106 protein-coding genes, 1 other RNA gene, 1 pseudogene and 3 riboswitches (2 of these 111 running past the window's edge) are annotated in these 115,343 nt (G+C 27.2%); of the genes and pseudogenes, 80 read left to right on the top strand and 28 right to left on the bottom strand.

Annotated features, from left to right (window positions below; genetic code table 4):
* The 4 genes in view from atpA to atpC are tightly spaced (at most 16 nt apart) and all read left to right on the top strand, a layout consistent with a single transcriptional unit that may run on beyond the window.
* Positions 1-63, top strand: the end of a protein-coding gene (gene atpA / locus ACD762_RS08935; protein ID WP_423363660.1) for a F0F1 ATP synthase subunit alpha. The gene continues 1,470 nt to the left of window position 1, outside the view; 63 of the gene's 1,533 nt are visible here — the last part of the coding sequence; its start codon lies beyond the left edge, outside the window; its stop codon occupies positions 61-63.
* The gene (gene atpG / locus ACD762_RS08930) at positions 63-938 is read left to right on the top strand and encodes an ATP synthase F1 subunit gamma (RefSeq protein WP_423363659.1); all 876 of its coding nucleotides are present in this window, start codon (positions 63-65) and stop codon (positions 936-938) included. Before atpA ends, atpG begins: the two co-directional genes overlap by 1 nt.
* A gap of 16 nt (positions 939-954) precedes the next feature.
* Positions 955-2,355, top strand: a complete 1,401-nt coding sequence (gene atpD / locus ACD762_RS08925; RefSeq protein WP_423363658.1) for a F0F1 ATP synthase subunit beta — start codon at positions 955-957, stop codon at positions 2,353-2,355.
* 11 nt (positions 2,356-2,366) lie between these two features.
* Positions 2,367-2,771: an ATP synthase F1 subunit epsilon gene (gene atpC, locus ACD762_RS08920; RefSeq protein ID WP_423363656.1), complete on the top strand. Its 405-nt coding sequence runs from the start codon at positions 2,367-2,369 to the stop codon at positions 2,769-2,771.
* A gap of 133 nt (positions 2,772-2,904) precedes the next feature.
* On the opposite strand, the gene ACD762_RS08915 is transcribed toward atpC, so the two are convergent.
* Complete coding sequence (locus ACD762_RS08915) at positions 2,905-4,185, bottom strand: ISL3 family transposase (protein ID WP_423363280.1); 1,281 nt, start codon at positions 4,183-4,185, stop codon at positions 2,905-2,907.
* Positions 4,186-4,455: 270 nt separating this feature from the next.
* On the opposite strand from ACD762_RS08915, the gene ACD762_RS08910 reads away from it, so the two are divergent.
* The 5 genes from ACD762_RS08910 to ftsH are packed head-to-tail and all read left to right on the top strand — an operon-like array spanning position 4,456 to position 9,295.
* A complete protein-coding gene (locus ACD762_RS08910; protein ID WP_423363655.1) occupies positions 4,456-5,334 on the top strand; it encodes a phosphotransferase in 879 nt (292 codons plus the stop codon).
* A 1-nt stretch (position 5,335) separates the two neighbouring features.
* Positions 5,336-5,632, top strand: coding sequence for an FtsB family cell division protein (locus ACD762_RS08905; RefSeq protein ID WP_423363653.1), 297 nt, complete (start codon positions 5,336-5,338; stop codon positions 5,630-5,632).
* A gap of 22 nt (positions 5,633-5,654) precedes the next feature.
* On the top strand, positions 5,655-6,779 hold the full coding sequence (gene tilS, locus ACD762_RS08900; RefSeq protein WP_423363651.1) for a tRNA lysidine(34) synthetase TilS: 1,125 nt from the start codon (positions 5,655-5,657) through the stop codon (positions 6,777-6,779).
* Between the two features lie 14 nt (positions 6,780-6,793).
* Positions 6,794-7,327: a hypoxanthine phosphoribosyltransferase gene (hpt, locus tag ACD762_RS08895; RefSeq protein WP_423363650.1), complete on the top strand. Its 534-nt coding sequence runs from the start codon at positions 6,794-6,796 to the stop codon at positions 7,325-7,327.
* A gap of 15 nt (positions 7,328-7,342) precedes the next feature.
* Positions 7,343-9,295 carry an ATP-dependent zinc metalloprotease FtsH gene (gene ftsH / locus ACD762_RS08890; protein ID WP_423363648.1) on the top strand — a complete coding sequence of 651 codons (1,953 nt, stop codon included), beginning with the start codon at positions 7,343-7,345 and terminating at the stop codon, positions 9,293-9,295.
* A 279-nt stretch (positions 9,296-9,574) separates the two neighbouring features.
* Here the strand turns inward: ftsH and ACD762_RS08885 are convergent, their stop codons facing one another.
* Entirely contained in the window at positions 9,575-10,156 is a 582-nt protein-coding gene (locus ACD762_RS08885; RefSeq protein ID WP_423363646.1) for a DsbA family protein, read from the bottom strand.
* A 90-nt stretch (positions 10,157-10,246) separates the two neighbouring features.
* Between ACD762_RS08885 and ACD762_RS08880 the strand changes: the two genes are divergently transcribed.
* The 4 genes from ACD762_RS08880 (at position 10,247) to ACD762_RS08865 (ending at position 15,599) form a co-directional block, all read left to right on the top strand.
* Positions 10,247-11,899, top strand: a complete 1,653-nt coding sequence (locus tag ACD762_RS08880) for a LytS/YhcK type 5TM receptor domain-containing protein (RefSeq protein ID WP_423363644.1) — start codon at positions 10,247-10,249, stop codon at positions 11,897-11,899.
* A gap of 6 nt (positions 11,900-11,905) precedes the next feature.
* On the top strand, positions 11,906-12,628 hold the full coding sequence (locus ACD762_RS08875) for a LytR/AlgR family response regulator transcription factor (RefSeq protein WP_423363643.1): 723 nt from the start codon (positions 11,906-11,908) through the stop codon (positions 12,626-12,628).
* Positions 12,629-13,231: 603 nt separating this feature from the next.
* On the top strand, positions 13,232-14,677 hold the full coding sequence (locus tag ACD762_RS08870) for a carbon starvation protein A (RefSeq protein WP_423363642.1): 1,446 nt from the start codon (positions 13,232-13,234) through the stop codon (positions 14,675-14,677).
* Positions 14,678-15,179: 502 nt separating this feature from the next.
* Entirely contained in the window at positions 15,180-15,599 is a 420-nt protein-coding gene (locus tag ACD762_RS08865; protein WP_423363641.1) for a hypothetical protein, read from the top strand.
* A 484-nt stretch (positions 15,600-16,083) separates the two neighbouring features.
* Here ACD762_RS08865 and hcp read toward each other — a convergent pair whose 3' ends face one another.
* Positions 16,084-17,661: a hydroxylamine reductase gene (gene hcp / locus ACD762_RS08860; RefSeq protein WP_423363639.1), complete on the bottom strand. Its 1,578-nt coding sequence runs from the start codon at positions 17,659-17,661 to the stop codon at positions 16,084-16,086.
* Between the two features lie 112 nt (positions 17,662-17,773).
* The gene (locus ACD762_RS08855) at positions 17,774-18,430 is read right to left on the bottom strand and encodes a Crp/Fnr family transcriptional regulator (RefSeq protein ID WP_423363638.1); all 657 of its coding nucleotides are present in this window, start codon (positions 18,428-18,430) and stop codon (positions 17,774-17,776) included.
* 93 nt (positions 18,431-18,523) lie between these two features.
* Here ACD762_RS08855 and ACD762_RS08850 point away from each other — a divergent pair, with 93 nt between their 5' ends.
* The 4 genes from ACD762_RS08850 to ACD762_RS08835 all read left to right on the top strand — a co-directional run bounded on the left by ACD762_RS08850 (position 18,524) and on the right by ACD762_RS08835 (position 21,480).
* Positions 18,524-18,892: a hypothetical protein gene (locus ACD762_RS08850; protein WP_423363637.1), complete on the top strand. Its 369-nt coding sequence runs from the start codon at positions 18,524-18,526 to the stop codon at positions 18,890-18,892.
* Positions 18,885-19,625, top strand: a complete 741-nt coding sequence (locus tag ACD762_RS08845) for a hemerythrin domain-containing protein (protein ID WP_423363636.1) — start codon at positions 18,885-18,887, stop codon at positions 19,623-19,625. Before ACD762_RS08850 ends, ACD762_RS08845 begins: the two co-directional genes overlap by 8 nt.
* 219 nt (positions 19,626-19,844) lie before the next feature.
* A complete protein-coding gene (locus ACD762_RS08840; protein WP_423363634.1) occupies positions 19,845-20,750 on the top strand; it encodes an ABC transporter ATP-binding protein in 906 nt (301 codons plus the stop codon).
* Positions 20,743-21,480 (top strand): hypothetical protein, encoded by a 738-nt coding sequence (locus ACD762_RS08835; protein WP_423363633.1) that lies wholly within the window; start codon positions 20,743-20,745, stop codon positions 21,478-21,480. The genes ACD762_RS08840 and ACD762_RS08835 overlap by 8 nt, the downstream gene beginning before the upstream one ends.
* A gap of 294 nt (positions 21,481-21,774) precedes the next feature.
* Here ACD762_RS08835 and ACD762_RS08830 read toward each other — a convergent pair whose 3' ends face one another.
* The gene (locus ACD762_RS08830; protein ID WP_423363151.1) at positions 21,775-23,037 is read right to left on the bottom strand and encodes an IS30 family transposase; all 1,263 of its coding nucleotides are present in this window, start codon (positions 23,035-23,037) and stop codon (positions 21,775-21,777) included.
* 260 nt (positions 23,038-23,297) lie between these two features.
* On the opposite strand from ACD762_RS08830, the gene ACD762_RS08825 reads away from it, so the two are divergent.
* The 8 genes from ACD762_RS08825 to ACD762_RS08790 all read left to right on the top strand — a co-directional run bounded on the left by ACD762_RS08825 (position 23,298) and on the right by ACD762_RS08790 (position 34,116).
* The gene (locus ACD762_RS08825; RefSeq protein WP_423363631.1) at positions 23,298-24,236 is read left to right on the top strand and encodes a hypothetical protein; all 939 of its coding nucleotides are present in this window, start codon (positions 23,298-23,300) and stop codon (positions 24,234-24,236) included.
* Positions 24,237-24,375: 139 nt separating this feature from the next.
* Positions 24,376-25,404, top strand: a complete 1,029-nt coding sequence (gene allD / locus ACD762_RS08820) for an ureidoglycolate dehydrogenase (RefSeq protein WP_423363629.1) — start codon at positions 24,376-24,378, stop codon at positions 25,402-25,404.
* Positions 25,405-25,419: 15 nt separating this feature from the next.
* On the top strand, positions 25,420-27,168 hold the full coding sequence (locus tag ACD762_RS08815; protein WP_423363628.1) for an ABC-F family ATP-binding cassette domain-containing protein: 1,749 nt from the start codon (positions 25,420-25,422) through the stop codon (positions 27,166-27,168).
* Between the two features lie 204 nt (positions 27,169-27,372).
* Entirely contained in the window at positions 27,373-27,669 is a 297-nt protein-coding gene (locus tag ACD762_RS08810) for a hypothetical protein (RefSeq protein ID WP_423363626.1), read from the top strand.
* Between the two features lie 272 nt (positions 27,670-27,941).
* The gene (locus ACD762_RS08805; RefSeq protein ID WP_423363625.1) at positions 27,942-29,660 is read left to right on the top strand and encodes a bifunctional homocysteine S-methyltransferase/methylenetetrahydrofolate reductase; all 1,719 of its coding nucleotides are present in this window, start codon (positions 27,942-27,944) and stop codon (positions 29,658-29,660) included.
* On the top strand, positions 29,660-30,259 hold the full coding sequence (locus ACD762_RS08800) for a hypothetical protein (RefSeq protein ID WP_423363624.1): 600 nt from the start codon (positions 29,660-29,662) through the stop codon (positions 30,257-30,259). The genes ACD762_RS08805 and ACD762_RS08800 overlap by 1 nt, the downstream gene beginning before the upstream one ends.
* A 19-nt stretch (positions 30,260-30,278) precedes the next feature.
* Positions 30,279-32,648, top strand: coding sequence for a homocysteine S-methyltransferase family protein (locus ACD762_RS08795; RefSeq protein WP_423363623.1), 2,370 nt, complete (start codon positions 30,279-30,281; stop codon positions 32,646-32,648).
* A 172-nt stretch (positions 32,649-32,820) separates the two neighbouring features.
* Positions 32,821-34,116, top strand: coding sequence for a D-alanyl-D-alanine carboxypeptidase family protein (locus tag ACD762_RS08790; RefSeq protein WP_423363622.1), 1,296 nt, complete (start codon positions 32,821-32,823; stop codon positions 34,114-34,116).
* Between the two features lie 21 nt (positions 34,117-34,137).
* Here ACD762_RS08790 and ACD762_RS08785 read toward each other — a convergent pair whose 3' ends face one another.
* Positions 34,138-34,392: a hypothetical protein gene (locus ACD762_RS08785; protein WP_423363621.1), complete on the bottom strand. Its 255-nt coding sequence runs from the start codon at positions 34,390-34,392 to the stop codon at positions 34,138-34,140.
* A 295-nt stretch (positions 34,393-34,687) separates the two neighbouring features.
* Here ACD762_RS08785 and ACD762_RS08780 point away from each other — a divergent pair, with 295 nt between their 5' ends.
* From ACD762_RS08780 to tenA, 7 genes are all read left to right on the top strand, one after another.
* A complete protein-coding gene (locus ACD762_RS08780; RefSeq protein ID WP_423363620.1) occupies positions 34,688-35,713 on the top strand; it encodes a PTS sugar transporter subunit IIC in 1,026 nt (341 codons plus the stop codon).
* A gap of 88 nt (positions 35,714-35,801) precedes the next feature.
* Entirely contained in the window at positions 35,802-36,188 is a 387-nt protein-coding gene (locus ACD762_RS08775) for a VOC family protein (RefSeq protein ID WP_423363619.1), read from the top strand.
* A 211-nt stretch (positions 36,189-36,399) separates the two neighbouring features.
* Entirely contained in the window at positions 36,400-36,939 is a 540-nt protein-coding gene (locus ACD762_RS08770) for a hypothetical protein (protein WP_423363618.1), read from the top strand.
* Between the two features lie 59 nt (positions 36,940-36,998).
* Positions 36,999-37,096: riboswitch (TPP riboswitch) on the top strand.
* Positions 37,097-37,136: 40 nt separating this feature from the next.
* Positions 37,137-37,234: riboswitch (TPP riboswitch) on the top strand.
* Between the two features lie 56 nt (positions 37,235-37,290).
* Complete coding sequence (gene thiD, locus ACD762_RS08765; protein WP_423363617.1) at positions 37,291-38,094, top strand: bifunctional hydroxymethylpyrimidine kinase/phosphomethylpyrimidine kinase; 804 nt, start codon at positions 37,291-37,293, stop codon at positions 38,092-38,094.
* Positions 38,039-38,920 carry a hydroxyethylthiazole kinase gene (thiM, locus tag ACD762_RS08760; protein ID WP_423363616.1) on the top strand — a complete coding sequence of 294 codons (882 nt, stop codon included), beginning with the start codon at positions 38,039-38,041 and terminating at the stop codon, positions 38,918-38,920. The genes thiD and thiM overlap by 56 nt, the downstream gene beginning before the upstream one ends.
* The gene (thiE, locus tag ACD762_RS08755; RefSeq protein WP_423363615.1) at positions 38,904-39,533 is read left to right on the top strand and encodes a thiamine phosphate synthase; all 630 of its coding nucleotides are present in this window, start codon (positions 38,904-38,906) and stop codon (positions 39,531-39,533) included. The genes thiM and thiE overlap by 17 nt, the downstream gene beginning before the upstream one ends.
* A gap of 12 nt (positions 39,534-39,545) precedes the next feature.
* The gene (gene tenA, locus ACD762_RS08750; RefSeq protein ID WP_423363614.1) at positions 39,546-40,220 is read left to right on the top strand and encodes a thiaminase II; all 675 of its coding nucleotides are present in this window, start codon (positions 39,546-39,548) and stop codon (positions 40,218-40,220) included.
* A 146-nt stretch (positions 40,221-40,366) separates the two neighbouring features.
* Here the strand turns inward: tenA and ACD762_RS08745 are convergent, their stop codons facing one another.
* Entirely contained in the window at positions 40,367-41,758 is a 1,392-nt protein-coding gene (locus ACD762_RS08745; protein ID WP_423363613.1) for an MATE family efflux transporter, read from the bottom strand.
* Between the two features lie 472 nt (positions 41,759-42,230).
* Between ACD762_RS08745 and ACD762_RS08740 the strand changes: the two genes are divergently transcribed.
* The 3 genes from ACD762_RS08740 (at position 42,231) to ACD762_RS08730 (ending at position 47,515) form a co-directional block, all read left to right on the top strand.
* Complete coding sequence (locus tag ACD762_RS08740; RefSeq protein WP_423363612.1) at positions 42,231-43,745, top strand: 4Fe-4S dicluster domain-containing protein; 1,515 nt, start codon at positions 42,231-42,233, stop codon at positions 43,743-43,745.
* A 666-nt stretch (positions 43,746-44,411) separates the two neighbouring features.
* Positions 44,412-45,824, top strand: a complete 1,413-nt coding sequence (locus tag ACD762_RS08735) for an amino acid permease (protein WP_423363611.1) — start codon at positions 44,412-44,414, stop codon at positions 45,822-45,824.
* Positions 45,825-46,048: 224 nt separating this feature from the next.
* On the top strand, positions 46,049-47,515 hold the full coding sequence (locus ACD762_RS08730) for an aminoacyl-histidine dipeptidase (protein ID WP_423363609.1): 1,467 nt from the start codon (positions 46,049-46,051) through the stop codon (positions 47,513-47,515).
* A 64-nt stretch (positions 47,516-47,579) separates the two neighbouring features.
* Here the strand turns inward: ACD762_RS08730 and ACD762_RS08725 are convergent, their stop codons facing one another.
* Positions 47,580-48,053 carry a GNAT family N-acetyltransferase gene (locus ACD762_RS08725; RefSeq protein WP_423363608.1) on the bottom strand — a complete coding sequence of 158 codons (474 nt, stop codon included), beginning with the start codon at positions 48,051-48,053 and terminating at the stop codon, positions 47,580-47,582.
* A 103-nt stretch (positions 48,054-48,156) separates the two neighbouring features.
* Entirely contained in the window at positions 48,157-48,963 is an 807-nt protein-coding gene (locus ACD762_RS08720; protein WP_423363607.1) for a hypothetical protein, read from the bottom strand.
* 277 nt (positions 48,964-49,240) lie between these two features.
* On the opposite strand from ACD762_RS08720, the gene ACD762_RS08715 reads away from it, so the two are divergent.
* The 4 genes from ACD762_RS08715 (at position 49,241) to ACD762_RS08700 (ending at position 54,613) form a co-directional block, all read left to right on the top strand.
* On the top strand, positions 49,241-50,365 hold the full coding sequence (locus ACD762_RS08715) for a betaine/proline/choline family ABC transporter ATP-binding protein (protein ID WP_423363606.1): 1,125 nt from the start codon (positions 49,241-49,243) through the stop codon (positions 50,363-50,365).
* The gene (locus ACD762_RS08710) at positions 50,365-51,906 is read left to right on the top strand and encodes a glycine betaine ABC transporter substrate-binding protein (RefSeq protein ID WP_423363605.1); all 1,542 of its coding nucleotides are present in this window, start codon (positions 50,365-50,367) and stop codon (positions 51,904-51,906) included. Before ACD762_RS08715 ends, ACD762_RS08710 begins: the two co-directional genes overlap by 1 nt.
* Before the next feature lie 196 nt (positions 51,907-52,102).
* Complete coding sequence (locus tag ACD762_RS08705; RefSeq protein ID WP_423363604.1) at positions 52,103-53,191, top strand: M24 family metallopeptidase; 1,089 nt, start codon at positions 52,103-52,105, stop codon at positions 53,189-53,191.
* A 282-nt stretch (positions 53,192-53,473) separates the two neighbouring features.
* The gene (locus tag ACD762_RS08700; RefSeq protein ID WP_423363603.1) at positions 53,474-54,613 is read left to right on the top strand and encodes a low temperature requirement protein A; all 1,140 of its coding nucleotides are present in this window, start codon (positions 53,474-53,476) and stop codon (positions 54,611-54,613) included.
* Between the two features lie 261 nt (positions 54,614-54,874).
* Here ACD762_RS08700 and ACD762_RS08695 read toward each other — a convergent pair whose 3' ends face one another.
* Positions 54,875-57,493 carry a cation-translocating P-type ATPase gene (locus tag ACD762_RS08695; protein ID WP_423363602.1) on the bottom strand — a complete coding sequence of 873 codons (2,619 nt, stop codon included), beginning with the start codon at positions 57,491-57,493 and terminating at the stop codon, positions 54,875-54,877.
* A 374-nt stretch (positions 57,494-57,867) separates the two neighbouring features.
* On the opposite strand from ACD762_RS08695, the gene htpG reads away from it, so the two are divergent.
* The 3 genes from htpG to ACD762_RS08680 all read left to right on the top strand — a co-directional run bounded on the left by htpG (position 57,868) and on the right by ACD762_RS08680 (position 61,045).
* Positions 57,868-59,760: a molecular chaperone HtpG gene (htpG, locus tag ACD762_RS08690; RefSeq protein ID WP_423363601.1), complete on the top strand. Its 1,893-nt coding sequence runs from the start codon at positions 57,868-57,870 to the stop codon at positions 59,758-59,760.
* Positions 59,761-59,868: 108 nt separating this feature from the next.
* On the top strand, positions 59,869-60,570 hold the full coding sequence (locus ACD762_RS08685; RefSeq protein WP_423363600.1) for a methyltransferase domain-containing protein: 702 nt from the start codon (positions 59,869-59,871) through the stop codon (positions 60,568-60,570).
* A 127-nt stretch (positions 60,571-60,697) separates the two neighbouring features.
* On the top strand, positions 60,698-61,045 hold the full coding sequence (locus tag ACD762_RS08680) for a hypothetical protein (RefSeq protein WP_423363599.1): 348 nt from the start codon (positions 60,698-60,700) through the stop codon (positions 61,043-61,045).
* 91 nt (positions 61,046-61,136) lie between these two features.
* Here the strand turns inward: ACD762_RS08680 and ACD762_RS08675 are convergent, their stop codons facing one another.
* Together ACD762_RS08675 and ACD762_RS08670 are read right to left on the bottom strand one after the other, a co-directional pair.
* On the bottom strand, positions 61,137-62,078 hold the full coding sequence (locus ACD762_RS08675) for an IS3 family transposase (protein WP_423364702.1): 942 nt from the start codon (positions 62,076-62,078) through the stop codon (positions 61,137-61,139).
* 35 nt (positions 62,079-62,113) lie between these two features.
* A complete protein-coding gene (locus ACD762_RS08670; RefSeq protein ID WP_423363043.1) occupies positions 62,114-62,824 on the bottom strand; it encodes a helix-turn-helix domain-containing protein in 711 nt (236 codons plus the stop codon).
* 396 nt (positions 62,825-63,220) lie between these two features.
* Here ACD762_RS08670 and ACD762_RS08665 point away from each other — a divergent pair, with 396 nt between their 5' ends.
* Positions 63,221-66,679 (top strand): InlB B-repeat-containing protein, encoded by a 3,459-nt coding sequence (locus ACD762_RS08665; RefSeq protein WP_423363598.1) that lies wholly within the window; start codon positions 63,221-63,223, stop codon positions 66,677-66,679.
* Positions 66,680-67,775: 1,096 nt separating this feature from the next.
* On the opposite strand, the gene ACD762_RS08660 is transcribed toward ACD762_RS08665, so the two are convergent.
* Positions 67,776-68,342 (bottom strand): HutD family protein, encoded by a 567-nt coding sequence (locus ACD762_RS08660; protein WP_423363597.1) that lies wholly within the window; start codon positions 68,340-68,342, stop codon positions 67,776-67,778.
* 178 nt (positions 68,343-68,520) lie between these two features.
* Between ACD762_RS08660 and ACD762_RS08655 the strand changes: the two genes are divergently transcribed.
* From ACD762_RS08655 to ACD762_RS08630, 6 genes are all read left to right on the top strand, one after another.
* On the top strand, positions 68,521-69,780 hold the full coding sequence (locus ACD762_RS08655) for a UDP-N-acetylglucosamine 1-carboxyvinyltransferase (RefSeq protein ID WP_423363595.1): 1,260 nt from the start codon (positions 68,521-68,523) through the stop codon (positions 69,778-69,780).
* A gap of 156 nt (positions 69,781-69,936) precedes the next feature.
* Positions 69,937-71,181 carry an HD domain-containing protein gene (locus tag ACD762_RS08650; RefSeq protein WP_423363594.1) on the top strand — a complete coding sequence of 415 codons (1,245 nt, stop codon included), beginning with the start codon at positions 69,937-69,939 and terminating at the stop codon, positions 71,179-71,181.
* 2 nt (positions 71,182-71,183) lie between these two features.
* Positions 71,184-71,591, top strand: coding sequence for a DUF1934 domain-containing protein (locus ACD762_RS08645; RefSeq protein ID WP_423363593.1), 408 nt, complete (start codon positions 71,184-71,186; stop codon positions 71,589-71,591).
* Positions 71,591-73,246, top strand: a complete 1,656-nt coding sequence (gene argS, locus ACD762_RS08640) for an arginine--tRNA ligase (protein ID WP_423363592.1) — start codon at positions 71,591-71,593, stop codon at positions 73,244-73,246. Before ACD762_RS08645 ends, argS begins: the two co-directional genes overlap by 1 nt.
* Before the next feature lie 11 nt (positions 73,247-73,257).
* Complete coding sequence (gene rpoE, locus ACD762_RS08635) at positions 73,258-73,629, top strand: DNA-directed RNA polymerase subunit delta (protein ID WP_423363591.1); 372 nt, start codon at positions 73,258-73,260, stop codon at positions 73,627-73,629.
* 1 nt (position 73,630) lies between these two features.
* A complete protein-coding gene (locus ACD762_RS08630; RefSeq protein WP_423363590.1) occupies positions 73,631-74,383 on the top strand; it encodes a L,D-transpeptidase in 753 nt (250 codons plus the stop codon).
* A gap of 167 nt (positions 74,384-74,550) precedes the next feature.
* Here the strand turns inward: ACD762_RS08630 and ACD762_RS08625 are convergent, their stop codons facing one another.
* From ACD762_RS08625 to ACD762_RS08605, 5 genes are all read right to left on the bottom strand, one after another.
* Positions 74,551-75,138 (bottom strand): transposase, encoded by a 588-nt coding sequence (locus tag ACD762_RS08625; protein ID WP_423363589.1) that lies wholly within the window; start codon positions 75,136-75,138, stop codon positions 74,551-74,553.
* A 5-nt stretch (positions 75,139-75,143) separates the two neighbouring features.
* Positions 75,144-75,665, bottom strand: a complete 522-nt coding sequence (locus tag ACD762_RS08620; RefSeq protein ID WP_423363588.1) for a transposase family protein — start codon at positions 75,663-75,665, stop codon at positions 75,144-75,146.
* Between the two features lie 76 nt (positions 75,666-75,741).
* Positions 75,742-75,912: a hypothetical protein gene (locus tag ACD762_RS08615; RefSeq protein WP_423363587.1), complete on the bottom strand. Its 171-nt coding sequence runs from the start codon at positions 75,910-75,912 to the stop codon at positions 75,742-75,744.
* Between the two features lie 18 nt (positions 75,913-75,930).
* The gene (locus ACD762_RS08610; RefSeq protein ID WP_423363586.1) at positions 75,931-76,851 is read right to left on the bottom strand and encodes a hypothetical protein; all 921 of its coding nucleotides are present in this window, start codon (positions 76,849-76,851) and stop codon (positions 75,931-75,933) included.
* A gap of 344 nt (positions 76,852-77,195) precedes the next feature.
* On the bottom strand, positions 77,196-77,555 hold the full coding sequence (locus tag ACD762_RS08605; protein ID WP_423363585.1) for a NifB/NifX family molybdenum-iron cluster-binding protein: 360 nt from the start codon (positions 77,553-77,555) through the stop codon (positions 77,196-77,198).
* Positions 77,556-77,743: 188 nt separating this feature from the next.
* Here ACD762_RS08605 and ACD762_RS08600 point away from each other — a divergent pair, with 188 nt between their 5' ends.
* Positions 77,744-78,253 carry a MarR family winged helix-turn-helix transcriptional regulator gene (locus ACD762_RS08600; RefSeq protein WP_423363584.1) on the top strand — a complete coding sequence of 170 codons (510 nt, stop codon included), beginning with the start codon at positions 77,744-77,746 and terminating at the stop codon, positions 78,251-78,253.
* A 244-nt stretch (positions 78,254-78,497) separates the two neighbouring features.
* Here the strand turns inward: ACD762_RS08600 and ACD762_RS08595 are convergent, their stop codons facing one another.
* Positions 78,498-79,652 (bottom strand): M20 metallopeptidase family protein, encoded by a 1,155-nt coding sequence (locus ACD762_RS08595; RefSeq protein WP_423363583.1) that lies wholly within the window; start codon positions 79,650-79,652, stop codon positions 78,498-78,500.
* Positions 79,652-80,842, bottom strand: a complete 1,191-nt coding sequence (locus ACD762_RS08590; protein ID WP_423363582.1) for a CDP-glycerol glycerophosphotransferase family protein — start codon at positions 80,840-80,842, stop codon at positions 79,652-79,654. Before ACD762_RS08590 ends, ACD762_RS08595 begins: the two co-directional genes overlap by 1 nt.
* A gap of 71 nt (positions 80,843-80,913) precedes the next feature.
* Between ACD762_RS08590 and ACD762_RS08585 the strand changes: the two genes are divergently transcribed.
* From ACD762_RS08585 to hemL, 10 genes are all read left to right on the top strand, one after another.
* Complete coding sequence (locus ACD762_RS08585) at positions 80,914-82,119, top strand: MFS transporter (protein WP_423363581.1); 1,206 nt, start codon at positions 80,914-80,916, stop codon at positions 82,117-82,119.
* A gap of 350 nt (positions 82,120-82,469) precedes the next feature.
* Positions 82,470-82,555, top strand: an RNA gene (gene ffs, locus ACD762_RS08580) — signal recognition particle sRNA small type.
* Between the two features lie 16 nt (positions 82,556-82,571).
* Positions 82,572-83,012: a nucleoside deaminase gene (locus ACD762_RS08575; protein ID WP_423363580.1), complete on the top strand. Its 441-nt coding sequence runs from the start codon at positions 82,572-82,574 to the stop codon at positions 83,010-83,012.
* 2 nt (positions 83,013-83,014) lie between these two features.
* The gene (gene dnaX, locus ACD762_RS08570) at positions 83,015-84,700 is read left to right on the top strand and encodes a DNA polymerase III subunit gamma/tau (protein ID WP_423363579.1); all 1,686 of its coding nucleotides are present in this window, start codon (positions 83,015-83,017) and stop codon (positions 84,698-84,700) included.
* Positions 84,701-84,717: 17 nt separating this feature from the next.
* Positions 84,718-85,020 carry a YbaB/EbfC family nucleoid-associated protein gene (locus ACD762_RS08565; protein ID WP_423363578.1) on the top strand — a complete coding sequence of 101 codons (303 nt, stop codon included), beginning with the start codon at positions 84,718-84,720 and terminating at the stop codon, positions 85,018-85,020.
* An 11-nt stretch (positions 85,021-85,031) separates the two neighbouring features.
* Positions 85,032-85,631, top strand: coding sequence for a recombination mediator RecR (gene recR / locus ACD762_RS08560; protein ID WP_423363577.1), 600 nt, complete (start codon positions 85,032-85,034; stop codon positions 85,629-85,631).
* Positions 85,632-85,722: 91 nt separating this feature from the next.
* Positions 85,723-86,916 (top strand): pyridoxal phosphate-dependent aminotransferase, encoded by a 1,194-nt coding sequence (locus ACD762_RS08555; RefSeq protein WP_423363576.1) that lies wholly within the window; start codon positions 85,723-85,725, stop codon positions 86,914-86,916.
* Positions 86,917-87,146: 230 nt separating this feature from the next.
* Positions 87,147-88,049 (top strand): SPL family radical SAM protein, encoded by a 903-nt coding sequence (locus ACD762_RS08550; RefSeq protein WP_423363575.1) that lies wholly within the window; start codon positions 87,147-87,149, stop codon positions 88,047-88,049.
* A gap of 269 nt (positions 88,050-88,318) precedes the next feature.
* A complete protein-coding gene (hemA, locus tag ACD762_RS08545; protein WP_423363574.1) occupies positions 88,319-89,542 on the top strand; it encodes a glutamyl-tRNA reductase in 1,224 nt (407 codons plus the stop codon).
* 2 nt (positions 89,543-89,544) lie between these two features.
* Positions 89,545-90,825 (top strand): glutamate-1-semialdehyde 2,1-aminomutase, encoded by a 1,281-nt coding sequence (gene hemL, locus ACD762_RS08540; RefSeq protein ID WP_423363573.1) that lies wholly within the window; start codon positions 89,545-89,547, stop codon positions 90,823-90,825.
* Positions 90,826-90,915: 90 nt separating this feature from the next.
* Here hemL and ACD762_RS08535 read toward each other — a convergent pair whose 3' ends face one another.
* The 4 genes from ACD762_RS08535 to ACD762_RS08520 all read right to left on the bottom strand — a co-directional run bounded on the left by ACD762_RS08535 (position 90,916) and on the right by ACD762_RS08520 (position 94,405).
* Entirely contained in the window at positions 90,916-91,530 is a 615-nt protein-coding gene (locus tag ACD762_RS08535; RefSeq protein ID WP_423363572.1) for an ATP-binding cassette domain-containing protein, read from the bottom strand.
* 2 nt (positions 91,531-91,532) lie between these two features.
* Positions 91,533-93,359: a hypothetical protein gene (locus tag ACD762_RS08530; protein WP_423363571.1), complete on the bottom strand. Its 1,827-nt coding sequence runs from the start codon at positions 93,357-93,359 to the stop codon at positions 91,533-91,535.
* Positions 93,360-93,968: 609 nt separating this feature from the next.
* Positions 93,969-94,196, bottom strand: coding sequence for a hypothetical protein (locus ACD762_RS08525; RefSeq protein ID WP_423363570.1), 228 nt, complete (start codon positions 94,194-94,196; stop codon positions 93,969-93,971).
* On the bottom strand, positions 94,157-94,405 hold the full coding sequence (locus tag ACD762_RS08520) for a MerR family transcriptional regulator (RefSeq protein WP_423363569.1): 249 nt from the start codon (positions 94,403-94,405) through the stop codon (positions 94,157-94,159). Before ACD762_RS08520 ends, ACD762_RS08525 begins: the two co-directional genes overlap by 40 nt.
* Positions 94,406-94,627: 222 nt before the next feature.
* Here ACD762_RS08520 and ACD762_RS08515 point away from each other — a divergent pair, with 222 nt between their 5' ends.
* From ACD762_RS08515 to ACD762_RS08500, 4 genes are all read left to right on the top strand, one after another.
* A complete protein-coding gene (locus tag ACD762_RS08515; protein WP_423363568.1) occupies positions 94,628-94,756 on the top strand; it encodes a hypothetical protein in 129 nt (42 codons plus the stop codon).
* A gap of 78 nt (positions 94,757-94,834) precedes the next feature.
* Entirely contained in the window at positions 94,835-94,987 is a 153-nt protein-coding gene (locus ACD762_RS08510; RefSeq protein ID WP_423363567.1) for a hypothetical protein, read from the top strand.
* Positions 94,988-95,023: 36 nt separating this feature from the next.
* Entirely contained in the window at positions 95,024-95,215 is a 192-nt protein-coding gene (locus ACD762_RS08505) for a hypothetical protein (protein ID WP_423363565.1), read from the top strand.
* 225 nt (positions 95,216-95,440) lie between these two features.
* Positions 95,441-96,394, top strand: a complete 954-nt coding sequence (locus ACD762_RS08500) for a type II CAAX prenyl endopeptidase Rce1 family protein (protein WP_423363564.1) — start codon at positions 95,441-95,443, stop codon at positions 96,392-96,394.
* 57 nt (positions 96,395-96,451) lie between these two features.
* On the opposite strand, the gene ACD762_RS08495 is transcribed toward ACD762_RS08500, so the two are convergent.
* Genes ACD762_RS08495 through hemC form a run of 4 tightly spaced genes read right to left on the bottom strand, consistent with a single transcriptional unit; the run spans position 96,452 to position 100,678 of the window.
* Complete coding sequence (locus ACD762_RS08495; protein ID WP_423363563.1) at positions 96,452-96,940, bottom strand: cob(I)yrinic acid a,c-diamide adenosyltransferase; 489 nt, start codon at positions 96,938-96,940, stop codon at positions 96,452-96,454.
* The gene (locus tag ACD762_RS08490; protein ID WP_423363562.1) at positions 96,924-97,373 is read right to left on the bottom strand and encodes a precorrin-2 dehydrogenase/sirohydrochlorin ferrochelatase family protein; all 450 of its coding nucleotides are present in this window, start codon (positions 97,371-97,373) and stop codon (positions 96,924-96,926) included. Before ACD762_RS08490 ends, ACD762_RS08495 begins: the two co-directional genes overlap by 17 nt.
* On the bottom strand, positions 97,363-98,334 hold the full coding sequence (gene hemB / locus ACD762_RS08485) for a porphobilinogen synthase (protein ID WP_423363561.1): 972 nt from the start codon (positions 98,332-98,334) through the stop codon (positions 97,363-97,365). The genes ACD762_RS08490 and hemB overlap by 11 nt, the downstream gene beginning before the upstream one ends.
* On the bottom strand, positions 98,327-100,678 hold the full coding sequence (hemC, locus tag ACD762_RS08480; RefSeq protein ID WP_423363560.1) for a hydroxymethylbilane synthase: 2,352 nt from the start codon (positions 100,676-100,678) through the stop codon (positions 98,327-98,329). Before hemC ends, hemB begins: the two co-directional genes overlap by 8 nt.
* Positions 100,679-100,939: 261 nt before the next feature.
* Here hemC and ACD762_RS08475 point away from each other — a divergent pair.
* The 16 genes and pseudogenes from ACD762_RS08475 to ACD762_RS08400 all read left to right on the top strand — a co-directional run.
* Positions 100,940-101,869: pseudogene (locus ACD762_RS08475) on the top strand (aldo/keto reductase).
* A 16-nt stretch (positions 101,870-101,885) separates the two neighbouring features.
* On the top strand, positions 101,886-103,196 hold the full coding sequence (locus tag ACD762_RS08470) for an MFS transporter (RefSeq protein ID WP_423363559.1): 1,311 nt from the start codon (positions 101,886-101,888) through the stop codon (positions 103,194-103,196).
* Positions 103,186-103,566: a MerR family transcriptional regulator gene (locus ACD762_RS08465; protein ID WP_423363558.1), complete on the top strand. Its 381-nt coding sequence runs from the start codon at positions 103,186-103,188 to the stop codon at positions 103,564-103,566. Before ACD762_RS08470 ends, ACD762_RS08465 begins: the two co-directional genes overlap by 11 nt.
* A gap of 230 nt (positions 103,567-103,796) precedes the next feature.
* Positions 103,797-103,966, top strand: a riboswitch (cobalamin riboswitch).
* A gap of 193 nt (positions 103,967-104,159) precedes the next feature.
* Positions 104,160-105,275, top strand: coding sequence for a cobalt-precorrin-5B (C(1))-methyltransferase CbiD (gene cbiD, locus ACD762_RS08460; RefSeq protein ID WP_423363557.1), 1,116 nt, complete (start codon positions 104,160-104,162; stop codon positions 105,273-105,275).
* Positions 105,265-105,951: a precorrin-2 C(20)-methyltransferase gene (gene cobI, locus ACD762_RS08455; RefSeq protein WP_423363556.1), complete on the top strand. Its 687-nt coding sequence runs from the start codon at positions 105,265-105,267 to the stop codon at positions 105,949-105,951. The genes cbiD and cobI overlap by 11 nt, the downstream gene beginning before the upstream one ends.
* A 4-nt stretch (positions 105,952-105,955) precedes the next feature.
* The gene (gene cobM / locus ACD762_RS08450) at positions 105,956-106,717 is read left to right on the top strand and encodes a precorrin-4 C(11)-methyltransferase (RefSeq protein WP_423363555.1); all 762 of its coding nucleotides are present in this window, start codon (positions 105,956-105,958) and stop codon (positions 106,715-106,717) included.
* The gene (locus ACD762_RS08445; protein ID WP_423363554.1) at positions 106,707-107,702 is read left to right on the top strand and encodes a cobalt-precorrin 5A hydrolase; all 996 of its coding nucleotides are present in this window, start codon (positions 106,707-106,709) and stop codon (positions 107,700-107,702) included. Before cobM ends, ACD762_RS08445 begins: the two co-directional genes overlap by 11 nt.
* A 10-nt stretch (positions 107,703-107,712) precedes the next feature.
* The gene (gene cobJ / locus ACD762_RS08440) at positions 107,713-108,435 is read left to right on the top strand and encodes a precorrin-3B C(17)-methyltransferase (protein WP_423363553.1); all 723 of its coding nucleotides are present in this window, start codon (positions 107,713-107,715) and stop codon (positions 108,433-108,435) included.
* Positions 108,435-109,172 carry a precorrin-6A reductase gene (gene cobK, locus ACD762_RS08435; protein WP_423363552.1) on the top strand — a complete coding sequence of 246 codons (738 nt, stop codon included), beginning with the start codon at positions 108,435-108,437 and terminating at the stop codon, positions 109,170-109,172. The genes cobJ and cobK overlap by 1 nt, the downstream gene beginning before the upstream one ends.
* A gap of 2 nt (positions 109,173-109,174) precedes the next feature.
* A complete protein-coding gene (locus ACD762_RS08430; protein WP_423363551.1) occupies positions 109,175-110,125 on the top strand; it encodes an ABC transporter substrate-binding protein in 951 nt (316 codons plus the stop codon).
* On the top strand, positions 110,118-111,173 hold the full coding sequence (locus ACD762_RS08425; RefSeq protein ID WP_423363550.1) for a FecCD family ABC transporter permease: 1,056 nt from the start codon (positions 110,118-110,120) through the stop codon (positions 111,171-111,173). Before ACD762_RS08430 ends, ACD762_RS08425 begins: the two co-directional genes overlap by 8 nt.
* The gene (locus ACD762_RS08420) at positions 111,148-111,909 is read left to right on the top strand and encodes an ABC transporter ATP-binding protein (RefSeq protein ID WP_423363549.1); all 762 of its coding nucleotides are present in this window, start codon (positions 111,148-111,150) and stop codon (positions 111,907-111,909) included. Before ACD762_RS08425 ends, ACD762_RS08420 begins: the two co-directional genes overlap by 26 nt.
* An 11-nt stretch (positions 111,910-111,920) precedes the next feature.
* The gene (locus tag ACD762_RS08415; protein ID WP_423363548.1) at positions 111,921-112,283 is read left to right on the top strand and encodes a sirohydrochlorin chelatase; all 363 of its coding nucleotides are present in this window, start codon (positions 111,921-111,923) and stop codon (positions 112,281-112,283) included.
* A complete protein-coding gene (gene cbiT / locus ACD762_RS08410) occupies positions 112,283-113,479 on the top strand; it encodes a precorrin-6Y C5,15-methyltransferase (decarboxylating) subunit CbiT (RefSeq protein ID WP_423363546.1) in 1,197 nt (398 codons plus the stop codon). The genes ACD762_RS08415 and cbiT overlap by 1 nt, the downstream gene beginning before the upstream one ends.
* Positions 113,469-114,833 carry a cobyrinate a,c-diamide synthase gene (locus ACD762_RS08405; RefSeq protein ID WP_423363545.1) on the top strand — a complete coding sequence of 455 codons (1,365 nt, stop codon included), beginning with the start codon at positions 113,469-113,471 and terminating at the stop codon, positions 114,831-114,833. Before cbiT ends, ACD762_RS08405 begins: the two co-directional genes overlap by 11 nt.
* A 4-nt stretch (positions 114,834-114,837) precedes the next feature.
* Positions 114,838-115,343, top strand: partial view of a precorrin-8X methylmutase gene (locus ACD762_RS08400; protein WP_423363544.1) — the 5' portion only. It continues 121 nt past the right edge of the window; the window shows 506 of its 627 coding nt (coding positions 1-506); its start codon is at positions 114,838-114,840; the stop codon falls past the right edge of the window.

The following is a 115,343-nucleotide window of genomic DNA, read 5'->3' as shown; positions in this document are numbered from 1 at the left end:
GCAGCACTAGATGTATGCAAAACAAACTTTATGAAAAGTGTAGAAGTTGAGAAGGCAGAATAATGGCTAACCTACAAAACACTAAACGTCGAATTAAATCAGTAGATTCGACTAAAAAAATCACTAAAGCTATGGAGCTTGTAGCGAGTGCTAAACTTAGAAAAGCAAAAAAAGAATACACTCAAAGTGAAAGTGTTAGAAAATTTGTAACTGACAATATGTCAGCAGTGATATATGAAGTTGCAAAGCAAAATGGAAAAAAAGAATACATCGAATCAAAAAATGATAAAACACTTTATGTAGTTATTGGTGGTAATATGGGACTTACAGGTGGATACAATATAAATGTATCAAAAGAAGCCTTCCTAGATTCTAAACCAGGAGATGCATTTCTGTGTTATGGTCGTAAACCAGTGTCATATTTAAAAAGTAAAGATGCACAAATCATTTATCTAGAAGATGTATTAAGAGAAATGTTACATAATGATAAAGAAGTTTTTGTTGTTGATGAAATACATAAATTCTCAGAAGTTTATGTACTTACTAAACCAATTTTACATTTGTTCAATACAGGACAATATGGAAAAGTTAAACTAGTATACACAAAATTTGTAAACTCAGTAACATTTTCACCAAAAGTTACTCAACTAATTCCAGTAGAAAACACTTTTACAGAATTACTAGCACCATTTGATGTTTTAGGTGATTCAGATAATTTAATTGATGACTTATTAAAAGATTACTTAGCAACAAATACATATACAGCAATTCTTGAAGGTAAAGCATGTGAATATGCTTCATCAAGATTAGCAATGGAAACTGCAACAGATAATGCAGAAGAACTTAAAGAACAATTACAATTAGAATACAATAGAGTTCGTCAAGCCAACATTACACAAGAATTAACAGAAATAGTTGGTGGAGCAAACGCAATATAGGAAGGAGTATTTATTAATGCAAGAAAATATTGGAAAAATTACGCAAATAACTGGACCAGTTTTAGATGTTAGATTCAGTGAAGCAACTCTTCCTAAGATCAACAACGCGTTAGTTGTTAAAGCTAATGGAAATGAAGTTGTAATAGAAGTAGCACAACAAATCGGAGATGATATTGTTAGATGTATTTCTATGGATGCAACTGAAGGATTAGTTAGAGGTATGGATGTACTAGATACACAAGCAGCAATTAGTGTACCTGTAGGAGACAAAACATTAGGTAGAATGTTTAACGTACTTGGAAAAGCAATTGATGAAAAACCAGAAGTTACAGAAACAAAGAAAATGCCAATACATAGAGAAGCACCAAGCTATGATGAGCAACAAACAAGAGCAGAAATGTTTGAAACAGGAATAAAAGTAGTAGATTTAATTTGCCCTTATTCAAAAGGTGGTAAAACTGGACTATTTGGTGGAGCAGGAGTAGGTAAAACAGTACTTATTCAAGAATTAATAAATAACATTGCCTCAGAACACGGTGGAATTTCAGTATTTGCTGGAGTTGGAGAACGTACAAGAGAAGGAAATGACCTTTATTATGAAATGAAAGAATCAGGAGTACTTTCTAAAACAGCACTAGTATTTGGACAAATGAATGAACCACCTGGTGCAAGAATGAGGGTAGCACTTACAGGATTAACTATGGCAGAATACTTCCGTGATCAAGAAGGACAAGATGTATTACTATTTATAGATAATATTTTCAGATTTACACAAGCAGGTTCAGAAGTTTCTGCCCTACTTGGACGTATGCCATCAGCAGTTGGATACCAACCAACACTTGCAACAGAAATGGGACAACTACAAGAAAGAATTACATCAACTAAAAAAGGATCAATTACATCAATTCAAGCAGTATATGTTCCAGCTGATGATTTAACTGACCCAGCACCAGCAACAACATTTGCTCACCTAGATGCATCAACAGCACTAGATAGAAGTATTGCTGCACTTGGAATTTATCCAGCAGTAGATCCACTTGAATCTAATTCAAGAATACTAGATCCAAAAATTGTTGGAGATGAACATTACAATACAGCACGTGGTGTACAAGAAATTCTACAAAGATTTAAAGAATTACAAGATATTATTGCAATTCTAGGTATGGATGAACTTAGTGAAGAAGATAAACTTATTGTAGCAAGAGCTAGAAAAGTTAGAAACTTCCTATCTCAACCATTCCATGTTGCAGAACAATTTTCTGGATATAAAGGACAATATGTACCAATTGAAAAAACAATTCAAGGGTTTAAGCAAATACTTGAAGGAGCACATGATGACCTTCCAGAACAAGCATTCCTATACTGTGGAGCAATTGAAGATGCAGTAGCTAAAGCAGAAGCAATGAAAAGCGAATAGGAGTTGATATAATGTTTACATTAGTAATCTCTGAAGCTGAAAGAAAACAATTTGAAGGTAGAGCTAAAATAGTAAATGTACCAACATCAAATGGTATGGTAGGAATATTAACAAACCATGCACCAATGGTAGATAAGATTAATGATGGTATATTAACTTATGAAGATGAAAATGGAGAAAGATTTGAAATGACAGTAAGTAGTGGATACTTATTTGTATGGAATAATTTAGTAACTATTTTTGTAAACTCAGCCGAAAATATTTCAGATATTGATTTAGAAAGAGTATTAGCAGAAATAGAAGCAAGTAAAAAAACAATAGAAACAGCAAGCACTAGTTTTGAAATAAAACAAGCTGAAGTAAAATTAGGAAAAAATCTAAATAGAAAAAATGCTTACGAACAATTTAGAAATTAAAAAAAATAAAATGTTGATAGTACTTATCAGCATTTTTTTGGCTCTTTGTCAAATAGGGTGGAATTTTACAATTTGATATATGAGTTAGTACAGGATATAACAGAAATGTTGTATCCTTTTTTTTATGCTTTTTCTATACAATTAATAATTCTTGTATCATTATTCTAGTTTTTAATCTTTCAAATCTTCTAAACCCGCAAGATATTGTTTTTAACTTCTTGAATTTAGATATTGTACCTTCTATTATTCCATTATTATACTCAACATCGAAACTATCTTTAATATATTCAAAATACTTAATAAAGGTAGATATACAAGTTTTAATTTTATCTGAAGCTAATTTATTAGGCTGATCAATTGTTTTCTTAAACATTTCCATATTATTGTATTTTAAAGAAAATAGTAAATCTTGATATATTTCATAATTATTTTTAAAGTCCTCATTATTTTCGATTAAATAATTTAGAATTGCTTTATTGTTTGTGAACTTATAATTAAAGGTTGCATGCTTAAACATCACTTCTGAAAGATTCTCTTTTAACTGTAATATAGGTTTCCAAAAATTTTTGAACTTATTTCTGTTTTTTTCATCTGCATTCATAATTGCAACTCTAGTTTTATTAAAGGCTCTAGTTAAATTCTGATAAATATGAAATCTATCTAATATTATTTTAGCATTAGTAAAGACATTTTTAATGATTTCAATATAAGGTGTATACATATCAATTACAATATATTCAACATTATCAATAGCTTCTTTTGTATAGTAGCTAAAATAGTTCTCTAAGTAAGCTTTTTGTCTGTTTTCTACGATATCTAGTAGCTTTCTTTTTTCACCATCCATAATAACAAAGGACATATTGCCATCAGCATCTTTAGTAGATTTAAACTCATCAAAATGAAGTACTTTTGGTAAATAGGATTTAATAGTAGTAGATTTAGCAGCCTCTGCATAAGTATCTAATACTCTAAAAACAGAATGTGTAGATACATTATGATCTTTAGCAATATAAGTACAAGTAAGCATATCAGTTAATTTAAGAGCAATAAGATATTTAACTTTATTAGAAATAAAACATCCAGGATTAGTTAGGGTATTAGCAGGAATAAAAGTTTTATTACATTCCATACATTTATAACGAGTTTTAGTAAGTTTTAAATAAGCATCAAAACCAGAAACCATAGGTAATTTAATAAGAGATACTTTTTTATTATGTACATAAAATTTATTATGAACTTTATTACATTTAGGGCAAACATTATCATTAAAAAATAGAATTCCATAAAATACTTTAGAAATATTATCTTTAATTTTTTCATCTTGAAATTTATATATATTAATATTGGAATCATTAATTCCAATAATTTCTTTTAATTCTTTATTGTTTTTATTAATTATGTTATTATTAATCATGACATTTATCTCCTTAATTTATTTTAGTCGCTTAAATTATAACAAAGATAAATGTCTTTTTCTTTATATTAACAATTTAAGGGTGGATAACATTTCAAGTAATACTTGAATTTGTTATTCCACCCTATAAATTATAGAACCATTTTTTTTTGCTTAAAAATTATAGAAACTTAACTAATAAGTAAAATAAGCTAATATTTACATAACATATACTTATTCAATTGAAAAAAAATTTACATTGTTCTATAATATACTTAAGGTGGTGGTACTATGAAAAATAGTGTTGAAAACAACGAACAAATTATTAAGAAAGTTGTAAAAGAAGTGATTTGCAGTGATTGTAATGTAGAATTCCGTTTAATGGGCGGAATGTCTAATTATACTTATGTAATTACAATTGATAATAAAAAATATACATTCAGAGTTCCAGGTAAAGGAGCAGAACATTTTACCGATAGAGAAAAGGAATTTGAAATTATAGGAGAAATAAAACCTTATGATTTCCAACCTGCACCAATTTATTTTGATGTAGAAACTGGTTATAAAATTGCTCCATTTGTCGAAGGAGAACCAGTAAGTGAACTAAGTAATAAACCAACAGAAGCTGTTGCACAGTTACTTAAGAAACTACACTCAATTCCAAAGTTCAAATATGACTATAATCCATTAGAAAGATTAGAAAAATATGAAAGTATTACTGAAACAAAAGATCCAGTGTACTTAGCATTGAAAGACAAATGGTTAGACATCTATGAAATAGTACTAAAGGATGCACCATTAGTAGCAGCTCATGGTGATTCACAAACAAGTAACTTTGTAGTAGGTAACGATAGATTATATTTACTAGATTGGGAGTTTGCAGGAAATAATGATCCAATATATGACATTGCATGTTATGGTAACGCTAATTTTGATCATGCAAAAGATTTAATGGAAGTATACTTTGAAAACCCAGGTAGAGAAGAATACCAAAGACTATATGCATGGAGAATGTTTCAATGCTTGCAATGGCATAATGTTGCAAAATATAAACATCAAATAGGACTATCAGAAGAATTAGCAGTAGACTTTAGCTTTTTTGCAAGTGCCTATCTAGATAAAGCAAAAGGATTTTTCCAAGATTATTTAGATTTAGTTGAGGCAAAATAATATGAATAAAAGAGTAAAACAAATATCTAGAGTAGTTCTACTTACATTCATGGCATTTATGGTATTAAATATAAGTAGCGATTTATTTTCAACCGTTCAATTAAAACATGCTTTAAGTAAAGCAAATACAGAAAATGAGCAATTAAAAACAGAGACTGATACATTAAACAATGAAGTAACTAAATTAAAAGATGATGAATATATACAATCTTATGTAAGTGGAACAATGTTCTCAACTGAAAAAGGAACAACAGTATATATTTTACCTGATGATGAAAGTGAGAGTGCACCAGAGTAAGTCTGGTGCATTATTATCTATAATGAAAAAAATAATAATAGCCCTAAGTGGCGGAATAGATTCAATGGTACTACTAGATATAATGTATAAAAAAGACTTTGAAATAGTCGCAGCTCATGTTAATTATCAAAAAAGAATAGATTCATATATCGATTTAGAAGTAATTAAAGAATACATAAAAAATAAAAATATTATATTAGAAACAAAAACAGTAAAAAAAGAAGAATATACACATGAAAATTTCCAGGCTCAAGCAAGAGATATAAGATATGATTTCTTTATGGAAGTAGCAAAAAAGTATGATACTAATATACTATATGTTGCTCATCATAAAGATGATTACTTAGAAACCTACTTATTCCAAAAAAATCGTGGTGGAATTTATAGTTATTATGGAATAGCATCAATAACTCAGCATAAAAGCTTACTAGTAATTAGACCGTTGCTAGATTGGTATAAAAGCGATATTAATAATTATAGTAAAATAAATAATGTACCTTTTCACCAAGATTCATCTAACTTGACACTAGACTATACAAGAAATGTTAATAGACATGAATTAAGTAAACTTACAGTAGCAGAAAAAAATATAATTCATCAAGAAGTACTAGAAAAGAATGAGAGATTATTTAAAGAAATAAGATTTTTACAAAAAAATAATAAACCATTTTATAAAGTCTCAGAATTTAAAAAATGGAACCAAAATATTAAACGACGTTGGTTATATTCAATTATGAAAAATTACAGTGTAACAACCAAAAATTTAGATGAAATAATACGTCAAATAGAGACTGCATCAGCATTACAAAAAACCTTTTTAGACACAACTGTAATTGTTAGTTATGGTATTATTTATACGTTGTATCCAAATGTGAAAAAATATAAATTTGAAGTAACAAATGATACAGATTACATAAAGATTAAACAATATTTCAAGGATAATTTTAACTTTAATCTTAAACAAATCACAACTGATTATCCATACATAATCAGAGCTATAACAGACAAAGAATTGTCTAATATGGGGAAAAATACGAAGAAACATTTACAAAAAATCAAAAAAAGAAAAATTGCAAAATTTCTTCAAGACAGTCTACCAGTAGTTGTAAAAAATGATACTGTAATAGATTGGGCTTTTAATTACTAGCGGAGGTGGCATTCATGCACAAGAATGTAAAGAAAATATTATTTAGTGAAGACCAAATAATCAAAAGAATTAAAGAATTAGCAGATCAAATTAATGAAGACTATAAAGGTGAAAGAATTACATTAGTAGGACTACTTAGTGGTTCAGTACCATTTCTTGCAGAACTAATGAAACACATAAAAATTGATTGTGAAATTGATTTTATGGATGTTAGTAGTTACCGTGGTACTATGAGCACTGGAGAAGTAAGAATATTAAAAGACTTAACTAGAACAATAGGTCAAGCCAATGTATTAATTGTTGAAGATATAGTTGATACTGGAAAAACATTAAAAACAATAATGGGAATATTAACTAATCGTTCACCTAAGACTTTAAAAGTAGCAACTTTACTAGATAAGCCTGATGGAAGAGTAGTTGAAATGGAAGCTGACTATGTAGGTTACATAGTGCCAAATGAATTCGTAATTGGATTCGGACTTGATTATGATGAGTTATATCGCAACTTACCATATATTGGAGTTTTAAAAGAAGAATGTTACATGTAGAGGTGGTAGGGATAAATGAAAAATAAAAAAAATTCATATAGTTTCTTGTTATTAGTCTCAATGATACTATTATTTGTTGCATACCTAGCATTCACTTCATCAGGAAGAGTAACAAATCTTAGTTATACACAGTTAATTAAAACAATTGAAACAAAAGAAGTAAGTAAATTAGAGGTAACAACACAAAGTGGTGTAATGAGTGTTCAAGGTAGAATAACTACTAAAGGTAGTGATAACGCCACTAGTGAACAAATATTTGAAGGAAATGCACCTTTAACAAGCGAACAATATCAAGAATTAATTGATGTTGCAGGTGATAAAGGAATTGATGTCAAATTTAATGGACAACAAAGTAATGTATGGTACCAGCTTGCTGGAACAATAATACCATTAGTAATACTTGGAGGATTCTTAGTCTTTATGATGAGATCTCAAGGTGGAGCTAAAGGAATGGAATATGGAAAAAGCCGTGCAAAACTTGATAAAGGTAATAATAAAGTAACATTTAAAGATGTTGCAGGTGTTAAAGAAGAAAAAGAAGAATTAATAGAATTAGTAGATTATCTGAAACGACCAAAAAAATACTTAGAAATGGGTGCTAGAATACCTAAAGGTGTATTATTAGTAGGTCCTCCAGGTACAGGTAAAACATTACTTGCCAAAGCTGTTGCAGGTGAAGCAGGAGTTCCATTCTATACAATTTCAGGATCTGACTTTGTAGAGTTATTTGTTGGAGTTGGAGCAAGTAGAGTAAGAGATATGTTTAAAGAAGCTAAATTAAATGCTCCTTGTATAATCTTTATTGATGAAATAGATGCAGTAGGACGTCAACGTGGTGCCGGTGTTGGTGGTGGAAATGATGAAAGAGAACAAACATTAAATCAATTATTAGTTGAAATGGATGGATTTAATGAAAACTCAGGAATTATTATGATTGCTGCCACAAATAGACCAGACGTACTAGACCCAGCTATTTTAAGACCAGGACGATTTGATAGACAAATAGAAATAAATAGACCAGATAGAGAAGGTAGAGTAGAAATACTAAAAGTCCATGCTAGAAATAAAAAGTTAGCTCCAGAAGTAAAACTAGATTATTTAGCTGAAAGAACACCTGGATTTACTGGTGCAGACTTAGAAAATATTCTAAATGAAGCAGCTTTATTAGCTGTAAGATCAGGAAGAAACGTTATTGATATGAATGATCTTGATGAAGCAATAGATAGAGTAATAGGTGGACCAGCTAAGAAAAGCAAGAAATTAAACAAACATGATATTGAAGTAGTTGCTTATCACGAATCTGGACATGCTGTTACTGGTCTGATTTTAGAAGATGCAGAAGTAGTACAAAAAGTAACAATTATACCAAGAGGTAATGCAGGAGGATATGTTCTAATGACTCCTAAAGATGATGGTTTCCTAATGACTAAAAAGCAATTAGAAGCAAGAATCGTAGGATTATTATCAGGACGTGTAGCAGAAGAAATTAAATTCCAAGATATTTCTACAGGTGCTTCAAATGATATTGAAAAAGCAACAGAAATTGCACGTAACATGGTTACACAATATGGTATGTCAGCATTAGGAACAGTTCAATATGGACAAGCTGAAGGTTCAGTTTTCTTAGGTAGAGATTACAACTCTAAAAAGAACTTCTCTGATAATGTAGCATATGAAATAGATAAAGAAATAAGAAAAATAATTGATGGATGTTATGAAAAATCAAAAGAAATTTTATTAGAAAATTCAGAATTACATACATTAATAGCAAAAACATTGTTAGAAAAAGAAACTCTAACAAAAGAAGAAATATATTCATTATTTACAACTGGAAAATTACCAGTACCAGTTGCTAAAGAAGTAGAAGATGATAATGATCAAACTATAGATAAAGATGAAAATATTTCTAAAGATCCAGTCGCTTTAAACCAAAAATTAGAGTCAATTGACGATCCAAAAGAACTTTAAAATACGAGAAATCGTATTTTTTTGTTTTTAGTTAAAAAACTATTAGATTGTTAAGATTGAACATATTTTGAACTAAACATTGCCATATTTTAAACATTGTTGTATAATAGATATGAGGTGGAGACTGATGAATATAATTTGGTTCATACTAAGTGCCACGCTACTATTCTTAGTAACATGGATTAACTTTAACAACATGACAAAAATAAAAATAGTAAGCAAATAAAAATCTCTATGATTACTAGCTTTTTTAACTAGTTTTCATAAAGATTTTTTTTCTTATTTTTTTGTAATTTCCTTTACCTTTTTGATTGCACTTCCAGCTCCTGCTATCATTTCATCTTCAAAAATATAAGTAGGAACAGTATCAACATCATAATCATCATGCATTTGTAGATATTTGTCATATTGCTCTTGATAAGCTAAGTCGTCATAATGTATCTTATAATCATCTACATTTAAACCAAAATCTTTAACTATCAAAGCAAGATTTTCAAGTATACCAAAATTAAAGTCAGACTCCCAGAATCTTCTTGTAACTTCATGATAAAATTGAAGACCTAGATTAAATTCTCTTAAATAATAATAAGATAAAAAAACAAGCTTAGATGTTAAGACATTTTCATATTTATAAGGTTTAGAATTAAATAAATTCTTTTTCTCTAAATAAGGCAACGCATGTTTTTTATAAGCACTAATAGCACTATTATATAAAATTTCATCATAATCAACTAAATCAGGTGTTAATAAGTGTGGAATAATTGTAATGTCATTATCATCAAGAGTAGGAATTTCCTGCTCTAAAATTCTATCATTTGCATAACAATAGGGACAAAATGGACTAACTGCTAAATAAATCATAAAAAAACCTCCTTTTATAGATTATAGCATGTAAAAAGATTAATTAATTATAATAAGCAATATAACATATAAAGAAAAGAGGGAACAATAATGGACTTTGCAGCAGTATACACAATAGTAATAAATCTAGGATTACTAGTAATGGCAGGACAATTAATGACAAGATTTAAAGACTTTTCATACTGGCTAACTAAAGAAAAATTAGCTAAAAATGACATTATTCCTTTAGCGTTAATCTTCTCAATACTAGGAATATGTGCAACAATATTTGGTACACAGAGAATGGAAGGAATAGTAAATACAAGATCTGTAGTTGTATTTTCAGGTGGACTACTATTTGGCCCATGGGTTGGAATAGCCTCAGGTCTTGCAGCTGGAATACATCGATATTTTTATTCTCCAGCAGATCTAACCGCAATAGCGTGTTCAATATCAACACTAGTAGTTGGAATTATTGGTAGTTTTTGTTATAAAAGAGACTTTTTTCCCTACCGTTCAAAAAAAGTTGCAATAGCAATGGCTATTGCGGGTGTTATCGAAGGATTGCTTATACTATTGATAGCCCGTCCATTTGATCAAGCAGTATCATTTATAGTAAATAGTTTATCAATGATGTTTATTTTAAATTGTATGGGTGCAGTTTTACTATTAAGCGTATTTGAACAAAGCATACTTCATGTAGAGCTATATTCTTCAAAAAAAGCTAGTCATGCACTTAGACTTGCAGGAAGAATGATGCCATTTTTAAGAAAAGGTATCAATGATCCTGTAAATATAAGTAAAGCATTATCAATAATAGAAGAAGATAGTGACATAAAACATACAATGATATATAGTGAAAAAAAGACATTAATAGCTAGTGCGCATAAAAGATACAATGTAAATTATGATATTGTAGATGAATTATTAGCCAAAGATACCAAAAGAAGAAATAAAAAGCCATTCAATTTACTACATAATGAAGATAATTATGTGGCAGCAACTCTATACCAAGACAAAGAAAAGATAGGCTACTTAGTTTTAATACTTAAAAATAAAAGTCTAACAGAAGAATCAAATAATGAATTTATTAGAGGATTAGCAAGCATAGTGTCAACGCAACTAGAATTAGCAGAAATAGACATCAATAAAGAAAAAGTAAAAGAAGCAGAATATGCTATGCTACAGGCACAAATAAATCCACACTTTCTTTTTAATATTTTAAATACAATAATATCTATATCAAGAACTGATTCTGATAAATCAAGAAAATTACTTGTAGATTTAAGTAATTACTTCAGAGGAGTGCTAAAAAAGCCAGATCAATTAATACCTTTAGAAGAAGAATTAGAAAATATCGAAGTCTATTTTACACTTGAAAAAGCAAGATTTGGTGAAAGCATTAAATTAATAATAAATAATAAACAAGATCTAAATCCAAAACTACCTAGATTTAGTATACAACCAATAGTTGAAAATGCTATTAAACATGGTTTACGAGGTCTAGAATCAGGGAAAATAGAAGTAATAATCAATAAAAATATAAACGATTATATTATAATAATTAAAGATAATGGAAAAGGAATGTCAAAAGAAAAATTAGAAGAAATAACATCAAATTCAAGAAATACCAACAGTATAGGAATATCAAATGTAAGTGAAAGACTTACAAATTTATATGGTAAAAAATACGGCTTACAAGTTCAATCAAAAGTTAATGAATATACAATAGTTACAATGTTTATACCGATAAAGGAGGATTAATATAATATGTTATTTGCAATAATAGATGATGAAAAAGCAGCTAGAGATGAATTAAGATATCTTTTAAATGAAAACTTTAAAGAAATAAATATAATAGAATTTATCAATGGACAACAAATGCTAGACTATTCTCAAATAGAAGAAATTGATGTAGCTTTTGTCGATATGAACTTAGGAGATTATGATGGTCTAACAATTGGGAAAAAGCTAAAAGAAATAAATCAAGAAATAAATATTATATTTGCAACAGCATATGATCAATATGCATTAGATAGCTTTGAAATAGGAACCTTTGACTATATTACAAAACCATTAGATCCAAAAAGATTTAACATCTTAGTCAATCGATTAAAAAATCATTTTAAAACAATAGAATATGCATATGATCATGAACTAGAAAAACTCAGTATTTCATATAATAAAAAAACAAAGTTTATAGACATAAATAAAATAGTATATATTGAAAGTGCTAATAGAAAAACATACATATATACGATAGATAAAGAAGAAATACCCACTACAGAAAAAATGCAAGACTTAGAAGATAAGCTAAGCCATGATAAATTTTTTAGAATACATAAGAGTTATATAATTAACCTAGATCATATTTCTAGCTTAGAGTACTATGGGCATAATTCATATGACATAAGAATGAAGCACTACACATCAATAAGAATACCAATTTCAAGAAATAAAATAAGAGATTTCAAAACTAAAATAGAAATATAAAACTAATATTAATTTATATATATCTATGAAATTCACTAGTAATTATCGTTAAAAATTATAGTAAAAGTAAGAAAGCACCTAAATTATTTAAGATATATAAAAGCTAATAAAGCATTGCCAAAACACTTAAATTAGTAAAAACAAGTTGTAAGAACACTAATAATAATTACTGAATTAATGAACAAAATATGTATTATCTATAATATTTTATTATTGAAAATCTATATTGATTAAAAGTAATACATTAAAAATATAAGAGTAAGTAAAATATATATTCAAATAAATTATGACATTTTCAAAAAATCAATAACAACAAAGTCGATATTTAAAGTTAAAATAGCGTTAAATAAGTTGTCTACAATAATAAAAACTTAAATATTCATATACTAAAAAAACTATAAATATAAAATGTTAATATCATAGCAGTATCTAACTTATAATATTTTATTATAGTATAAATATGTACACAAACCGTTCATGTACATATTTGTACATGTTGTACGCAGTTGGAACAAATTTTAGTAAACAACCTTTTTTATTTGAAAAACCTATGCTATCATAAAGTCACGTTATAAAAAATATACTTGAAAAGGATGGATTAAAATGATTACATTTTTATTTTCAATCGTAGCATTGATCGTAGGTTATTTTACTTATGGAAAATTTGTAGAAAAAGTATTCGGAGCAGATCCTAACAGAGAAACTCCAGTAAAATCAATGGCTGATGGTATCGACTTTGTAGAACTACCAAAAGCTAAAGCATTTCTTATACAATTTTTAAACATTGCAGGAACAGGACCAATCTTTGGTGCAATTGCTGGTGCAATGTGGGGACCTGCAGCCTTTATGTGGATTGTATTTGGTTGTATTTTTGCAGGAGCAACACATGACTACTTAGTAGGAATGATGTCACTTAGAGATAAAGGTAAATCAGTTTCAGAGGTTATTGGAGATAACTTAGGAAATGGCGTTAAGCAATTTATGAGAGGTTTCTCAATAATATTACTAATATTAGTTGGAACAGTCTTTATTGCATCACCAGCAGATATTTTAAAAGACCTAACTGGAATTGATCGTGGAATACTTATTGCAATCATTATCGTTTATTATGTTGCAGCAACAGTATTACCAGTTGATAAAATTATCGGAAAAATATACCCATTATTTGGAGCAGCATTATTAATAATGGCTGCAGGAATAATGTATGGTTTATTATTTGAAGGATATCACATTCCTGAATTAACTTTTGCAAATGTTCACCCAGCTGGTAAATCAATATTCCCTTACCTATTTGTATCAATAGCTTGTGGAGCCATTTCAGGATTCCATGCGACACAATCACCAATGGTTGCTAGAACATTAGGTAATGAAAGAGAAGGAAGATCAGTATTCTATGGAGCAATGATTACTGAAGGAATAGTAGCATTAATCTGGGCAGCAGCAGCAATGTCATTCTTTGGTGGATTAAATGGACTTGCAGAAGTAGTATCAGCACCAGCAAGTGTAGTTAACCAAATATCAAGTACAATGATGGGAAAAGTTGGTGGAGTACTAGCAGTACTTGGAGTAGTAGCAGCACCAATAAGCTCTGGAGATACAGCATTTAGAAGCGCTAGATTAAACCTAGCTGACATATTTAATATCAAACAAGGTCCAATCAAAAATAGATTTATGCTTGCAATACCACTATTTGCTTGTGGTATAGCATTAACATTTATTGATTTTACAATTATTTGGAGATACTTTGCATGGGCAAACCAAACATTAGCAACAATAGCTTTATGGGCGGGAGCAGCATACTTACTTCAAAGAAATAAAAACTACTTTATTGCTTTAATACCAGCATTATTTATGACAGTAGTAGTAGTAACTTACATTTTAGTAGCACCTGAAGGATTAGGTGGATTTCTACCATTTGCAGATGTAGCAACTAAAGAGATGTTTGGTATAATAATAGGAATAATAGTATCATTAAGTTTAGGTGGTCTATTCTTTGCTAAATCTAAAAAATATAAAGGTATTATCACAGAAGAACCAATTACTGACTAAATAAATAGTTTTACATCCAATAAAAAACTATAATATAAGATATCATATCTTTATTAGACTCTTTGTCAAATGGGTTTGATTTACTATTTGATATATGAGTTAGTACTGGATATAACAGAAATGTTATATCCTTTTTTTATTATCTCTATATATTTAGTAATTCCTATATTATTATAAAGTTATTAATCTTTCAAATCTTAAAAGTCTCAAGCTGTTGTTTTAGCTTCTAAAATTTAGATACAAAGTTTTCTATTATTACACTATAATTGTTTAATTTGATATTTTTAATGTCTATTATATTTTTTTACAAAATATAAACTGCATTATTTATAAATTAAAAAATCATAAATTCTATGTTTTTCTAATACAATTCAACTTTTTTTTATTGAAAAGTCTAGTTTGTTGTTCACTTATAAATAATGTTGTTGAATAATATAAAGTTTACAATAAATATATAAAATGATATTATAGTTATATAATTTTAATATAAAGGAGAATTAAAATGAAAAAAATTATTGTATTATTAACAGTATTAACTAACTTATTAATAATAAGTAATGCTAAAGCTAATGAAATACAATCTATTGGGCAAAGAGAATTAGATTACAGTTCTCAAGAGAAAGATCAAGATTTTGAAAGGTATTTCTTTAGCAACCTAGCAGTTGTTAAAAGCTTTATTGAATCTGCATGTGATAATTCAAGTGGAATAACTACCAGGCAGGACTTTTATTGGAAGAAGAACAAAGATAAGATTATAACAACAGGGCACTTTTATAATCATTTCAATAAAGACTATCGTAGTAATGGAACAATAGATTGGAAACCATCAGATACAGCAACAATAAATAATTATAAAGAAAAATATATTAAAACAACTAGTGGGTACATAGCAGATATTGCTAGTACAACTATATCTTGGTAAGCATTATGTCTAAAAATATAGTACATATAATATATTCACTTAATTTAGTATTTGTTTTCTATTTTTTAAAACAAAAACTAATAATTTACATTGATAATGTTTACATAGTAACAGTTATAGCACTAGTATATTATACTATTACATACATTATATATAGATTCATACTAAAAAAAATGAACTAGTTTTTTGAAAAAACTAAATAAGAATTTTTTGAATCTTTATTATGACAAATCAATTCTTTTTAATAGTTCTACAAAGTAGTGTGTTACATCTTCAGTTGGGTTAATAATTTAAACTTCTAGTGATAATATTAACATTAAAGTTTTAAAAGTACATTTATACTAAAAAACGAAGAGTGTTTTCTCTATAGAGAGTAAACATTCTTCGTTTTTATGATATGTCTGTAACCACTTATGCATTACAGACACTTATGATAAAGTTCAATACAAATCAAAGTCATATAGACAATTAATAAATAAAATAATTATCCAATATTTTTAATATCTTCTTCAACAGTTGTAATACCACTAATACCAAAGTTTTCAACTAAAACATTAGTTATAGTTTCAGTTGCAAAAGCAGGTAATGTTGGTCCAACCTTAATATTTTTAAATCCTAAGTGAAGTAAAGCTAGTAAAACAATAACAGCTTTTTGTTCATACCAAGCAATATTAAATTCTAAAGGTAAATCACTAAATGATTCAGCACCAAAAGTTTCTTTAAGTTTCATAGCTATTAATGCTAGTGAATAAGAATCATTACATTGACCAGCATCTAATACACGAGGAATACCATTAATATCACCTAAGTTTAATTTATTATAACGATATTTAGCACATCCAGCTGTTAAAATAATTGTATCATCAGCTAAACTTTCAGCAAATTCTTTATAGTAATCTCTTTCTTTGAAGCGACCATCGCATCCACCCATAACAATGAATTTTCTAATAGATCCATTTTTAATGTTATCAACAACAGTATCTAATAAAGCAAATACTTGATCATGTGCAAATCCACCAGTAATAGTACCTTCTTCAATAGCAATAGGAGCAGCACATTTTTTAGCATGTTCTATAATAGCACTAAAGTCTTTATTACCATTTTCATCTTCTTCAACATGAATAAATCCAGGATAACCAGCATCACCAGTAGTATAGACTTTATCTGCGTAATTAGCATTTTTAGTAGGAGGAACAATACAGTTAGTAGTAAATAAAATTGGTCCATTAAAAGTAGTAAACTCAGTCGTTTGTTGCCACCATGCATTACCATAATTACCATATAAATGATCATATTTCTTCAATTCTGGATAATAGTGAGTAGGTAACATTTCAGAGTGAGTATAAATATCAATACCAGCATCTTTAGATTGTTCTAATAATTGTTTCATATCATGTAAATCATGACCACTTACTAATATACCAGGTCTATTGTTAACACCTAATTTAACTTCAGTAATTTCAGGACTACCATAAGATTTTGTATTAGCAGTATCTAAAATAGCCATAGCACTAACACCACAAGCACCAACTTGATCAATAACTTCTAATAACTCAGATACATCATTCATATCTTTTAATCTAGCTAAAATATCAACACAAAAATCATGAATTTTTTCATCTTCATAACCTAAATTAATAGCATGAGCATGATAAGCAGCAACACCCATTAATCCAGTAATAATAAACTCTTTTAGTCCACGAATATCTTCATTAGATTCAGCAAGAGTTCCCACTTTTTTCCAAGAATCATCTTCAATTTTAAACTCATAATTAGTATTAGTTAATTCAGAATAATACTTGCTGGCTTGAGCAATTTCTTTTTCAAAAACTTCTTGATCAAAGTTAGCATTAGTAATTACTTTAAATAAACCATGCATAATAAATCTTTTAACTTCTTTATTATCAGTACCATTTACAACTTTTGATAATTCCTTTAATGCATCTTTAAAAACATCCATTTTATTTGATAATTCAGGTTTTTTACCACAAGCACCAGCAAAAGAACAACCTTGACAATTTATAGCCTCTTCACACTGGTAACAAAACATTTTTTCTTCCATATATATCTCCTTAAATTTAATTTATTTTTTAATAATTAATAACTTCTTTAGTTAACAGATAGTATAATACCACCAATAAAAAATAAAAAACGTGATAAATATCACGTTTAGCTTAATTATTAAAAATTTCTTCATTTAAATAATAATGTTTAGAGTCATATCTAAAGATTCCAGCATCTTTCATCTTAGTCATTTCACGACTTAAAGCACTTCTATTAACAAATAAGAATTCAGCAAGTTGACTCTTATTAAATGGAAGAACAATATCAAATGAATCCTGAATAATTGAATAATATCTTAAAACTTCAAATACTTTCTCCTGAATATTCTTCTTACTTAAACACTCTAATTTAAAAGTCATAAAAGCATTTTTATTAGCAAGAACCTCAATCATATTATTAAATAACTGTTGATTATTCTTAGCTAAAGTTAAAAATGTCTTTTTAGATATATAAGCAATTTTAGAATCCTCTAATACCATAGAATTATATGGTGTTATATTATTTGAAGACAAAGATATAGATTCTCCAAAAACATCATACTTTCCTAATATAGTAATAATACTTTTGGTACCATCAAGATCATGCTTATTAACCTCAACTTTACCAGTAACAATTATATATATAAACTCAATATGATCTTTTTGATAAAACACAGTACTATTTTTATTATAAACTCTTTGACTAAAGTGTGTCATTATTTGTTCTAGATCATTATCATTAATATCTTTAAATAAATTATTTTTTTTAAGCAGACTTAAATTATACATATTAATTTCCTTTTCTTGTTACAATTGCAACATATTTATCGTACAATTACTATTATAATATGAATCAACAACAAACAAAAGGAGAAAGATAAAATGAATTCACAATTAAAACAATGGCCATGCCAAATTAAACTAATAGATCCTGCTCATGCAGCTTTTGATAATAATAAACTACTAATTGCAGCTGACTGTGCTGCATATGCATATGCAGACTTCCATAAAGACTTTATGCAAGATAATGTAACAGTAATAGGATGTCCTAAACTAGATGATGTTAACTATGCTATCAAACTAAAAGAAATAATTGAAAGAAATAATATAACTGAAATAACTGTAGTAAGAATGGAAGTTCCATGTTGTGGAGGTATTTCATACGCAGTAGAAACAGCATTAAAAGAAATAGATAAAGATATACCATTAAGTACACACGTAATAAGTGTTGGAGGTGAACTGCTTGAATAGAGATGGTAAAATTGTTGAAATAATAGAAGAACATCCAATAGTTGGAGAATTCCTTTTATATAACGATGTCGATTGTGTTAACTGCACTATAAAAACATGTCTATTAAAAGATATTTTAGATATCCATAATTTTTCAAAAGAAGACCAAGTAGAAATGTATATATATATGGAAAAACTAATAAATAATGAAGTAAAAGAAATGAAAAAGTTTATACCAGAAAAGTATACAAATGACTATCATGAAATAATAAATATGTTAATAGATGAACATACCTATGTAAAAGAATTATTATATACTGCAGAATTCATAGTTAGTAAACCAAACTTTTTAGATAAATACAAAAGTGATTTAGATCAAGTAATTGCTTATCTTAAATCATATGCAGATGATTATCATCATGGAAAAGAAGAACAATACTTATTTAACCTATATCCAGAAAATGAAGCAGTAAAAGTAATGTTAGAAGAACATGAGCAAGGAAGAGCATATCGTAAAATATTACTTAATAGTAATAATGAACAAGAAATAAAAGAGACTGTTATAGCATATGCAGAAATGCTAAAAGAACATATTCATAAAGAAGATGATATTTTATTTCCTTACTTAGATAGAATATTGAAAGAAAAAGATATTAAAGAAATTAATGAAAAACTAAAAAGTAATGATCCAGAAATAAAAGAAGAAGTAAAAAGATTTATATCAGATTTTAATAATAAACAATTTACTCGTTAAAACTAAAAAATACAAGGTTTATATCATAATGATATGAGCTTTTTTTTATGAACATTACACTTTTGTAATTTAGATATAACAAAAAATGAAAGTAGCATATTTAGATATATTATATAATAGACATGAAAGGTCATAGTAAAAATCACTTCTATAATTACCAATAAAAAGACTAGAAAATGATTTATACAGTAGATAGCAATCAAAAAATGGAGGTAAAACATGAGTGAATATATTATTGAAACAAAAGATATTACAAAAATGTTTGGTAAAAAGACAGCGGTTAATAATATTAATATGCATGTTAAGAAAAAAGAAATATATGGTTTTATAGGTAGAAATGGTGCAGGGAAAACAACATTTCTAAAAATAATAGCCAACCTTATATCTCAATCAAGTGGAGAAATTAAATTATTTGGACAAACTAATTTAAAAGATGCACATAAAAAAATAGGAATCCTAATTGAAAATCCTGGACTTCATACAACATTAACTGCTTATGAAAATATGTATATGAAATGTCAGCTATTAGGAATTGAAAATCCAAAGCAAAAAATAAAAGAATTATTAACACTTGTAGGATTAGAAAAAGCAAAAAATAAAACCAAAACTTTTTCATTAGGAATGAAACAACGTTTAGGAATAGCAATGGCTTTAGTAAATGATCCAGAATTATTATTATTAGATGAACCAATTAATGGATTAGACCCACAAGGTATTGTAGAAATAAGAGAAATACTATTAAAGTTACAAAATCAAGGGATAACTATCATCATATCATCACATATTTTAGAAGAACTAGGAAAGATATGTAATCGTTATGGTGTAATATCATCAGGAACATTAATTAAAGAATTAACAAGAGAAGAAGTAGAAGAAATTTCAAATAAATATATACAAATAGAAACAAATAATATAAAAGAAACATATCGTTTACTAGAAACATATGGTATTAAACAAATGAGTTTAGAAAAAGATATTATTAAGATATATGATGAAAATATCGAGTCAGCACTAATAAATGAAATGCTAGTAAAAAATGGAATACTAGTTAGCACTATATATGTAAACAGTGAAAGTGTAGAAGAGGTCTTTATATCAATGATGGGAGAAGCTGACTATGAGTAATTTAATTAAAATGAATTTATATAGATTAATAAGAACTAAAAGTTATTATATAATATTAGGAATATTAGGAATGTTTGCAGTAATGGTTACCTATAGTATGGGAGTATATCCAGAAGAGTATATGTCAAAAGAAATTGCGATAATACCAAATGTTATAGTAGCATTTTTTAGAGGTTCATTAATACCAATGGTAATAACAATAGGAGTAGGAATATTTGTTTGCTCTGATTACACTAGTGGTTATATGAAAAATATTGCTTCAAGTGTTAAATCAAGAGGAAATATCGCAATAGCTTACATAATTACTTGGGCAATAGGAGTAGCAATATATTATCTAGTAATCACAGCATTACTATGTCTATCTTCTAAGATATTTATGAGTGAAGCATCTATTAACAACATTAGTCAACTTTTACAATATTTAGCACTGAACTACTTTTTAAATGTCGTAATGGTTGCACTTGCAGTATTAGTGTCAGTAATTAGTAAAAGATCAAGTGGAACAATTATCTTTATGGTTACAGCAACTAACTTCTTACCACTTATCTATATGTTATTAGATTCAAAACTTAAAGTTAATTTAATACCATATTCTCCAATAAGTAATTTATCTAGTATAGATTTTACTAACATGAATACCTATGGAACAGTATTTATTTCAGGAGCAATATTGTTAGTATTATATTCAGCTATCTCATATTATGTGTGTGCAAAAAAAGATATAGCATAATAGTATAACAAATTATAATCAGGTAAAGTGTAAAACTTAATTCTACACTTAGGCTATAGATGGTTCATGTAATACTAAATTCTATATCTAACGATTAAAAGGTGTTTTTTTAGTGATGTTTACTTTCAATACTTATCTATAGTGGTATACTTATATTCAAAGTAAGACTAATTTCTACACACTGAAAATCATAGTAGTTTTGTAATTTTGTAATGTTGTAACACTAACTTCTACTATGTATGTATTCATTCATTCGATAGAATTTCGCTTATTTTGATATTAATTCGTTACGGTTTATTTCTTTATAAGTTTTGGCTTAAGTATTATACTTGAAGGTTCTATTTCACTAATTTTTAGTAATTGTAATATTTCATTGGTGTTATCAATAAAATATTTCATATAATTAATTGGTGATTTACCATTACAAGTTTCAACTGGATATGAATTAATATGTGAAAAGATTAGATCTAAATCTTCTTGTGATTTTAAGCCAAGATTATTTAGATCTTTTTCTTTTGGCAATATATATCGCAATGTTACATGGCCTCTTTCAACATTTGCTTTTTGATATGAAGCCATTGGATCACAATAAAATAATTTACTACCTAATTCTTCAATTTTATCAGTTGCATAAAATTCACTACCTCTATCTGTTAAAATCACCTGAAATATATTTTTATATAAGTCATCTCCAAGTAAAGACTTTAAATATTTTAGACCATTTACCATTGCTTCCATAGATTTTTCATTTTGATAGACCCCAATCATAATTTTGAATTTTCTAATATAAAAAGTCTGAATAAATGGACCAGTTGATATATTATTATATACTGTATCCATTTCTACTACAGAGGATGAAGCATGTTCCAATAAATATTTTTCAAAGTCATTAAACTTTCTGTTGGTTAAATAAGCTCTATTATTTCTTGGCTTTGATTTAATTTTTTTTACTTTTCTTGATACTTTACATCTTAAATCGAGATCTATTAAACCATCTTTAGAAAAGACTCCATTAGAAATATAATTATAGAGTGTCTTTTCACAAATATTTAAATTATCATTAGATTTAATAATCGCATATGGAGAATGTCCATTATTTATTAAAGGTTTGATAATAGAACCGATAATTGAAGCTTGAGAAGTAGTAAGGTTTACACCTATACGTGAATCTACAAGTGAATACTCATATTCATTTTGAGCTCTTTTCGCATCATATCTATACCTAGTATATCTACAGCTAACTATATCAACACATCCATTACAAACACCGATTATTTTATCTCTATGCTTACAAGGTATCATTGAATAATCAGAGCAAGTATTATTACATTTATTAACTTTACATTCTTGCATATGAATACAATCAAATACAAGACTTCTATCTCTTGAATAAGACTTAATATATAAGTATCGATGATTTTTAATTTCTTTGCTTATTGTAGATTTACTTTTACCTAAATCTTTAGCGATTGAAGTTTTAGTAGCAAGTTCTTTAAGTTTACTTTCAATGTATTCTCTTTCTACTAAAGTTAAATGTTTACCTTTGTTTGTTTCCATACTAATCACTCTTTCATAAAAATATAAAAAGCGAAATCTATTAATACTATTGTATACCTGTGTAAGACTAACTTCTACTGATATTTTAATGATAATCGATGTAAGACTTAATTCTACGAATTAAGTGGAAGTGTAGAAGTTAACTTTACACTTTACACAAATTATAATCACTATAAATTATTATAGATATTTCAGACTAGTCTTTAATGTAAAGAATACTTGTGTTATAATAGTTTCATATAACTCATAGGGGTGATTAAATGAATATTTATACAAAAGTTATAAACCAAAAAGTAAAAGTAGCGTATACTTTTGCTAAAGTATTTTTTGTTTTAGCTATAGCAAGTGCTATAATAAACGGTTTAGTTCACTTTCAAATAATTAGAACTTTCCAACCATATAAAACATTTGATATTTACATTACAATCGTATTACTAGTATTAGCAATTTTAACATTAGTAATTGCCAAAGCAACAGATAAAAGAGATAATATTTTATATGATGGAACAAATATAAAATTTAGAACAAATAAGAAAATAAATGAAGAGTATAAATTAAAAGATATAGAACAAATGGTTCCAATAAGAAAAGATCTAGGTATTGCATATGGAATGTGTAATGCTTTAGCATTTAGAATGAGTAAAGATTCAAATTGGATACTTATAACTAGTGAATATTATAGAAAAGGTCGCAAGATAAAAGATGCCAAAACAAGCATTGAACTTATTAAAACTATCTTAAGTGACTATTCAACAATAAAAACACAAAGAGCTATTAAAGAGATTGATGATCAAAAAGGTGTTATCTTTAGTTATTTAATAATAAAGGACAAATCAATGAATGATATAGATGTAAGAAATGCATATCTTAAAAAATTTGAAGCTCAAATACTTAATTCTAACCCACATTCAGATAATACAAAATATGGGGACTTCTTACCAAATAAATTAGTATTAACTAAGGATAGTTTATATATAAATAAAACTTTAGTTGCAACAATCAAAGAAAGCGATTATGTAGAAATAAGAACAAAGTTTAAAAGAGCTAGTGAAGACTATTATACATATGATATTATTGATTTCTATGATAAAAACTCACGATTAATAATTAGTATTGATTTAGCATTAGTAATTAATAGCGAATTCTTTAAATCAATGGTAAAATCAATTTTTTATATTGATAATAAAGCATCACTTTAAGCAAAAAAGTAACATATTTCTTATGAAGTAAGTTACTTTTTTTATATGTAGATGTAATAATAGTATTTTCAAATAATAGAACGCTATTACAAATTAATAGTATAAATGATATAATTAGAAAAAAGAATAGGAGTAAACAATGGATAAAAAAATAAAATATTATACACAAGAAGAATTAAAACAATTAATAATAAAAAAACTAATGTTAGCAAAAGTAAATGAAAAACAAGCACAAGAAGTTGCCAATCATTTAGTATATGCTGATGCTAGAGGAATACATTCACATGGTAGTAATAGAGTTAAATCATATATACTAAGAATTAAAAGAGGATTTTGTAATTTAAACCCAAATATCAAATATGTCAGTACTGCAACAAGCACTGGATATGTCGATGGTGATAATAGCTTAGGAGTACCAGTTGCGAAATTAGCAATGGAAAAAGCAATTGAAATAGCTAAAAATCATGGAGTTGCTATAATAGGGGCTAAAGATTTAAACCATTCAGGAACAATGGCATACTATTTAGAAATGGCAGCAAAAGAAAATCTAGTTGCTTTAGCAGTTGCAACAGCACCACCTCAAGTTGCCCCTTATGGTGGAAGCCAAGCTTACTTTGGAACAAACCCTCTAGGTTTTGTAGCACCAGTTAAAGATTCTAGACCAATAATAGTTGATATGGCTACCAGTGTTAAAGCATTTGGGTATGTTATGGAAGCAAGAAATAAAGGTGAAGAAATACCATTAGGTTGGGCAATAGATGATCAAGGTAATCCTACAACTGATCCAAACAAAGCAGCATTAATGTTGCCATTTGCAGAAGCTAAAGGTTATAGCATAATGTTAATGATAAATATCTTAGCAGGTATAATGTTAAATATTCCAGCAGGAGATAACATACCAAGCACCTTTAATAATCCAGACAGTAAACTTACAATAGGACAACTATTTATAGTAATAAACCCAGCTAATTTTATGCCAATAGATAAATTTTTAGATGACATGAAACAAATGAGTGAAGAAATAAAAAGTAATAAACCAGCAAATGGATTTGAAAAGGTAATGCTTCCAGGTGAAATCGCTGATAATACATACCAAGAATATTTAAAAACAGGAATTCCAATTTCTAAAGTAGTGGCAGATTATTTAGAAGATGAAACTAAATTATAATAAGGAATGATATAAATGATAATAAGCTTAAAAGATATATATGTAGAATATAATGATAAAATAATATTAAATCATATAGACTTTAATATAAATGATAAAGACAAAATAGGTATAATAGGAGTTAATGGTGTAGGTAAAAGTACACTATTAAAAATTATTAAGAATTTTAGTGATTTAGAAGAAAGCCATGTAATGGCAAAAAAAAATCTAAAGATTGCTTATTTAGATCAAGATACAAATGATTTTCCAACAGAAGATTTGATAAAATATGTAAGCGATAATTCAGTAGATGAACAAGTAATTGCAATGGCAAAAAAAATACTAAACCAACTAGGATTAACAAATCATGAAATAGCTGCTAGTAAACTTTCAGGGGGTCAAAAGAAAAGACTAGCACTTGCTAAAACACTAGTAATGCCATCAGACTTAATCATACTTGATGAACCAACAAACCATTTAGATGCACTAATGATAAAATGGCTTGAAGAATATTTAGAAAAAACAAATAAAGCAGTACTAATGATAACTCACGATCGTTACTTCTTAGAAAAAGTAGTTAATAAAATTGTCGAATTAGAAAACGGTACCATATATGAATATGATGGTAACTATCAAACATATTTAGAAGTAAAAGCAACAAGGTTAGTAGATCAAGAATCACAAAATAGAAAACATATAGCATTATTAAAACAAGAAAAAGCCTGGATCTTACAAGGACCAAAAGCAAGAAGTACAAAAAGTAAAGACCGAATAGAAAGATATGAAAAGTTACAAGAAAAAGATATAAATACAAGTGAAGATAATTTAATATTAGATTCAATGCAAACAAGACTAGGGAAAAAAATACTCGAAATAACAGACTTAAAAGTAGGTTTTAAAGATAAAACACTAATTGATAAATTTACATATACATTCAAACAAAATGAAAGAATAGGCTTAGTAGGACTAAATGGAAGTGGAAAAACAACTTTATTAAATACTTTAGCAAAACAAATAAAGCCATTAAGTGGAGAGTTAGACTATGGAAGTACCGTAAATATTGGATACTTCTCACAACATAGTGATGATCTTAAAGAATCAGAAAGAGTAATTGATTATATAAAAGACAAAGCAGAATTTATCCAAACAAACGAAGGTGAAATCTCAGCAAGTGCAATGTTAGAAAAATTTCTATTTACTCCTGAAGCACAATACAGTTTAATAAGTAAATTATCTGGTGGAGAAAAAAGAAGACTCTTACTACTAGGTGTTTTAATGAAAGCTCCTAATTTTTTAATACTAGATGAACCAACAAATGATTTAGATATAACAACATTAACAATATTAGAAGATTATCTAACAAATTTTAAAGGAATCGTGTTAGTTGTAAGCCACGATAGATATTTTATGGATAAGATAGTAGACTCATTATGGATAATAACTAACCATCATATAACAATAACTAACGATGATTACTCAATATATTTAAATAGTAATAATACCGAAAAAAATGTCATAAAACCTAAAAAGAATGATTATACAAAACAAAAGAAATTAAGATTTACATATCAAGAACAAAAGGAATTTGAGACAATAGATAGCGATATAGAACAATTAGAAGCTAAAATTGCACAATTATCAGAAGAATTGAGCAAAGAAGCTACTAACTTTGATCAAGTCCAAAAAATCTCAGATGAACTAGAAAAAGCTAACATAGAATTTGAAAATAAGACAAATAGATGGTTAGAACTAAATGATAAATACGAAAAAATTAATAATCAGTAAGGATAATTCATATATCTGAAGATATGAACATCAATTTTACACAAACCCCTTTAAATAGGGGTTTTCTTATTAACAAAAAACCTTTATTATGATATTTTAATTAAGCAATATTATACTTTTGTTAACAAATAGAGTAAAAATAGTAAACAATCTTTCACAACTTAATTAGAAGTGATATAATTTTAAAAAAGGAGGGGCATCTATATGAAAAAACTATTTTTAACTATTATGTTAACCTTAAGTCTAACTTTTATAACAAAAGATTTACCATTAAACAATACAATAAGTGCAAACTCTTATTCAAATATAGAAGAACAAAATATACCATCAGCAATAATTAAAACCGATGATACAAAAATAACAACAGCAGATATCTTAGAGCAAGATGTGTCCTTTGAACACTATGAGTTACTTGCAATCCCATTTAGTGCGATGGCATTTCTATTAAGCGTATTGTATTTAAAAAGAATGCAAAAAAACAGTAAAGAAGAAAACAAATAAGTTTACAAAGATATAAATAATATGATAATATAACACAAAGGAGTGATGGACATGAAACTAAATAAACGTATGATGATGGACATGTGCACACATATTAATAACCATCACCTAATGTCAAATAAATAAAACTGACAACTCGTGATGGGATCATCACGGGCTAATAGACAAAGTAAAACTTTCTACTAACCTAGAAAGTTTTTTTATTTAGAAAGGAAAAGGTACATATAATTAGCTACTAAATAGCTCAATTCTAATATGCCAGGAAACAAAAAATGAGTAAAATAGACTATATCTTTGATGGAGCTATGGGTACATACTTTAATCAACTACAAAATACATATAAAAGTAGCGAGTTAAGTAATATTTCAGATGCTAAAATAATCCAAGAGATACATAAACAGTATCTTAAAGCAGGAGCGACAGCAATAAAAACAAATACATTTGGATTGAATAGCAATTTAATAGAAGAAACAAAAAGAGACATATTAATAAATGCAGCAATAGACAATGCTTTAGCAGTTGTAAGTGATGAAATAACAATATTTGCAGATATTGGTCCAATAAATACAATACATAATCATAATGAATACATAGACATCGTAAAAGTATTTGAAAAAAGAGGTATCAAAAACTTCTTATTTGAAACACTTTTAGAATATGAAAGTGTTTCAACAGCAATTAAATATATAAAAGAAAACATTCAAAATGCAATAGTAATAACATCTTTTGCAGTAGATCAAGATGGATATACTCAAACAGGTAATTACTATAAAACATTATTAAAAGTAGCATCACAATATACAGATTATGTTGGTTTAAATTGTATAATAGGTCCAAATAACATGCTTAAATTAATTCAAAATATAGAAAGTGATTATCAACTATCAATTATGCCAAATGCTGGATATGTTAGTGATTATCATGATGAGTTTTTACTAAAACAAAACATATCATATTTCTCAGATGTAATGGTAAAACTAAAAACATCAAATGTAAAAATACTTGGAGGATGTTGTTACACAACTCCAAAACATATTAAAGCACTATCAGAAAAGATAAATATGTATGTAGAACCTACCAGTAAGCAGCACCATGAAATATTTCATAATTACAATACCAAATCAAAAATAAAAGAACTATTTCATTCAAATAAAAAAATAATTTGTGCTGAGTTAGAACCACCTAATAATATAGATACTACTTATTTAGAAAATGCTATAAAAAAGTTTGAAGCAGTTAAAGTAGATGCTATAAGCTTAGTAGATTCACCATTAGCAAGAACAAGAGCAGATTCAATGTTACTTGCAGCCAAACTATCAAGTGAACAAATAACAGTAATTCCACATTTAACATGTCGAGATAAAAATCAGATAGCCTTAAAAGCATCACTGTTAGGAGCTAATCTATTTGGAGTAAATAATGTTTTAGCATTAAGTGGAGATGGTATAGCAAAAATAGATCGAGACTATACAAAAGGAGTATTTGATTTTAATTCCTACAACTTAATAAACTTTATTAAAGAATTGAACAACGATATATTTAGTAATAACCAATACTACATAGCAGCAGCACTAAATATAAATAGTCATAACTTTGATATAGAACTTATACGAGCAAAAATAAAAATAGAAAAAGGTGTAGATTATTTTATAACTCAATCAATATTTACTAATCAAGCAATTGAGAATGTTAAAAGAGCTAAAAAAGAACTTAATATACCAATCATTGTTAGTATCTATCCAGTAGCTTCCTACAAAAATGCATTGTTTTTACATAATGAAGTAAAAGGAATAGAAATACCTGATAAACTTTTAAATAAGTTAGAAGATGCTGATAAAAATGAGTATCAAAAAATAAGTGTCGCATTTTGTAAAAAAATAATTGATAAACTATATGAGTATGTTGATGGTTTCACCATATCAACACCACTAAGAAAAATAGATTATACAATTGAATTAATTAAACATCTTAAAGAACGAAGTGATAACTAATGAAATTAAATATCGCAAATATAAAAAGGTATTTAAACTATCCTAATAAAGATTTAGATCAAACAACACAAGATAATATAAATAAAGCCATTAAAATAATACAAGATAATGTTCAACCAATATTTACTATTACTAAAATAAGTATAAAAACAGAAATGGATAAAGTAATTATTAATAATAAAGTAACAATAAAAAGCAAAGATTTAGTAAAATATTTTAATACAACAACACAAGCATACCTAATAAGTGCAACACTAGGTAAAGAAATAGATTTACAAATAAAACGAAATCTAGTAATTGACATAGGTGTAGCCTATAGCTTAAATGCAGTTGCAACAGAATACATAGAACAATATATTGATGAACAACTAAGCAAATATACAACAAACTACAAGCAAAGATTTTCAATTGGTTATGGAGATAGTCCATTAATTAAACAAACAGAACTACTTCCATTAATAAAAGATAAGTCAAACATAAGTGTATTAGAAAATGGAATATTAGTACCATCAAAATCAGTAACAGCATTTGTAAAAATAGATAATACAGAAATCTACAACAAGTGTAATACATGCATTATAAAAAATAACTGTCAATAAGAATGTGAGGAACAAAAAAATGAATATTAAACAGTATATAAAAAATAACTTCTTATTATTTGATGGAGCAATGGGATCATTGCTTCAACAAAGTAATATAGAAATACCAGCAATTCCAGAAGAGTTAAATATTACAAATCCAGAAAATATCGTTGATATACACCAAAAATATTTAGAGAGTGGCAGTAATATTATACTAACAAATACATTTGGACTAAATCCATTTAAATTTGAGAACAGTAAATACAAATTAAAAGATGTCGCAATACAAGCCGTAAAAAATGCTCAAATTGCTTCAAGTAGAGTAGAAAAACAATCATTTATTGCCTTTGATATTGGTCCACTAGGAATCTTGTTACAACCAAATGGAACTTTAAGCTTTGAAAAAGCCTACAATGCCTACAAAGGAATAGTACTATCTGTTGCAGATGAAAATTTTGATGTATTTGTAGTAGAAACACAATCAGATTTATATGAAGTAAAAGCAGCAGTTCTAGCAATAAAAGAAAATAGTAGTAAACCAGTCTTTGTAACAATGACCTTTGATAATGAAAAAACAACCTTACTAGGAAATGATGTTTTAAGCATCGTAACAACCCTTGAAGGTTTAAGAGTAGATGCATTAGGATTAAACTGTAGTTTTGGTCCTAAACAGATGTTGCCACTAGTAAAACAGTTTGTTAAAGCAAGTTCAACTCCAATAATGGTCCAACCAAATGCAGGAATGCCAAATCTAGATTCAGAAAAATTAGAATATGACATAGATGCAGATGAATTTAAAACATATATGAAAGATATCATAGAAGCAGGGGTTCAAATAGTAGGAGGATGTTGTGGAACAGACTATTCACATATTGAAAAAGTTAGTCAATTAATAGAAATATTACCACATAAAAATATCTCTGAAAAAAATTATACTAGAGTAGCAAGTGCAACAAAGACCGTTACTTTTGATAAAGAATTTATCAAAGTAGGAGAAAGAATAAATCCAACGGGAAAAAGATTTTTAAGAGAAGCAATTACTAGTCAAAACCATAACCTTGTAATAAAAGAAGCTATATTACAAGAGGATGAACATGCAGACATCATAGATATCAATATGGGTATTCCAAAACAAGATGAAGCAGCTTTATTATTATATTATACAAAGCTAATTCAATCATATGTAAAAACACCACTTCAATTAGATAGTGCCAACCCTTATGCAATAGAAGCAGCCTTAAGAGAATATAATGGTAAACCAATAATTAATTCAGTGAATGCAAAAAAAGAAAGTATGGATGCGATATTTCCAATAATAAAAAAATATGGGGCAGCAGTTATAGGTCTTTTGATTGATGAAAAGGGATTAGCATATACAAAAGAAGAAAAAATAGAAATGGCAGAAACAATAGTAAAAGAAGCAGCAAAATATCAAATAAAACCACAAGATATAATAATAGACTGTCTTACACTAACAGCATCAGCACAACAAAAGGATGTAATAGCTAGTATTGATGCTATTAAAGAAATAAAAAAACTAGGAGTAAAAACCATCCTAGGAATATCTAATGTTTCATTTGGACTACCTAATAGAGATGCATTAAATGCTGCTTTTTTAACAATGGCAATCTATCAAGGTTTAGATTCAGGAATAGTAAATCCAGCAAGTATTAAGATTAATGAAGCTATTGATGCTTCACAAGTATTGATAAATCATGATCTTGATAGTAAAAATTATATACAAAATAATAGTAAAGAAACTAAAACAGAAAGTGAAATTGTAGCCATTGAAAATACATTGCAACAAGCAATAAAAAAAGGACTACAAGAAGAAGTAGCAACAATAACTAAAAAAGAATTACAAACAAGAGAACCACTTGATATAATAGAAAATGAAATAGTAGTGGCTTTAAATGAAGTAGGAAATCTTTTTGAACAACAAAAACTGTATTTACCACAATTAATACAAAGTGCACAAGCAGTTGCGACAGCTTTTGAAATAATAAAAACAAAATTACCAGCAACAGACAAAAAAGAAAATAAGAAAGTTATCGTAGCTACTGTAAAAGGTGATGTTCATGATATAGGTAAAAATATTGTTAGAGTATTATTTGAAAATTATGGTTATCAAGTAATAGATTTAGGAAAAGATGTAAGCAAAGAGGATATATTAGCATCACTAGAAGCTAATGATGTCAAAGTAGTTGGATTAAGTGCTTTAATGACAACTACAGTATCAAGTATGGAAGAAATTATAACTTATTTGAAAAAAATACACCCTGAAATAACAATAATAGTTGGAGGTGCTGTTTTAACACAAGAATATGCCGATAAAATTAATGCAGATTTCTATGCAAAAGATGCACTTGAAGGTGTAGATATCCTAAATAGAATTTTCACTAAATAGGTTAGTTTAAGAACTATATAAATGAATTGTAAATTATGTTTAATCTACAATTCATTTTTTTATATTTAAAATAATAGTAGAAGATATTCAAGTTTTTTACTAGATATATAATATATATGTTAAATGTGATACAATAAAAATAAACAAAAATATAAAAAAAGGATGATGCCAATTGAAAAAAAGAAAAATAATTCCAATTGTAATACTATTACTTTTAATAAGTTTTACAGCCTTTAAATACTTTATGCCAAATAAGGTAACAGAGGTTAATAATAATCAAAATATAGAAAAAGACATATCATTTGATTACTCAACATTAAAAACAAGTAATAAAGCTAGTTTGTTAATGAATTTAGATACTAATCAGGTTATATTTAATCATAATATGCAACAATCTATTCCAGTTTACTCAGTAAGTAAAACAATGTTTTTAGCTACAGTGTCTAAACAACTAGCCACAGTTAATAAAACACTAGATACTAATGTAAAAGTAAGTAAACTAATTGATGATGTAAACAATCATTCTAACTTTTCAAGTGCAGGATTAAAATCAGGACAACAGTTTACAATAAAAGAACTATATGAAGCAGTAATGATGCCTTCAGGAAATGATGCATCGATTTTATTAGCAGAAGAAATATTTGGTTCTCAAGCTGCTGCAGTAAATGCAATGAATGCAAATGCAAAAGAGTGGAAAATGACAAATTCAAGTTTTGTTTCAACTTCAGGTTTAGATGGAAAATATATTAAAAAAGTCGGTTTAGAAGCAGCTGATGGAAAAAATTTAATGTCACCATATGATTTAGTATTACTAGTTAAACAAATACAAAAAAACTATCCTGAAATAATAGAAGCAGGAAATCATTTAGAAACTACAATAGGAACAAGTAACAATAATCCAATAACATTACATAATGTAAATGGAATAATGGATGGAAATAGTAGTGGAATAAAAAATGTATTCGGTTTAAAAACAGGATCAAATATAGAAGAATACTCAAATGCAATTGTTGCCTTAAAAAAAGATGAAAACAATAACACATTGTTAGCTATATCTCTTGCATCAAAATCAAGAGTTTCATTATATTCAGATATTGCTAGCATGTACTCATATGCTAATAATTTAGAAACAGTTAATATGCAAGATAAAATACAAATAAATTCAAAAGCTGGATTTACTACTAATGAAGTAACATTTACATTAGACAAACCATATTATTTATATCTAGAAAAAGGACAAGACTTTAAGTTTAGTATAGAAGAATTACAACACTATAACAAACATCTAAACAAGTTCTATGTAAATAAAAAAGGTGAAGAAATTGGAGTTATGAGTATCAATGATACAACCCAATTCTTTGATAATACACCAATTAATAATACAAAGGTAGTAGTAGCTAATGAAGTACAAAACAAAGGAATATTTGCAAAAGCAATCGAATTTATAAGTGATATCTACAAAAAATAAAAAGGACATTAGTCCTTTTTATTATAAATTAACAATACCTAAAGCAATTAAAATTAATAATATAATCCATATTACAATAAATAATCGAATGGCAAGCTTATTATCAGAATTACTATTAAAAGCATATTTATACCCAAGAGCTAAAGATGGAACAATTAATAATAAAGCAGTATACTTACTTAAATGAGCGTGAACAGAATTAGGTAAAATAAACAAAGTTAAAGCAATCAAAATAACATAGATAATCATTAAAATACTAGAAAAAAATATTTTCATATAATACCCCCTTGCGAATATGAGTATTATACCATATTTACTTAATGTTAAAAATCAAAATTTATCTTTAATACAAATGTTATCTAAACATCACAAAATAATAAAAGATAAATGATAAAAAATAGCTATAAACACATATTTTATTCTAGTAAGATAATTTTCATTAATATAGATACTACGTTAAAAAAAAGTGAAAATCATTCTAAAGAACATTAATTAGTTGTCACAATAAGGATAACTGTGGTATTTTTTATAAAACAAATAAACTAAAAGAAAGACAAAGGTAAGAAAAAGAATGACATTAATAAAAGACCATTTATTTAAAATATTAAATGGAATGAGTATTGGAGTAGTAATAGCATTAATGCCAGATGCTGTATTTGGACAAATAGCCAAACTATTAGAACTAAATTATATAAGTCCATATTTAAGTTTAGCTAATTCTTTAATGGGAGTTAGTATAGGAGCATGTATAGCCTATAACTATAAACTAGATATAATAAGTGGCGCATCACTAATAGCATCAACATTTATGGCAGGTGGTGTATTAAAAGGTATTAATGAAGAAGGAATGTTCTTAATAAAAGGAACAGGAGATATCATAAATATGGCAATAGGAGCCATCATTGCATTAATAATAATCACTTACATAGGACCTAAGCTTAAAGCATATAAACTAATATTATTACCAGCAATAACAGTATTTGTAACAAGTTTAATCTGTTACTACACGGCAGCACCTATTGGACTAATATCACAAGCTATAGGTACTTCAATACAATATTTTATGCAATTACAACCTTATATTATGGCAGTGCTCATAGCAGTTAGTTTTGGAATTATAATCGTATCACCTATATCATCTGTAGCAATAGCCCTACTAATTTCAATTACAGGAAATGCAAGTGGAATTGCAACACTAGGAATCGCAACAATGGCAATAACACTAGCAACACTAAGCTATAAACAAAATGGGCTAGGAACATCTATTGCTATAATATTAGGATCACCAAAACTACTAATGGCAAACTTTATAAAAAATCCTAAAATGATAATACCTGGTGCACTTGCATCAGCTATAACATCAACATTAGGAGTATATTTAAACATTCAAGGAACTTCATTATCAGCAGGGTTTGGTACTTGTGGTTTAATAGGACCAATTACACATTTAAGTATAGTTGGATATAACCTAAATAACATTGTAACAACAATTATGGCATTTGCAGTTGCACCATTTATAGTAGCCTTAATACTAAATTATCTATTTAAATACAAATTAAAGCTAGTAACTAATCTAGACTATAAAGTAAATCTTTAATATTATAAAAAACTTAAATGTAAAGTCTATTATAATTTAACACAATATTGTATAATAAATATAAGAAGTACAAACAGGGAGGTAATTTATGTATACAGGAGTAGAAATTGATTTCATAGTAAAAGATAGTTTACAAGCCATCAAAATATATCAAAGCATTTTTGATGTAGAACTATTAGAGAAAACAAACTTAGAAGTAGGCTTAAACGAAGTAGTATTCAAAATATTTAACACAAGATTTCATATGTTAGACGAAAATGAAGAATACCATTTACATGCACCAAAACCAGATATTTATATGCCAATATGGTTTAATGTAGTCGTTTTAAATATAGAAGAAGTTCATAAAAAAGCACTAAGACTTGGATGTATTGAAATACAACCAATAAAAGAGATGAAAGAATATAAAGTAACTAACTCAATGTTTAAAGATGAATTTGGCTATTTATGGATGTTACATCAGATAAAAGAATAAAGATAATATCAAGACGCTTTAAAAAGCGTTTTTTTTATTACCTAGAGTGATATTAAAAATAATAAATCTAAATATTTTATGATAATTGTTACTAAAAAGTAAGAGTAACTTAAGAAAAAAATAAGGACTTTTAATTAATGAATTTGCTACTATATTATTAAGAAAAAGAAAGGAGATATAATAAGTAAAATTGATAAAAAGGAGAAATAAAATGAAATTTAAAAAAATATTTGCAATAGTATGCATATGCATTATCGCAACAGCATGTGGGCAAAAAAAAGCCGAAAAAAAAGCAGATACTAAAACAGAAACCAAAGCAGATGCAAAGGCTACAAGTCAAGAAGTAGCTTTTGATTCAGACAAAAACAAAAGTGATAACATTTTTAAAAGTAGTACATATTATGATGCTGTAATAAAAGAATTTAAAAAATTACCTGAAGAAAAAAAGGGATATTTTAGTGGAGAAAAAAATAAAATAGAAATAACAATAGGAAAGTATAAAGATAATATAGGATTAACATCAGTAGATTACATCGCTCCTAAAAAAGAAACAGCAGCCCTTTTAAAAGAAGTAAATACACTGCTTAAATCACAGACAATTAAAGAACTAACAGCAAAAGACATGGATAAAATAATTGCTGCAACAGGTAAAGAAACAATAATAAATGGTGTAACATTTACAACAGTTGCAAGCAAGAAAGCAGATACAGTACACATAAATGTATCAGCATTTAAAGAGTCTAAAAAATAAAATTCCTTATACTAATATTTACAAAGGCATATTCTAATGGTAAACTAATAATATATATAAAATGAATGCAGGGGAACGATTAATCGTTGAGAAGGTAAAACCTGACCCTTAGAACCTGATAGTTAACACTAGCGAAGGAAGCAGTAAATTAAAATTTAAGCTCCTTTTTGGAGCTTTTTATATTTAAAACAAAATAATTATGTTTGCAGGGGAACGATTGATCGTTGAGAAAGTTAAACTTGACCCTTTGAACCTGTTAGTTAACACTAGTGTAGGAAGCAAACCATTGAAAATATGATGGTGCTTTATACAGGGCATCATTTTTTATTTATATAGAAAGAAGGCATATTAATGAAACCAATATTAAGTATTGCAGGATCAGATTGCAGTGGCGGTGCTGGAATTCAGGCTGATATCAAAACCTTTTCAGCACATGAATTATTTGGAATGTCAGTGGTTTGTTCAGTAGTTGCAGAAAATACCCAGACAGTTTTGGATTATCAAGATATAAATATCGATATAATTAATAAACAAATAGAAGCGATATTTGAAGACTTAAGACCAGAAGCAGTCAAAATAGGAATGTTATCAAGTAAAGAAATTATGAATACAGTAGCTATAAAGTTAAAAGAATATCAGGCAAAAAATATAGTTGTTGATCCAGTAATGTTTGCTAAGAACGGAAGTGCTTTAATGGCAAGAGACAGTATAGAAACACTGAAAGCAGTAATACTGCCGATAGCTGATTTAATAACACCTAATATCCCCGAAGCAGAAGAAATTGCTCAAATGAAAATAGAAAATCATAAAGATATGGAAAAGGCAGCTAAAATAATAATAAATATGAAGGCAAAAGCAGTGTTAATAAAAGGTGGACACAGTAAAGAAGATGCTACAGATATCTTATATGATGGAAAAAATTTTTATTACTATAAAGCAGAAAGAATAAATACAAAAAATACGCATGGAACAGGATGTACTTATTCTTCAGCAATTGCATCTAATTTAGCAAAAGGATTATCTTTAAATGAAGCAGTTGCACAAGCAAAAAAATATGTAACAACTGCAATTAAACATTCACTTAATATTGGAAGTGGTCATGGACCAACAAACCACTTTTATAATTTATATCAAAATCAAAAGAAAGAAGACTAGAAAAATGAACCAATATACAAATAATTTAAAAAATGTAAAAGATATAAAACCATTAGTACACCATATTACAAACTATGTAAGTGTTAATGATTGTGCCAATATAACATTAAGCATAGGTGCTTCACCACTAATGGCAGATGATATAAAAGAAGTAGCACAAATAGTTAGCATTAGTTCAGTTTTAGTATTGAATATAGGTACACTTAACCAAAGAACAATCTTAGCAATGATAAAAGCAGGTGAAAGAGCTAATCAATTAGATATTCCTGTAGTACTAGATCCAGTAGGAGTAGGAGCATCAGAATTAAGAGATGAAGCAATATCTAGAATATTAAACAGAGTCAAAATAACAGTATTAAGAGGGAATATATCAGAAATAAGCTTTATTGCAGGATTAAATTCTAAAACAAAAGGTGTAGATGCATCAGAACAAGATATTAAAAGAAATGATAACAAAGTAGAGATAGCTAGAAACCTAGCAAAAAAATTAGACTGTATTGTAGCTATAACAGGAGAAATTGATGTAATAAGCAATAGTGAAAAAAGCATCGAAATACATAATGGAGTAGAACAACTAGCTAAAGTAACTGGAACAGGATGTATGTTAACATCTCTTATAGCAGCTTGCTTAGCAGCAAATAAAGATGACTATTTAAGTGCTTGTGCAACAGCAATTTCAGTAATGGGTATTGCAGGAGAAATTTCCTTAGAAAGAAACATAGATGCAGGATTAGGTAGCTTTCACATCGGAATAATAGATGCAGTCAGTAAAATTGATGAAGTAATATTTAATGAAAAGTGTAAGATAAATGAAATCAAACATTAATTATAGTTTATATTTAGTGACAGATTCAAAAATAATGAGTGTAACAAAACTAGAAGATGCAGTAGAACAAGCAATTCAAGGTGGTTGTAGCATAATACAATTAAGAGAAAAAAACCTAGATAGTCTAGAATTTTATAACCAGGCAATGAAAATAAAAAAAGTATGTCTAAAGTATCAAATTCCATTAATAATTAATGATCGAGTAGATATTGCTTTAGCAATAGATGCCGATGGTATACATGTAGGACAAAAAGATTTAAATGCTAAGATAGTTAGAAAATTAATTGGAAAAAATAAAATATTAGGAATATCTGTTAGTAACCTTAAAGAAGCTAAACAAGCAGAAATTGATAAAGCTGATTATGTAGGAGTAGGTGCAGTATTTACTACTAAAACAAAAGATGATGCTAGCAATGTTTCAATTGAAACACTAATAAATATTAAAAAAAATCTAAAAATACCAGTAGTAGCTATTGGTGGTATAAATGAGCAAACAATAGATAAACTTAGAAATACTAATATAGATGGAGTAGCTATTGTTTCAGCAATCATAGGCAAGAAAAATATAAAACAAGCAGCAAAAAACATCAAAGAATTAACAAAAATAATATAAAGGATGATAACAATGTCATTTTCAAGACAACTAAAGGATAAAGCCATGGAAGTATGGGAAAAAGGGTATAACCATCCATTTGTACAAGAAATTGGAAAAGGAACTTTAGAAAAAGAAAAATTCAAATTTTACCTTCTACAAGATTACCAATATTTAATACAGTATGCTAAAGTATACGCATTAGCAGTAGTAAAAGCTGATGATATTGACATATTAAGCAAACTGACTAATGTCCAACATAACATTCTAGCAAATGAGATGCAAACACACATATATTATATGAAAAAATTTAACATAAATAATGATCAAATTCAAAACACAAAAGCATCTTTATATAATAGAACCTACACAGCTAACATGTTAGCTGTAGGACAAACTAAAGAATTAGTGCATATACTTGCAACAATCTTTCCCTGTGCTTGGGTTTATAGTGACTATGCAAGAAGACTGAAACAGCAATATCAAGACAAGTATGAAAATAATTATTATAAAACATGGATAGATAGTTATTCAAGTAATAACTTTGAAGAATCATTTGAATGGTTTTATGATGTAATAGATGAAATAGTAGCAACAAAAACTAATGAACAAAAAAAAGAAATAGAAGAAATATTTATCTCAAGTGTAGAGTTTGAATACTTATTTTGGGATATGGCATATAAACAAGAAATGTCATATTTACTATAAAGAATACAAAAAGGCTGAATTTATCCAATTATAGGTAAATTCAGTCTTTTTTAATAGTAGTATTAAATACTAAGTATCAATTTATAAAATCATTAGTATACTAGTACTAATAATATTTATTAAGATAATAATTTGAAATATATAAACTAATATGCAGCTACTAAATCATTAGAATTATAAGTATTAATATCAAAATATATATCATATGTTTCATCTTTTAATAATGATTTTGCCGATTTATATCTAATAATTAAAATAAGAGTTGAACCTAACCAAGCTAAAGGACTAGCTAGACAAGCACCAGCAAAACCAATATATTGAACTAGCACAATAGCTGCAAAAGAACGCATAACTAACTCAGCAATTCCTGCTGCCGTAGTAGTTATACCATAGCCTAGACCTTGAAGTGTATTTCTTAATACAAAAAGAGTTGCTAGAATAAAATAACCACTTTCAGTAATTAAAAAATAAGTTTGAGTAAGTTCAATAACAGCAGTTTCTTCAGGTGATACAAAACCTAGAATAATTATTTTACCTAAAAATATAATTAGTAAACCAGCAAATATACCAAAAGTAATAGAAGCAATGAGTGTCTGTTTTACACCAACAATAATTCTTTGATATAACTTTGCACCATAGTTTTGAGCAGTAAAGGTAGCCATAGCAATTCCTATAGAATTCAATGGTTGTATTGCAAGTTGATCAACTTTATTAGCAATAGATTGTGCAGCTACTACATCAGTTCCTAATGAGTTTAAAGTAGTTTGTAGAACAATAACGCCAATACCAATAATAGACATTTGAAACCCCATAGGCAAGGCCATTTTTAAATGATTAGAAAAATCACTCAAAATAATATTTTCAAAAGAATCCTTATTAATAACTAACATTGGCATATTCTTTTTGATTAGATATATACATTGTATTACAGGAATAATATAAGCAATAAAAGTAGCTAAGCCAGCTCCAAATATTCCCATGTTAAAAATACAAATAAAAATTAAAGCTAAAACTACATTAGCAATACAAGAAATTGCTAGAAAGAATAAAGGCGTTTTAGAATCACCTAAGGCTCTAATAACATTAGAGAACAAGTTAAATAACAATATAAAAGGAAGACCAGCAAAAATAGTAGACAAATAGATTTTTGCACTTTGTTCAATTTCAACAGGAGTATTCATCCATTTCATCATGTCATCTAAAAAAGTAAACGATAGAGCCATTAAGAGTACAGAAGCTATAAAACTAATTATAATACTAGCAGCAAAACTAGTTTTAACACGATCATATTGCTTAGCTCCATAAAATTTTGCAATTAACAAAGACATACCAATAGTAAGACCTTGAGCAAAACCAATTATTAAAAAGGAGATAGATCCAGTAAATCCAACAGCTGCTAAGGCATCAACGCCAAGAGTTTTACCAACAATTATAGTATCGGACAAACTATATATTTGTTGAAAAATATTTCCAATTAATAAAGGAATACTAAATAATAAAATTGTTTTAAAAGGGTGGTTTTTTGTTAAATCTATCATGAAATCTATCTCCTAACTTTATTACTAAAATAACAAAAGTTAGTCCGAAAACTAACTTAAATATTCTATTTGCAAACTATATATTTGAATACCAAAATTATATTACAAAAGTGAAATCTTTTAAAGACTTTTTATGTAAACAATCAGTTAGATTTAGTTATAATATTGTTATATATATAATACTCACAATATATAGATACATTCTATGCATATTTTATTCAAGAAAGATACTTAATTTGCATGTAGAAATATAAAAGCTAAATAATTACTTTTTAAATCATAATGTAGTAGAGTAATTATATAAATACATTAGAGTACATATATGTGAAATGTATATAAATCTAATATATGGTTATACAACTTTTCTATAACTATTGTTTATTGATTGATGATGGGTTATCATAATAGACGTGTTTACTTATAGATAAAAAGTAAAATTGAACAAATGAAATAATGAAATGAGGTTATAATTATGAGTATAAGAGGAGTATATACTCCAGTAACTGAACTAAGACGTAAAGTTTTTACCGAAGTAGCTAGATTAGCATATGAAGGTGGAGACTATACTAGATTAGATGAGTTACCTTATAAAATATTGCCAGGAGAAGTTGCAACTTATAGAGACAGTATCTTCTTAGAAAGAGCAATAATTGGAGAAAGATTAAGATTAAGTATAGGACTACCATTAAGAGATACAACAGAACATGCCCCAATCTCAAGAGGTATCATTGATAGTGCCATAGCAGAAAAGTATTATGATCCACCTCTTGTAAATATAATTAAATTTGCTTGTAATAAGTGTCCTGACAATGTAGTTAAAGTTTCTGATGCATGTCGTGGTTGCTTAGCTCACCCATGTACAATTGTTTGTCCAGTAGATGCTTGTCATATAGTAAATGGTCGCTCATTAATAGACCAAGATAAATGTATTAAATGCGGTAAGTGTATTACAGCTTGTCCATATGATGCTATTATGAGATCAGTTAGACCATGCGCTAATGCATGTGGTGTAGATGCTATATCTTCAGATGAGTTAGGAAGAGCAGATATAGATCAAGATAAATGTGTATCTTGTGGTATGTGTTTAGTAAACTGTCCATTTGGAGCCATTTCAGACAAAGGTCAAATATTCCAAACTATAATTGCTTTAAAAGATGAAAAAGTACCAGTATATGCTTGTGTAGCTCCATCATTTGTAGGACAATTTGGCCCAAAAGTAACACCTAATAGACTTAAATCAGCAATGATTAAATTAGGTTTTGAAGATGTTATTGAAGTTGCAATAGGTGCAGATTTATGCACAGTTGAAGAAGCAGAAGACTTTGTAAAAGAAGTTCCAGATAAATTAAAATGGATGGGTACATCATGTTGTCCATCTTGGTCAGTAATGGCTAAAAATTTATTCCCTGATTTTAAAGATAATATATCAATGGCCTTAACTCCAATGGTACTAACAGGAAGACTAATTAAAAAAGAACATCCAGAATGTAAAGTAGTATTTGTTGGTCCATGTTCAGCTAAAAAGCTTGAAGCAAGTAGAACAACAGTGAGATCAGATATTGACTTTGTATTAACTTATGAAGAATTAATGGGATTATTTGAAGCTAGAGATATAGACTTTGAAAATCTTAATGATGATGAAATGGTCTTTGAATCTACAGCCGATGGTCGTGGATTTGCCAATGGTGGTGGTGTTGCAGCAGCAGTTGCCAATGTAATAAAAAATAAATACCCAGGAATAGAAGTAAAAACAATGAGTGCTGATGGTTTAGCAGAATGCCGTAAAATGTTAATGGTTGCAAAATCAGGAAAATATGATGGTTACTTATTAGAAGGAATGGGTTGTCCTGGTGGATGTGTTGCAGGAGCAGGAACATTACAACCAATAATTAAATCAACAAATGAAGTTAAGAAATATAAAAATGATGCGAAACTAAAAGTTGCAGACGAAACAAAATATCGCGAATATTTAGAACTATTAGAATAATATAATAATTAGCATAGTACTAATGAAAAAGGAATAATGAAAGTTATTCCTTTTTTTATGCTTCAATAAGTGATTATTTCTAATAATAGTTAGAGTTTGACTACTAAAAAATAACAACATATAAATAATACTGATTAATAATACAGGAAAAATAATTAAAAACCTATATCAATTACAACAAATTGCATAGTAATGTTTTATAATTAATCATTAAAAGCAATTAGACCACATAATAGAAAAAAATTTCATAATTATATAAAGATTTAGGCTAGTACACAAAAGAAACACTTGAATAATTTTTATAATTTAATATTATAGAAATTTCAAGATTGTGAAAAAAACATCAAATTATACTATTGCATATAAATTAAAACTACAGTTTTTAATTTAAACTATAAATTCGATTTATTTATTAAATGCAAAAATAATTTAAGAAAAAGTTAAAAATGTTAGCACTTTCATTAATAATATTAAGGTAAGACATTAGCAATATTACTATGACATAAGACAAGTTCAACAACAATATAGACACACGATAAGTAAATATTATAGGGTTATCATTGCTCAATATCACTACCTATTGTCACGTATTGTAAAAATTGATATTATTTATTTAATACAAACAACAGGTGCATTTAGATGCAAGAAAGTTAGGAGTGAAGTTTTGTGGAAGAAACACATAAATTAGAAAGAGGATTATCTAATAGGCACATTCAATTGATGGCTATTGGAGGTGCAATTGGTACAGGATTATTTCTAGGTTCAGGGCAATCAATAGCCTTAGCTGGACCATCTATACTATTTGCTTATATGATTACAGGAGGAGTATTGTTTTTAGTAATGAGAGCTTTAGGTGAAATACTATTATCTAACCTAAATTTCCACTCTTTTGTAGATTTTACTAAAGAATACTTAGGAGAAAGAATGGCCTTTTTAGTTGGATGGACATATTGGTTATGTTGGGTATGTGCTGCAATGGCTGATTTAACAGCAGTTGGATTATATACACAGTATTGGATACCAGCAATGCCTGGATGGCTACCAGGATTAATAGCTCTAGCTATACTAGTAGGATTAAATTCATTATCAGTAAAACTATTTGGTGAAATAGAGTTCTGGTTTGCGATAATTAAAATAGTAGCAATTATTGCATTAATATTAGTAGGTGCATATTTAATATTTACAGGACTACAATACACTTCAAGCAATGGTGAAGTAATACACGCATCATTTAGTAATATCATTTCAAGACATGGATTATTTCCTAAAGGTATAAAAGGATTCTTGATTTCATTTCAAATGGTTTGTTTTGCCTTTGCTGGAATAGAAATGATAGGTTTAACTGCTGGAGAAACTGCCGATCCAGAAAAAAGTTTACCAAAAGCAGTAAATAGTATTCCAATAAGAATAATATTATTTTATGTTGGTGCTTTAGCAATCATCATGTCAATATATCCTTGGGATATAGTAGACCCAACACAGTCTCCATTTGTAAAAGTGTTTATGGCAGCAGGTATAGCTTCGGCTGCAACAGCCATTAATTTTGTCGTATTAACTTCGGCAATGTCAGCTTGTAACAGTGCAGTTTTCTCAACATCAAGAATGGTCTTTTCATTAGCAAAAGGAAATTCTGCACCACAGATGTTTAAAAAAGTATCTAAGCATAAAGTACCTTTAAATTCATTACTATTTTCAGGGAGTGTCATAGGTGGAGCAATCTTAATAAATTACTTTGTTCCAAACGCTTCACAAGCATTTGTACTTATATCAGGAGTTACAACAACATGCTTTGTCTTCATTTGGGGAAGCATTACTCTATCACATTATCGCTATCGTAAAACAAGACCAGAACTGGCAAAAACATCAAAATTTAAAATGCCATTATTCCCAATATCAAGTTATGTGATCTTTGGATTCTTAGCATTTATAATAGTAGTATTAGGAGTAAATGATGCAACAAGACTACCATTATTATGTACTCCTATCTGGTTTATCATATTATTAATAGCATATCATGGAATTTTAAAAAACAGAGAGCGAAAAATCATTAAAAATAACAATCTAGTTATAAATAAATAAGAAATTTAAATAATTTATAACATTTTCTATACTTAAACTTAATCAGGTAAATAGATAATTCATATACATATGCTATACTTCATGATAAAGTCGTGATACTTATTTGTACATCTACAAATTACAGGCTTTATTATTTGAATTGCGTATATTAATGTGGTTATATTAAGGTAGAGCAATAAGTTAGATAGATATAATTGCAAAAAAAATGAAATGAGGAAAAGAATATGGATATGAGCAAATTTAAAGGTCTAGAATCAGAAAAAGTATTTGAGTTTTTTAAAGAAATAAACCAAATTCCAAGAACTTCTAAAAATGAAAAAGCAATAAGTGATCATTTAAAAAAATGGGCTGAAGATCGTAATTTAGAAGTAATTCAAGATGAAGAAAATAATATTATTATTAAAAAAGCAGGACAAGGTAAACTTGCTACTGCACAACCAGTTATATTACAAGGTCACATTGACATGGTTGGAGAAGCAGGGAAAAACTCTAAACATGATTTCATGAAAGATCCAATTGAAATGATAATTAAAGGTGATGACATCTATGCTAATGATACTACTTTAGGTGCAGATGATGGAATCGGTGTGGCTTACTCAATGGCATTATTAGATGATTTAAAATCAGATTTACCTCCATTAGAAGTAATTATTACAACTGATGAAGAAACAGGAATGACTGGTGCACACCACATTGATGTTTCATCATTAAAAAGTAAAATTTTCATTAATATTGACTGTGAAGAAGAAGGTGTATTCTACATGTCATGTGCTGGTGGTAATAATACAAATATTAATATCCCAGTTGTATACGAAGATGTTGAAGGACTATGTGTTGAAGTTGAAGTAACAGGTGGACTTGGTGGTCACTCTGGACTTGAAATTCACAAAGATAGAGCTAACTCAAATAAAGTTATGGGAAGATTCTTAAACTTACTTGCAGAAGCTAAAATTGCATTCCAAATTATTGAAGCTAACGGTGGATCAAAAGTAAACGCCATTACAAGAGATACTTTAGCTAAAATAGTTATTGCAAATGAAGATTTAGAAAAAATCACAAAAATTTGTACTAAATTAAATGAAGAATTAAAAGAAGAATATACACCACAAGATAGTGATGTTCATGTAGTATTCTTAAATACTGCAAAAGGTAGCTTCAAAGCTATGACTAGAGAAGATTCATTAAGAGTAGTATACGCCCTAGTATTAACTCCAAATGGACCTCAAACTTATTCTAAATATATTGAAAACTTAGTTCAAACTTCAACTAACCCAGGAGTTTTAGAAACTAAAGAAAACATTGTAACAATTGGATCAGCATGTAGATCATCAGTTGTTTCTCAAAAACAAGCATTAGTAGAAGAATTTAATGTTATTGGTAAAGTAGTAGGAGCTGAAGTTGTTTCAGGATCATTCTACCCAGCTTGGCCATTCAATCCAAATTCAAAAATCAAAGATCTATTTGTAAAAAAATATGAAGGACTTTTTGATAAAGAACCAGTAGTAAGTGCAATTCATGCTGGACTTGAATGTGGACTATTTAAAGAAAAAATGGCTGCCGATGTAGAATTCATCAGCTTTGGCCCAACTATTAATGGTGCACACACTGCTCAAGAACACATGAACATTGCTTCAGCAGACAATAACTACCGTTTACTTAAAGCAGTATTACAAGATATTGCAGAGTACTAAAAACAAGTAGAATAATACAAGATAAAAAAAGTAATTACAATTTGTAATTACTTTTTTTTATCTATTAGAAATTTTCTAAGTTTTCTCCATCTAATCTAAATCTAATCCATTCTTTTAGGGCGTTTGCTCCAATTTTTTCTTCATAGAAGTCAATTGAGTTTTGATTCCAATCTAAACATACCCACTCTACTCTTGTATAATCTCTTTCCTTAGCAATTGCAGAAAGTTTTTTGAAGACCATTGTTCCAATACCTTTATTACGGTATTCTTCATCGACAAATAGATCTTCTAAATATAAAGTACCTTTGCAAGTAAAAGTAGAAAAACCAGTAAAGAAGACAGCAAAAGCAACAGGTTTATTATTATCTTCAATAAGTAAAACCTCAGCACATTTGTTCTCAAATAAATTCTTTTCAATTAAACTAACATCCCCAGTAACTGCTTCAAGCATCTCTTCATAGATTGCTAGTTTAGTAATAAAATTAAAAATGGTGCTTGCATCTTCACGTTTAGCAAGTCTCATAGTATACTCATTCATATTAACACTCCTTATTATTGTATAATTATGTTATACCTAAAATATCACAATTATGCAATATAAACACAAAAAAAAGTTATAGCATAAGCTATAACTTAAATAATTATTTTACTAATTTTGCATTTTCAAACAATGTCATATATTGTTCAATAACCATTGTAGCACCAGTAATATTATTAGCAGCACCTTCTTCAGTTAATTGTACATTTTTAAGACCTTCATTTTGAGTCATATATAAACTAACAGCTAAAGCTTGTTCGTTAAATGGAGCTTCATTTTCACCCATGTCAACTTTTCCTTCTTCTTTAGAATCAGTTGATTTCCAAGTTGTAGTTTCACCTTCAGTTTTGAAAGCATCAATATTAGCAGCGATAATTTTACCATTTAATACATAGTAACCTAATGTAGGAATATATCCTTGAGCATCAGCAGTAGTACCTTTAGCATAATAAACACCATCAGTTAAGTCACCTTTTTCAACAACACCATGTTTCTTAGCATCATCAATTAATTGAGGAAGCTCAGAGAACGTAATAGTTGCACCAGCAACAGCATCAGTTTTGTTATCATCATTAAATTTAATTCCTGTTAAACCATCATGTTCATTAATATAATCAGCAATTACACCATATTGAACATCCATCTCACCAGCATTACCAGGTGATAATACATATTTACCCTCTTTAGATAATTCAGCTTTAGTCTTAGCAGTACCTGACTGTAAGTTTACAGAATCAATCTTAGTATTAGTAATTTTTCCATCAGCAACATCAAATGTTAAAACTGTTTGCCATCCATTAGATGGATTATTGTCTGCAGCAGCATAGCTTCCATCTGCAGTTGCTCCACCACATGCAGTTAATATAACCGCTAATACTAATGCACTAAATACACTTAGAAATTTTTTCATAATATTTTCTCCTTAATAATTATTAGAATTGTTCTACTTAAATTATATCAATAACATGAATTGTAAGCAATACATTTTTAACAGTGTACTAATGAAATCTTTCACAAACAATAACTTTTGTCACGCTATTTTTATTATATATCTATAGAAATTAACTATAAGTAAAAGTGCTCTAATATATATTAGGAAAAACACTATTTGTATATATTAATTTATTACTATATTTATGAAATCCATTTATTTATGTTATAATCAAAACATAAGGGAGGAATAAACAGTGATAGAGTTTAAAAATGTTAAAAAGAATTATGGTAAGCACACTGTTATCGAAGATATGAATCTAGTAATCAATGCTGGTGAACTAGTGACGCTTATCGGCCCTAGTGGTTGTGGTAAAACTACCACATTAAAAATGATTAATAGACTAAATGATGCTACTAGTGGAGATATCTTGATAGATGGTAAAAGTATATATGATCATGATCCTATTAAATTAAGAAGATCAATGGGGTATGTAATACAGCAAACTGGATTATTTCCAAATATGACAATAGAACAAAACATCGGTGTTATACCTCAAGCTGAGGGTCTATCGGCAGAGGAAATCTTAAAAAGAACCAAATCATTATTAGAGATGGTTGGTTTAGATTATGATACATATGCAAAAAGATTTCCAGATGATTTATCTGGTGGACAACAACAAAGAGTAGGAATAGCAAGAGCATTTGCTAACCATGCTGATATTATTTTAATGGATGAACCATTTAGTGCACTTGATCCAATAACTAAAGCACAACTACAAGATGAACTAAATAAAATTCAAAAGAAATTTAAAAAGACTATTGTCTTTGTTACTCACGATATGAATGAAGCAATAAAAATTTCAAATCGTATTTGTATAATGCATGAAGGTAAAATAGTACAATACGATACACCAGAAAAGATAATGAGAGATCCTAAAAATGATTTTGTATCATCATTTATTGGAGAAAATAGATTATGGGATAGTCCAGAACTATTAAAAGCAGAAGATATAATGAATAATAATCCAATAACAGTAAATAAAGAACTATCATTATTTTATGCTATATCTTTATTTAGAGAGAAAAAAGTAGACCACTTAATAGTTGTTGATGATGAAAATGTTTATCAGGGAACTATAAGTGCTGCTAATCTTCGAAAAGAAATAGAAGAAGGTGCTAAAGTAATGGATTATGTACAAAACACAATATTTACATGTGATGTTAATGAACCAATATTAAATTTATTTAAACATATACCAGAGCATGAAGTGTCAATGATACCAGTACTTAAAGATGGAAAATTACAAGGTATTATAACTAAAACAAGTATTTTAGTTACCTTTGTTAACCATACATTAAATGCAGGAGGTGAAGAATAATGTCATCAATTATTTCATATTTTGTAGACAACATGGGCACTATTCTTAACTTAACTGGAGAACACTTAGTAATAACAGCAATAACAGTTGGAATTGCAATACTTATAGGTGTACCATTAGGGATTTCAGTTTATTACTTTAAAAGAACAAGTAAATTAGTGTTAGGAATTGCCAACATTATTCAAGCTATTCCATCACTAGCACTATTAGGATTTATGATTCCATTGCTAGGTATAGGTAAATTACCAGCAATAGTAGTTGTTACATTGTACTCACTACTACCAATCATAAAAAATACTTACATAGGAATTAACAATATAAATCCTAATACTATAGAAGCGGCTGTTGGTATGGGATTAACAAAAAAACAAATCCTAACAAAAATTCAATTGCCAATAGCATTGCCAGTAATCATGACAGGTGTTAGAATTGCTGCAGTAACTGCTGTAGGAGTTGTAACAGTAGCTGCCTTTATTGGTGGAGGAGGATTAGGTTTCTTAATCTTCTCAGGTATTAGAACAGTAAATAATGAACAAATAATAGCCGGAGCAGTTCCTGCTTGTATTTTAGCTCTAATAGTTGATGGTGTCTTTGGTAAAATAGAAGAAAAACTATCATATAAAAGAGTTTCAGGACCTTCAAATAAAAAAGTAATGTATGGTATTTTTGCCGCTTTAGCTATAGCAGTAGTAGGTGGGCTTGGATATAATACATACCAAAACAGTCAATATGATATGGTAGTAGGTGGAAAAGACTTCACTGAACAATCAATTATTGCTAGTATAGCTGCAGAAGTTATTGAAGATCAAACAGATTTAAAAGTAAAAAGAGAATTAAATCTAGGTGGAAGCTCAATTGCTTATGAAGCAATGGTCAATGGTAACATTGATATGTATTTAGATTATACAGGTACAATGTATGTATCAATATTAAAACAAGATCCAATATCAGATACTAATAAAGTGTTTGATTATGTAAAAAAAGAGTTTGACAAAGTAGGACTATATGTATCAAATTCAATTGGATTTAATAATACATATACAATATCAGTATTACCAGAGTTTGCTAAAAAACACGATTTAAAAACATTATCAGACTTGAAAAAAGTTGCTAGTGATAGTGTAGTAGCAGCAACATTAGAATTTGTAAATAGACAAGATGGACTACCAGGTCTAGAAAAATTATATGGTTTTAAATTCAAAAGTGTTACACCAGTAGATGGATCACTAAGATTTAGTGCTCTAGAAAATGGAAGTGCACAAGCTATAGATGCTTTCTCAACAGATGGACTAATTTCTAAGTTTAACTTAACAATATTAGAGGATGATAAACATTATTTCCCTCCATATTATGCAGTACCAGTAATAAGAAATGAAACATTAGAAAAATTTCCAGAGTTAAAAGATGTCTTAAAAACTTTAGAAAACATTATAGATGAAGAAGAAATGCAAAAATTAAACTATAAAGTAGATGAAGAACAACAAGATCCTGAACAAGTAGCAAAAGAATGGTTAGTTGAAAAAGGAATAATAACAGAATAGTTTAAAAACAAAACACCTCTAAACAAAAATGAATAGAGGTGTTTTTCTTTTTACTAAGTGAACACCTTAAATTTACAATGAGTTATCAACTTATGTATATTATGTGATATAAATATAATGAATAAGATATTTATAAATATTTATAGACATAACATATGTAAAAATATTATAATGGTTACAATAAGGGGGAGTTAATATGATAAAAAATAGATATGATAGAATTATAAATTCCATGAAAGAAAATAATATTAACCAAATAGTTGTAACGGATGAATGGTCAATTTACTATATGACTAATGTTCAATTCCATACAGGACATCGTATGATAGCATTAATCTTGTCACAGGACAAAGCGCCAATACTATACATACATGAGATGTTTCCAACAGAAAAATTAAGTGAAGATATAATAGTAAAGAAATGGAAAGATACAGATAATTATATTCAGGCTTTGTATGATGATTTAGAAACAGATAAAGTAATAGGTGTTGATAAATTTATGGAAGCAAGATATTTAATACCATTACAAGATAGAGGATTAGCACATCCATTTGTAGTAGGATCATTTGTAATTGATCGAATAAGAGCATTAAAAGATGAAAAAGAAATAAAACTAATGGAAAATGCTAGTAGAATTAATGATGAAACAATGATAAAAATACAAGAGTTTATACATACATACAAGGGTGATATAACTGAAGAACTAGTTAAAGATAAAATTGCAGAATACTATGCTGAGCAAACTGATGAAGGATTCTCTTTTTCACCAATAGTAGGATTTGGAAAAAATGCAGCAGATCCACATCATAAAATTGATAATACTAAACTACAACCAAAAGACTGTGTAGTATTAGATATAGGTTGTTACAAAGATAAATACGCTTCAGATATGACAAGAACAATCTTTTACAAAGAAGTTTCAGATTTACATAGAGAAATATATGAAATAGTAAAAGAAGCAAATTTAAGAGCTCATGCAGCTGTAAAGCCAGGTGTTAAAGCTAGCACAATAGATAAAATAGCAAGAGACTATATAACTGAAATGGGATATGGGAAATACTTTACACATAGACTAGGACACTTTATCGGAATGGAAGTACATGAAGCAGGTGATATATCAGCTTCAAATGATCAAATTCTTGAAGTAGATAATATCTTTACAATAGAACCAGGAATATATATATATGATAAAAATATCGGAGTAAGATTAGAAAATATAGTAATAGTAGAAAAAGAAGGAGCACGCTCATTAAATAAAATTAGTTTAGATTTAAAAGTGCTTTAAAATAAGAAATTAATAGTATATTTATATTAAGCTAGTATATCAACTATTGATATGCTAGCTTTTTTTCTTATCCAATCTATTTTATACATTATAATTTCTTTTAGCTAAACTACTTTAATTTAATATATATAATCAATAATAGTAAAAAGATAAAAAAGTAATAAACAATAAAAGATAATGTAGTTTGTCTATGAACTAAGTTAAAAATAACTAAATGTAGGCACCTTAATAGCATAAAAATCCTTTTTTTGACATAATTAAATCAAAAGAGGAGGAGTTAAATTGAAAACTAGAAACATAGAAGAAGTTGAAGATAAAAAAGTAAGTTGGATTGAGTTGTTTAATGATTTAATCTTTGTAGTAGCTATTGCAAGTGCTGATCATTGGTTTCTTGAAATAGAAGAAGGACATAATCAAATATTAAACATTATCATAAAATACCTATTAATGATAATTCCAATGTGGTGGGCTTGGAGTGGTCAAACTATGCTAATGAATCGTTTTGGAGATTTGATAAAAAATATAAGGTACTACATGTTTGTACAAATGGGATTTATAATCCTAATGACAGCAAGTTTTAATTTAGATTTTGATAAAACATACTTAACCTTTATATTAGGATATGCAGGAATAAGACTTGTAACCATAATACAATATCTAGTAGTCTACAAAACATCAAAAGATGTAGAAATAAAAAATGTTGCTTTAACTTTAGGTAGAGGAATGAGTATCTCTTTAGCGATAGCGTTAATATCATTATTATTTCCAAGCCCATATCGTTACTATATAATGTATGTAGGAATGTTCATAGATATAGTAAAACCATTGACTAAGAAAGCTCATTTGAACAAAGTACCAGTTAATTTAGGACATTTATTAGAAAGAGTAGGCTTATTAGTAATGATAGCTTTTGGAGAGGCAATAGTATCAATTGTAACTCTATTAAGTGAACATACAAGCGAAGTTAACTATTTAATCTATAGTTTAGTAGCATTTCTAATGCTGGTAGTTTTATGGTCAGGATATTTCATGAAAGCAGATGTTATAACAGATAAAAGAATACAAAGTGATGGGCAAGTAATAGTATATGGAAATCTAATATTAGTCGTATCAATAATGATAATTGCAGCAGCAATAGACATGGGTTCACTAACAGTCTTAGAAGAAGGCACTTTAGAACTTCTATCATTTTTATTAGGCTTATCATTTATAACCTTTATAACAGTAAAGCATTTCATCTTTAAAGCCTATTTACACGAAGACTATACCTTTTCTAATAAAGCATACTATATAGTTTTATGTTCTATTATACTTATAACAGCACTAATGTATATAACCTCAACCAATATGGTAATTAACATGTTCTTATTAACAATTATTGCATATGCAGATAACAGATTAAGTTATAAAGTAACAAAATAAATAGATATGTTTATCATGCTTACATAATAAAACTACATCATTGAATAAATATTATAAATAAATAATCTTCTCAATTACTACATTCCTCAAAATAGAAATAGCTATTTAAATTTAAACCTCTAAATATACCAAAGAACAAAGTTAAATAATATTAATACTTTGTTCTTTTTAGTTTTAAGAAACTTTATTTACTAATTACAAAAAAAAGGATAACTTTCGTTATCCTTAATGATTAACTTAACATCAATTTAAAAAGTATTATTAATCAATACTTTTTTTATAAGAAATATATTGAAATCCTTTTACTATTTCAACGATTATTAATGGTAGTATTGTTAAACCAATAGCTAAATATAATGGAAAACCTACTAATGCAGTTAAATTAAAGAAAGTATTTAAAGGAGAATACACTAAAGCAACATTCAATAATAAACCTAAAATAACACAATACATTAATGGCATGTTTTCCCATGGTTTAGAAAAAATTACTGGTTTATGTTGTGATCTAATTGCTAAAACATATAACATTGGAGCAGTAGCCATAATCGCAAAAGAAACAGTAGAAGCTTCTAAATAATTATATCCTCTAGCATTCATAATTAAATAAGCTGCTAGAACACATCCACCTACAGCTAAGGCAATTGTAATCATATTAGTCCACATACCATGGAAAATAGTCTCACTTTTTGCTCTAGGTTTCTCTTTCATAACATCAGGATCATTTGAGTCCATACCAATAGGAATGGCTATTAATGATTCAACAATTAAGTTAACCCATAAAACATGAATAGCTCCAAGAGGTTGTCTTAATCCCATTAAAACAGCAATTAAGATTGCAAAGACAGCTCCAGCATTAGTAGCTAAAACAAACTGTACACTTTTCTTAATCTTATTATAGATATTACGACCTTCTTCAACAGCATAGACAATAGTTGCAAAATTATCATCCATTAAAATCATAGAAGAAGCTTGCTTAGCAACATCAGTACCAGTTATACCCATAGCAACACCAATATTAGCAGTTTGTAAAGAAGGAGCATCATTAACACCATCACCAGTCATTGAAACAATGTTTCCTTGTGATTGTAGCGCTTTTACAATACGTACTTTATGTTCAGGACTAACACGAGAATAAACACAGAAATTATTAGCAATTTTTGCTAGTTCTTCATCGCTAGTGTGATCTAATTGTTTACCAGTCATAACTTGAGAACGATCATGAACCATTTCTAGTTTACGAGCAATAGCAAATGCTGTATTAGGATGATCACCTGTAATCATAATAGTTTTAATACCAGCTCTTTTTGCTTTAGCAATAGCTGCTTTAGCCTCTTTACGTTCAGGATCAATCATTCCAACAGCACCAACAAAAGTAAGACCATGTTCTAATTTATCATCAGCAACACTTTCAGCATCACGATAAGCAAAAGCTAGTACACGTAAAGCTCTATCAGACATATTTAAAGAATGACTTGCAATAGTTTTTTTATCTTCTTCAGTAATATCTCTAACAACAACACCATTATCTGTATACTCTTCAATTGAAACACAACGAGATAAAATATTATCGATAGCTCCCTTTACAAAGGCAATAGTACGTCCATCAAATTGATTAACAGTAGTCATTAATTTACGCTCTGAATCAAAAGGAATTTCATTAATACGAGGATGCTCATCACGGTATTCTAGTTCTTTAATACCATACCCATTACCAAAATAAGTTAAAGCTAATTCAGTAGGATCACCAATAGGATTTTTCTTAGCATCAGTAAAAGAATCATTATTTAAAACCATACTTTGAAGTAGAGTATCATCTAAAGTTAAAGGAGTTGCATCAATATCATAAGCACCAATGAAATACTCTTCAACAGTCATTTTATTGATTGTTAATGTACCAGTTTTATCAGTACAAATAATATTTACAGTACCTAAACTCTCAACAGCAGGTAATTTTTTAATAATTGCATTCTTTGTTGCCATCTTTGAAACAGATAGCGCTAAAGTAATTGAAACAATAACTGGTAAAGATTCAGGAATAACAGCAACAGCTAAAGTAATAGCTGAAATAAATGAATCTGCGATATTAATACCATTAAAGAAATAACTAATTCCCATAATAATAGCAGCAATAATAAAAGCAAATATAGAAACATAAGTACTCAATTGCGCTAATCTTTCTTGTAATGGAGTTTTTAGTTTAGGAGCTTCATTAATCATCGAAGCAATCTTACCAATTTCAGTAGTTTGACCTACTTCAACAACAATACCTTTAGCACGACCATTAGTAATAAAAGTTGAACCAAATAACATATTTTTACGATCACCTAAAGAAGTTTCAGGATCACTAATAACATCAGCATGTTTTTCAACAACAGTACTTTCACCAGTTAAAGACGCTTCATCTACAAATAGGCGAGCAACTTCAATTAATCTAATATCAACAGGAACAAAATTTCCAGCTTCTAGTAAAATAATATCACCAACAACTAACTCACTTGATTCTAATTCTAAAGTCTTACCACTTCTAATAACAGTAGACTTAGGATTAGTCATTTGTTCTAAGGCATTCAATGCATTTTGTGATTTCTTTTCTTGAACAGTAGAAATAACAATATTAATAAGAATAATTGCCGTAATAATAATAACTTCTTTCCACTCACCAATAGCTGCACAAATAATAATTACACCTAATAATACTAAAGTTAAAGGTTCCTTAATATTATTCCAAATAATCTGAATAGTATTCTCCTCTTCTTTAGTAGCTAATTCATTTTTACCATACTTAATTCGATTAAGTTCAATCTGCTTCTCATTCAAACCAGCAGGTGAACCTTCAACATCACTAATAATTTGTTCAATTTTTTTATTGTACCAATTCATATGCATTCTCCTTTTCATTTAATAATACAAAACAAAAGACTTATGAATAGTCTTTTGTGCTATCCATAAGTCTCACTTTTTAATGCAAAACCAGATTATCTAAAATAATCGGCTGTTGGCTTTTGCACCAGTTAATTCTAACCGCTAGTTACTCCCTTATTACAGTGTATTATAAAGTAGACCTTAATAAAAGTCAACTTATTAATATAGATAAGCCACTATTAAGTTTATAATAACTATTTTAACCTAGATATAATAGTTATTAAATGAAACAGCACTATTAATTTTAAATTAGCACTTAATGTGGACAAGTGCCAAAACATATTGAAATTTAAGAAAACAAATATTATAATCTAGTAAGAGGAGTGATAAAAATGAAAAAAGAATTTAAAGCCGAATCAAAACAATTACTAGAATTGATGATTCATTCAATTTATTCAAACAAGGAGATATTTTTAAGAGAAATAATATCTAATGCAAGTGATGCACTAGATAAAAGACACTTTATTTCATTGCAAGATAAAAACTATGAAGAAAGTGATTTAAAAATAGAAATTAAAATAGATAAAGAAAACAGAACAATCAGTTTTATCGATAATGGAATAGGAATGTCTCAAGAAGAACTAGAAAAAAATCTTGGTACAATAGCCCATTCAGGATCAAAAGAATTTATCAACCAACTAGAAGAAAACAAATTAAAAGATATAGATGTAATAGGACAATTTGGAGTAGGTTTCTACTCAAGTTTTATAGTCGCTAATAAAGTAGAAGTTATCTCAAAACAAATAGATAATCAAGCTTTTAAATGGACAAGTGATGGAATAGATAGCTATGAAATTGAACCAGCAGAATTAGAACAATATGGAACAACTATCACACTTTATTTAAAAGAAGAAGAAGAGTTCAATAAATATTTAGAAGAAGAAACAATCGAAGAATTAGTAAAAAAATATTCAGACTTTGTGAAATATCCAATATTAATGGAAAAAGAAGTCAAAGATTATGAAGTAGATGAAGATGGTAATCCACAATATGATAAATATACTTTAAGAAAAGAAATAGTAACACTAAATTCAATGAAAGCAATTTGGAAAAAAGATAAAGGACAAGTAAGTGATGAAGAGTATGAAAATTTCTACATGTCTAAATTTTATGATTGGCAAAAGCCATTAAAAACAATCCATAAAAAAGTAGAAGGAAATTTAAATTACTCAATGCTTTTATATATACCAGCACATAAAGGAATGGACTTTTATGCACCAACATATAAAAAGCAAATAGATCTATATTCAAAAAGTATTCTAATAGAATCTGATGTTGATTACTTAGTAAGTGATGCATTTAAATTTGTTAAAGGAATAATTGATAGTGATGATATTAACTTAAATATATCAAGAGAAATGTTACAACATGATCAAGTAGTATCTAAACTAGCAAAAGCAATTGATAAAAAAATAAAAAATGAATTATTAATAATGCAAAGTAAAGAAAGAGATTTATACAATCAATTTTATGCAGAATTTGATCAACAACTAGTCTTTGGAATGTATGACAACTTTGGAGCAAATAAAGACATGATGAAAGACTTAGTGATGTATAAAACAACTAAAAGCGATCAATATGTAACTTTAAAAGAATATGTTGAAAGAATGCCAGAAGAACAAAAAGAAATATATTATGTAGCAGGAAGTTCAATAGAACAAATTAATAAATTACCAATAATGGAAGATTTATTAGATGATGAAAGAGAAATATTATACTTTACACATGAAGTAGATGAATTTGCAATCAATATCTTAAATGAATATGAAGGTAAAAAATTCTTATCAGTGCAAAGTGCAGACTTTTATAAAGATGATAAACAAAAAGAAGAAGTAGAAGAAAAAACAAAAGAAAATAAAGGATTAATAGAAGCATTACAAGAAAGCTTGAAAGATAATGTAAGTGAAGTAATAGTAAGCTCACGCTTAAAAAGTAATCCAGTAGCTTTAACTTCTAAAGACAACATTTCAATAGAAATGGAAAAAACACTAGCAGCAATGCCAGATAATCAAAATGTTAAAGCTTCAAAAGTATTAGAAATAAATGTAGATCATGAACTACTACAATCAATAGATAAATTATATAAAGAAGATACTTCAAATATCAATGATTTTGCTAAATTGTTATATAACCAAGCATTATTAATAGAAGGTCTTAAAATAGAAGATCCAATAGAATATTCAAACATACTTACAAGAGTAATGTTAAAAGCTTCAAAAAACTAAAATAAATATTTTAATCAAAGCCCAATGTTGAAAGAAATTTAGTAACATTGGGCTTTAATATATAATAAAATTTATGATACAATAAATAAAAAAACAGGAGTAATAGCAATGAAAAACATATACAATAATACAGAATATATAGATAACAACAAATATTTAGACTTTATCCAAGAAAATTACTTAGAAATATATACTGACAAAGTTTTTAAGGCAAGACATCAACTAATAGAAAAAGGTTATTTCAATGATCTAATAGATGAGTTATTAAAAATATTTCAAGAATATAAAATTAAAGATAAAATCATCTTAGACTCAGGTTGTGGAGAAGGAAGCATACTAAATAAACTAACTAATAACAACATTGTGTATGGAATAGATTTAAGCAAAAATGCCATAGAACAAGCATCCTTATTATATTCAGAAATAAACTTTGCAATTGCTGATATAAATAATCTACCTTTTAATAGTGAGAGTATTGATGTAATAATAAATATTTTATCTCCAAATAACTATGACCAATTTCACAAAGTACTAAAAAATGAAGGATTACTAATAAAAGTAATTCCAAATGAAATGATTAGTGCTGCAGCTAATACTTATAAAAGTAATGCAAAAGAACGATTTTATAATGAATTAACAACAAAATTTGAAATACTAAGTCAAAAAGAAATAAAAAAAGATATCCTAGTAGCAAGAGAAGATCAACAAGCATTAACTGACATTAACCCTCCACTGTGGGAAAGTGATGAAAACATATTAGAAACAAACCTAAATCTAGATTTAACAATAATAGTTTGTAAAAAGAAATAACACATAAAAAATACTGAAGATTTTCTGAATTTTAAAGTACTTTATTAAATACATTGTTATAATAGATGTATAAATAAATATTAATCCTAACTAAATAATAAAAAAATAAATAGTAAGGAGAAAAAGCATGAACAAGAAAATCAAAATATTAGACGATGCATTAGAAGTAATTGTAAGAGTACCAATACTTGAAGATTCAGTATACCTAAGTGTAGAAGAAATTGCACTCCTATTTCAAGTGAAAGAAAGATATGTTCTTGATGAAATTTATAAAATATTTAAATCAAAAGAATTAAAGAAAACCATAGTTGTGAAAAAAGCACTCAAAACCATTAAGAACCAATACTTATACTATGAAGAATTTTATAACCTTGAAGTAGTTATTGCTTTATCTTTTAAATTAAACTCTAAAAAAGCTAAAGTTTTTAGAAAGTATGTTATTAACAAAATGAATGCAGTATTTTTAACAAATTAAACTCAAAAAAAAAGAGATTTCTATAAATATTGAACTGACACCCGTCAAGTAGACAGTGTAAATAATTAAATTCTTAACATTGCAATATAGCTTAAACACAAGTTGTTTGAGTTATATTGTTTTTTCTATCTATATTTTCCCAGTATTTAACCACTTTAGGATTTGGAACGATTGGATAAGTTACAACCACTAAATTATTTTTAATCTGATCTAAAGCTTCATTTCTAACTTCTATTGGTGTTTTATAGTTAAATCTAGGTTGTAATCTTATATTATTATAGAAGTATATGTGTTCAATAATATAATCTTTTAACTCAGATATACTATTTGCTTTATTGTAATCTACCATTTCAGTTTTTAGTATTGCCCAGAATTTCTCGATTGGACCATTATCTATACACCTTCCAACTCGTGACATACTTTGTACCATGTTTTGATCTTCCAACATTCTTTTAAATGCTTTTGATGTGAACTGATAACCTCTATCGCTATGAAACATAGCTTTAGAATTAGGGTTATTATTTATTGCTTCTCTATATGCATCGAATACTAATATATTATCGTTTCTTTCGGATATTTGATATCCAACTATTGTATTATCAAACAAATCTATAATAGCTGCCAAATATAGTTTTAATCCTGTTGATGATATTTTAAACTCAGTAACATCACAACACCATTTTTCATTTGGTAAATTAGTGCTAAAATCTCTGTTCATAATATTTTGTGCAACTACTTCAGGAGTACTTCTAATATATTTTGGTTTAGAGCTCTTTCTAATTTTTGCCTGAAGGTTTGATATTTTCATAATACGATATATTCTTTTAGGATTATAATTTGCGCAAAATTCTCTATTAACCATTGCACACATTATTCTATAACCAAATATATATTTATATTCCTCTTGTTTTTGCTTAATAAACTTATAGATTTCTATATTTTCTATATCTTGCTTTGATTCTGATCTTTTTAACCATTTGTAATAACTACTTCTATTTAGTTTTAATATTTTACAAGTAAATTTAATACTAATTCCTTCACTATAAAATGCCTTTACTAATTCATATTCTATTTCATTTTTCGGCGTGAAAGTAACACGCTCCTTTCTTTCTCTTCTAGCTTTTTTAGAATTTTATTCTCTAGTTCTTTCAATTCCAATTCTCTTTTTAGTCTTGAATTATCACGCTGAAGTAGTTCAATTTCATCTAATTCACTATCATCTTTCTTGCGACCACGATTATCTTTTAAACCATCAACTCCATCCTTTAAATATTTTCTAGTCCAATTGTAAACGTTAGAATAACTAGTTTTATACTTACTAGCAGTATCGATATAATTTAAGCTATTTTCAATACAATATTTTGCAATAGCTAACTTTTGATCATAAGTATATTTATTATTGTCTTTCATATAGACACCATTACTTTCTAAAGGCTTATGAGCCTTTGTTTCTATATGATTATTATACTTATTAATCCAAGATTGTAAAATACTGATTGAGCTTATATTATATTTACCGATGATATCATTTAAAGAACCTAATCCATTAATATAATCATTAATTGCATAATTTTTCAAATCAGTTGAATAAGACTTATTAAATTTATTGGTTATCAATGCTTGTTCACCATTGCTTATATATTTATTTAACCATCTTCTTATAGTGGATTCATTTACAGTTAATCTATACGCAGCATTACTAACTGATTCGACCCCACCAACTATGTCTAATACAGTTTTCATCTTTATCTCAAAACTGAATTTAGCTTTTCTTCCCATAATAAAACACCTCCAAAATATTTAGTGTAATTTGTTTTTTTACACTGTCCACTTTAGAGGTATCATATCATATTAAATAGAAGTCTTTTTTTAACCTCTAAATAATAAATATTTTAAAGATCAGTTAACAAATTATTCAATACAAGAACATAATCAGATATAAATATAAACAATAGATTATTATGAAAAGGCACAAAGACACATAACACAATAATCACATTAAAATAACTCATAATTGTGAAGTTAAAGTTTAACTATAATTAATATATCTAGATATTGTATAGTGCTAATATCTTATCGGTAAAAGTTTCTTTAAAAAAATTAGTGAAAAATCTTTTATATTGCTTTAAATGTTACTATGTAAGCATATATAAACTAAGAGACGAGGGAATAAAAATGAAGAAGAAATATAATAAATTTAAACCGATATACCTATTAATATTTGTACTAACTTTGGTATTTGGTTACAGTAACAGCTTTATTGTTAATGCAACACAAGTTAATAGTAATATTGAAAAAACAAGAACTAAGGAAGATGTACAAGATTTAAATGTAGAAGAGTATAAGATTACATACAACAGCAATAATGAAATTATAGATACTAAAACAGTAGAAAAAGATACTATGTATTCTATAAATTTAGTACCAAAATTAAATGATAGTCAAACATCATTTCTAGGGTGGTATTTAGATAGTGAATTTAAACAAAAAGCAGATGCTAAGATAAAAGTTGTGCAAGACATAACTTTATATGCTAGATTTTCAACAACAATAAATATAAACTATCTTATAAAAAATGAAGATAATACTTATATAGTAAAAACATTAACAATAGAAAAAAATTCTAGCTTAGACAAGGTTAAAAACTATTTGCCAAGTGAAACAGAACTAGATTTAAATGAAGGTAGTAGTTTAAACTATTGGTATGATGAAAATGATAAAGATAAAAAAGAGTTTGATTTTTCAACATCAATAACAACAGATACCAATTTAATAGCTGATATTAATAAAGTTCACTATGTGAAATTAAATATGAATGGTGGTACTTTTAGTGGACCAACTTACATTAATGTCTTGGATAATAAAACAATAGATATTAAAAATATTCCAACTAAAAAAGGATATACATTTAAAAATTGGTCTTTAGATTCAAAAGGTAGTACTAGTTTTGATTTTAAAACGCCAATAATAGAAAATACTAATTTATATGCAATCTATGATATTGATAAAACAACATATAACATCGCTTTTTGGTTAGAAAAAAGTGATAACACAATTGCAGATATAAAAGAAGATACTCAATATTATGATTTAATAAAAAATGTGGGTAATCTAGAAACTGTTACTGGAAATACAGTTACTGTAGATAAAAATACTGCTGATACTTACTTAAAAGATTTACAATTACAAGGACTTAATGTTCTTAGATATAGTGATTACTATTTAAGTCAAAGCAAAGAAGTAGATGGTGAAGGTAATACTACAATAAATGTCTTTTATAAACGAAAACTATTTACACTGTATTTTAATATCGATGATTTTAGAATGATATTAGGTAGCATGGATGTTAATGGCAAAACATATAAAAAAGATGGTGGAAAATATAGCTTTCAAGCCAAATACATGCAAAATATTAAAGAGTTATTTCCAAAAGATAATGATATAAAATATCCAATAATATATAAAATGTATGGGTGGAATTATTCAAATGTCGGTGGTGAAGGTGTCGATAGCACTTTAAATAGAAGTCATAATCCTGAATTTTTAGATAAATTAATAGTAGAAAGATCAGATGTTAATAATGTTACAACTTTCTATTTGAATATTACAGAGATAAAAATAATAAATGAAAATCATGACAGAAATTATTATACTGAACCTATAGATACTGATGTTGCCGATGATCAAATAAATACAACTAATTACATACTTAATAACACCATAAAATATTCTGAACCTAAATTAATGCATAAATATTATATTCCAGATGAAATTAAAGGATTTACATGTGTCTTGAACTGTGAAAAAACAACAGAAGAAAACTCTAATCACTTCTTCAAACGTAATAGATATGATGTAGTATTTGATCTGAATGGTGGTTTAATAAATGATGATTTTAAATTGGTTTATTCTCAACTAAAATATGAAAGCATTGTAGATAAACCATCAACACCAGATAAAGATGGATATACATTCAAGGGTTGGTTCTATGATGAACAATTAACTCAAGAAGTAGATTTTACTTCATTAAAAATGCCAGCAAATAGTTTAAATGTATATGCAAAATGGCAAGCTAATCCAGTAGTAATTAATTATTTAGATACTCTAAGTGATAAAACACTAGCAGATAAAGTAGAAATAGCTAAAGATAGTAAAGTAGTATTTCCAACAAATTTTATAGAAAATACTACAACAAATGAAAATAATGATGTATTCATTGGATGGTTTATAAAAAATGATAATACTTATTTCAAGGTTAAAAATGATATGATAGTAAATTCTGATTTAAACCTGTATGCGAAATGGCAAAAACAAACATATACAGTAAAATATGATATAAGTGATGGTATTGGTGATGATGTAAAAGATACTCACAAATACAATTATAAAACAAGTGCTATAATTAAAGATTTTAAAGGTAGTGCTAAAGACAAAGAAGAAATATTCATAGGATGGCAAAAAGATAATGATACCAATACTATTTATTATCCAAATAATATATTGTTAATAGAAGATAATGTATCATTTAAAGCTATATTTGCTAAAAAAGATACTATTCATACAATTACCTATAAAGCTAATTATGGCGTAAATGAAACAAGTCCTATAATCCAAAAAATAGAAAAAGATACACCATATAAAATGTTTGGTGAGATATTTACAGATAAAAAGAATGAAATGGAATTAATTGGTTGGACTACATTAGAAAATGGTGAAGTCGAGTATGCTTTAAATCAAGAAATCACAAAATCTTTAGTAGAAGACAAAACTTTCTATGGAGTTTGGAAACACTTTGATATTACATTAACATTTGAAGCAAAAGAAAATGGACATTTAGAATTTAAGGATGAAAATAAAAGTATTAGTTTAGCATACAATCATAAAATAAATAATGATGACATTGCAAAATTACCAATACCAATTGCAGATGAAAATTATATATTTGATGCATGGGATGTACAACTACCAATACTAGATGATGTTATGACTAAATCACAAAACTATATTGCAACATTTAAGAAAAAAGATCAAGCTAGTCTTACATTCAAATATGTAGATGAAAAAAATGTTTCTTTAGCCAAAGATAAAGTAGTATATACAAATTACCTTGGAAATGATTATGATCTTAGAGATAGTAAAGATATAATAGATATAGAAGGATATAAGTTTGATAATAGTTCACAACCACTACTAGGAAAACTTACTAATAAAGAAAATATTATTACACTAACATATGTTCGTAGTAAACTTAAAGTAAATATAAACTATATTGATCAAAATACTAATAAAGTTTTAAAAGAAAACAAAAGCTTTTTTGCTAACTTTAATAATGATTATAACTATAAAAATATGGCAGTGAAAATAACAGGGTATAAATTTGTAAAAGCAGATCAAGAATTAACAGGTAAGTTTACTGAAAATGATTTTACAATAAACTTATATTATGAAGAAAACCAAAATATAATAGATGAAACAAGTAATAAAAATAGTGATAAAACAAATAATAATGGTGTAACAGAAGCAGAAGGTAAATCTAAACTACCACAAACTGGACAAACCCTAATTATTACTTCAGCTGTAATTTTAACAATAGCAATAATAGCTGCAGGTGTTAAATACAAATACAAAAAATAATAAAAATTAAGCCTTGCAAGAAATCTTGTAAGGTTTTAATATTTATTATGAATAAAAATTAGAAAACACAAAATACTAAACAATAATTAATACAAATTTATAGTTTATTCACAATTATAGAATAATATCTAAAATAATTTCTGATTAAAATAAACAAATAGTTAAAACTTTTAACTATACACTACAAGCATGTGTATAAAAAAGTTAAAATAAGCTATATAGATACTAAAAATCACTAATGAAGTTTAGCTTTGGAACAATTGTAAAATTAAGTTAATTATACTGTATGCAACATTAGTATTATTTGATAGAATTACTATCGGGGATAACAATAATTATCCGTTTATAGATAGTTATCTAGAATTAGACAATAATAAAAGAAGTAGTAAAGTACTAAAACAAAATACTAGTATACTAGTAATAAAAAAATCTAATTTATATTTTTTAACCACCATGAAAAATATCTTAATAAAGTAAATAAAAAAGGAAAATAATTGGGCAATTATATGAAAGTTATTTGTAAAATATCCCCAAATTTTTACAAATAACTAAGTGATCTTAATTGTAAACTAAACTCTGTAAGTCTGCGAAATTTATACTAGTTTACATTAAACCCTGAATTTATACTTATCAATATTCTATATATTATAATACACATCAATAATAATATTATGATATAAAAATACCAATAACTTAAATCACTTACCATATAATAATTACTAATAACAATAGATAGACTGCTTATTAGAAAATACATTAAAAACACATACATTTTTAATATACTCTTTTGAAAACTTAACTATTAGTTCAATCATTCATTTTAAGGATCCACCTTACTGTAGATAATGTAGATGTATGCATTATCAATTTAACAATTCTATGATTGAACAATAAAATTCACACTCAGATTTTTGCATTATTACTAAAATAATTTAGTACAATTTAAGTGAATGACTTAAAGTTGTTATCCTGAAAGTCAAACTCACTTATTTCAACAAGTTAACTTGTTATAAATATTCATGTTATAATAAATAATTAAAAAGACATCAACCAAAGTAGCATTGGAAGATGTCTTTTTAATATGTTTTTTAAGTTATTAAATACCAATTTGATAGGGGAATTTTATTGTCCCAACTGCAATGTTAACACCACTTATAATATCAATATTAAGTCTGGTTTCATTTTCAATAACAATTGCATCTAATTTTTTAAGAATATGATTGCTACTATCTACAACAACTGTAGTATCTTCTAAAGCAATTACAATAATAAAGTCATCATTATAAGTTAGAAACCCATTTACAATTTCAAAACTGCTTTCTTTAATGTCTTCTTTAACCATTAAATTTAAGTCTTGTCCTACTGAATAAGAAATAACATCATCTTCTGATTGAAATTTCACAACCTCATGGCTACCTTCTTCAACTGTCTTAGAATTGATACTTAAATTAAGCGGTGCATCTAGCATAGCAATATATCTTGTATATCCTATGAAATTTGTAAACTTAGCCATACCTTCAGTGATTGTAGCGCTACTTACTCTAAATAAAAAATCTTTATCACTATACTTTGCAGTAGTAGGATAAATAAAATACTCGTATGTTAATCCCTTTGACCATTCACTTGGAACAAGAGAATTAAACTTTAAACTTACAATGTTCATACTTTACTCCCTTTCTTATCTTTTCTTTTATGATAACATATAATGGCGATTAATTAACGAAATAAAATAATAAAGAAAAGTAAAATAATATATATTATAAAGTAAGCTAAAAAAGTTTACATAAAATAGTAGTATTTGATATAATAAGAATTACCTGAAGAAAGTTGGTATATATAAAATGGAACAAATTATTAAAATAGAAGGAAAACATAAGTTAAATGGTGTTGTCCATATTAATGGAGCAAAAAACGCAACTGTAGCACTAATCCCAGCATTAGTTTTAGCTGATGAGCCAGTGACACTTCAAGGAGTACCTGAAATAAGTGATGTTAATGCCTTAGCAGAAATACTTTCACACTTAGGTGTAAAAGTTACAATAAAAGATGATGAATTTACAATAGACCCTACAAATATGAAAAATAAAGAAGTACCAGCTGATCTTGCAAGCAAATTAAGAGCTTCATACTATTTTATGGGATCACTATTAGGAAAATATAAAGAAGTAAAAATGAAAATGCCTGGAGGTTGTTATTTAGGTCCAAGACCAATAAACCTTCACATAAAAGGATTTGAAAAACTAGGAGCAGTAGACCATAAAGACTATGATGGTTATCATATGGTAGCTGAAAACTTAGCAGGAAATACAATCTATCTAGACTTTGCAAGCGTAGGAGCAACTATAAATATTATACTTGCTGCAACTAAAGCAACCGGTACAACAGTAATCGAAAATGCAGCTAAAGAACCTGAAATAATTGATGTATGTAACTTATTAAATAAAATGGGAGCAAGCATAAAAGGAGCAGGTACTGATGAAATTACGATTGTAGGAGTAGACTACTTACACTCTTGTGTACACGAAATAATTCCAGATAGAATAGAAGCTGGAACATATCTAATCATAGCAGCAGCAGCTGGAGAAAAAGTAACTGTTGAAAATATTATTCCTCAACACTTAGACTCATTAATTTCAAAACTTAAAGAAGCTGGCGTTAATCTAGATATTGGAGAAGATTATATTACTGTTTATGAATCAAAAGAATTAAAAGCAGTAGATGTATCAACTCAAATATATCCAGGGTTTGCAACAGACTTACAACAGCCATTTACAACTCTTTTAACACAAGCAGAAGGTGTTTCAAGAATAACTGATAATATATACCCAGAAAGATTTAAACATTGTACAGAGCTTAATAAGATGGGTGGTAAGTTAAGTACAGGAATAGGTATGGCAATAGTAGAAGCACCAACACCTTTAAGAGGAAGCACAGTCTCAGCAACAGATCTAAGATGTGGAGCAGCTTTAATAGTAGCAGGACTAATTGCAGATGGAATAACAGAGATAGATAATATTTATCACATTGATCGTGGTTATGCTAACATCGATGATAACCTAAAAAAACTAGGTGCTAGAATTTGGCGAGAAAAGAAATTTTAAAAAATAAAGAATCATTAAAAATACAAGATGGCTTTAGTCATCTTTTTTATTGCCTGTGAAAATTATAATATTTACGTAAAAATATAAAATCTTAACATTTTATAAAGGGTTGATTTATGGTATAATTATTTAGATAATGGGAAAGGAGTGTATACATTGATTAATAGAAAATTAGAAGAGACAAGTGTTATTAGAGATTGTATTCATGGAAACATAATAATTGAATATAAAATAATACAAGATTTAATCAATACAGATGTCTTTCAAAGACTAAGAAGAATACACCAACTTGGAGGAACCTTTATGGTTTATCCAACAGCAGAACATTCACGTTTTACCCACTCATTAGGAGTATATGCCGTTGTAAATAAAATAATAAAAGAAGTAGAAGATGTAAATGCAAACCTAAGTGAACATCAAAAAATAGTAGTGTTATGTGCAGGCTTATTACACGATATTGGTCATGGACCTTTTTCACATGCATTTGAAGAAGTGTTCTCAACTAATCATGAACAAATGGGAATTGATATGATTAAAAGTGACACAAGTGTCTATAGCGTATTAGAAAGCTATGAAAAAGGACTAGCATCTCAAGTAGCTTCGGTAATCGAAAAAACTCATCCTAATACATTAATGATTCAATTAATATCTTCACAAGTAGATGCAGATAGAATGGATTATTTATTAAGAGATGCTTATAATTGTGGCGTTAGTTATGGAAATTTTGATATTGGAAGATTGTTACGGTCAATGGTAGTTGTAGATAATAAAATAGCCTTTAAAGAAAGTGGCGTTCATGCAATAGAAGATTATATCTTTGCAAGATACCATATGTATTGGCAAGTATATCTACATCCAACAGCAACATCATATGAAATAATCTTTTCTAAAATAATGAAAAGATATATTCAATTATACAAAGATGGTTATGAATTTAATATAAATACAAAATTGTTAGAACCCTTTGTAAAACACAAAGTAACAAGTCAAGATTATCTAAATCTAGATGAGAGTAGCATTAATTATTATATTTCACAATTCCAATTTGAAAAAGATGAGATATTAGCAAATTTAAGCCAATGTTTTATTAAAAGAGGCTTGTTTAAATATAAAGATATTCTGAATGTAGAACAAGGAATAGAATTAATAAAAGAAGCAGAAAAAGATTTAGAAAAACAAAAATATTACTTTGAAATAAGAAAAGTAAAAGGAAGCTTTTATGATTATTATGGAGCTTTAAATACCCAAAGTATTATCATACAAGCAAAAGATAAATCTTTAACTGAATTATATAATGCCAGTCCATTAGTTAATGCAATAGTGGAATCAGCTAAGTTAAAAAAAGCAATAAAATTATATTTTCATCATGATTACATGAATGAAATAAAAGAAGGGTACTAAAAATGGAGAATGTTAAAGTAAACTTTTATAGTTCATTTGCTCAAGATGGACTGAATGAAGAGATTAAATATAATGTAGATGGATTATTAGATAAAACAAATTATTGTAATATCCTTCATTATGATGAATATAATGCTGAAGATAAAAGTAATACAAAAGTAGTAGTCAAATTTAATAAAGAAGAAGTAATTATTTGTCGAGATGGTAACATTTTTCAAGAATTAAATTTTTGTAGAACTAAACAATCTTATGGTACTTATGAAATATCAGGATTTAATATAAAATTATCAATCTTATTAAAAGAATTTGAAGTAAGTAATAATCATATCAAACTAAGTTATGATTTATTTGTAGAAACACATCCAAGTGGAAGTTTTAATATTGACATAAAGTTAGGAGAAAGTATTTAATGAATAAAGTAGAAATAAATTTAAAAGAAGCCTTTATTAAAGCAATAAATGTTATTGATGAAACTGTAGAAGTTACAGTAGAACAAATAGTAATAGAAATACCTAAAGATACTAAAAATGGAGATTATGCAACTAATGCAGCGATGAGACTTGCAAAAGTATTAAAAGATAGTCCAATTAACATTGCCAATAAAATAAAAGAAAATTTTGATATGGAATATGCAAATGTTGAAGCAATAGATATAGCTGGTCCAGGATTTATAAATATTACAATGAATAAAGCAAGCATTGCAAACACCTTGAAAAGTATAATATTACAAGGTAGTGAATATGGACAATGGCCAGAGATCAGCAATGATTTAATAAATGTTGAATATGTAAGTGCTAATCCAACAGGAGATTTACATTTAGGACATGCTAGACAAGCCTCATTAGGAGACTCAATTAGTAGAATATATAAAAAAGCTGGTTACAATGTTGTTAGAGAATATTATATTAATGATGCAGGTAACCAAATAAATAACTTAGCTAAAAGTGTTATTGTAAGATATCATGAATTATTTGATATTGAAATGCCAATGCCTGAAGATGGTTATTTTGGTCAAGATATTAAAAATGTTGCCGAGTTGATAAAAAATCTAAAAGGTGACCAATTTATAAATGATGATAGTGAAGAAACATTTCAATATATTAAAAAAACAGCTCTAACATATGAACTAGATAAAATAAAAAGAGATTTACAAGAGTTTAGAGTAGAATTTGATATTTGGACAAGTGAACAAAAATTATATGATAGTGGTAGAGTAGAGAAAGCTTTAGAACTATTAGAATCTAAAAATGCAACCTATGAAAAAGATGGAGCTTTATGGTTAGAAACAACTAGATTAGGTGATGATAAAGATAGAGTACTTAAAAAATCAGATGGTAGTTATACATATTTAACACCCGATATTGCTAACCATATCCAAAAATTAGACGCTGGTTCTGATTATATGGTAGATTTATGGGGAGCAGACCACCATGGATATATTAAAAGAATGAAAGCTGCTATTGAATTTTGTACAGGACAATCAGATAAGTTTGATGTTGATATAGTACAACTAGTAAGATTAATTGAAGATGGAAAAGAAGTAAAAATGTCAAAACGTTCTGGAAATGCTATAGGTATGATAGAATTATCTCAAGAGGTAGGAATAGATGCAGTAAGATATTTCTTTGCACAAAGAGCAGGAAGTTCACATTTTGACTTTGACCTAGGTTTAGCAAAATCAAAATCAAATGAAAATCCTGTGTTTTATGTACAATATGCACATGCTAGAATCTGTTCAATATTAAAAGCATCTTTAGAATTAAATTTAGCAAAAGAAGCTAATTTAGCATTGCTAGATAAAGAAAAAGAAATAAGTATAATAAAACATTTAAATGAATTTCCTGCAACAATAGCAGATTCAGCTAAAACAAGAGCACCACATAAGATAGTAAATTATGTATCAAAACTTGCTAGTCTTTTCCACTCATATTACAATGAGTACAAAGTAATAGATCAAGAAGATTTAGAAACAACAAATGCAAGAATAGTATTATTAGAAGCAACAAAAATAACATTGGCAAACTCACTAGAATTAATTGGTGTTAGTGCGCCAGAAAAAATGTAGGAGGACAAAAAATGTCAAGATCAAATACAGATGTCGCATATGGTATCGTAAAAGAATATAATGGTGGAGTAAGCTTTTCAGTGCTTTGGGATAAAGTAACAGTAATTAATGAATTAACTCCAGAACAAAAAATAGAAAACATCTCATCATTTTATACTGATTTAATGCTAGATGGAAGATTTATCACTTTAGGAGAAAATGTTTGGGATTTAAGAGAAACAAATGCCTTTGAAAAAGTTCATATTGATATGAATGATATTTATTCAAGTGAAGATGATGACATTATCGAAGTAGAAGAAGGAATTATTGTAAAAGAAGATACAGATGAATCATTATTTGAAGAAGAGGAAGTAACAGCAAAAAAAGTCCAAGAGGAAGAATAAAATGAAAAAAAATACTGTTAGGGGATTAGTAGCTTTAGTCTTAGTAATGATGGTTTCATTACTAAGTGTAAATGCTATTAAAATGGAAAAGGAATATACCGACTATCGAACAAGAGCAATAGTAAAACACAAAACAACTACCAATATTAACAATAGAACAATAACAGTTAAACCCAAAAGTTCATATAATCTTGATGTTATTATTGGAAGAAGTGTTACAAAAGCTAAGTTCAAAACAAGTAATAAACATATTGCAACAGTAAATGCTAATTCAGGATTAGTTAAATTTACAAAGAAAACAGGAATAGTAACAATAACAGCAGTAAGCAGTGAAAACAAAACATATAAGGTAAAGTTTAGAGTTGGAGAAACTTATGCAAAAATAAATATCTCTAAACAAAGTGCCTATTTATATGTAAATGGTAAACTAGCAAGAACTGCCAAAGTAGTTACTGGTACCAAAAACAAACATGATACGCCAAAAGGTACATGGTATGTTGCATACAAAACTAGAAATACTTATCTTGATGGTGCAAGTGTAGGATACGATTATTATTTACCAGTAAAATATTGGATTCCATTAGCAAACACTGGAGGAGTAGGGCTACATGATGCAAGATGGAGAAGTAATAGTGCTTTTGGAAAGAGCTATTATAAAACAGAAGGTTCTCATGGCTGTATAAATATGAGAAACAAGGATGTAGCCTATTTTTATAAATATTTAAAAGCAGGTTCTAGAGTAGTTATAGTATAGTAAAAACGCACAAATATGGCACTAAGTCAATCATTAGGGGGTAACGAGAGTTACCCCCTAATGATTGACTTAGTGCCTGTTTTCTCTACATTGAGTAAACATTCTTCCTTTTATTGTATAGGACTATATACGCTAATGCATTACAGCCCCTTTTTTTTATGCTTTTTCTATACAATTAATAATTCTTGTATCATTATTCTAGTTTTTAATCTTTCAAATCTTCTAAACCCGCAAGATATTGTTTTTAACTTCTTGAATTTAGATATTGTACCTTCTATTATTCCATTATTATACTTAACACTGAAACTATCTTTAATATATTCATAATACTTAATAAAGGTAGATATACAAGTTTTAATTTTATCTGAAGCTAATTTATTAGGCTGATCAATTGTTTTCTTAAACATTTCCATATTATTGTATTTTAAAGAAAATAGTAAATCTTGATATATTTCATAATTATTTTTAAAGTCCACATTATTCTCGATTAAATAATTTAGAATTGCTTTATTATTTGTAAACTTGTAATTAAAGGTTGCATGCTTAAACATCACTTCTGAAAGATTCTCTTTTAACTGTAATATAGGTTTCCAAAAATTTTTGAACTTATTTCTGTTTTTCTCATCTGCATTCATAATTGCAAGTCTAGTTTTATTAAAGGCTCTAGTTAAATTCTGATAAATATGAAATCTATCTAATATTATTTTAGCATTAGTAAAGACATTTTTAATGATTTCAATATAAGGTGTATACATATCAATTACAATATATTCAACATTATCAATAGCTTCTTTTGTGTAGTGGATTTAATTGAATTTGCATAAGTATCTATTACTCTAAAAACAGAGTGAGTAGATACATTATGATTTTTAGCAATATAAGTACAAGTAAGCATATTAGTTAATTTAAGAGCAATAAGATATTTAACTTTATTAGAAATAAAACATCCAGGGTTAGTTAGGGTATTAGCAGGAATAAAAGTTTTATTACATTCCATACATTTGTAACGAGTTTTAGTAAGTTTTAAATAAGCATCAAAACCAGAAACCATAGGTAATTTAATAAGAGATACTTTTTTATTATGTACATAAAATTTATTATGAACTTTATTACATTTAGGGCAAACATTATCATTAAAAAATAGAATTCCATAAAATACTTTAGAAATATTATCTTTAATTTTTTCATCTTGAAATTTATATATATTAATATTGGAGTCATTAATTCCAATAATTTCTTTTAATTCTTTATTATTTTTATAAATTATGTTATTAATAATCATGACATTTATCTCCATAATTTAGATTAGTCGCTTAAATTATAGAACCTAAATATAAATTAAAATAGTATAATAAATCCTATTCATCTTTACGATTCTTTTTATCAAAGAAAAGATCCTTTATTGAATAATTATCATTATACATTTTTGAATTATTGATACCATCTTTTACTGCTAACATTATAGTAATATATAATATTAATACAATAAAAAACAATAATATCAATCCTGGTAATATTGAAAAAATCATAGTTTATGCTCCTTTTTATTAAGATCTAGTTCTGCCATATTGTGCTATTCTCATTTCATTACTTCTCCATTGAATAATTTCAACTAAACTTAACATCTTAGCCGTTTTAGTTACACCTATACCAATATTAGGTAATCCAATATTAGAAGTTACTTCAATAGTTAAATCTATGTTTTCGCCAACATTATCAGCTTTTTTATCTTGCGAAATAACGCGATGTGACATTGTGAAAAAGCCATTTTTTCCAGTAAAGTCGTAATATCTAAATAAAAGTCCTTTGTTCGGATTGATTGTATAGTGTTGAGCTAATGATATCTTCCCTGCTCCATTATATATAGAATATGTAAACATTCTAGAACCATTATTTTTCCAATATAAATTTAGACTATCTATACATTTTTTTTGGAGTCTTTCTTTTTCAGAACATCTATTATACAATTTATTTATATTGTATTTTTTTAGATTTGTTTTAAGGTTACTGTAAGAGTATCCGTTTAAGTTAAAATCATTGCTCAAAGTGCTTATAGATTTACTCTCAGTATTATCCTTAACATCTTGCATTATAATTAATGTCGGAGTGTTATCAAAGGAAATAAACTGATAACTCCTAACTGCATTATTAATATTTGTTGTTTCATTGTAAGAGTTATAGTCAAGTGATGTTGACATTTTATTAGCGAAAGAGTTGCAAGAAATTTGATTAATTTCATTTAACTTATTTGCATAATATTCTTCTCTAACATTTAAGGGATAATCTAATAGAATATTTTCGATATCATCTTGCATATTGTTAATTTTGGATATTGATAAATTAGATTTAACATGCAAACCATGATTTGATTTGCTGTACTTTGTTATTTCTTGAAGTAAACAAGTGTAATCTTTAACTTTTTCTGCTTTAATTGTTTGTTGAATATAACATGATATAAAACAAAACATAACGATTCCTAAAACACTTATAATTTTTTTTATAAAATTCTTCTTTCATAGTTAAGTATAATTATATTATATATAATTATCATTTCATTACTATATATTATAGTAATATATAATTAAAATTTACTATAATTTAAGCTAAATCTAAATTTTATTAACTTTTAATATTATTCTTAACTTTATGCTTAGTAATTTATTACATTAGATTTATATGAATATCTATAAATTAAAAAGTTAAATATTTTAAGTTTATGACAATGAATACATAATAAAAAAACACGACAATAATTTAAATAGTAATAATTACTAAATAAAGAATTGTAGTGCTTAACTAATAATAACTTATACTAGTGATGATTGTGACTATGATCATGATCATGATCGCAAACGTCTTGATTGTTAGATTTTAAAGAACCATCAGCATACATTTGTGCAACAGTAGCAGTATCTAAATCAATACCTCTAATAATATCAAGTCCTTCTTTTTCAATTGAATCAATAGCTCCTTGACCTAAATGTCCAACAACAATAGTACTAACACCATTTTGTTTTAAGACATTTGCAATTGATTGTTCTGGTTTTAAATCTAAAGTTATAACTTCTTCAGCTAAAACTTTACCTTCTTCTATAGTATAAATGATAACTTGTTTACTTTTTCCATAGTGTTGAAAAATCTTACCATCTTCATAAGGCATTGCAATTTTCATAATATCATTCCTTTCTTATAAATGATAACATAACTTATCAAAAAAAGCATGAATGTTGATACTAAAGACATTATCCAATGATATTAAAAGAAAAATATTTTAAAAATCTATAAATAACAATGTTTGTATGATTTGTTATAAAAATGGTATAATGAAACAATAATTAACAATTAAGGGTGGTAGAATATATGTATAAGAGAGAAAAAATAGAATTTGAAATTATAAATCAATTACACGCATTTGATCTAGGTATAACAAGTTTTCTAACTAAAACATTAGAACCATTTAACATAACGCCACAACATTATTACATAATGGAAATTACAGGTAGTTATGGACAAATAGGACAAGATGTTATAATTTCAAACATGTCAGTAAATAAGTCGAATGTTACTAAATTCTTAAATGCCTTAGAAGATGAAGGTATAATAGAACGAAAAGCAAATATAATTGATAAACGAAGCCGCTTAGTTAGCTTAACTGAAAAAGGTGATGCTATGCTAAATGAAATACAATCAGAAGTAGAATGCTTCTATTTTGATGTTTTAGGTGTACTTGGAGAATATGATAAGTTATCATTAATTACAATGTTGAAAAATCTTAATGGTACACTACATAAGAAATTTCCAAAATGATTAGATAATGCAACTAATGATACACTTATGTTCAATAATTCTTTATTAATAGTTAACTTCTAAGAATATTAAAAAATAATAGTAGCTTAATAACAATTAATAGAATATTAATTAAATAATAATATACATAAATGAATGTTTTAGACTTATAATAAAGGTGTCAATAAAATTACTGGGAATAATTATACTTGATATCTACAACTTTTAAAACTATAGTATGGGCAAGTGAAGATAAGTCTGTAAACTAGCTAAAATTAATAATAAAAAGACTAAACTGCACATAATGTGGTTTAGTCTTTTTCTGTAATTATTTAAAGTCTTGAACTAATTGTAGGAATAAAGCAGTAGCACTTGTCATTCCGCGATCATCAGGTGCAAAAGCACTGTTATATAAAGGTTGGTTTAAGACGCGATGATCTTCTACTCCAAATAAGATAATAGCACCTTTATAGTGTTCTAAATATTCAGAAAAGCTAGTTGCAAACATTGAAGGATTAGAATACTCAAATGATAATTTATTACTTAAACGATGCAAAGACTGTAAGGCGAAATTACCAGCTTCAATATTATTGGTAAAAGGTGCGATAACATTATCAATAGTAATAGATGTTTCTACTTTAAAAGATGTCTTTACCATATCAATAAGTCTATTAATCATTTCATGAATGATTTTCTTAGTTTCAAAACTATCAAACCGAACATTAATAGCTAGTTCAGAATAATCAGCAGTCATATTGTGGAAAAAACCACCATTACTTTTAGTACAAGTAATAGAATATATCTTATCTGGTGACATATGATTTGCAATCATTGATCTTAGTTGTGTAATAAAAGTTGATGATGCTAAAATAGTATCTTCAGAATTATGAGCATATCCAGCAGCAGTACTATAACCATACCATTTGATTGTTAAAAATTCAGTACCAATAAATGATTGATCTGGAGTAATATCAACAGTGTTTATTTTAGTGTTTGCCGAAGGAAATAATGAGTAAATATATTTAATCTTATTTAACTTATCGTTATCTAAAATTCTTTTAGACTGCGAATAACGATAACTATCCGATTCAAATATTACAACAACGTTTCTTTTGAACTGTGTATCATGTTCTTTTAAAACCTTTAAGATACCTAAAGCACTAGCCATTAATAAATCATTACCAGTAGCATGCATGATATTATTATAACTAGATTTATATTCTAAATTAGTTCTTTCTTGTATAGGTAAAGCATCCATAACACATCTTAAAGCAATGGCTGGTTCCTTACTATGGTGAGTTAAATATGCAATAACAGAATGATCTATTATTTCATACTCAATACCTAATTTTTTTAGCTCTCCTATTATTTTCAACTGTGTAACAGCTTCAACACCACCTAGTTCAGGATATTTATGAAAATACTGTCTTAAGTTTCTTTGATAGTTATAGACACTTTGTGCATAGTTATACATTAAATTCATTAGTGCAATTCCCCCTTTAGTAATTTATCAATATCTAAATCATATTGATAGTATTTATTCTTTTCATAAAATTTATTATATTTTATGTAATTTAATTGTGAATTATTTATATCATAACATAATTTACTAAGAGATATGTGATAATCATTTGGTAAATCATTATTTATATTTATATAAAAGCCACGTAATTCATCTTTATAATTACTCAAATCAGGCATATAAAAGTATATAGGTCTTTTAAGCAAGGCATAATCAAAATAAACACTAGAATAATCAGTGATTAAAATATCTGCAATTGGATATAGTTGAGCTATATCCTGATAATTACTAACATCAATAATGTTAGAATATTTAGATAAATCAACATTATTCTTTATTAAATAATGAGGTTTATACAATACAACAAATTCTTTGTTTAATAACTTAGAAAACTTATCTAAATCTATTAAACCATTATTACTATAACCAGCTATCAAGCTTTTATTATTATCACGATATGTAGGTGCATATAAGATAATCTTTTTAGCTTCAGCAATATTATGCATTTTCTTAAAATTAATAATATCTTCGACATCAAAGTTAAGAATATCTAAGTTACGTGGATACATTGTTTTAATTATTTTGTTTTCATTTAATTTAAAAGCACTTACTAAATGCTTAGTAGCATAATCACTAGGACTAATAAAATAATCACATTTAGCCCCTTCATCAATGTAGCTATCAATCATTTGTTGATAAGTTTGCAAAGAACGATAGAAATAATTATTTGTTTTTTCAATATCACAGCCTAGTTTTTTAAGTGGTATTCCATGCCAAGTTTGTAAAAAATAAGTCTGTTTAGCTTTTTTAAAATAAGAAGGACTCTTATAATTAAATACCCAAAGTTTAGCTTGTTTTAACATTTTAAAATGCTTAAAACTATGTGATTTTACAACAAGACAATTAGGATATAGTCTTTGAAAGTTTTCAATGTCATCATTATTTTTTAAGGCAAAGACTAAATTATATTTATTAGATTTAGTTAACTCTTTAAAAATAGCATAGGGATTGTCATTATAATATTTTCCAGCATATGATTCAAAAAGAATAGTATTACTATCTGTTTTTGTAAGTAGATATGCAATAAAACATTTAATTTTATAGTAGTTGTTTTTTAAAAAAACAATAGTTCTTATTAGTAGCCTTTTCATAGTTTTTATCACCCGATACAATTATATCATAAATTACTTTTACTTGTGTTATAATTATATTGGTGATTAAAATGAAAAAAAACAAACATATAATTGGCTTTTTAGTATTACACTTATTAGTTTATTCAATATATAATTTAGGACATCCTGTAACTCCACAATACATAAAAGATATAAATGCCCCAGTTTACATGACTGGAGTTCTTTTAGGTGTTATGGCATTAGCACAATTTATATTTGCACCTTTATGGGGACAAATATCTGATGATTTTTCCAGGAAAATAGCCTTTTTAGGGCCAGGAGGATATGCCTTTGGTCAACTAGGTTTCATATTCTTGAGCGATCCAGGACAGTTAGCTATTTTCAGGTTTATTTCAGGAGGCTTTGCAGTTATAACAACAACAGTCCATTATGCTTATATATCAGATAAGGCACATGATCTTGATGAAAAAGCTAAGTATTTAGGAATAGCAGCATTACTACTTCCAATTGGCGTCTTTTTTGGATATGCAGTAGGTGGCTATATAGGTGATCTCTTGAATCCAAGAATGGTTTTTGTTGTTCAAGCAATAGCAAGTTTAATAAGTGCTATTATATTATACTTTTATGTAGATAGTCCTGTTAATAAAAAAGCCTCAATAAAAGATATAAAATTTAATGTCTTTAAAGAAAATGGCAAATTATTAACAAGATATTCTGATACAGCATTAAAATATATTTTACTAATAACTTTATTTAATATAGTTTCATATCAACTAACCTTTGCACAATCATCAGTAATCTTAAATAGTGGTTTTAATAAAACAAGTGGTTTTATTGGATTGTTTGTGGCAACCTTTAATTTAAGTGCTGGACTTGCAAGTTTTATAGTTCAACCTAAATTATTTAAAAGTAAGAGAAAGAATTATGATTATTTACCAATGTTATCACTAGCTTCAATAGGTTGTAGTTTATTAGCTTTTATGGCTGCCTTTACTTCACCATTATTAATGTGGATAGGCTTAATGTTATCAACAATATTAAATACTACATTTATAGCCTTAATACAAGATATTATCACAAAAGTTGATAAAGGAAATGAAAAAGGTGCCCTGATTGGAATAAATCAGGCAGTGCAATCTTTAGGTACATTTGTTGGAACTACAGGTGGGGGTCTAATACTTTCTCATTATGTATTTGGACCATTAATTGCCGGGGCAATAATGTTCTTATTGACATTTATTTTAAATCAATTTGTTGTTAATAAGCAATTACATGCGACCTTAGCTAATAAGTAATAATGATAACTGTGATTATAAAGTATTTTGTAAAATACAAGCTATCCTTTAATTGTTAACAATAACACTGAACATTATAAAACTGATAATAATTTTATAACTTTAAGACATAATAGGGTACTATCTATCTACTATACTTAAAAGTTTATTCACACATGTTTCTATATTAATCATACTTTCTAAAAAAATAAAGATAGTTAATTATTATAAATTAGTAGTGCATGAATGCAAGAGTTAATTATGGAAATAATCTAATAATGAGTAATTTAACTTAGTACTTTATAGAATATAAAAAAAATGTGTAATAATAAGTGTATTGTTGAAATGAGAAAAAGATAATGTTATAATATATTTGCTAGCAATAGAAGACTTCGAACCAGGTCAGGACTGGAAAGTAGCAGCCTTAAGGAGTATCTTCTGTGTGCTAGCTTTTTTTTAAAGGGAGAAAAGCTATGAATGATCTTTATTATATGAATGAAGCTTTAAAAGAAGCTAAAATCGCATTTGAAAAAGATGAGGTTCCTGTAGGAGCTGTTATAGTTTATAACAATAAAATAATTGCAAGAGCACATAACACTAATTTTAGTAGTAAAAATTCTTTAAATCATGCTGAAATTAATGCTATTGATCAAGCTTGCAAATATTTAAATACCAGTGATTTATCTGCATGCAGTATTTATGTAAGTTTAGAACCTTGCATGATGTGTCATGGAGCTTTAATAAATGCAAAAATTAAACGTGTCTATTTTGGAGCGTTTGACTTAAAAAAAGGAAGTATTATTTCAAACCAGTTTTTCAAGGATGACAAAAAAATCCATTGGACACCTGGTCTTTTACAAGAAGAGGCAAAATCATTGCTGAAAGAATACTTTACCAACAAAAGGAGGGACTAGTTGTGTATCAATCAATTTATCGAAAATATAGACCACAAACCTTTGAACAAGTATATGGACAAGATGCGATATCAACAACTTTAAAAAATGCAATAATTTATGATCGAGTTGCACATGCCTATTTATTTTCAGGACCAAGAGGAACTGGAAAAACAACGACTGCAAAACTATTAGCAAAAGCCTTAAACTGTACTAATATGCATGATGGAAAAATTTGTGATGAGTGTGAAGACTGTCAATTAATTAAAGAGGGAGCACATCCTGATGTTATTGAAATAGATGCAGCATCTAATAATGGAGTAGATGAAGTTAGAGACTTAATTGAAAGAGTTAAGTATGCACCAATTAAGGGTAAGAAAAAAGTCTATATTATAGATGAGGTTCATATGATGTCTCAAGGTGCTTTTAATGCCTTGTTAAAGACTTTAGAAGAACCACCAGATCATGTTTGCTTTATCTTAGCAACAACTGAACTACATAAAGTATTACCAACAATAAAATCTAGATGCCAAAAATTTAATTTTAAGAAAATTCAAGAGACTGAAATTATTAAATGTATGGAAGAGATTCTAAATAAGGAAGAAGCAACATATGAATTAGATGCACTAAAAGTAATTGCCTCACTAAGTGATGGTGGTATGCGTGATGCTTTATCAATCTTAGAACAAGTAATGATATACACAAATAACAATATTAACTTAGCAGACACTTATGAAGCTTTAGATTTAGTTGGTAAAGATGAAATAAAAAAATTATATGATTTAATCATAAATAAAGAACTAAATCCAGCCTTAAACTTTGTAAATGAACAAAGTAAAAATGCAGTTGATTTTAAACAAGTTATAAATGAATTAATAGCAATGGCAATGGATGATTTAGTTAATAATAATAACGATAAAAAGTTTTCACTAAACATGGTTGAAAAATTAGATGAATCATTAGAAAAACTAAAATATGATAATTCAAAAAAATTATATTTAGAGCTTGCTATTATTAAAAGTGTTAACTTTAACAAAATTGAAATGAATACTATAAATAGTATTCAACCAGTAGAAGAATTAGTAGCACAAAAATTATCAAGCAATAATCATGAAGTGAATAAAGAAGAAAAAACAAATAACTTTAAACAAAATTATGAACGTATCAAAAGTAGTATACCTCTAAATAAGGAAGAAGAAATACCAAAAGCTGATGTAGAAAGTATACTTTCACAAGAAGAATTAATGAATGTATTAGTTTGTGCTAATAAAGATATCTTAAAAGAAGTTAAAAACAAATGGATGTTAGTTAATGATTTGTTATATAGAGAGGATACAAAACTAAGTGCTTCTTACTTAGAAGGAAGTATACCAGTTGCAGCCTGCAATGATGCTATAATAGTAGTAGCAGAAGACATGCCTTCTGCAATGTTAATTAACAATGCTATTAATGCTTCTGATATACTAAATGTAACTGCAAAAATATATGAAAATAAGCGCTTCATCTTTGCACTTGTAAAACAAGAATGGGATAGCTTAAGAGCAACATATATTAAAGCCTTAAAAGACAATACCCTTCCTACACCAAGAGAAGTATTGCCAAATTTTGTAGAAGTAAGCAATGAAGAAGTAAGTAAAGTAGAAGATGAAGATGAACTTTTAGTATTTGGAAAAAGAGTTTTTCAAGATAAATTAGTCGTAAAAAATTAAACAATAGGAGAAATAAAATGAATATTAACCAAATGATGAAACAAGCTCAACAGATGCAAGCTAAAGTAGCTAAAGCACAAGCAGAACTAGAAGAAAAAGAATTTGAAAAAGAAGTTAATCAAGCTGTAAAAGTTAAAGTTAATGGGAAAAAACAAGTATTAAAAGTTGAAATAGATGAAGATTTATTAGAAGCAGATAATAAAGAAATACTTGAAGATATGATTGTAGTAGCATTGAATGATGTCTTTAAAGAAGTAGATACATTAACTGATGAATTAATGACTAAAGCAACAGGGAATATGAAAATCCCTGGATTTTAGGAGTGATTAAGATGGAGTATCCTTCTTATTTAAACAACCTAATTGAATCATTAAAAGTTTTTCCTGGAATAGGAAGTAAAAGTGCTACAAGAATGGCATTTCAAATGTTAGAGATGGATGAAGAATCTATTGATCAAATTGCTAAATCTTTTACAAGCTTAACTAGTTCAATTAATTATTGTAAAGTTTGTCATAGCATTAGTGACAATGATATATGTTCAATATGTAATGATGAAACAAGAGATCATAATCAAATATGTGTAGTATCAAATTATAAAGATATATTTGCCATTGAAAAAATGAATAATTACAATGGAGTATATCATGTCTTAAATGGCGATATAGCAATTAATAAAGGTATAACACCAGATAAATTAAATATTGATACATTAGTTTCAAAACTAAACAAAGATATAAAAGAAATAATCTTAGCTACTAATCCGACAATACAAGGAGAAACAACAGCTCTTTATTTAAGCAAGGTGCTAGCTGATTATGATGTCAATGTAACAAGAATAGCTAATGGTATGCCAATAGGTGCTAATATTGATTATATTGATGAATTAACAATGTTAAAAGCATTTGAAAATAGAAGAACCTTTAATAAATAGTAAACCTGAGTGAATAATAAGTAAAAATTGATACTTTTGTTCACTTTTTTTGCTATTATAATACTATAAATAAATTAGAAAGAGGGATATTATGAGTTTAAGTTTATCAAAGCATATTACTGCATTAAAACCATCACCTACATTAGCGATGGTTTCAGCAATAGCCCAAAGAAAATTAGAAGGAAAAGAAACAATAGCTTTTAATATAGGTGAACCAGATTTTGATACTCCAAAATTTATTAATGAAGCTATAAAAAATGCAATCGATAATGGTTATACAAGATATGTAGAAGTAAAAGGAATAAAACCACTAAGAATAGAAATTTCAAAAAAATTAAAAGAAGAAAACAACCTAGACTATAATGAAGATCAAATAGTAGTAACAACAGGTGCTAAACAAGCCTTGTTTAATGTTGTGATGACTTTAATAAATAAAGGAGATGAAATAATAATACCAAAACCATGTTGGGTAAGCTATGAAGAAATGGTTACAAGTGTTGGTGGAAAATGTATATTTTTAGAAACAGATGAGTATTTCATGCCTGATTTAAAACAATTAGAAGAAATGATAACACCAAAAACAAAAGCAATTATATTAAATACTCCTAATAATCCAACTGGAGCAGTATATGATAGAAAGACATTAGAAAAAATTGCCCAACTAGCAGTTGAACATCAATTTTATGTGATTTCAGATGAAATATATGAAAAGCTAATCTATACAAATAAAGAACTAGTATCAATTGGTTCACTAAACAAAGAAATATTAGAACAAACTATTACCATAAATGGCTTTGCAAAAGCCTTTGCAATGACAGGTTATCGTATAGGCTATCTTGCAGCCCCAAATCATATTGCCAAAGCAATAGCCAATTTACAAGGACATATGACATCAAATTCAACAACTCCAGTTCAATATGGAGCAGTTGTTGCCTTACAAGAAGGTAAAGAAAGTATTGAATTTATGGTAAAAGAATTCAGTAAAAGAAGAGAACTATGTTTTAAACTACTAGATGATATAGAAGGAATAACTTATTCAAAAGTAGAGGGTGCCTTTTATATAATGTTAAATGTAAAAAACTATTTTAATAAGAAATATCAAAATTATACAATAAATAATGCAGATGATTTATCACTATATTTATTAGATAATGCTAGTATTGCATTAGTATCAGGAAAAGCCTTTCAAGCACCAGAGTATTTAAGATTTTCATATTCTAATAGTATTGAAAATATTACTAAAGGACTATTAGCATTAAAAGAAGCCTTATCTTTATTGAAGTAATACACAAAGAAGACTTACTTTACTAATTGCATATATGTTATTAATGAGTTAAAATATTAACAATGCAATTAAGAAAACAATAAACATTGTTAGATAGATAAAGCGCTAAAAGTAATATTTTTTAAACGTAGAAAAGAAGACATCTTAGGATGTCTTTTTTTCTTGTATAACAACTGAACAAACTATAAATACCATAGATATTATAGTAAAATTATTATGAGGTGAATATTATGATAGAATACATAGAAGCAAAATCAATACTACAAAAAAGTAAAAATGGATCAGGTTGGTTTGGAATTGATTATACAATTAATATGTATCGTGGATGTAACTATGGTTGTATATACTGTGATAGTAGAAGTGAAATTTATAATATTACAAACTTTGATAAGGTAAAAGTTAAAAAAGATGCTTTAATAATATTAGAAAAAGAACTTAAAAGTAAAAGAAATAAAGGAATAGTTTCTCTTGGAGCAATGTCAGATTCATATAATAAATTAGAAGAAAGTTTATTACTAAGTCAGAATACAATAAAGTTATTGACAAAATATGGCTTTGGATTAAACTTAGAAACAAAAAGTTCTTTAATATTACGAGATATAGATTTAATAGCAAAGATGAATGAAACTAATGATGTTATAATTAAAGTAACCATAACAACTGCAAATGATCAAAAGGCTAAACTAATAGAACCTAATGTTAGCAGTAGTAGTGAAAGATTTGAAATAATAAAACAATTAAGTGCTAAAAATATTTATTGTGGAATTTTAATGATGCCACTTATTCCAGGCTTTAATGATACATTTGAAAATATAAAAGAAATCGTAGAAAAAGCTGCAGCTAGTAATGCGAAATTTATTTATCCAGCATTTGCAGTTACGATTAGAAAAGGACAAGTAGAATATTTTGATCAACAACTTAAAATAATAGATCCAAGACTTCATCAAGAACTAGGATTATTAAATAAAAGACAATATGTTATACCTTCAAAACAAGCAAAACAACTATATAAATATTTTGAAAAACTATGTATAGAATATAATATAAAATACAAAATGAAAGATATTATTAAAGAATATATTAAACCTAAAAATGAACAGCTTTCATTTAACTTTACAGAAAATTATTTTTAAACTTGATATAGTGATTAAACTTACAATAATTAGATTACTATTTATAAAATCAAAAAATAATATATCATAATATAAAAATAGTTTTATACCTAAAGTAGATGTTGTTAATGAAAAAATTCAAAAATGATTTACACATTATCATGAATAATTGACTTAAAGTACTTGCAAGACTATAATATAAGAGTACCTATACTTATACAATTACATGTATAAACTGAATTCGATTATTTGAATAACAATATAATATATTGTCATAGGGAGGATCATAAATGAATATTTTTATTTATGGATTGAATCATGAACAAGCAGATATAAGCTTAAGAGAAAAAGTTGCTTTTACTAACTCAAGAAAAGAAGACTTCTACCAATACTTCTTAGATGAACACATAAGTGATTTAGTAATACTATCAACTTGTAATCGAAGCGAATTAATATTTGTTTCAGATAATCTAGAACATGCATTAAATAAAATTAAACTATATTACAAAAATAATATGAAAGTCACAAACTTTGAAAATTTTAATCTTTTAGAAAATAAAAGAGCTTTACAATACATATTTGAAACTGTATGTGGATTACACTCATTAGTAATAGGAGAGGATCAGATACAAGGACAAATAAAAGATGCCTACACTTATGCAACAGATGTATATGAATGTAGCACTGTATTTAATAAATTATTTCAAAGTGTTTTGTCGTGTGGAAAAAAAGTAAGAAGTGAGCATAAACTTAGTGAAATACCATTGTCAATTAGCTATATTGCTATCAATTTATTAAAAGAAAAGCATAATAATTTAAAAGATAAAGCTGTTTTAGTAGTTGGAGTTGGAAAGATGAATAAACTTGCTATTCAATACTTACTAGATTTAGAAGTTTCTAAAATTACTTTAGCAAATAGAACTTTAGAAAAGAGTATCGAATTATCGGCTAAAAACAATAAAATTGATTATATCCCTTTTACAAGAAGATATGATGTAATAGAACAATATGATGTAATAATAAGTGCTACATCAGCACCACATTATGTCTTTGAAAAACATAAGTTATCTAAAATAGATAAACAATTAATCTTTTTAGATATGGCATTACCAAGAGATGTTGAAGCTAATAATCAACATATAATTTATGATGTAGACTCATTAAAAAAAGTAAAACAAGCTAATACAAATCAAAGAAATAAACTTGCTTTAAAAGCACAAGAGACAATAGATGATCAAATAGATAAATTCAATAGTTGGCATGATAATTTAAGTGTTAGCTTATTAAATAAACAATTATATACTTTACAAAAAGAAATAATCCAACAAACGCTTGATTTTCTTGATAAAAAAATAGAACTAAACTTAAACGATCGAAAAATTCTTAATAATACAATGAATAAGATGAATGATCGATTACTTATTAAACCAATGTCTAACTTAAGAAAAATGGATAAAAACCAAAAACAACAATATCAAGATATGTTGGAGAAACTATATCAAATAGGAGAATAAAAATGAAAACAAATAAAAATATGTATCAAAATGCTTGTGAATATATGGCTGGAGGAGTAAATAGTCCAGTTAGAGCTTTTAATTCTGTAGAAACAAGTCCTATAATAGTAAAAGAGGCTAAAAATGCTTATATAATGGATGTTGAAGATAATGTCTATATCGATTATATTATGTCATGGGGACCATTAATGCTAGGACATGCACCACAAGTATTATTAGATGAACTAAACTATGCAGCTGCTAAAGGTTTTAGCTATGGAGTTACAAGTGAAATAGAAATAGATATGGCTAAAATGATAGTAGAAGCATACCCAGGATTAGAACAAATAAGAATGGTTAATTCAGGAACAGAAGCAACAATGTCAGCTTTAAGATTAGCTAAAGGATATACAAATAGAACTAAGATTATAAAATTTGAAGGTGGTTATCATGGACATAGTGATCAACTACTTGTACAATCTGGTTCAGGTGCATTAACATATAATACTCCAACAAGTTTAGGAGTATCTAAAGCAGCAGTAAGTGAAACATTAGTTGCAAAATATAATAATATTGAAAGTGTTAAAGCATTATTTGAAGCTAACATCGATGAAATTGCAGCATTGATAATTGAACCAATTGCAGGTAACATGGGTTTAATACCAGCAAAAGAACAATTTTTAATGGAAATAAGAGAACTATGTACAAAATATAAAACAGTTTTAATATTTGATGAAGTAATATCAGGTTTTAGAGCAACATATCAAGGAGCAACAGGTATTTACAATGTAGTTCCCGATATGGTTTGTTTTGGAAAAATAATAGGAGCAGGTATGCCAGTAGGTGCATATGGAGCAAGTAAAGAAATAATGTCACTATTAGCACCAGAGGGACATGTCTATCAAGCAGGAACACTATCAGGTAATCCATTAGCCATGCATGTAGGTCTTAAAAACTTGCAAATACTTAAAGATAATCCAAGTATTTATGAAAAATTAGATATGAATGCTAAAATGTTAGCTGATGGATTCAGAAGTAATATTGAAAAGTTGAATCTTCCATATAAAGTAGTACAACTTGGTTCATTAATTACATTATTCTTTACAAATAAAGTGCCAACGACTTTTGAGGATGTAGCAGATGCAGACTTGAAAGCTTACAGTAAATATCACAAACTAATGGCAGATCAAGGAATACTACTTCCACCATCACAATACGAAGCAATGTTTTTATCAGATGCTCATACTACACATGACATAGTAAGAACTATTTCAGCAAACTACAAAGCTTTAGCACAATTATAATTAAATAAGTGCACTAAAATACCCAATATTATGAAAAGGTAGCTTTACACCTAGACATTTTATTGGGTATTTTTTAATTCAGAAAAAATATTAAGTGTTCTTTAATAAACTTAAATTTATTATTTGAAAGTGTTGCCTTAATGTTTTTAATAACATCTCATCATGAGTAACTAAAATAATAGTTTTACCTTTTTTATTTAAAAGGAGTAACATATTAATAATATAATCTCTATTAGTAACATCTAAAGAAGCTGTTGGTTCATCAGCTAGAATAAAGTCACGATTAGATAATAGTAGTCTAGCAATTGCTAGTCTTTGTTGTTCTCCACCAGATAAAGTGTATACATATTGCATTAAATCACTAGTAAGTTTTACTGTTTCTAACAGTTTTAAATACTCTGAATCAGTGACTTTTTTAACTATATGCAAATTATATTTGATAGTTTCTGATTCAACTAAGCCATAATTTTGAAATAAAAAGTCGAATTTTTTAATTCTGTCTTTCGTTTTTGTTTTTTCCTTATTTATATAAATAGAGCCACTTGATTCAGAATCTAAACCACCGATAATATTTAATAGTGTCGATTTACCAGTACCACTAACACCAGTAATAACAATAAATGAGCCACTTTCTAAGTTTAAATTAATGCTTTGAAATAAAATTCTATCTTCAATACTCTTACTAATATTCTTGATTTCTAACATAGCTATCCTCCATTTAACCATCTATTTATTTTATTTAGTTCTATATACTTTGAATAAAATATTATTACACCAATACTTAACAAATAACAGAGAAATATCAATTCAAAAGATACTTCATAAAAAGAGTTAAATTGACCTATTAGACTAGTTATAATATAAGTTATTGTAACAATAACAAACAAACTTTTATATCTATTATAGATTGATTTATTGTAAACTCTTTTTAGACCAATTTTTTTCTTTTCTATTTCTAGATATGTCTTAATAAATAAATAAGTAGAGAATATAAAAATAGTAAAAAAGAAAATGAAATTAAAAATAGCTTGCATCAACATTGAAGTAATCATTATAAGTTGCCTGTCTTGTATATCATATAGCACTGAAAAAATACCAGCAATCACATCGGCATTACCACTTTCATAAATCATAGTATCAATTGCTTTCTTATTTTTTAAATAATCAAATGTTAAATCAATACTTCCGGTTAAATATGTTTCTGAAAAGGTATTTTGATGTAAAGTTTTAGTTGTAACTACTTTTTGAGAGTAATAATCATAAAAAGTAAATTCATCCTTTAAAGAAATAATCTTCTTTTTATTTTCAGGGACAATTAGTTTATTATTTGAATCGAATAGTTTATTATGAATAAAAAAATTAGAATTAACATAGGCAATCGCTTCTGCATCATCAGAAGAAAAAAGAACTTGAGCTTCAAAGTTTTCTTGTAGTAACATTGCTACCTCATTAATCTTTACATTGTATTCAGTAGCAACATTATTATCAAACAGACTAAAGTACCGATTTGTTATAGCAACATGATACTGATTTACTCTATTATCTATTTTACTAATATCTTGTGTTTGTATATGATCAGCATTTATCAGCTGTACATTTGAAAGAATTCTTTCCATAAAAGCAGCAGAGAATAATAATGAGAATATAATTACAATGTTTAGTCCTTTAAATATAGCTTGATTAGGTATTAAACCTTTAATAGAGTCTTTAAGGTTTATTTTATTAAAGCAATACCATAAAATTATTGGTTCAGTTAATACTAAAACTAGTAGGCAAAGCAATGATACATAAATATAAAAATTAAATGCAATATCAAAACGTGACAATTGATTAAACATGTACAAGGATACTGTTAGTATTATAAGTATTAAGATTAAAGCACTTAAATAAGTTATTATACTTCTTACAATATACCGCTGATATATTGTAATTTTTTTTGAATAAATTATCCGTAATGATATATCTTTAGAATCATTTTGATATTTAATAAACATTATAATTAACAATGTTAATAAAATAATCAAGATCGCAATATAATACTCACTTTTGAAATCATATTCTAAATGACTACTATTTACATCAATATATTCATAATCAATACCATTTGATTTTAGATCACTAATAAATTTTTGAGAATCATTATCACTACCAATAATCCAGAAATCACTAACATCTTGATATTTAAGTAAACTAATATCATATAAATTAGTAGATCTACTCTTAATAAAAGTATCATATACTCCACTATTTGCACCATCTAAATAAAAAGGAGAACTCTTTAAAGCTAGATTACTGTAAATATTAGATACTACACTAATATTAGAATCATGAGACATTATATTCTTAGTGTATATCATAATATTATTTTGAGTTGCAGTTTTACTTAATTTTTCACGATCATTACCTAGGTTTCTTACAAATATCTGTGATTTTGATATCCATAAAGATTCATCATGATAAAAAGCAGCTAGGACAGAAACTACTGCAATAATGAAAAATAAAAAGATTACTGTTATTTTATATAAATATTTCATATTACACATCCTTTTGTAGATTAATTTAAATTTGATGTTAGTATCCACTAAATTTATTTTTTTTAATCAAATCGTATTATAAATAGCTTTTTAATTTTTATTTATTTTTAAGATTAAACTTAAAATATTTAGCTATTTTTATAGAATGTAATTGTAAAATATAGTAAGTGTATACAGTTATAAGCATTTTACATGTTTTATTATTACTTGTAAATAAAACATAAAATGTTAACAATATATACTAAGAAAACTTACAATGTTTTAAAATAAGCTATTATTTCTAAGTTATAGTTATATTCTTTATAATTAGTTTGCTTTAATATGTTTTCTAAAATTAGTAAATCATTATGAAATAATATAATCATTAACGAAATAGTAATTATCAATAATTATTTTGACTTAATTTTATGAAAAAAATTATATATTATTGTATTTTTCTTTTTTAACAATATTTTTTTGAATTAAAATAGAACTAAATTTATATATATAAGTTATATTAATAAAATATTATTATATGAAAATAGTTACTAGAACTAGATCTACATTTTTGTTTAGAAGTTGTTAAAATAAAAGACAAACCCTTTTTGAAGGTTTGTCTTTAACAAAATATTATTTAGGAGTACATATATTATCATTTAAGAATTTCATTGATAATTCTTCTTTTAATCCTAGAAGATTAGTAGTGTTTCTTTGTTTAGCAATTTTATAGTATTCACATTTATACTCGATAAGTTCTAATGCCTTTTCTAATTGTTGAATTAGCTTTATTGTTTCTTCTTTCTGTTTTAAAAATAGATTTAGTTTTTTTTTATTGTACTGTCACCTTGTTGACACCATTCAAAAAAAGTCTTAATATCTTTTAGTTTCATTCCAGTAGTTTTTAAACACTCAATCATATTTAAACATTCTAAATCAGAATCATCAAATAATCTATTATTACTAGAAGACCTATCTAGTAATGGTAATAATCCTTCTTTATCATAATATCTTAAAGTAGAGATTGAAATATTAACTTTTTTAGATATTTCATTTATAGTATATGTCATTTTAACTCCTCATTTCTTAATAGTTATTGTTAACTCAATGTTTAGTATTATGTCGCATTATCTAAATAATGTAAGTTTATCTTAAGTTATATATATTTCTCTATTTATATTATACATAAATAGTACTTAATAATTGAAGTTATTATATTGAACTAAAGTTAGCTTTAGAGTGTAACATTAGTTTTGGTAAGTAAGATAATGAGATTTTACTTAGATTATTAAATGAGGAGTAGTTTAAATGAATACTTTAAAAGAATTAAAAGTAAAATGGTTTTTTATATTGGTGATGATAATGTTACTTTTGAGCCTAGATGTCGTAATAATTGGCATATTTATCATAATGGTGGTTAAATATTACTTTGTACAGCAGGACAAGGATATTATCAAGAGTGGAATAAGGATGTAAAAAAACTTTATCCAAATGATGTTGTGGTAATAGCATCTAGAGTTAAACATTGGCATGGAGCAACAAGTAATAACTGGTTTTCACATATTGCTATTGAATTTCCAGCAATTGATTCATCTAATGAATGGTTAGAAGCTGTTACAGATGAAGAATACAATAGAATTGAAGTAGAATAAAAAATAAATGTACACATGTACAGGAAAGGAGCAATTATGAATATTGATTTTACATATGGTAAAAACGCTATAAAAAAGAATGGTGTATATGATCAGGTAATAAAAATACTACAAAAGAACAATAAGAAGATTATTGAGCTATCAAATGTTATGGCAAATTCAACTTATGATAAAGTGCTAGAAGGTTCTAAATTAGTAAAAGAGTATAATGTTGCCTTTAATTGCTAAATCAGCAATTAAAGATGTCGAGTATAAAGTACTAACAGAAAAAGAAATTTTAGCAATATTTAATACTGCCTATAATGCATAATTTAATTATATTTTTAATAGAAACATAAAAATATAAAACTACTAACTAAATATCAAAATAATATATACAAATAGTTAACAAAAATGTACAATGTAATTATATGAGATAAATATATATTATTATACATTTAAAGGAGTTTTCTTATGAAGAAGAAAGAGTTGTTATTATTTACAGTATATTTTATAATAAGTTACTTTATAATATTTGTTTTAAAAGAAATGCTGTTTTCTAAAGAATTAAGTGATTCATGGATATCATTTTTAGCATCATTTATTCCACCATTATGCGCTATACTTAGCAGTATAGGCGCAAAAGATAAATCATTACCAATAGATTTTACTAGAATGATAATAATTTCAGTAGTATTAATAATAGCTAGTATAGTCTTTATATTTGTTTTTAATACTAATACCATTGATTTAGTAGGTGTAGTGCTTATTATAATCTACTTGTTATTCTATTATACTATTTTGAAATTGAAGAAAAATCATCAATTAGCAGATGTTGGATTAGCAAATTTTAGTAATATAAATTTAAAGTCATTTCTGTTAGTATCTTTATTAACAGTGGCGTTAAATATTATCTTTAATTCTATTTTTATTACTGGTAACAATCCCTTTATTATAAAAGAACTAAGCAATATTCCAACATTGCTTATGCAGTTTATTGTATCAATACCTATTTTATTTTTAAATATATTTTTACTTGAATTTGCCTTTAGATTTTATTTGCAAAAAAAGGTGTTAAACAACTTTTCAGTTATTAGCAGTATCATAATTATTACTTTTATGAGTATTTTTTGGCAGATGTTTAATATTTCAAGCATTGATTTTAAAGAAGAAATTGTATTGTTATTAATTAGTATTCCATTTTATTTTACTATTACTAGCTTAGCATATTATGTCTACAAGAAATATAATAACTTACTTTATCCAATTATAATCCAATTCTCTAGTCTTTTATACTTCATTCTTTTTGAAAGTATTAATAAAAGTATAGATACTATGAGTATTGTTGGTCTTATTGGTTCGACAATTTTGTATGCAATAATTTCTATTAATTTACTTCAAAAAATTAAAAAATTAAATAATCATTAGAATATAAATAGCAAAAGAGCTTTGTTTCCTTTTCAAAAAACAAAACTCTTTTTTATATTAATTATTATAAATTTGTGATAGTAGGAAAAAATAGTCACTTAATCGATTCAAATAGCTTAAAGTAATTTGATTTACACTTTCATGTTCAGCTAACAACACTACTTTACGTTCTACTCTTCTTGTGACTGTTCTTGTATGATTAATATGTAAATAAGGTATATTTCCAATCACTCTTTGAAATAGTTTAATATTTTGACAATTTTCTTTTAATATATCATTAGTATTTTCAAGTTCTTCTAAGTTTTTTTGTTCTAACAAACACAAACTTGTAGTGTTTGCTAACTCCTTAATGATAATTCTTAAATTGTCCATAATGATATTAAGTTGATCTTTATATTCTTCATCAACATAAAAATGTACAAAGCCAATTAATGATAATAATTCATCAATACTACCATAGGCATCAACCCTAATGCTAGCTTTAGAAATACGTCCGCCTTTTACTGCTGTAGTAGTAAAATCACCAGTTTTAGTGCTTATTTTCATATAAATACTCCTTTATATCATTTTTTAATTGTTTAGAGGCTGAAACACTACTATTATCATTAACACCAACAGTAATATTATCAAACTCAAAGCTAGCAATCATCTTAAAATCCATATTACTTTGACTAGTACTATTATTACTTAAAATATTTATTTTTGTAGCATCATTAATAATAAGATCATTTAAAGCTGCATTATCTGTAGCAGCAAATACAATATCAATATTATCTAAATATTTTTTATCATAAGCATCCTTAATTAATGTTATTTTTAATTCATTAAATGAATCTAAAAAATCTAAAGCTAGAACTGTTATATTAACATTATATGATAATAGTTTTTTAGTTTTTCTTAAAGATATCTTTCCACCACCAACAATTAAAATATTTTTGTTAGTCAAGTTTAGACCAACCATCATAAAATTATTCTTCATCTAAATATTTAGCAACATCTAAAGCAAAATAAGTAATAATCATACTTGCGCCCGCTCTTTTAAAAGCATACATTGTCTCCATGACAATACCTTTTTTATCAATTAATCCTGCACTAGCTGCTGTTTCAACCATGGCATATTCACCTGAAACATTATAAACACAAACAGGTATATTTACACTACTTTTTATTTTAGCAACGATATCTAAGTATACTAAAGCTGGCTTAACAATAACAATATCAGCACCTTCATCAATATCATTTAAAGCTTCATCTACTCCTAAATGGGTATTTCGATAATCCATTTGATAATATTTACGATCACCAAAAGAAGGAGCAGAACCAGCAGCATCTCTAAAAGGACCATAATAACTAGATGCATATTTAGCACTATAAGACATAATAGGGATATATTTATAGCCATGTTCATCTAGATTATTTCTAATAGCTTGAACTCTTCCATCGGCCATATCACTTGGAGCTATCATATCGCTTCCAGCTTCTACATGAGATAATGCAATTTTAGCTAGAACTTCAATAGTTTTATCATTATCAATAACATTATGATCATCTAAAATACCACAATGACCATGATCAGTATATTCACACATACAAACATCAGTAATAATGAAAAGATTAGGGTTTAACTCTTTAAGTTTTCTAGTACCTTTTTGAATAATACCATTATTATCATAGGCACTTGTACCTATACCATCTTTATGATTAGGAATTCCAAAAAGTAAAACCTTATCTACTTTAGCATCTTTTAACTTATCAACAATAATATGTAATTTATCAATACTGTAGTGGTATTGATTAGGCATACTAGCTATTTCAGCATATACATTTTCTTCTTCGGTAATAAATATAGGATAGATTAAGTCTTTCTTACTTAAATATACATCACTAACTAAATCTCTTACTTGTTGATTAACTCTATTTCTTTTAAATCTTCTAAACATTATAATACTCCTTTATCTTATGAATTAAACCTTCTTGTGTAGAAACATCTGCTTCAATATCAACCACTATACCATAATCTTGTAAAGCTTTAGTAGTAAATGGTCCAATAGAAGCGATTTTTTTAGAATCTAAAATCTCACTGTGGTAGTTAATATTATTTAAAAATGATTGAACTCCACTTGCTGAGAAAAATGTTATAACATTACTATGTTGAATTTGATTTTTTAAAACGGTCTCATTTGATTTAACACTAATAGTATCGTAAGTAATTAATTGTTCAATAATATTATCACAACGACGTTGCCACTTATTAATATCAAATTTAGATGCATTAGAATTAATAACTAAAATAGATTTGTCTGCATACTTTTCAATAACTTTTTCAAGCAACATATCCATATTAAATACCTTAGGCATAATATCAACCTTAATATCAAGTTCTTCAAGTAATTCTTTTGTTTTAGATCCAACAGCTCCAATTAAGACATTCTCAATACAGTTACTACCATATTGCTTAATAAAATACTTAACACCATTAGCTGAATTAAATAAAACAATATCATACTTATTTACATCTTTAACAGCATCTTTGATTTCAATAACATTAATCATAGGAGCACTTAAAGCATTAAAACCATATTCTTTAGCAGTTGTTTCAAAACTTGAGAAATGTATTTGTTCTCTTGTACAAAGCAAAGTAAGCTTTTGTTCGGTATTAAACCAAGTTGCTTTTTCATATAAAGAGACAACATCACCCATTACAATAATAGCAGGTGCTTTAATTCTAGTAGTAATATTTGTATGTAATATTTGTTCAAAATTAGAAATAATAACACGTTGATCATTAGTAGTAGCATTTTCAATAAAAGCAATTGGATCTTCATGGCTTCTACCATTTTCAATTAAGTTTTCAACAATATCTTTAATACTTTTTATAGACATAAAAAATATCAAAGTACCTTCTAGTTTTGCAATAGTTGCAAAATCTAAGTCAGCTTCTTGTCTTTTAGAATGTCCTGAAAAGACATGAATAGAACTAGAATTATTTCGATCTGTAAGAGGTATACCACTATATGCACTAGCACCAATAAAGCTAGATATTCCAGGAACAATTTCAAAATTAATATTATATTGACTTATAGCTTGAATCTCTTCATAACCTCTACCAAAGATAAAAGGATCACCACTTTTTAAACGAACTACAATTTTATGATCAAAGGCAGCATTAGCAATTTGCTCATTAATTAATGCTTGAGATAAACCACCTTCATGACTTTCTTTACCAACATAGACAAGCTTTGCAGAATCTTTAACTAGGCTTAAAACTTGTTCACTAACAAGACGATCATATAATACACAATCAGCTTGTTCTAAAACTTCTCTTGCCTTAATTGTTAGTAAACTAGGATCACCAGGACCAGAACCAACTAAATAAACCTTACCAGGATTTTTGATATACTGTTTTTTAATTTGATTAGACAATCGATATGAAATAGCTGCATTTTCATAAGTGTAACCTTCAACATAACCATCATATCTAATATTATCTCTATAATACATACCTTTAAAAGTAATACGATCACCATCAATTGTAGCATTACATCCCATAGGAGTAGTACAGCCACCATCAAAAATTCGTGAGAAAGTACGCTCTACTATCGCTTTTAATCTAGTATTAGGATCAATCATAGGTTTAATCAACTCTTTTATATAAAAGTCATCTCTTCTAGTTTGAACACACAAAATACCCTGACCTGAAGCAGATAACATTTCATCCTCATTAAAACACTGCTTCATGTATTTAGTATTATTAGTTCTGATTAAGCCAGCAGCAGCTAAAATAATAGCATCATATTCACCACTCAACATTTTATTTAAACGTGTTTCAACATTACCTCTAATTACTTTACAAGTAACATCAGGTCTCATTTGAAGAATTTGTAATTCACGTCTAATAGCACTAGTACCAACAACAGCACCAATAGGTAAATCCATAATACTATTATATTTATCACTTACAAAGGCATCCCTTTCATCACATTGATTTAAATAAGCAGCAATTTCTAAGCGCTTATCAAAATCAGTAGGCATATCTTTTAATGAGTGAACAGCAATATCTATTTCATTTTCCAATAAAGCTTTTTCTAACTCTGTTGTAAATAATCCCTTTAGTGATTCATTAGAAGTTTTCCAGTTAATATCTAGTCTTTGATCACCTTTAGTAGTCATAGAAACAATATCAACTGAAATATTGGGATTAAAGGCTAGAAGCTCGTCCTTAATAATGTTAGCTTGAATCATAGCTAGGTTGCTGGCTCTAGCGCCAATAACAATAGTTTTCATTTAGTTATTTCCTTCTTTCTTTAAATTGAAACATAACAAAAAAGTCACAAAAAAGACTAGTATGTACTAGATCAATAACTTTGTAACTTTCACTCACTAATAGTATAACTAATAAAACAACTAAATTCAACAAAAAAATAATTCATACAATATTTATAGGTACTTCTAATGTGGAAATGTCTTTATTTACATACAATAACTTTTAATTAATAATAAAGAAAGCTTTTTAAGAAAAGAAGAATAAGCTAGAACACAAAACAAATGCAAATAATAATAATAAAGTCTTGACCTAGAGTATACTCTAGGTGATTTAATATATACAAGGAGAAGATAAACATGAAAACAATTACATTAAATAATGGTATAAAATTACCACAACTAGGATTTGGAGTATATCAAATACCTAAAGAAGATACAGCAAATGCAGTTTATGAAGCAATTAAAGAAGGATATCGTTTAATAGATACAGCAATTTCTTATGGAAATGAAAATGAAACTGGAGAAGGTATAAATAAAGCTATAAAAGATAATATAGTAACTAGAGAAGAAGTTTTTATTACAACAAAACTATTTATTCAAAATGCTAGTGAAGAAAAGGCAAAAATTGCTATAGAACAATCACTGGCTAATCTAAATCTTAAATATATTGATCTATACCTAATACATCAACCATATGGCGATATATATGGTGCCTACAGAGCATTATATGATGCACAGCAAAAAGGAATAATTAAAGCAATAGGAGTTTCAAATTTTGATAGTGCTAAACTAATATAGTTTGTAAAAATGAATGATCTAGAAACACCACAAATAAATCAAATAGAAGTAAATGTTTGGAATCAAAGAAAAGAAGATATTCAATATCATCAAAAATACAATGTAGTAGTAGAAGCATGGGCACCATTTGCAGAAGGAAGACATAATTTATTCAGCAATAAACAACTACAACAAATAGCTAACAAACATCATAAAAGTATTTCTCAAATAGTTCTTAGATGGTTAGTACAACAAGATTTTATTATACTAGCTAAAACAACTAAAACAGAAAGAATGAAAGAAAACCTAGATGTTTATGACTTTGAGTTAGATAGTGATGATTTAACTATAATAAGCAGTTTAGATATGGAAGAATCAGCTTTTTTTGACCACAGAGATCCAAAAATGGTAGAATGGTTTATGAGTAGATTATAGAAAGAAGATGCATTTAATGAAAAAAGAAAAATTTGGAATGATATTACCAATTACACTACTAGCATATTTTTTAATTATAATGGATAATTCCATCATATTTACTAGTTCTGTAGAAATTCAAGAAAGTCTAAATATCTCAGCAACAGACCTATCATGGATTTCAAATGCTTATACTTTAACATTTGGAGGGTTTTTACTACTAAGTGGTAGACTATCTGATTTAATAGGGAGAAAGAAAATATTTATTATAGGACTTATAATATTTATGCTAAGTTCACTATTGATAGGTGTTGCAGTAAACGCACAATTTATGGTGGTAATGAGAGCTTTTCAAGGAATAGGAAGTTCGATATTAGCACCTACAACATTAGCTTTAATGATGGATAACTATCAAGGAGAACAAAGAGAAAAAGCTATATCATACTATGGAGCAACAGCTGGAATTGGATCAAGTATAGGTTTACTGCTTGGAGGAGGACTAACAAGTCTTATATCTTGGAGAGCTGGATTTCTTATAAATGTTCCATTTACTTTAATATTACTATTCTTAACATTTAAATATGTCAAAGAAACACCACCTATAAAAACTAAAATAGATTATATAGGAAGTTTATTATCAGTAATAGCACTAACAATATTAATATTTGGCTTAATTAATAATCAAATTAAATTAATCATTGTAGGTATACTAATTTTATTAGTATTTATTTATCGCCAATCGAAAATAACATATCCTATACTACCCCTAGAACTATTTAGTAATAATATAAGAACTAAAGCTTATTTAGTTAGAATGCTATTTATGATGGCAATGTTACCATATTGGTTTATACTACCGCAAATAATGCAAAACCAATATCATTTTAGTGCATTACAAGCAGGAATGGGCTTTTTACCATTAACAGTAGTAAACTTTATTGTTGCAATGAAATTACCGGCTTTAGCTAATAAATATAAGCAAACACAAATATTATTAGTAGGATCAGCCTTAATATTTATTGGATTAGTCTGGACATCACAAGCAAGTATATCACTAGGTTATTTTAAATCTTTAGCTTTGCCAATGATTTTAATTGGTGCAGGACAAGGATTAGTACTAGCACCTATAACTTCTGCAGGAGTATACAAAGCAGATGATAGCCTTGCTGGAGTTGCAAGTGGTTTAACAAATACTATGCATCAAATTGGAGGACCAATTGGTTTGAGTATAATAGTAGCAACAACAACAAACTTCAAAACAGAATTTTTAATAATGAGTGTTTTCATGTTTATATCATTTGTAATAATTTTTACTATGAAAGGTAAAGGAATGAACAATGAATATTAAGCAAGTATCTTTAATAACTAACTTAAGCAATGATACAATTAGATACTATGAAAAAGAAGGTATCATCATGCCTGTAGAAAGAAATAGCAATGGTATTAGAAATTTTAATCAAAGAAATATAAATCAACTAAACTTTGCAAAAATAATGCGTAAAGCAGGAATGAAAATAGAAAATTTAAAAGAATATGTAGCATTGGTATATGAAAATGATAGCAAAACAGTGGAACAAAGAAAAATAATTTTAAAGAAGCAAGCTAAAATCATTAATGAAAATATAGAAGAACTTCAACAAACATATAATTATCTAATGTATAAAATAGATAACTATGATACTCATATGAAAGATGCAGTAGATAATCTAAATAAATAAGAAATAAAAAAGAAGAAAACACCTTAACTAAAGTGTTATTCTTCTTTTTTGTATCTAGTTAGAAAATATTTATTACAGTAAATTAATATTAAAAACAATTATAATTCATATATATAATTGATAGAAATAAGTTTTAATTTAAAATATAATAAGTGCACAAAATTAAAAAATATAAAAAGAAAGTATTGCAATAAGTTAAAATCTAGAATAGAATAGAGTTGTAATCAAATTGAATACTTAAACAATAAGGGTCCAGGAAGTTTAGTTAAAATCTAACACTGTCTCGCAACTGTAATAGCATAGCACTAATGCAAAAAGCCACTGATTAATTTTGGGAAGGCGCATTAAATGTGTGTTTTAAAGCTTAAGTCAGGATACTGTCTTTAATGTTAATAGTACGACTTACGATAGATAGGCGTATTGTTTTTTAATATTTTAGAACATATTAAATAAAAACAACTTTTCTACACCGTCGTATACGGTGTTTTTTTATTTTAAAAATAAAACGTCTAGGATTACTAATATAAACATAACAAATAACTTACTTTCACTCAAATTGTAAATTGTTTAGTATGTAAAAAGGTTGGAGCTATATGGATAATAAACTTAGAAAAGGATACACAACAGGTACGTGCGCTATGGTAGGAGCACAAGTAGCTACAAGATATTTATTGAGAAATTTAAAAATAGATCATCTTAAATTTGAGAATAATAATGATCAATTTATAATAAATGTGTATGATTTAATTAAAGAAAACAACCAAACATCTTGTTATGTAGTAAAAGATGGTGGTGATGATATTGATGCAACAGACAAAGCAAAAATATATGTCAGTGTTAGTAAAATAAAAGAAGGAATTGAAGTAACTGGTGGTAAAGGTGTAGGTACAATTACCAGAAAAGGTTTAAAAAGAGAAATCGGATGCAGTGCCATTAATCCAGTTCCTTTAGAAAGAATTACTAACAAAGTAAAAGAAGAAATAAAGAGTGCACAGTATCAAGGAGGCATAAAAGTAGTAATAAGTGTTGAAAATGGAGAAGAGATAGCCAAAAAAACCTTTAATCCACAATTAGGAATTATAGGTGGAATTTCAATACTTGGTACTACTGGAGTAGTAAATCCAATGTCAACTAAATCCCTAATAGCAACAATAAATTTAGAACTATCACATCATAAAGCAAATTATGATAACAAGATTTTAGTTCTATGTCCAGGAAACTATGGAAAAGACTTTGCTTTAAATAATTTAAATTTAAAAGAAGCAAACATTGTAACATATTCAAACTTTTTAAAGGAAACAATAGAATACTGTATTAATTTAAAAATAGAAAAAATATTATTAATCAGCCATGTTGGAAAAATAGTAAAAGTTGCAAGTGGAATGATGAATACCCATTCAATGTATGGTGATAGTCGTAGTTTTGTCTTTGCAACCTGTGCTGCACTTGCCCATGTAGATTATGAGACAATAAAAAAAATAGCAAGTGCAAATACAACAGATGAAATGATAGAACTAGTTAATAAAACTGATAAAAAAGAAATGGTCTATCAAGAAATAGTAAAAGCAATAAATAAAATTCTAAAAATACATGCTAAAGAACAAATACAAATTGAATATGTAGCATTTAATACAGTTCAAGGTAAAGTATTTGAGTCTGAACATGCTAATGAATATATCAAAGAATTGGAGAATAGATATGAAAGGTAAACTTTATGGAGTCGGAATAGGCCCTGGAGATGCGAAATTATTAACCTTAAAAGCAGTTGAAGTTTTAAAAGAAGTAGATGTTGTAGTAATACCACAAAGTAAAAATGAACAATCAACTGCCTATAATATTGTTAAAGAACATATACCAACTACAACAGAAATAGTAGGTGTGCACACAGCAATGTCTAAAACACATGATCGAAATAAAATGTATGAAAAAGCAGCAAATACAATAGATGAATTACTAGCAAGCAATAAAAATGTAGCCTTTATTACACTAGGAGATCCAACAGTATATTCAACATACATGTATATCCATAAAATAATCCAAGAAAAAGGATACAATGTTGAAATTATACCAGGAATAACATCATTTACAGCCGCAGCCGCAGCCCTAAATACTTCATTATGTGAACATAATGAACAACTTCATATAATTCCATCTACATATGGAGGGTATGAACAACATCTACAACTAGATGGTAATAAAGTACTAATGAAAAATGGAAAAGAATTAGAAAAAGTAATTGAATACTTAAAAACAAATAATGATAAATACAAAACAAGCATTGTTGAAAAAGTCAGCATGAAAGATGAAAAAATTTATGAAGATATTATGGATGCTAAAGATATAGATAGTTATTTTACATTATTAATAGTAAAAGAAAGGAACTAAAAAAATGTTATATTTTATAGGAGCAGGCCCAGGAGACCCAGAACTAATTACAGTAAAAGGAAAAAAATTATTAGAACAAGCAGATGTAATAATATATGCAGGATCACTAGTAAATCCTAAATTACTAGAATATGCTAAAAAAGAAGTTCAAATACATAATAGTGCCTATTTAAATTTAGATGAAGTGATAAAAATAATAGAAGATAATCATGCAGAAGACAAAATAATAGTTAGATTACATACTGGAGATCCAAGCATTTATGGAGCAATAAAAGAACAAATGGATCGTTTAGATATAATAAATATACCTTACAAAGTAGTACCTGGAGTAAGTTCATTCTTTGGTGCTGCTGCAGCCTTAAACTTAGAATTTACACTACCCAATGTCTCTCAGACTATAATACTAACAAGAGCACCAGGTAGAACACCAGTTCCAGAAAAAGAAAGTATTAAATCATTAGCAAAACACCAAGCCACAATGGTAATGTTCTTGTCATTATCATTGATTAAACAACTATGCTTAGACTTACAAGAAGGTGGCTATGCCAAAGATACACCAGCTGCCATAGTATATAAAGCAACTTGGCCAGAAGAAAAGGTCTTTAGAACAACAGTTGAAAATCTTGAAAAGACAGCAATAGATAACAACATAACTAAAACAGCCTTAATAATAGTAGGTAATACATTAGATAGTGATTATGAACTATCTAAATTATATGATAAAAACTTTACAACAGAATTTAGAAAAGGTCTCAATGAAAACTAATGCATATATAATTAGTTTTACTAATGAAGGACAACAAATTAGCCAAGAAATAATACAAAAGAGTGATTTTTTAACAACTAACTATGATAAAACAACCAACTTAGATAACTTCATAAAAAAAGGTTTTGAACAAGCAAATCTAATAATATTTATAAGTGCTACAGGAATAGCAATTAGAAAAGTAGCTAAATATTTAAATGGTAAAGCTAATGATCCTGCAATAATAGTAATAGATAATAATAAACAATTTGTAATCTCATTACTATCAGGACATATAGGCCAAGCAAACCAATATACAAAACAATTAGCAACAATCCTAAAGGCTACGCCAGTAATAACAACAGCAACAGATACACAAAATATCTTTGCAATAGATAACTTTGCAGTTTTTAACCATTTATATATAAAAGATAAATCTAAGATAAAAAAAATATCATCAACATTATTAAACAAAGAAAAAATTAATATTATAAGTGAAATACCAATAAATAATTTAGACAATACAATAATTGATGCTGAATCAGCAGTAAAAATAATCATTACAAAAAATCAAAATCTAAGTGCAAAAGAAAATGAATGTATTCTTATACCTAAAGAATACATTATTGGAATAGGTGTTAGAAAAGATAAGCCATTTTTTGAAATAGAAAAATACTTTTTAAAAACACTTAAAGAAAACAATATTAATATTAATCAAATTAAAGCTTTAACAACAATAGATTTAAAAGATAAAGAAGAAGGCTTATGGCAACTAATAAGAAAGTACAACTTATTATTTGAAACCTATTCAGCACAAACTCTAAATAAAGTAAAAGGAGACTTTCCATCATCAGATTTTGTGAAAAAAATAACCGCAACCGACAATGTTTGCGAAAGATCAATTAAAGCATTTGATAATAATGCTTCAATATTATTACATAAACAAAAACATGATGGAATGACTATAGCAATAGGAAAAAGTGAAATAAAAATATTAGAAATGTAGGAGAAAAGATATGTTACATGTAGTAGGGTTAGGACCAGGAAACCACGATTTAATAGCTCCTAGAGTATTAAAAGTAATCCAAGAAGCAGAAGTAGTTAGTGGTTATACCGTATATTTAGATTTAATAAAAGATTTAATAAAAGATAAAGAAATAATCCAAAGTCCAATGAAACAAGAAGTATTAAGAACACAGTTAGCATTAGATGCTGCAGAATCTGGTAAAAAAACAGTAATGGTCTGTTCAGGAGATCCTGGAATATATGGAATGGCAGGACTTTGTTATGAATTAAAAGAAAAGAAACAAATGAAAGTTGAGATAAATGTAATCCCTGGAATTAGTGCAGCAAACTCAGCAGCTGCAGTACTAGGAGCACCTTTAATACACGATTTTGCAGTAATCTCATTAAGTGATTTACTAACACCACTAGATGAAATTATGCAAAGAGTCAAAAGTGCTATAGATAGTGGTTTTGTGATTGTGCTTTATAATCCAACAAGTAAAAAAAGATTTGGCTATTTACAAAAAGTAATAGATATTGCCTTAAATTCACAAGCTGATTTAGCATGTGGTTATGTAAAAAATATTGAAAGAGAAAATCAAATTGCTAAAGTAATGATGCTTTCAAAGTTAGATGAAAAAGATATTGATATGTTTACAACAGTAATAATAGGAAATAAAAATACTAGAATAATTGATAATAACCTAGTAACACCAAGAGGCTATAATTACTAATGAAAATTCTAGTGTTTGGTGGTACAAGTGATGCTAGAGAACTAGTATTAAAGTTAAAACCACTAAATATGGATATAACAGTATCAGTAGCTACAAGTCATGGGGTTGAAATGCTAGAAGAAATAAAACATGATATCACAATAATTCATGGTCAAAAAAGTAAAGAAGAACTAAATATATTAGTTCAACAATACGATTTGATTATTGATGCAACTCATCCTTATGCAACAATCATTACTAAATTATTAAAAGAAGTAGTAGAACACAATCAAGTAGAATATATTAGATTAAAAAGAGACTATTTAGAAATAGATAAGGCCATAGTATTTGCTGACTTTGATAAATTAGTACAATATTTAAATAAAAATGAAGGTAAAGCCTTAGTAACAACAGGTTCAAAAGTAATAGAACCATATTTAAAAGTAAAAGACTATAAACATCGTTTAGTTTTTAGAGTATTGCCAATGGAAAACAGTTTAAAAACACTATATCAGGCTAATATACCAATAAATAATATAATTGCTATGCAAGGACCATTTACAACCAAACTAAACACAGCCATGCTTGAAAATATAAATGCTAAATATATGATAAGTAAAGATAGTGGCAAAGTTGGTGGAATGAAACAAAAAATAGATAGTTGTAATGAATTAAATATACAATTATTAATAGTTGATAATTTTGATAAGAATGGCTTAAACATAGATGGAATTTATGAAAGATTAAAGGGAATTTAAAAATGAAGATAATTAAAAGAATAACAGTAATAGTATTACTAGTATTGCTATCTGCATGTAGCAATCAAGGTAATACTAATAATCCAAATGACTTAACAATAAGTAATTATGACAGCAACAAAAACAAACAAGATCAAACATTTACTAAAGTGCCAGAAAAAGTACTTGTAGTTTATCAAAATTCAATAGAAACAATGTTAGCATTAGGACTTGAAGATCATATAGTTGCAGCTGCAGGATTAGATCATAAAGTAAAAGATGAATATGCAACAGCCTTTAAAAAAGTAAATTATTTACAAGATTTTACACCAGATGAAGAAAGTGTCATTGCTTTAAAACCAGATATGATAATAAGTTGGTCATCATATTTCAATGAAAAAACATTAGGTGATGTTAATAAATGGCATGAAAAAGGAATTAACACCTTTATTGCAAGCAATACAGCTCAAAGTAAAAGAACTTTAGAAAATGAATATAGTGATATCTTAAATATTGGGAAAATATTTAAAGTAGAAGAAAAAGCTCAAAAAATAGTAGATGAAATGAAAAATAAAGTAACAGAAGTAAAAGAAAAAACTAAGAATAGTCCTAAAAAGAAAGTATTAGTCATAGAATATATAAATAATGAAGCAACAGTGTATGGTAAAGATTCATTAGTTGGTGACATGGTTACAAATTTGAATGGTGAAATAATTGATGCTAATGGAAAAAGCATTGATGCTGAAGCAATCTTAACCTTAAATCCAGATGTAATATTTACAGTATATATGGATCGTGATAATCAAGATATGTCAAAACAATCAATCAAAACAATCACAGCTAATAAGCAATTAGCAAAACTTGATGCAGTAAAAAATAACAAGGTGTTTGCAATTGCCTTAGGAGAAAGCTATTGTAGTGGAATTAGAAATATAGATGGTCTTAATATTTTAAATAAAGGAATGCATGAATAAAGATAAATACTACAAACAAAAATTAATAATAGGAAGTATGCTTGTAGTATTATTAATGTTTATTGCTACAAGTATAGGTACAAGTAAACTTCCTATAGCAAATATTATGCAAATGTTACAAGATCTCTTAAATAATAATTTAAGTGAACAATCATTAATTGTAAGAGATATCGTATTTAGTATTAGATTACCTAAAGTATTGTTAGCAATTGTAATAGGAGCAGCCTTAAGTTGTAGTGGACTTACAATGCAAGCAGTAGTTAAAAATCCTTTAGCAGACCCATATATATTAGGTATAAGCTCAGGAGCTGCATTAGGAGCAACACTAGCTATAATGCTAGGGTTTGTGCAAATATTAGGTTCAGCAGCCATTGGTATTAGCGCTTTTGTCTTTGCACTGTTAACAGCCTTTATAATAATTGTAATAGCTAATAAAAGTAAAAATAATGATACAGCATTAATATTAGTAGGGGTTGCAATAGCTTCCTTAAGCTCAGCAATATCAAATTTTATTATCTTTATATCAAATGATTCAAATGCAACACAACAACTAGTATTTTGGACAATGGGTTCACTTAACAATGCTAGCTATTCCTTAGTATTAATAATATTTTTAATAACAACAGCACTAATAATATTTTTACAACTACATTCAAGAGTACTAGATTTAATGCTAATACCAGATTCAAGTGCCCAAATATTAGGATTTGATCTAGGTAAATATCGTATTTTATTTATAGCCATAGTATCATTGCTAACAGGATTAGTAGTTTATGCTTGTGGAATAATACCATTTGTAGGTCTGATAGTCCCACATATAGCAAGATCTATTTGTAGCAACATTCATAAAAAATTAATACCACTATGTGCAATAATGGGTGCAGGATTTGTACTACTTGCAGATATATTTTCAAGAAGTTTAATAACCTATACTCAAATACCAATAGGAATATTAATTTCATGTGTAGGAGCCCCAATATTTATAATATCTATAGTGAAAAAACAACAAAGTAGGTGATGAAATGGCAATAAAAGTAAAAAACCTTAAGGTATTTTTTGATAAAAAACAAATAATTAATATTAAAGATTTTGATTCAAGCAAAGGTAACTTTATTGGCATAATAGGACCTAATGGTTGTGGAAAATCAACCTTTTTAAAAGTATTATATAAAGAAAATAAAGACTATCATGGAATAGTTGAAGTTGATAATAAAGATATAAAACAATACGATAATAAATCATATTCAACCAAAATAAGTGCTCTTTGCCAACACAATCATTTTGATTTTTCCTTAAGTATAAATCAAATAGTATCAATGGCAAGATATTCAAGAAAAAAAGTCTTTCAATCACTAGATAGTAAAGATATAAATATAATCAAAAAATCAATAGAATTAGTAAATTTAAAAGACTATGAAGATAAAGATTTTAATAATTTATCAGGTGGGCAACAACAAAGAGCAATATTAGCAAGAGCAATAGCACAAGATAGCACCTATTTATTATTAGATGAACCTACAAATCATTTAGATATATACTATCAATTAGAAATAATGGAAATGTTAAAAAAACAAAATAAGCCAATCATAAGCATCATACATGATGTAAATATAGCATTGACATATTGTGATTATATTTATGTTATGAATGAAGGAAGTTTTATAAGCCAAGGAAGACCAGAAGAAGTGATAAATCATAAAATAATTAAAGATATATTTAAAGTAAACTCACAAGAAGAAATAAATATTAATAAAAATAAAAAGCAATTATTACTATATATATAGGAGGATTTAAAATGAAAGGTATATTAATATTAGCACATGGAAGTAGAAGGAATAAGACAGTAGAATCAATGAATGATATGATGAATATGATTAAAGAAAGAAATAAAGATGTTGCAATAGAAAATGCATTTATGGAACTTGCAAGTCCACTACTAGCAGAAGGCTTAAACAACTTAGTAGCTAAAGGAATTAATGATATTGTGATAGTACCTTATTTCTTGTTTGAAGGAGTTCATATTAAAAGTGATATTCCACAAGAAATAGCAGAATATATAAAACAAAATCCTACTGTAAATGTAACATTAGGCTCAACATTAGGAACAGATCCAAGATTAGCAGATATAATAACAGAAAGAATTAAAGCAGTTTTATAATGAAATATTTATACATCATAGGAGCAAGTGATGGAAGTATCAACCAATTAAGCAATCAAGCATTAACAATACTAAAAAAAGATTTAAATATATATGCTTTTAATAGAATAGCTAAAGAAAATGAAAACTATTTTCCAGTAATAAATATTAAATCATTAAAAAATTTAAATGAAATATTAGATAATTATCATGATAATAAAGATATTGTAATACTAGTTTCTGGAGATGTTAATTTTTATAGTATAGCGAAAACAATTAACAATAAATACAACAAAAAATATAATATTTCATTTATACCTGGAATAAATATCATGGTTAATCTATGTGCTCATTTTAAGTTGAACTATCAAGAAATGGCTAATGTATCACTTCATGGACAAAACAAAAGTTATTTAGGTGTAATTGCCAATAATGAATATACATGCATACTATTAGATAATATTAATACTGTAAATACAGTCTTAAAATCTCTAGAAGAATATGATGATTTATATTATTATATAGGAGAAAATCTAGGTCTAGATACACAAGAATTTATACAAGGAAATAATCTTCAATTAAATCAAAGAAACTATGAATGTTTAGCAGCAATGATAGTACATAATCTTAATCCTAGACATAGTAGTCAATGCTATTATGATGAAGATTTTATTAGAAATAAAACACCAATGACTAAACAAGAAACTAGATGGTTACTTACAAGCTTATTAGACCTTAAAGAAACAGATATTGTATTTGATATAGGTGCAGGAAGTGGCTCAACAGCTATTGAAATATCAAATAAAGTATATAAAGGGATGGTTTATGCTTTTGAATACAAAGATACAGCAATTGATTTAATAAAAAGAAATGCGATAAAAAATAGAGCGATGAACATCAATTTAATTCAAGGGAAAATAAGTCAAGTAATCGATTTTGGAATAAAACCAGATAAAGTTTATATAGGTGGAAGTGAGGGTGAGTTAGAAAATGTTATACAGTGGCTAGTAAACAAGGAATACAAACCATTAATATTATTAACTGCAAACTCAATAGAATCATTAAGTGATTGTGTAAGAGTATATAAAAAATATAATATTCAATATAATATTACAAGTATAAGTGTAGCTAGAGGTAAAAAGATTAATCAGCACACATTAATGTTTGCCAATAATCCAATCTTTATAATAAAAGGAGAATTCAATCATGAACAATAAAAATAGAATCATGATAGCCGGTACACATAGTGGTGCTGGAAAAACAACAACAGTTTGTGCCTTAATAAAGTTATTACAAGATAAAAATATTAAAGTAAACTCATTTAAATGCGGACCAGATTATGTCGATCCTATGTTTCATAATGTCGTTCTTAAAAATGAGTGTACTAACTTAGACTTATTTTTAATGAAGAAAAAAGGTGTTATTCAATTATTGAATGAACATACAGCTAATAATGAATTAGCATTAATAGAAGGTGTAATGGGCTATTATGATGGAATGGGTGGCACAAGTAGTGAAGGATCAGCCTGTGATGTATCTTTGCAAACTAAAACACCTACTATTCTAGTTGTAAATGGTAGTGGAATTTCAGTGTCATTATTAGCAATGATAGAAGGCTATAAAAAATATGCTAAAAATATGATAGTTGGTGTTATAATAAATAATGTATCAGATTCTTTTTATCCAATAATAAAAGAACAAATAGAAGATAAACTAAAGTTAAAAGTATTTGGCTATTTAAGAACAGATCAAAGAATTAGCATATCACATCGTTATCTTGGATTGTTACAACCACATGAATTAGAAAATATTAATGAAAGAATGGATTATTTATGTGATAGTGCTAAAGAAACAATTGATCTTGATGCAATTATAAAAGCAAGTCAACAAGCAGAAGAATTAATAAATGAACCATTTGAATATCCTCAAGAAAGATATAATGTCACAATAGGAGTAGTTAAAGATAAAGCATTTAATTTTATTTATAAAGATAATATTTTACTACTAGAAAGATTTGGAGCTAAAATAAAATATATATCATTATTAGAAGATAAACAATTACCAAATGACATAGATGGCTTAATAATACCAGGAGGATATCCAGAATTATTTTTAGAACAACTAACAAGTAATAAAAGCATAAAAGCAAGTATTAAACAAAGAGTAGCCAATAAAATGCCACTGATTGCTGAAAGTGGTGGATTTGTATATTTAGGTAGCAGCTATGAAGTAGAAGGTATTCAGTATGAAATGGCTAATGTAATACCAATGAAAAGTGTTTTAAATAAAACATTACAACCTTTTGGCTATGTAGAAAATACTTCATTAATAGACAATATATATGCAAAGAAAGGAACAGTAATAAATGCTCATGAATTTCATTATGCATCAAGTGATATTGAATATAATGCAATGAAAGCACAAAAACCAAATAGAAAAAGAAATTGGCTAACAAATTATACTAAAGATAATATCTTTGCAGGTTATTCACAATTTCATTACTATGCAGATTTAAATATGGCACTAAACTTTGTCAAAGTTTGTGCTAAATATTCAACTGAAAAGGAGTAAAATAATGATAGAAAAATTACTACCGATGGAAATCGAAAATAAAAGTTTTCAAATAATAAAAGATGAATTAACACTACCAATTGATGAAAGCTTAGCACCAATAATATACCGTTGTATTCATACAAGTGCTGACTTTGATTATGCTAAAAATTTAGAGTTTTCAAAAGATTTGATGAATCAAGCAATAAAAGCAATAACAGATAATGCAATTATTGTTACCGATACAAATATGGCAAAAGCCGGGATTAACAAAAAACACTTAGAAAAATTAGGTGGAAAAGTATTAAATTATATAAGTGATGAAGATGTTGCAAAGGCAGCAAAAGAAAACAAAACAACAAGATCAGCAATGGCAATGAAAAAAGCAGCACAAGAAAACAAAGATTTAATCTTTGTAGTAGGAAATGCACCAACAGCCTTAATAGAAATACATAATATGGTAGTAAATGAAGGTTTAAAACCAAAATTAGTAATAGCAGTACCAGTAGGATTTGTAAATGTAATAGAATC

This window comes from Mycoplasma sp. P36-A1, from assembly GCF_049478495.1.
Taxonomy (GTDB): domain Bacteria; phylum Bacillota_I; class Bacilli_A; order JAJDGJ01; family JAJDGJ01; genus P36-A1.
The sequence above is the reverse complement of the archived record's forward strand: the minus strand, read 5'-3'. Positions and strand labels throughout refer to the sequence as shown.